Raw genomic sequence first — 115,343 nt, forward strand, 5'->3', positions numbered from 1 at the left:
CCGAGAGTGTTCGTGTACGCCGGCGTACGCCCCGCGACGACCGCTCCCGGCTGGCTGATCGTGGAATTCAGGACGTCGTCACGCGGGTTGGCCGCGTCCCCGAGCGCCACGGCCGGACCCCGCCCGGTCGAAACAGTGAGCGAGTCGCCCGCGCGCCCGCGATCCCCGTCGTAGGCGACCAGCCCCACGGTCCCGCGCGCCCGCTCCGGCAGCGCCGCTCCGGTCAGCCGGATCCGCTGCTCACCGCCCGTCAGGAGTGTGTCCAGGCCCGTCGACAGCGTGTCGAACCCGTCCCACATCGCCAGATGCCGCAGCGGCTCCGCCGGGTTCTCGTAGGCCACCATCAGCGTCCAGCCGCCCCACGCCCCGGCAGTAGAACGGCCCATGGCCACATTGACCTGCGCCACCGTGTACAGCCCCGAACCGCTCGACCGCACCAGCTCCGTGACGTCCGCCGAGGCCTGGAACGCGTCCGCGTCCCGCGTCACCCGGTGACCCACCACCGAGTCCGCGAGCACCTCCTTGTACGCGCCACCCGGCTCCGCGATCAGCACCCGCCCGTTGTCCTTCGGCGGCTTCTGCTCGCCGACCCGCAGGTTCCCGCCCCAGTACAGCCGCGCGTACGACACCCGCGCGCCCGGCGGCAGCCGCACCTCGCCCCGGCTGGAGTTGTAGGTGTTCGGGTCGCGGTCGACGTCGATGTAGAACATGTCGAAGTCGTCGTTCACGGCGGTGCGCCCCTCGCGTGCGTCGGCGCACGACGGCGTGGCCGTCGGGGACGCGGCGGCCGAGGGGGACGCGGAGGTCTGGGGCGCGGCCACACGCGTACGGCAGGTGATGGAGGAGTTGGCCGCGCGGACGATGCCGCCGTGCTGCAGTGCGCGGTAGCGCTGGGTGAAGGCCAGACGCTCGGCCTCGGGCGAGGGAGCGGGTGGGGCGGCCGTAGCGGCAGCGCCGGGCGCCCAGAGGGCGACGAGGGCGCAGCAGCCCACCCATGCGCGGCGCAGAAGTGGACCCGGTTGAATTCGCATGACCGTCGGTGCCCTTTCGGGAGCTCGTTCGGGTGCTTGCTTGTCGGGGTAATTCCGCCGACCGTCGAGGTGTCGAATATCTGCGGATCTGATAGAGGTCGCGGCGGCCTGGGGAGGTGCGCAACTCTAGCCCGCTGTTCGTATGTATTCGCGGAACATGCCAACTGTGTCGGAATGGTGAAGCAAGTGATTCGGGAGATCACTCCTTTGGAGGCACAACCCCCGGTGTATGCCGCGCGTTGACTTCAGAGCCGGGCAACCCCGCCCGAGTGTTTATGCATCAACTCCAAGGAGCACCTCTCCATGTCGCGTATCGCGAAGGGCCTGGCCCTGACCTCCGTTGCTGCCGCGGCCGTGGCGGGCACCGCCGGCGTCGCCACCGCCGACAGCGAGGCGAAGGGCTTCGCCGCCCACTCCCCGGGCGTGCTGTCGGGCAACGTCCTGCAGCTTCCGGTCCACGAGCCGGTCAACGTGTGCGGGAACACCACCGACGGCGCGGGTCTGCTGAACCCGGCGTTCGGCAACAAGTGCTTCAACGACTGACGTTCGAAAACTGACGTCCCCGGACTGACGTTCGCACGTTCACACACGAACCGGCCGTCCTCCCCGCAGGGAGGGCGGCCGGTTCATGTTGCCCCGAATGGGGTCCCTCGGTTGCAGACGGAGAACACCGATTTCACGGTGAAAAGACAAGGTGAAAAGCCAATCCGTCGCACCGTTGAAAGGAACATTCATGCGTGCTCTGCCCGCACGGCGTCTCGCGGTCCCCGCCCTCTGCGCCACGCTCCTGCTCGGCGTCACCGCCCCGCCGCCCTGGCGGCCGACGCCGGACGACGCGTGACCGCGCCCGGTCGGCGGCCGCCCCCGTCCCCGGCGCGGACGCGCTCCTCACCCAGCTCAAGGGCCTGGGCGACCTCGGTGGCGTACTGAAGCCGGTGACCGATCTGCTCGACGCCGTGCTCAAGGCGGACAACGGTCAGCTCTCCGCCGAACAGGCGGCCTCGCTGGGCAAGGCCGTGCAGGAGGCCATCGACAAGGCCAAGGCGGCGGCACCGGCGACCCCGCCCGCCGCCCTGCCGGTCGACCCGGCCGCCCCGCCGTCCCGGTGACTCCGCCCGCGCCCGCCGTCCCGCGACGCCCGTCACGCCGCCCGCGCCCGCCGTGCCGCCGTCGCCCGCCGTGCCGCCGTCGCCCGCCGTGCCGCCGTCGCCCGCCGTGCCTCCGGCGCCGCCCGTCGTCCCCGCGGCGCCGTCGGTGCCGTGCCGCAGCAGGCCGTCACGCTGCCGGCGTTCGACCGGGCCTCGCGCAGCCGGTCGGCAGAACCGCGGCGGACCCGGTGACCGACGCGCTCACCGCCCTCCAGGCCGCCGTCGACGCCCTGCTCAAGGCGGTCACTTCCGGCGACCTCGCCCAGGTGGTGCCCGCCGTCACCGGTGTGGTGACCGGTCTGGTCAAGCTCATCGCGGCCATCCTGGTCGGCAGCGGCCTGCCCGTCCCCGCCGACCTGCCGCCGGTCCAGCCGCCGGCGGAGCTGCCCGCGACGCCGCCCACGGGCACGCTGCCCGTGCGCTAGACCTGCTGGACCGACTGGTTCGTATGAACTGTCGTTCGGCGTCAGATATGACCTGTCCGGTGTGGGGTTTCCGCCGGCGCGAGGGCTCGTTGGACACGGCGCAGTGCTTCCAGTATTCCGAGGAGAGGAACACGATGAAGTCCCTGAAGGCCGCCGCTGTCGTTGCCGGGTCCATGGCCATCGCTGGCGCCGCCGCGCCGGCCTTTGCCTACGACGCCACGGACGTCACGCCCACCAGCCTCAACGGCGCGGTGAACACGCTCTTCAAGGAGCCCATCTCACCCGCACCCCTGCAGCAGCAGTCGAACGCGCTCGACACCGAGAACAAGGACTCCGTGCTCCACACGGTGAGCGGCGCGACCAAGACCCTCAACTCCTCCGGAGGCCCCGGCCAGCTCCTCGGTGGTCTGCCCCTCCAGCGCTGACCGTTCCCCTCGCGGCCCCGTTCGTTCTCCCGCCCCGGAGAGGGACGCCCGCCATGACAGACGTCCGGCACGACAGACGTCCGGCACGACAGACGTCCGGCACGACAGACGTCCGTCATGCCGGAGGTCCGCGGTGCCGGATGTCCGCGCTGTTCGAGGCGTGTCCCTCGTTCGTGTGGTCGGTCGTCGGCTGTCGCCCGGTCGGGTGAAAAGGCGGCAGGGTCGTTTGGCGGGCGTGGATAGGGTTCCGCAGTGACTTCAACTTCCGCTGAAACCCGCCCTTTCCGCCCCGCAGACCTCGGCACGCTCGTCGTCATGGCATGGAGCGGTGAAGCCCCCGACGGGGACATGCCCTACCTGCTCGCCTACACCCTGGGCGACGGGCAGAGCGGTCCGGAGGGCTCCACGGCCGCCGTCGCGGATCTGCTGACGAGCCTCGGTCTGTCCATCGGCGAGAAGGTCGTCGACGGCGCCGCCCACCCCAGTCTGCCGGTCACCCTGCTCGTCGAGGCGGGCCAGGCCGTCGTCACGATGCCGCAGCTCAACGCCCAGTGCCCCGCGCCGCCGGAGTGGCTCGCCGCCGTCGACCGGCGGGGCTTCGCCTACCTGCTCTTCGCGACCCGCCCCTGGCCCGAGGCCCGGCCCGGCACGCCCGTCGAGCCCGAGGCCCTCGCCGCCTTCGCCGGTGACACCGAGACGCTGACCAGCGCGGCACACGTCCTCCTGCCGGCCCGCAGCCTGCGCGGCTGATGGCCGCCCCGGCAGGGTGGTCGGAGAGTCGGGCCGGTACGGCGGGGGCCGCGGGAGCCGCGGGTGACCCGGGTTCACCTGGTGCGGCGGGCGTGGCGGGCGAGGGCATGCGGGGCACGCACCGTGCGGCGGGCGGCAGTCATGCCTTCGCGGTCCTGCTGCTGATCACCGGTGCGGCCGGGCTGCTCGCCTCCTGGGTCATCACGCTCGACAAGTTCAAGCTGCTGGAGGACCCGAACTTCACCCCCGGGTGCAGCCTCAACCCGGTCGTCTCCTGCGGCAACATCATGAAGAGCGACCAGGCATCCGCCTTCGGGTTCCCCAACCCGATGATCGGCCTGGTGGCCTACGGCATCGTCATCTGCGTCGGCATGAGCCTGCTGGCCGGGGCGGCCTTCCCGCGCTGGTACTGGCTGACCTTCGAGGCGGGCGCGCTGTTCGGGGTCGGCTTCGTGACCTGGCTCCAGTTCGAGTCGCTGTACCGGATCAACTCGCTCTGTCTGTGGTGCTGCCTGGCCTGGATCGCCACGGTCGTCCTCTTCTGGTACCTGACCTCGTTCGTCGTCCGCGAGGGTTTCCTGCCCGCGCCCGCCGGGCTGCGGAGCTTCCTGGGCGAGTTCACCTGGGTGTTCCCGGTGGTGCACCTCGGAGTGATCGGGATGCTCGTCCTGACCCGCTGGTGGGATTTCTGGACCAGCTGACCACCGGACCACCTGACCGGCCGATCAAACAACCAAACGAGCAGACGACGAACCGAGCAGACGACCAGTGGGCCGATAGGCCTCTCGGACTATTGCGGCAGTCGGGCGAATCTTCCGCTGAGGGAGATCTCCGGATCGTTCACCAGATACGGACGCCGAGCCCCGGATCCGCCCATTCCTGAAAGCGACCGTACCGAGATGAAGCCGACCACACGAGGAACCCTTGCCACCGTCGTCACCGGTGTGGCGGCCTCGGTGGGCGCCTCCGCAGCCCCCGCCGTCGCGGCCGAGACGGTGCCCGTCCCCGTACCGCTCGAAGGGGTGGAGCACTCCCTGAACGTGAAGATGCCCAGGCTGGGCGGGGAGCTGCCGCTGCTGTCGCCGGGCGCTCCCGAGGGACCGAAGTACGTCGAGGGCCGGCTGCTGCCGGCCAGTGCCCTGCCGCAGGTGCCGTTCGGCGCCGCGCTGCCGGGGCTGCGGGCCGAGACCCCGCTGCCCCGGATCGTCGGGGAGGGCTTCGAGCGCGTCGGCGTCGACGCCCCCGCCGCCGATCTGCGGACCCTCACCCCCGGGCTGAACGTGGACACCCCGCTGACCGCGCCCAACCCCGACGCGCTGGGCCTGCCCAGCCTCAAGGACCCCCAGGCGGCCGTCCTCACCCCGGTGCTGCGGACGGCGCCGACCGCGAACCTCGGGCTCATCTGAGCCCGCGGCGACACGGAGGACGAGGCCCGGGCCGCACGCGCCCGGGCCGGCCACCCGGGGGTCACCGCTACCGAACACGACGAGGAGAGAGTGTTGTTCGTCGGCAGAGTGACGAGCAGAGTGACGGCGGACCCCGACGCCGGCCGGAGCAGAACGCGCCGCAACGCGCTGCGCGCCCTGGGTGTCTCCGCCCTCGCCCTGGCCGCGGCCCCCGTGGTCGCCGCCGCGTGGCCACGCCGGTCGGCGCGCCCCGAGGAGGCCGACTTCGACGAGACGTACCGGGGCCACCGCATCCGCGGCGCCAGGGCCGACACGGGCCAGGCCGCCTATCTGGCCGCCCGGACACCCGGCGGTGACGCCTGGGACATCACCGTCGACGGACGTCCGCTCCACCTGATGCGGCGCGCCGACGGCACGTACCTGAGCATGATCGACCACTACCGCTCGTACCCGACGGCCCTGGACGCGACCCGCGCGGCGGTCGACGAGTTGGGCACGGCCCAGCGCCTGCGCCTGTCGGAGATGGTGGAGAGGGCGGTCGGCCATGGCCTACACGCGTAAGGACGTCAGCACCCTCACCCGCAGCGAGCGGCGGCGGTTCGTCGGAGCCCTGCTGCAGCTCAAACAGCGCGGTGAGTACGACGAGTTCGTGCGCATGCACATCGACCACTACGTCTCCGACGGCGACGGCGGTCTGCGGACGGCCCACATGGCGCCCTCCTTCCTCCCGTGGCACCGCCGGTTCGTGCTGGAGCTGGAGAAGGCGCTGCGCCGGATCGACGACTCGGTGACGGTGCCCTACTGGGACTGGACCCGGGACCGTACGACGACCTCGGTGCCCTGGACGGCGGATCTGCTCGGCGGCAACGGCCGACGCTCCGACAAGCGGGTGATGACCGGCCCCTTCGCGTACGGGACGGGCAGGTGGACCATCACGGAGGGGCTCACGGACATCGAGTACCTCACCCGGGACTTCGGCTACCCCCGCAACCCCGTCGGTCTGCCCACGGCCCGTGACCTGGACGCGGCCCTCGCCGAGCCGGTCTACGACAAGGCCCCCTGGAACTCGGTCACCCGCGGGGGGTTCCGCAACCGGCTCGAAGGGTGGGGGCAGGGGACCGGCAACGGCTCATGGCTCAACCACAACCGGGTGCACCGGTGGGTCGGCGGGCACATGGTCGGCGGCGCCTCCGTCAACGACCCCGTCTTCTGGCTGCACCACGCCTTCATCGACCTCCAATGGACGCGCTGGCAGAGCCGGCACAAGGGTGCGCGCTACCTCCCGGCCAAGCCGCCGGCCCGGGGCGACGCCCAGCGGGGGCGGATCCTCGCCCGCGACGAGCGGATGCCGCCGTGGAACGTGACGCCGGGGCAGATGGAGGAGATCGGGAGCGTGTACCGGTACGCGTGACCGGTGGGGGCCGCGTGACCGGGCCGCGTGACGGGCTGCGTGACCGGCTGCGGGAAAGGGCTCGGGGCGGGCTCGGAAATGGGCTTCTGGAGTGGCGAGAAGCCCCCGACGGTCGGACACCGTCGAGGGCTTCCTGGTACTGCCGTGCACTTCCTGGTCCTGCCGGTACTGCCGTGCCGCTCGGGGTGTCGGCCCCGTCAGTGGCCGTAGCCGGACGGGCCGGGGCTGCCGGGGTTGCCCTTGTGGTTGTCGTCGCTCTTGTTGACGCAGACGTTGCCGAAGGCCGGGTTCAGCAGGCCGATGACGTCGATCGTGTTCCCGCACAGGTTGATCGGCACGTTGACGGGGACCTGGACGACGTTGCCCGACAGGACACCCGGGGAGCCGACGGCCTTGGCCTCGGCGCCCGCGTCCGCCGAGGCCAGGCCGGCGCCGCTGAGCACGACGGCGGACGTGCCGAGCGTGACGACGGCTGCCTTCGCGATGCGAGACATCACGTTCTCCTTCTTGATTCGGTGAGCGCGACCGCTTCTTCGTGGCCGCACGCCCCTTCAACGCGCCCGCGCACCGAGGGTCACGGCGTTCATCGGGGGATCACCCTTTCCGAACGCGAGTGTGGGGGCGGCCCCTTCGGGCGCCCTGCGCCGGCAGGAATTCCGGTGCGCACGCGGGAGTCGGGCGGCTAGCCTCCGGGCGACGGGGCAGCAGCCGGACAGCGGGGCAGAGGAGTGAACGGCGTGGAGGAGCAGGCGGCGACAAGGGACTTGAGTGCCGCGAGGGTGGAGGGGACCGGGGCGACTGGACGGACGCCCGCGTCCGTGCGGGCCGGAGAGCCGGAACAGGCCGATCCGGTGCTGCGGACCTTCGTGCGCGACGGGCGCCTCGTCCGGTTGCCGGCCCGGTGGCAGCGGAAGCTGGTCGTGCTGCGGTACGTGGCGGAGCGGACCTTCGAGCCGGGGATCGAGTACCCCGAGCGCACCGTCAACGAAAGACTGCGCGCCTGGTGCGAGGACGCCCCGGTGGATCATGTGACCCTCCGCCGCTACCTGGTGGATCTGGACCACCTCCACCGCCGCCACGGCTCCTACCGGGTCCCCGACGCCACCCCCGTGGCCTGACACCACCCGCCAGAGGTCCATGCGAAGGTGCGAAGGCGGGCCGCCGCGCTCGGCCGCTGTGGCTTGATCCTGTTGGGTCGGTCGCCGCAGGCGATCGAGAGCCCACATGGGTGACCGGTGGGCTCGCAGCCTTGCTCTGAACAGCAAAAATGCCCTCCCGGAGGAGGGCGGGGTGTGGGCGCCCCCGGCAGGACTCGAACCTGCGGCCAAGCGCTTAGAAGGCGCCTGCTCTATCCACTGAGCTACGGGGGCCGGGTGTGGTGGCCTCTGTCTTGGTGCCCGGGTGTGGGCTGATCCGTGACGTTGCCGGGGACAAGGATAGGGCTCCCGAGTCCTTGTCCCTGTTGCTTCGCCTCCGTGGCTCAATGTGGAGGTTCGGTGAAGCGGTCCTGATAATCGCAGGCAGGTACGAATCGTGCACCTCTTTTGCCGCCTCGGACCCCGGGTGTTGTGCACTCGTTATGCCTGCGCCCCTCTCGTCCCGTCCGTCCCGTGTGTCCTGTCGGCGCGCAGACGTACTTATATGCTTCAGAAAGTCCACAAAATTGGGCATTCTTCGCATGTGGTGACCTTGGACGTACGGCCTCAGCTGCTCGACGCGCTCTCCGCCCTGCGCGACCGTGTCGCCGCCGCGCGCTTCCCGCTGCCCCTGGCAGGGGCCCCGCGCGCGCGTGCCAACCGCGACGAACTGCTCGCGCAACTCGACGACTACTTGGTGCCCCGGTTGCGACAACCCGAAGCACCGTTGCTGGCGGTGGTCGGCGGGTCCACCGGAGCCGGCAAGTCCACGCTGGTGAACTCCCTGGTGGGACGGAAGGTGAGCGAGGCCGGCGTACTGCGGCCGACGACCCGCACGCCCGTCCTGATCTGCCATCCCGAGGACCATCACTGGTTCAGCGGCATGCGGGTCCTGCCGAACCTCACGCGCGCCTGGGCGCCGCCGCGGGACCCCGGTCAGGACCCGGACGACGACGCGTTCCCGCCGGACGGCGACGGTGGCGGCGGCAAGAGAGGCGAGCGCTTCCTGCGCATCGAGACCGCCGACAGCCTGCCGCCCGGTCTCGCCCTCCTCGACGCACCCGACATCGACTCCCTGGACGCCGACAACCGGGTCCTCGCCGCCGAACTCATCTGCGCCGCCGACATCTGGGTGATGGTCACCACGGCTTCCCGCTACGCCGACGCCGTGCCGTGGCATCTGCTGCGGTCCGCGAAGGAACACCGGGCGACCCTGGTCACCGTGCTCGACCGGGTGCCCCACCAGGTCGTCTCCGAGGTCTCCCGCCAGTACGGGGCGCTGCTGACCAAGGCCGGCCTCGGCGACGTACCCCGCTTCACCGTCCCCGAACTCCCCGAGTCCGCCTGGGGCGGCGGGTTGCTGCCGGGCACCGCCGTCGCGTCGCTGCGGACCTGGCTCATCCAGCAGGCGACCGATCCGGCGGCCCGTCACCAGGCCATGGCCCGCACCGCGCACGGGGTCCTCGACTCGCTGCGGTCCCGGATGCCCGAGCTGGCGAGCGCGGCGGCCCAGCAGTACTCCGCCGCCCTCCGGCTCACCGCCGCCGTCGACTCGGCGTACGACAGCGAGCAAGCGCGCGTGAAGGGCCGTTTGCAGGCGGGGGCCGTGCTCGCGGGTGACGCCCTCAAACGATGGCGCAGTTACCCCCTCGACTGCACCGCCGGCGAACTGCTCGACGCCCTGGTCGAGAGCCTCGGCACCCTGCTGCTGTGCGCGGTCACCGCCGCCGACGAACGCATCGCCGAGGCCTGGAGTCGCGAACCGGCGGCCGTGGCAGCTGGACTGACGGAGCGTGACACGACGGGGGAGAGCGTCGAGCACCGCATCGGGATGACCGTACGGCGTTGGCGGCGTGTCCTGGAGGAGTACGCCGAGGAAGAGGTGCGCGACCTCGACCGGAGCGTCGCCCCGGACACGGAGGTGGTGGCCGCCCTGGGCGCCACGGCCCTGCTGGGCGGCCGACGGGCCCGGTCCGCCGGGGAGGGGCTCGCACAACGGATCGGGGCGCACGGCGCGCTGCGGCTGCGCGACCGCGGTGGACGGCTGCTCACCGACTACCTCGAACGGGCGCTCGACGCCGAGCGCGACCGCCGGCTCGCTCCGCTCGACGCCCTCGAGGTGCACCCCGACCCGCAGGCCGAACTCATCGCCACCCTGTCCGTACTGCAGAAGGAGAGGTGACCGTCGTGACCGCCGTCACTGATCACACGGATCAGACCGGGGACGACCTCCCCGAGAAGGGTGACGACAGACCGGCCCGTCAGGAGCCCGGCAGGGAGCTTGGCAAGGAATTCGGCAGGGCGTTCGGCAAGGAGATCGACGGGAAGTTCGGCAAGGACTTCGGCTACGACGTCGGCGCGGAGTTCGGCAAGAAGGTCGGCAAGATGGTCGATGAGAAGGGCGAGGACCGGGCCAACGGCCTTGCCGCCGGGGCCGAGCGTCCTGAGGGGTCCGGAGAACGGGGCGCGATCGGAGGGCGGGACAGGACCACCGCCGCTCCGTCGGTGCGCCCGCACCGTGAGCCGCGTGCGGGGGCCGGCGAGAACGACCTCCACGCGCGCGTGGACGACCGTTCCGGTGGCGGCGCGTCCCGCCGTGAACTCCCCGCAACGCCCGGTGACGGGTTCCGGGGCGCGTCCGCGCGTGCGGAATCGGGCGCCGTGCCTGCGGAGTCCGGTGACCCCTGGGACGACGGGCTCATCGCCCGGCGTGCGACCGAGGCGGGGCCCGCCGAGCGGATGACTGCAGTGGAGACCAGGGCCCCGGTCGCGCAGTCGGTCGTCCCGCTCGCCTACGACGGGCAACTGCGGTCGCGGCTCGACGCGCTGCGTGAGCTGGTGGGACAGTCCCGCACCCGGCTGGACAGCGCCACCCTCGCGGAGGCGGGGCGGGTGTTGGACGAGGCGGCGGCGCGGCGCAGGCTCTCCGGGCAGCACACGGTCGTCGCCATCGCGGGCGCCACCGGCAGCGGCAAGTCGACGCTGTTCAACGCGCTCGCGGGGGTGGCGATCTCGGAGACGGGCGTCCGGCGGCCCACCACGGCCGCGCCCATCGCGTGCAGTTGGAGCGACGGAGCGGCGAGCCTCATCGACCGGCTGGGGATTCCGGGACGGCTGCGCCGGCGGCCGTTGCAGAGCGCCGAGGCGGAGGCGCAGTTGCGCGGCCTCGTCCTCGTGGATCTGCCCGACCACGACTCGGCGGCCGTGCAGCATCGCGAACAGGTCGACCGGATCCTGGCGCTGGTGGACGCCGTCATCTGGGTCGTCGACCCGGAGAAGTACGCCGACGCCGTCCTCCACGAGCGCTATCTGCGGCCCCTGGCCGGGCACGCGGAGGTCATGTTCGTCGTCCTCAACCAGGTGGACCGGCTCCCGAGGGAGGCCTCCCACCAGGTGCTCGACGATCTGCGGCGCCTGCTCGACGAGGACGGCGTCGCACTGGGGGAACACGGCGAACCCGGGGCCACCGTGCTCGCGCTGTCCGCGCTCACCGGGGACGGCGTGGGCGAACTGCGGGACGCGCTGGAGCAGTTCGTGGCCGAGCGGGGCGCCCCTGCCCGCCGGGTCCGCGCCGATCTGGACGCGGCGGCGGCGCGGCTGTGGCCGGTGTACGCCAATCAGCGGCGCGCAGGGCTCAGCGAGAGGGCGCGCGACGAGTTCGCCGCGCGCCTCGCGGACGCTGTCGGCGCCACCGCTGCGGGCGAGGCCGCCGAGCGTGCCTGGCTGCGCAACGCCAACCGCGCATGCGGGACGCCCTGGCTGCGGCTGTGGCGCTGGTACCAGGACCGGAGCGAACCCCCGACGGGGCGGCTCGCCCTGAAGACGCCCGTGGACGAGGAGGCCACCGCCCGGCAGCGCGTCGAACAGGCCGTACGTACGTTGTCCGAGCGCGCGGCGAGGGGGTTGCCCCAGCCCTGGGCCCAGGCGGTGCGCGAGGCGGCCGTACGGGGGGCGCAGGGGCTGCCCGAGGCGCTGGACGAGCTGGCGGTGCGGGCCGGGGCTCCGACGGGGCGGCCGCCGCGGCCGAGCTGGTGGCCGGCGGCGGTGCTCGCGCAGGCCTGCATGACGTTGGTCCAAGTCGTGGGAGGGCTGTGGTTGTTGGGGCAGATCATCGGGTTCATGGCACCGAATCTCGGGGTGCCGGTGCTGCTGATGGTGATCGGCATCGTCGGTGGTCCGGCCGTCGAGTGGGGATGCCGGCTGGCGGCACGCGGTCCGGCACGGCGTTACGGCCATGAGGCGGAACGGCGGCTGCGGGAGGCCGCCGCCGGGTGCGGCCGGGCCCGGGTGCTGGATCCGGTGGCCGCCGAACTGCTGCGGTACCGGGAGGTGCGGGAGCAGTACGGGCGGGTGTTGGGGGCGGCGCCTGTGAGGTGAGGTGAGACGAGCTCGGCGTTTCACCCCCTCGGGTGACGGAGTTTTCCACAACCGGCGAGTAGCACACAGGGCTCAGCGGGCTCGGCCCGGCGGCGGCAGTCTGGATTCGCGGCGATCGCAGGACCGCCGCACGACGGACGCAGCAGCCGTACGGGACGGGCCCGTACGCGTGTCCGATGCCGGCGGCGTCCGACGCCGGCGTGAAGGAGGGGTTCGCGAGATGAACGAGACGATGGTGTGCGTGGTGGGGAACGTGGCGACCCAGCCGGTCTGCAAGGAGTTGGCGACGGGTTCGTCGGCCCGCTTCCGGCTCGCGGTGACCTCGCGCTACTGGGACCGGGAGAAGAACGAGTGGACCGACGGGCACACCAACTTCTTCACGGTGTGGGCCCGGCGGGCGCTCGCCGCGAACGTGGCGTCGTCCGTCGCACTGGGTGATCCGGTCGTGGTGCACGGCCGGTTGAAGGTGCGCACCGAACAGCGCGACGGGCAGAGCCGGGTCTCGGCGGATGTCGACGCGATCGCGGTCGGCCACGATCTGTCGCGGGGGACGTCCGCGTTCCGGCGGACGGCCAGGGGCGAGGTGGCGATCGCGGCCAAGTCCCCGTCCCGGCCGGAGCCGGCCTGGGAGGCCCCGCCGCCCGGCAGCGTGCTCGACGCGACCACCGAACTGCGCCCGGAACCCGCGGGGGTGACGTGACGTCGGATCGGACTCACGGAACAGGCGTGGCAGGTCGGTACATCGGTCCCATGGTCCATCGACGGACACGCTGTGAAGAGCCTGTGTGCACCTCTCGTCGACTTGTCGATAAGTGCTGTTCGCGAGCTGTGCGACCGATAACGATTCCGATTCGGATCGGTTGTCCGACGATGCGACTGGGAAGAGTGGTGCGCCGCATCCCTAGGATGCCGGGCATAGCTCACGGGGCTTCTGATTCTGCTGGTGGGACCACACCCCCCACGTCAACGGGTCCTGCTCGAAGGGAATTTCTGTGGTTTCTTGGTTCTCGGCGTCGATCTCCGGTGGGTCCGGGCGGACCGCACGCAGGCGAAAGGCCGGCCGACTCGCCGCCGTGTCGCTCGTGTCCGGCCTCGTCGTCGCGGGCGCGATCGCCACCGCGAGCCCGGCCGCCGCCGACGGGACATCGCAGAGTTCCGGTGGGGCGACCGCGACCATAGGCGGCCTCAAGACGTACGGGACGGCCGTGCTCCGTACCGACGAAGGCCAGGAACAGCAGCTCCCCGCAGGGCTGTTCGAGATGTTCGTCGACGGCGGCGGCACCCTGCAGACCTACTGCGTCGACGTCCAGAACCCGACGCAGAAGGACGCCAAGTACCAGGAGACCCCCTGGAGCGGCACCTCGCTGGGGGCCAACAAGGACGCGGGCAGAATCCGCTGGATCCTGCAGAACTCCTACCCGCAGGTGAACGACCTCGCGGCGCTCGCCGACAAGGCGGGGGCCGAGGGCCTCACGGAACAGGACGCCGCGACCGGTACCCAGGTGGCGATCTGGCGGTACTCCGACGGAGCCGATGTGACGGCCCTGGACCCGGAGGCGGAGAAGCTCGCGGACTATCTGCAGAAGAACGCGCGGAACCTGGCGGAGCCGACCGCCTCCCTCACCCTCGACCCGCCGGCGGTCTCCGGTCGGGCCGGCGAGCGGCTCGGCCCGGTCACGGTGCACACCAACGCCGACGGCGTGACCGTGACCCCGCCCTCGGACGCGACGGCGGACGGTGTGAAGGTCGTCGATGCCGAGGGCGAGGCCGTGACCTCGGCCGGGGACGGCAGCGAGCTGTACTTCGAGGTTCCCGAGGACACCGCGGACGGCACGGCCGAGCTGACCGTGGAGGCCTCCACGACCGTCCCGGTCGGCCGTGCCTTCGCCTCCGAGACCCGCAGCCAGACCCAGATCCTCGCGGGCTCCAGCGAGTCCACGGTCTCCGCGACGGCGACCGCGCACTGGGCCGAGAAGGGCGCGATACCCGCACTGTCCGCCGAGAAGAACTGCGCCGAGGGCGGCCTGGACATCACGGCCGCCAACGAGGGCGACAAGCCCTTCACCTTCGACCTGATGGGAATCACGTACACCATCGAGGCGGGCGGCACCCGGACGGTGACGATCCCGTTGCAGGAGGACCAGGCGTACGACTTCACGATCGAGGGCCCCAACGGCTACGCGAAACAGTTCCGGGGTGTGCTCGACTGCCGCACCGAGACCGAGACCGAGACCGAGACCGAGGCCGGGGTGGGCGGCGACTCGGTCCAGACGTTGAGCGAGCCGAGCCCGGCGACGGTCGGGGGAGGCACGGTGACCGACACCGGGAACGACCTCGCCGAGACCGGCAGCTCCGGCGCGACGCCGGTGATCGGCGGCATCGCGATCGGGCTGGTCGTGATCGGCGGCGCGGTGATGATCCTCATCCGCAAGCGGAACCCCTGAGGGATCGCCGGACGCGGAACGGCGGCAGGCCCGTCGCGGAACGGCGACCGGTCCGTCGGAGAAAGAGAGCTCCTTGACAACTCGACAGTGAGTGACCGCGCGGTGACACGTGCGTTCTACGCGGCCCCGGTACGCCTCCCAGGCGCCGGGGCCGCGTCGCTCGTGAGGGGGGCTCACCATCCGGTTTCCGTCGAGGGCTGGCCGTGCGGCAAGATGGGTGGTACTGCCCACTGCCAGATCTCAAGTTGCCGGACGGTTTCTCTTGGCTGAGTACATCTACACGATGCGCAAGACACGCAAGGCGCACGGCGACAAGGTGATCCTTGACGACGTCACGCTGAGCTTCCTGCCCGGCGCGAAGATCGGTGTGGTCGGCCCGAACGGTGCCGGTAAGTCCACCGTCCTCAAGATCATGGCGGGCCTGGAGCAGCCGTCCAACGGTGACGCGTTCCTGTCGCCCGGCTACACCGTCGGCATGCTCCTGCAGGAGCCCCCGCTCGACGAGTCCAAGACGGTCCTGCAGAACGTGCAGGACGGCGCCGCCGAGATCATGGGCAAGCTAAAGCGCTTCAACGAGGTCGCGGAGCTCATGGCGACCGACTACTCGGACGCGCTCCTCGACGAGATGGGCAAGCTCCAGGAGGACCTGGACCACGCGAACGCCTGGGACCTGGACACCCAGCTGGAGCAGGCCATGGACGCCCTGGGCTGCCCGCCCGGCGACTGGCCCGTCACCAACCTGTCCGGTGGTGAGCGCCGCCGCGTCGCCCTGTGCAAGCTGCTGCTGGAGGCCCCCGACCTGCTGCTGCTCGACGAGCCCACCAACCACCTGGACGCCGAGTCCGTGCAGTGGCTGGAGCAGCACCTCGCGAAGTACCCCGGCACCGTCGTCGCCGTCACCCACGACCGGTACTTCCTCGACAACGTCGCGGGCTGGATCCTGGAGCTCGACCGCGGCCGCGCGATCGGCTACGAGGGCAACTACTCCACGTACCTGGAGACCAAGCAGACCCGTCTCAAGGTCGAGGGCCAGAAGGACGCCAAGCGCGCCAAGCGCCTCAAGGAAGAGCTGGAGTGGGTCCGCTCCAACGCCAAGGGCCGCCAGGCCAAGTCCAAGGCGCGTCTGGCCCGCTACGAGGAGATGGCGGCCGAGGCCGACAAGATGCGGAAGCTGGACTTCGAGGAGATCCAGATCCCGCCGGGCCCCCGCCTGGGCAGCGTGGTCGTCGAGGTCAACAACCTCAGCAAGGCCTTCGGCGAGAAGGTCCTCATCGACGACCTCTCCTTCACGCTGCCGCGCAACGGCATCGTGGGCATCATCGGCCCGAACGGCGCCGGCAAGACGACCCTGTTCAAGATGATCCAGGGTCTGGAGACGCCCGACTCCGGTTCGATCAAGGTCGGCGAGACCGTCAAGATCTCCTACGTCGACCAGAGCCGCGAGAACATCGACCCCAAGAAGACGCTGTGGGCCGTCGTCTCCGACGAACTGGACTACATCAACGTCGGCCAGGTCGAGATGCCCTCCCGCGCCTACGTCTCCGCGTTCGGCTTCAAGGGCCCGGACCAGCAGAAGCCGGCCGGGGTGCTCTCCGGCGGTGAGCGCAACCGCCTCAACCTGGCGCTCACCCTCAAGCTCGGCGGCAACCTGCTGCTGCTCGACGAGCCGACCAACGACCTCGACGTCGAGACCCTGTCGTCGCTGGAGAACGCGCTCCTGGAGTTCCCCGGCTGCGCCGTGGTCGTCTCCCACGACCGCTGGTTCCTGGACCGGGTGGCCACGCACATCCTCGCCTACGAGGGCGAGTCCAAGTGGTTCTGGTTCGAGGGCAACTTCGAGTCGTACGAGAAGAACAAGATCGAGCGTCTCGGTCCGGACGCCGCCCGTCCGCACCGCGCCACCTACAAGAAGCTGACCCGGGGCTGATCGATCTTGCGGCACATCTACCGCTGCCCACTGCGCTGGGCGGACATGGACGCGTACGGCCACGTCAACAACGTGGTCTTCCTCCGCTACCTGGAGGAAGCCCGTATCGACTTCCTGTTCCGCCCGGAGAAGGACTTCAAGCAGGGGTCCGTGGTGGCACGCCATGAGATCGACTACAAGCGGCAGTTGGTCCACCGGCACCAGCCCGTGGACATCGAGCTGTGGGTCACGGAGATAAGAGCGGCGTCGTTCACGATCACCTACGAGGTCAAGGACCCGGACCAGGTCTACGTCCGGGCCTCCACGGTGATCGTGCCGTTCGACTTCGCGACACAGCGGCCCCGCCGGATCACCTCCGAGGAACGCAAGTTCCTGGAGGGGTACAGGGATGACGAGGAGGAGGCCGTCGCCGCATGACGGTGCTCCACCTCGCCGACGAGGGGGAGGCGGCGGATCTCGCGGCCTTCCTCTCCCGGCTGCTCCACTACGACCGTGGAGCCGCGGTACGTCTTCAGGCGGCCGGCACCGCGCTCGCCGTCTTCGGTCGGCCGCCGTCCTTCGAGGTCCTGGCGATCCGGGCCGTGCGCCTCGCCAAGCCCTACGAGAGCGGGCTCGACGTCACCCTCGACGTGACCGTGTCGGCCGGTGAACTCCTGGAGTCCCTCGACGAGCCGGGCGCCACGGCGGTCGTCCCGGCAGCGGTGACCGGGCCGCCGTGGGCCGGGGTGCTCCCCCCGCGCGGCGGCTGGCGGCCGGAGGCGGGACTGCCCGCACCGGACGTGCTGGCGGCGATGGTCTCCGCGGCGGTACGTGAATTCCGGTCCCGCACCGAGGAGTTGCCGCCCGAGCGCCGTACACGGGCCGAGCTGGACGGCATCGGGCGGGAGATCTGGTCCCGGACGGTCGGGGACACGCCGCTGCCGGTGCGGGCCGTGCACGCGGCACAGTCCCTCGGCTTCCTCCGCCCCCCGCGCGCGTCCGGCACGACCGGGACGGCGACACCGGGACTGTTCTCGTCGGGCGCGTGGCTCCGCCTGCGCACACCGTACGGGTCGATCGCCGTGCGCAGGGCGGGACTGGGAACGCTGGGCGTCAGCGTCCGCTGAACCCGCTCAGCCCGGGGCGTTCACCATCGAGGCGGCGGCGTAGGTGAGGTAGTTCCACAGGGTGCGCTCGTGTTCCTCGGAGAGGTCGAGGTCGTCGACGGCGTCGCGCATGTGCTTCAGCCAGGCGTCGTGGGCGGCGCGGTCGACGGTGAAGGGGGCGTGCCGCATGCGGAGCCGGGGGTGGCCCCGGTTCTCGCTGTACGTGGTGGGACCACCCCAGTACTGGATCAGGAACAGGGTGAGGCGGTCCTCGGCGGGGCCCAGGTCCTCCTCGGGATACATGGGCCGCAGGATCGGGTCCTCGGCGACACCCTCGTAGAAACGGCGCACGAGGCGCCGGAAGGTCTCCTCGCCACCGACCTGCTCGTAGAAGGTCTGCTCCTGAAGCGTGCCGCGCCGAATCTCATTCACGCTCCCCATGGTCTCAGACGTGGCGGCGGAGGTCTTGAGGCTTAGGACCATCCCGAAAGGGCGCGGACCGGCTGATTCCGGTCCGAAGTGCCGGGGTGCTCGCCTCCGGGGGCGTCCGGCCGCACAGTGGAGGTATGGGCACGCACACTGTGGACCACGATGTGGAACGCCTCGCCGCCGAGGCCCGATCGGCGCTGGTGCGGGAGATCGAGGCGAGCGGGGCGTGGGACGCCGACCCTCAGTGGCGGAAGGCGTTCGAGAGCGTCCCCAGGCATCTCTTCGTCCCGTACTACTTCGTGGGTGCCCTGGGCGGCTTCGAGCGGCTGTGGGGCGAGGAACGCGACCCCAGGCGGCGGGAGCGCTGGGTGCGGGGCGCGTACGCGGACACGCCGCTCGCCACGCGGGTGCGGGACGGGGAGCTGATCTCCTCCAGCAGCCAGCCGTCGCTGATGGCGAAGATGCTGGCCGAGCTGGAGGTGGAGGACGGTGACCGGGTGCTGGAGATCGGCGCCGGCACCGGATACAACGCCGCCCTGCTCGCGCACCGGCTCGGGGACGACCGGGTCACGACCGTCGATCTGGACGCCGACATCACCGAGGCGGCGCGCAGGCACCTGGACGCCGCCGGTTACCACCCGACCGTCGTCACCGGGGACGGCGCGCGCGGAGTGCCCGAGCGGGCGCCGTACGACCGGATCATCGCGACTTGCACGCTGCACTCGATCCCGCGCGCCTGGCTCGCCCAGTGCACCCCCGGCGCGCGCATCCTGACGCCGCTGGCCACGGGGCTGGTGCGGCTTCGGGTCGAGGACGCCGAGACCGCGGAGGGGCGTTTCCTGCACACCTCCGCGTACTTCGTGCCCCTGCGCGGCAGCAGTGAGCCGGAAGCGGTCCATCCGCATCTGGGCGGCCTGCCGCACCGGGCCAGGGACCACGAGCTCTTCCGGTTCCTGCTGGCTCTCACGGCGGCCAGCCTCGACCCGCACGAGGCACTCGCCCTGTGGCAGCGCGAGGGGATGCCGTCCCGCGAGCGGTACGGCATCACGGTGCGCGGCGACCGTGCCTGGGCCTGGCTGGACGACCCGGAGGGTCCGTACGCCTGGCCGCTGCCCTGAGCCGTCTGCGCCGGCCCGGCGCAGACGGCTCAGGGCCGACCGAAGTGTCCGGTCGGCCCTGGGCGGTGTCGCACTGCCGGTGGGGCGGGTCAGCCCCGGCGGATCGTGATCGTCGTCCACGCGCCCACGTGGACCCGGTCCCCGTCCTGGAGGGGGACCGGGACGAAGGGCTGGATGGGGTCCTCGGAACCGTTGACCGTGGTGCCGTTCGTGGAGTTCTGGTCGACGACCGCCCAGCTGCCGTCGGACTGCTGCACCAGTACCGCGTGCTGGTGGGAGACGCCCGGGTCCTCCGGCGGCACCGAGAGATCGATGTCGGGGGTGTCGCCGGTGGAGTGGCGGCGCCGTCCGATGGTGATCTGGTTGCCGGTGAGGGCGCGCCGCTGCTCCGGGGAGTACGCGGGCAGGTTCAGGCCCGCGGCCTCCGGGCCCGAGCGCTGCATCATCGCCATGAAGTAGTCGCGGTCGGGGCCGATGGTCGCGCTCCAGGTCGCCGGCGCCTGCTGATACGCGGGGCCGGGCGGGGCCTGGGTGGCACCGGGCTGCGGATAGCCGTAGCCACCCGGACGGGCACCTGCGCCACCGGGACCGCCAGGCCCACCCGCACCGCCGGGGCCGCCGGATCCGCCCGGGCCGGTCGACGGCGGGGAGATCACCCAGTCGTCGTCACCGCCGAACGAGGGGCCGCCGCCGGAACCCGGGCCGCCGGGCTGAGGGCGCCGGGTCTCCTGCGGGAAGGCGGGCGGAGTGGTGGCTCCTGCCTGCTGGAACGCCTGCGGCGCGCCGCCGCCGGGACCATCACCGGGGCCCTGACCGCCACCGGGACCCTGACCACCCGGGCCGCCAGGGAAACCGGAGGCGCCAGGTCCGCCAGGTCCACCGGGGCCGCCGGGGCCACCCGGCGTGGGCCCGGGCGGCGGCGGAACCGGTCGTGAGGGGCGCCGCCGAAGCCGGAGGGCCCGGGACGGGAGGGATCGCCGCCGAAGCCCGAGGGGCCGGGCCGGGAGGTCACCACCGAAGGCCGAGGCCCCGGGGCGTGACGGGTCCCCGCCGAACGCGGACGGACCGCCCTGCCCCGGACCGCCCTGGCCGGGACCCGGCTGGCCCGAAGGTCCGCCGCCGAACCCGGAGGGACCTCCCGGCCCCGACGGGCCACCGGGGCCGCCAGGACCACCGGGACCACCCGGGCGTCCGGGGCCACCGGGACCCTGACCGGCGTGCCCGCCGTGTCCGCCCTGGCCCGACGGCTCGCCGCCGAACGGCGGTCCCGGCGGGATCGGCTCGGCGGGACGGTTCACCTGGGAGGGGCGGGAGCTCTGGTAGTCGTACCCGTCACCGCCGCCGTAGGAGGGCGGAGGCGGCTGCTGGAAGCGGAGCGCCGGATTCCCGCCGGCGCCGGGACCGGGGCCACCAGGACCCGGGGGCCTCGGGGCGGCAGGCGTGTACGTCGTCGCCGTGTTGGTCAGGAAGTTCCACCGGCACTCCTCGCAGAAGGGCGCGCCGCCCTCGCGGGGCGTGCGGCACTGCGGGCAGAGTTCCGGCTCGGCGGCGAGGTGCGGGCGTCCACCGGGACCCCCTGGGCCCCCTGGACCGCCAGGTCCCGGGCCGCCGGGACCCCCGGGCCGCCCGCGCCGGGAGGCGGGGAGGAGCCGGGCGGCGGGTAACCGTAACCGGCGCCCGGGGGCGGCGGTGGAGGCGGCGGGGGTACGGCACCGGCCATACGGTGACCGCAGACCTCGCACCAGTCGTCGGAACCCGACTGGTGTCCGTTCGGGCAGGTCGGCATGTCGGCGCTTCCCCCTCTCCTTTCCGGCCTCACGGCCGGTTCCTGTGGCCACGACGGGCCGGTGTGGCCGCTTCCGTCCGGATCCCCGGTGGGGGAGCCAGGCTCTGTGCAGCGGTGTTTCCGGGTGTTTCCTGTTTGCTTGCAGCTACTTCTTTACACGAACAGTCTTTGTCGACCGTGTCTCGAGAGTCATCTCGTCGGCCTCCGTGACCTTCGCCTTCAGTCGCACAGTACCTGTCGCCGCGTCGACCACGTCCACCACCTTCGCAAGCAGTTTGGCAGTATCCGCGTTCCCCGAGGCGCTGGCGAGCTGAACGGCCCGCCCCAGCTTGGCCGTTGCTCCGTCGAAATCGCCGGATTTACGGGCATCCAGACCTTGCTGGATGACTTGTGCCAGTTCGGCCTGACCCGTGTAGTGCGCGACCTGGGGGTTGATCGACGTGGACGCGACCATGTCGTCGGTCCACACGGCCTTCACCAGGCCCTGGGCGCCGAGGTTCTGTGCGCTGCCGTCCGACTGCGGGATGACGAGGGAGACCCGGGCGGCCAGCATCTCCTGGCCCAGGTCGGCGGCCGGGACCTCGACGCACACGTGGTAGTCGCGGGACTCGTCCCCCCATGAGCCGGTCGGGTAGTCCCCGGCGCGCGGTCCCGCCTCGGTGCGACGGTCGGTCAACTCCTCGACCGTGGGTGCCACTTGCTTCACGAACTTGATCTTCGTCCCGACCGGGGTCCAGACCCGGAGGGCGACGTCGGCGACCTCCTTGCCCATGGCCGCCTCCATCATCTGTGTGAAGTCCGCGGACAGGGCGGCCGGGTCGGCCACGATGTCAGCGGTGCCGAGCAGTGCGGAGGCGATGGCCGTGACCTCTTTCACTTCCCAGTCGGTGCCCACTCCACGCGCGTCACACGTGAACCGTCCGGCACAGGCGTCCAACGCGGCCTTCAGATCCTCGGGCGACTCGTGCTCGTTGCGGCCGTCGGTGAGCAGGATGCCGTGACGGATGGCGACGTCCGCCGAGGCGAGCAGCCGGTCGGCGAGCTTCAGCCAGGTGCCGATGGCGGTGCCGCCGCCCGCGCTGAGCCTGCGCAGAGCCTGCTTGGCCTGGTCCCGGGTGGCGGAGTCGGCCACCGCGAGTCGGCCGCCGCCGGGGTAGACCTCCCGGGCCACGTGCGTGCCGTCGATCACCGCGAAGTGGACGCCGTCGCGCAGGGTGTCGATCGCGGCGGCCGTGGCGTCCCGGGCGTTGCGCATCTTGGTCGGCGGGTAGTCCATCGACCCCGAGCAGTCGACCATGAGCGCCACGGCGGCGGAGGGCCCCTGCCCGGGCGAGTACAGGTGCGGCGCGGCGACCGCGCTGCCGATGGTGCCGCCGCCGGTCGCGCTGACCGTCACGATGGCGTTCACCTCGCGGCCGCCCTCGGGCAGGTACTCGTTCTGGTACACCTCGACCGAGAACTGCGGCACGTTCGACTTCGAGAAATTGGCCATGCCTACTCTGATCCCCCTAGCGGCCCCACAGCACGTGGGGTGATGACTGTGCGTGCCCGTACCCGGACCGGTCCCCTCCGGTCCGTCGGCCCTTCCCGTCCGGCCGCCGGGGCGCCCGCGAACATCCGGCCCGCGAGCACCCTCAGGCCGATCCTGCCCCCTGAGGAGGGGCCGGGAACGGCAGGATCGCCACTGTTACGTTGTCGTGGCCACCCCCGTCGAGAGCGCGGCCCACCAGGACCTGCGCACAGCGCAACGGCCGCTCGGCCGCGTCCAGCGGCACGGCCTCGGCCATCTCCTCGGCGGCCTCGGCGTAGTTCCACAGCCCGTCGGTGCACACCACCACTACACCCGGCCGGTCCGGTTTGAAGGAAGCGGTGTGCGGCTCCAGTTCGTACGCGTCCGCGCCGAGCCAGCCGGTGATCGCGTGGGCGCGCTCGTCGGCGTACGCCTCGGCCTCGTTCATCAGTCCCGCGGACACCATTTGCGCCGCCCATGAGTCGTCCTCGGTGAGCCGGGCCGGGGGCGCGCTGCGGTCCACCGGCACCCAGTAGGCGCGGCTGTCGCCGACCCAGCCGACGACGAGCAGGCTCGGGGTGACGATCGAGCCGACGATGGTGCAGGCCGGCGCGTTCTGGTGCGGGGCATGCTCCTGGGCCGTCTCCGGCTCCTCCGCCAGCGCGTTGACGGCGCTCGCGGCGGCGACGATCGCGTCGTGCATGGCCTGCTGCGGGTGGGTGCCGCGCGGCAGCGACTCCAGGACCGTCTCGCCCGCGGCGCGGGCCGCGGCGAGCGAGGCGTCGTCGGGGCGGGTCGCGGAGGACACGCCGTCGCAGACGATCGCGACGACCGCGGGGGAGCCGTCGGGCAGCGCGGTCGAGGAGATCGCGAACGCGTCCTCGTTGCGGTGGTGGCGCAGGCCCCGGTCGCTGACCGCGGCGACCGCGCCCAACTCCAGTTCCATGTGGTCGCGTTCGCGGGGCTGGGCGTGGCCGCAGTTCTCGCAGTAGCCGTCCCGGTCGACGTGGCCCGCGCGGCAGGCCACGCACACCTTCATACCGGCCGGCGGGGTGGCGAGGTCGGTGGTGCGCGGGTCCGGCGGCTGGGGCGCGGCCAGCGGGTACTCGTCGGGCTCGCGGGGCCGGTCGAACCGTACGCCCCGTCCCGGTCCGGGCAGTTCACCGCCGCCGGAGTCGGTGCCCTGGATGTCGGTGGGGCGGACCACCGGCGGGGGTGTGTCGGTGCTGGGTTCGGAGGCGACGGGCCAGTCCACGGGCGCCGCCTCGTCGGGCGCGGCGCCCGACGTCCCGTTCATGGTGAGGGTCGGCTGGTCCTGCGGCCGTGCGGGGGCCGCCGAGAGGTCATGGCCGCACGCACCGCAGAAGCGGTCGTCCGATGCGAGGGGCCACTCGCAGATCGGGCACTTCGTCAGCGCGGTCGGCTGGGGCATCTGCGACATCAACTACACCCACGTCCGGGGGCGGTAACGGTTGGCACGTTCCACCAGGTCGATCCTCTCCTCGCCGCCTTGGGCGAGCCGGGCCAGTGTGCGGTACGACCGCTCCAGTCCGAAGCGGAGGCCGCGCTCGTCCAGCGTGCTGCCCAGCAGCACCCGCTCGCCGGCCGGGGGGCGGGCGCCCTGGCCTCCGGAGAGTACCCAGTCCAGGGCGCAGCCGAGGACCTCTGTGGACAACTGCTCGCGGCGCACGGCGTCCAGACCGTACCCGCCGAGCGCCTCGACCTGCCCGGCGGCCGCGGTCAGGTCGTCCAGGAAGGCCGTCTCGGGCGAGGCTCCGGTCGGCGCGGCCGCGGAAGGGACGGTTCCGGACGGTCCGGCCCCGGTCGGGACGGCTCCGGACGCTCCGGCCGCAGTCGGGACGGTTCCGGACGGGTCGGCCCCGGGAGACGTGGTCCCGGCCGTCGCGGTCCCCGGGGTGGCGGCCCCCGCCGTCCCGGTTCCGCCCGTCCCGATGTCGCCCGATCCGGTTCCGCCCGCCCCGGCTCCCGCTCCGAGCGTCGCCTCGGCGCGGTGTCTGAGGCGGGCCCGTACGGCGGCGACCCGGGCGGCGGTGTAGTGGATCGACGCCTCCGGTACGGACTCCAGGGTCCGCACGGCGTTCTGCCGGTCCCCGGCGGTCAGCCGTACCCGGGCGAGCCCGAACGCGGCGCTCACGAAGCTGGGGTCGGTCGTCCACACCAGGCGGTAGTACTCGGCGGCGTTGTCCAACTGCCCCAGTACCTCGGCGCACAGGCCGAGGGCCAGCTTGGGGGCCGGCTCGCCCGGGAAGGCGTCGTAGATCGCGTCGAAGGACAGCGCGGCGTTCTCGTGGTCGCCGGTGGCGAGCGCGGCCACGCCCCGGTACCAGACGACCCGCCAGTCGTCGGGGTGGTCCCGCTCCAAGGCGTCCAGGGTGGCCAGGGCGATCGTGAACTCGGCCATCTCCAGCCGGGCCCGCAGCTCGCGCAGCCGCAGCTCCAGCGAGCCGCTGGGGGCCGCGTGCAGCGCCGTGATCAGCTCGGTCGGGGCGGAGGTCATCAGTCCCGCCAGGAACCCGGCGTTCGGGTCCCCCGGGTCCACGCGCGGCACGGGCAGCGCGAGGGCCGCGGCGGCGGTGTCGAGCTGCCGGGTGAGCCGGGCGGGGACGGCCGCGCCGCCGGTCAGCAGGGCGGGCGTACCGGAAGGCGAACCGCCGTTCCCGGCAAGGGAACCGGAAGGCGAACCGCCGTTCTTCCTGGTGACCTTGTCGCGCCGCACCCCCAGCCTGGACACGTCCCCGTCGAGCTTCGTGAACAACTCCGTGTCCGTGACCCGTACCTCAGGCCCGAAGATCGTCGACAGGGCGGGCCGGGCCCGGCCCGTCTGGAGGGAGACGACCTCCCGCAGCACACCCGTCAGCTGCTCCGACATCTCCTGCGCGGAGGCGAACCGGCGGGCCGGGTCGGGGTCGGTGGCACGTACCAGCAGCCGGTAGAAGGACTCGTACTGACGGAAGACCTCGATGTTGTCGGGGTCGGGCAGGGAGTCCACGAACACGTTCGTGTAGCCCTGGAAGTCGAAGGTGAGGACCGCCAGCGTGCGGGCGACCGTGTACAGGTCGGAGGCGACCGACGGGCCCACGTCGGCGACCTCGGGAGCCTGGTAGCCGACCGTGCCGTAGATGGCCGACTCGTCGTCGTCCATCCGGCGCACCGCGCCCATGTCGATCAGCTTGAGCTGGTCCTCGGTCTGGATCGCGTTGTCGACCTTGAAGTCGCAGTACAGCAGGTTCCGGCTGTGCAGGTGCCCGAATGCCTCCAGGGCCTCGATGCCGTACGCGCACGCCTGCTCCACCGGGAGGGGGTCGCGACGCCCGTCCGCCGTGCGGCGGCCGTTGGCGATCTCCTTGAGCGACTTGCCGCCGACGTACTCCATGACGATGTACCCGTCCAGCGAACCGGTGCGCTGGTCGAGGTGCTCGACGAAGTTGTAGATGCGGACGATGTTGGAGTGCTCGATCTCGGCGAGGAAGCGGCGCTCGGAGATCGCTGCGGCCATCGCGTCCTGGTCGCCCGTGTCCAGCAGGCCCTTCAGCACGACCCAGCGGTCCGACACCGCCCGGTCTATGGCCAGATAGATCCAGCCCAGACCGCCGTGCGCGAGACAGCCGACCACCTCGTACTGGCCGCGCACGATGTCGCCCGCGTGCAGTTTCGGCACGAAGGAGTACGGGTGGCCGCACTTGGTGCAGAAGCCCTCCGTGCGCCCGGGCCGGTCACCGCGCGACCGGCCGACCGGGGCCCCGCAGTCGGAGCGCGAGCAGAACCGCTTCCGCTCGGGCACCTCGGCGGTCTCCAGCACCATCGAACGCGGGTCGGGACGCGGCACGTCCGGGACCTGGACGAGACCCACGCCGAGCCGCGCCCGCCCCGAGGTGCCGGAGGTCTTGCCGGAGCTGCGCACCGACACCGAACGGCCCGTCGACCGCCCCGACAGGGCACGGGAGAGCCGCCCGGAGACCGAGCGCCGGGACTGCGAGGAGCGCCCGGACGTGCGCGAGGAGCGCGAGCTGCCGGAACCGGAGCCGCGCGAGCCCCGCCCGCCCCCGGTGATGCCGGTGGGCGGGGAGTTGACCATGCCGCTCGCCGAGACGACCGGCGCGAGACCGCACTCGTCGCAGTACAGCTCGCCGCCGCCCACGTCCTCGTACGCACCCGAGCACCCGGGCCGCTGGCACGACTGCCGCGGCGTCTCCTCACCCGCCGGGGTCTCCTGCGTCTGACTCACGACTGCTCCTCCCTCCGGTCCTGCGGCGCACGTGGGACCGGCACCGACTGGCCCAGCAGTTCGGTGGCCGCCTGCTGGTAGCGCAGCACCGCCATCTCGGCGACCCGCAGGTCGCACGGGGCGCTCCACAGCATGCGGCGCGCCGCGTCGTACCGCTCCACCAGCAGCGAGTCCTCCGCGAAGCCGTGCCGCGCGACCTTCGCCCTGTACGCGTCGAGGCGGCCGCGCAGCTCCGCGCGGACCGCCAGCGGCGCGGTGACCGCCGTCAACGACTCGCGGGCCCGCAGCAGTTCGTCGTCCGCCTTCTGCTCCAACGACTCCAGGAGCGGGGAGAGCCGGTGCCACTGCGCGTGTCTGCGGTACTCGGCCGCCATCGCCAACTGCTCCTGCAGCACCGTCGGCGGGCCGCTCACCACGGGCACCTCCGTCGCGGCGATCTTCGCCAGCACCTCACCGCGCGCGCTGCGCGCCTCGGCCAGCGTGCGGTCCGCACGGCTGAGGACGTCCCGCAGCTTCACCAGCCGGGCCTCCGCGTCCTGCCGGACCGTCAGCACGGCCTCGATCTCCCGCCGCACGTCCTCCAGGGCCCGTGCCTCACGGTCGTACGTGGAGGTGTCCGGGCGGCCGCCACCGGGCGCCGAACTGCCCGGCGCGGGCACCCAGAAGGCCAGCGGGTCCGAGACGACCTGCTCACGGAGCCGGGTCAGGGTGCGGGTGATCCGCTCCAGGTCGTCCCCGGCCGGATGCTCGCCGGGGCGTACGCCCACGGAGTGCGCGAGCTGACGGGTGCGCTGGAGCTCGGCGGCCAGTAGATCGATTCTGGCGGGCAGCGCGGACCACACCGCGTCGGCGGCCACGACCATGTCCAGCGAGGACGCGTACAGGTCGTTCATCCGGTCCACGAGCGTGACCAGCGAGAACTGTTCGCTGAGCCGGTTCGTGCCCTGCAGTGTCGGCGCGTTCGCCATCGCCGTCGCGGAGCCGGCGACCGTGACCGCCTCGCCGCGCAGCAGTTCGGTCAGCTCCACCAGGTCCTCACGGCTGGACCAGCGGCGCCGCGAACGGATCTGCCGGGCGTTGTGCAACGCGTCCGTGTACGCGTCGAAGTACGCCCACAGCAGCGTGATCGACGCGTCCGCGGCGGTCCAGCGCTCCTTGGTGACGCCGGTCAGCTCGGCGCCTTCGAGCAGTCTGCGGCCCGCGTGGTCCTGGAGGGCGAGCAGCGAGGTCTCGATGGCCTCGTGCTCCGCGCCGAGCCGCGCGAGCGCACGGTCCACCTCGTCCCGGTCCATCACCGGCCCGGTGGATCCCGCGACGCCCATCGATCACCTCTCGCTGCTGTCGGTGTCCGTCAGTTGAATGCGGTCCTCGTACGTCGGTCCCGGTACGTCAGTCTCTGTACTGCTGGGGTGCGGGTGGCTTGGACCGCGCCAGGTCCGGCCCGAGGGTCTCGGACAACCACTTGTCGTAGGAGTCCTGCCAGCCGTCCTTGAGGTAGTCCACCAGCACCTGATTGACCCGGCGTACCAGATCCGTGTCCTCCTGGTTCATCGCCACGCCGTAGTACTCGGTGGTGAACGGCTCGCCCACCAGCTTCACGGTCGGATCCTGCGCCGCCTGGCTCGCGGCGAGGGCGCCGTCGGTGACCACGGCGTCGACCTGGCCGAGCTGGAGCCTTACCAGGCAGTCGAGTTGATTGGGAACGGTCAGGGAGATGTCGGTGGAGTCGGGCAGCTTCCCCGATCCCTTCCCCGCCTTCAGGGTGGACCAGGCGGTGGAAGTGTCCGCCGTGCAGATCTTCTTGTCCGCCAGCGTCTCGCCGTAGCCCTTGATCGTCGAGGACTTGGGGGCCAGGATCTGCTGCCCGGTCTTGAAGTACGGCTGGGAGAAGGCGACATCCCGCATGCGGTCACAGCTGATCGTCATCGTGCGGACCACCATGTCGACCTCCCCCTCCTGGAGCGCGGGGATGCGTCGGCTGGTGGGAATCGCCTTGAACCGCACCTTCTCCCGGTCGCCGAGTATCTCCTCGGCGATGCGGTGGGCGATGTCGATGTCGAAGCCCTCCAGTCGGGCGTCGTCGTTCGTGCTGTTCGGGTCGCGGTAGCCCCAGCGATAGCTGTTCTGGTCGACGCCGACCGTGATGTAGTCGTTCTTCTCGATGCGCTCGATCGCCTTGTCGGACGCGTCGGAGGAGGGCCGCAGGCTCTTGTTCTCCGGATCCTTCATGGTCTTGCAGTCGTCGGCCCGCACCTGTGTACCCCGGGCCATGCCCTGACCCCCGGTGCCCGTCCCGCCGTCGCTGCGGGTGCTCTTCACCGGCAGCACCAGGGCGAAGACCAGGGTCAGGGCGCAGAGGACCGCCATCGCGCCCACGCCGCCCCAACCACTGAGGCCGGCCCGCAGGCGCCGTACCGCACGTGTCGCGAGCCCTTCCACCGTGCCTCCTCCCGCCGCCGTCACCGGTACTCCGAAAGCCTGCGTCCGATGCCCAGCACCGCGCCCGCCGCTCCCAGCACGGCCAGTACGGCTGCGCCCACCGGGAGCCCGAGCATGGCGGCACGGCCACTTCGGGCAGCGGTCTCGAACTCGTCCTTCTCGTAGGCGCTCGCGAGGCCCAGATTCGTGTCGACCTGGTCGAAGCACTGTCCTGTCGGCCTGTCACCGTCCGGGCAGTCGTCCGTGGCCTTGCCGCCGATCACCTGGTCCCGAGCGCACTGGTAGTCGCCCCTGTCGTCGGCGTCGCGGGCCTTGCCGTGCCGCGCCTTCCACTCCTCCATGGCGAGGCCCGCGGCCCGCACGGGCTTCGCACCGCCGCTGTCGTCGGCCAGCCGCTCGGCGGCGGCCAACCGGTCCTCCAGGTTGCGCATTTCCTTCTTGAAGTTGTGGTCGAACTCGTCCACGCTCGTCTCCTCGCCGTCGACCGTGATCTTGATCGACTGAGCACCCCGGCTGATCAGCGTCAGGTTCTCGTTGCCCCGGGCGGTGAGGGAGGCGATGCGGGCGTCGTTGAGGACGGTCAGCGACCGTACGCCGTGTTCGTAGGAGTCGTTCAGCCCCGCACGGGCGAGGGTGTGGCCCCCGGCCAGCCACAGCAGGACCACGGTGGAGGCGGCAGTCGCCGCGACCAGGCCGTGGTTCAACACCCGGTTGGTACGCCGGTAGTTGCGCCGCTGGGCCCAGACGAGGCCGCCGATGGCGAGGGCGCCGAGGCCGAGCGCGGCCCACGGATACGCCGTGGCGTCCGCGTAGTCGTCGCGGAGCCGCTCGTTCTCGTTGTCGTAGATGCTCTGTGCCTCGCCGAGCATGTTCTGCATCTTGTCGTTCGCGTAGCGCAGATAGGCGCCGCCCAGCGGGTAGCCCAGCCGGTTGTTGGCGCGGGCCCGCTCCACCAGGCCCTTGTACTCGGGCAGCAGGGCGTTGAGCTTGGCGATGCGCTGCTCGGAGTCGGAGCCGGACTCCGACGCGGTCGCGGCGAAGGCCAGGTTCCTCGCGGCGTTCCCCATCTCCCGCTCGTACACCTCGCGCGACTCCGCGGTCTCCTGCCCACCCGCGAGAAACCCGCTGGACGCCGCCGTGTTGGCGGCGGCCAGGGAACTGTAGATCTCCGCCGCCGCCGAGCTGAGCGGCTGGCTGCCGTGGAGGACGTCGTCGGCGGCGGCCGCGCGGTCGTTCATCTGCCAGGCGGTGACCGAGCCGAACGCGACGACCAGGAGGGCGAGGACGGCGCCGATGATGCGCAGCCGGCCGGGCTCGGTCGTCGCGGCCGCGCGCAGTTGGTCGACGCCCTCGGCGAACGCCGTCCGGCGCGGCGGCCCGCCGTCCGGGGCCGGGGACGGCGCGGGGGACCTCGGTACGGGTGCGGCCTGCGACGGCACGGCGGGGCCCGGGCCCGTGGGTGGTGCCGTCGGTGCCGCGCTGCCCTCCGGCGTGAATGTCACCTGACCTCCCCCTGGTCATCCGTCCATCGCTTCCGCCCGCTCGCGCGGGCAGAGGTGCACGGCCGCAAGTATCGCCGTCGGGACTGACGACGCACAGACCTTGACTCGATCTTGTTCCCCGATCGTGTCCGTAGGCACCGTGCGGGTCGAATTCCGGCGCAGCACAAGGCTTCCCGCACCACCCCTGCCCATGAATACGCGGTTGGTTCGGGTTCGGTTCCCTGGGGATTCGAACGCGTTCGAGGGGAGATCCTGGGTGGCGCGGGGGCGGGGTCAGCCTCTTTCGTAGTGCGCCCGCACGCGCGCGTGCGCGGCGCGCGGCGCGCCCACGTGGTCGAGGCCGAGCAGCGCCGCGCCCAGCACCGGGGCGGCCGTGACCACCCGGGGGACGGCCTTGGGCGCGGCGGCGGCCAGCGCCTCGCGGATCCGGGCGTCGAGGAGGGGATGCCGGGCGGCGAGGACCCCGCCGCCGAGGAGGACGGGGGTCTCCTCACCGAGGAGGTGCAGGCGGGTCAGGGCGACCGTCGCCATGGCCACCACCTCCTCGGCCATCCGGTCCACCAGCGCGCGGGCCACCGGGTCGCCGCCGGTCGCCGTGGCGAAGAGGACCGGGGTCAGCTCGTGCCGGCGGACGGCCGGGATGTGCCCCAGGTGCAGGGCCTCGATCAGGGCGTACATGGAGTCCAGGCCGAAGTGCGCGGGCAGCGTGCCGGCGAGTGCCGTGGGGCCGCCCCGGCCGTCCTCGGCGCGCGCCGCGTGCCACATCGCCTCCTCGGCGAGACCCCAACCGCCGCCCCAGTCACCGGAGACGCGCCCCAGCGCCGGGAAGCGGGCGGTGCGGCCGTCGGGGCGCATGCCGACGCAGTTCACGCCGGCACCGCACACCACCGCCACGCCCCGGGGCTCGGCCACACCGGCCCGCAGGATCGCGAACGTGTCGTTGCGGACCTCGACGGTCGTGCCCCACGCGCGCGTGCGCAACTCCGCCGCCAGGCCCTCCTCCTCCACGGGGAAGTCGGCGTTCGCGAGGCAGGCCGAGACATGGTCGACCGAGGCCACCCCGGCCTCGGCGAAGGCCCGCCGTACGACCTCCGCGAGGCCGTCGACCGCTGTGGTCACCCCGACCGTCGGCGGCTGGAATCCCCCGCCGCGCGCCGCGCCCAGCACCTCTCCGTCGGCCGCGATGACGGCGACATCGGTCTTGCTGTTGCCCGCGTCGACGGCGAGCACACTGCCGGATCCGGCGCCATGCCCGCGCACGCCCGCGCCCGAATCGGCCTGGGCACCCGCGGTCGACCCCTCGCGCACGCCGTCGCTCATACCCACGCGAGGTGCTCCCGATTGTGGGCGAGGAGCCGGTCGGTCAGGGCCTCGGCGTACTCGTACTGGCCGATGAGGGGATGGGCGAGCAGGGCCCGGAACACCCGGTCCCGGCCGCCGCGCAGGGCCGCGTCGAGGGCCAGGTCCTCGTACGCGGTCACGTTCGCCATCAGGCCCGCGTACAGCGGGTCCACGGTCGGTACCGGCAGGGGGGCCGCGCCGTCCGGGCCCACGGCCGCCGGCACCTCGATCACGGCGTCGGAGGGCAGGAACGGCAGCGTGCCGCCGTTGAGGGTGTTCACCACCTGGTACGGGCTGCCCCCGTCGCCCAGCAGCGACGCGGCGAGGTCGACGGCCGCCTCCGAGTAGAAGGCCCCGCCCCGCCTGGCGAGCAGCGCGGGCTTCTCGTCGAGCGCCGGGTCGGCGTACATCTCCAGCAACTCCCGCTCCATCGCGGCCACTTCGGCGGCCCGGGAGGGCTTGGCGCCCAGCTCGCGTACGACCTCGTCGTGGGCGTAGTAGTAGCGCAGATAGTAGGACGGGACCACGCCGAGCCGGTCCAGGACCGGGCGGGGCAGCCGCAGGTCGGCGGCGATGGTGTCGCCGTGGTCGGCCAGCAGCTTCGACAGGACGTCCTCGCCGGAGGGGCCGCCGAGGCGGACCCCGGTCTCCCAGGTGAGGTGGTTGAGGCCCACGTGGTCCAGGTGGACCTCGGCCGGGGCCACGCCGAGATGCGCGGCGAACCTCCGCTGGAGGCCGATCGCCACGTTGCACAGACCGACCGCCCTGTGACCGGCCCGGAGCAGGGCACGGGTCACGATCCCCACCGGGTTGGTGAAGTCGATGATCCAGGCGTCCGGGTTGGTCCGGCGCACCCGCTCGGCGATGTCCAGGACGACCGGGACCGTGCGCAGCGCCTTGGCCAGGCCGCCCGCGCCGGTGGTCTCCTGTCCGACGCAGCCGCACTCCAGCGGCCAGGTCTCGTCCCGCTCACGGGCGGCCTGGCCGCCGACGCGGAGCTGGAGGAGCACGGCGTCCGCGCCCTCGACACCCCGGTCCAGGTCACCGGTGGTGACGATCCGTCCGGGGTGCCCCTGGCGGGCGAAGATCCGCCGGGACAGCCCGCCGACCAGCTCCAGCCGGTCGGCGGCCGGGTCGACGAGCACCAGCTCCTCGATCGGCAGCGTGTCCCTGAGACGGGCGAACCCGTCGACGAGTTCGGGTGTGTAGGTCGAGCCTCCGCCGACCACGGTGAGCTTCATAGCCGTATCAACCCTTTACTCCGGTCAGGGTGACGCCTTCGACGAACGCCTTCTGGGCGAAGAAGAACACGAGGATCACCGGGGCCATGACCAGCACGGTCGCGGCCATGGTCAGGTTCCAGTCGGTGTGGTGCGCGCCCTTGAAGGACTCCAGGCCGTAACTGAGCGTCCAGGCGGCCGGGTTCTCGGAGGCGTAGATCTGCGGTCCGAAGTAGTCGTTCCAGGCGTAGAAGAACTGGAAGAGCGCGACGGCCGCGATGCCGGGCTTCGCCATCGGCAGGACGACCCGCAGCAGGGTGCGCAGTTCGCCGCAGCCGTCGACCCGGGCCGCGTCCAGGTACTCGTTGGGGATGGTCATCAGGAACTGCCGCAGCAGGAAGACGGAGAACGCGTCCCCGAACGCCATCGGGATGATCAGCGGCCACAGCGAACCGGACAGGTCCATCTGCTTGGCCCAGAACAGGTACATCGGGATCACCACGACCTGCGGCGGCAGCATCATCATCGAGATGACCAGCATCAGCGCCAGATTGCGGCCGCGGAAGCGGAACTTGGCGAGCGCGTACGCCACGGGGACGGACGAGACGACGGTGAGGACCGTGCCGAGCCCCGCGTAGACCAGGGTGTTGCGCCACCAGGTCAGAAAGCCGGGGGTGTCGAGGACCTGGCGGTAGTTGCCCCACTCCCAGGTGTCCGGGAGCAGATCGCGGGTGAGCGCCTGCTGATCGCTCATCAGCGAGGTCAGCACGACGAAGACGAACGGCAGCGTGAAGAACAGCGCGGCGGCGACCCCGAGCGAGTGGACGGCGATCCACTCCAGCAGGGCCCGGCGGCGGGCGGTCCGCTCACTGTCCGGTGCGGCCACCGTCGCGAGGGGTTCCTCGCGCACGTCCAGTACCTGGGTCATCACTCACCCGCTCCGATCAGTCCGCCCCGGCGCCGCATCAGCAGCGCCGTGAACAGCATCGACAGGGCGAACAGCACGAGGGCGACCACACAGGCGGAGCCGTAGTCGAAGCGCTGGAAGCCCAGGTTGTAGACGAGCTGGGGCAGCGTCAGGGTCGACTTGTCCGGGTAGCCCGGCTCGAACTGCTGCCCGGAGCCGCCGATGATGCCGGAGGCGACCTTCCCGGCCACCAGGGGCTGCGTGTAGTACTGCATGGTCTGGATCACGCCCGTGACCACGGCGAACATCACGATCGGCGAGATGCTCGGCAGGGTCACGTACCGGAACCGCTGCCAGGCCGACGCCCCGTCCAGCTCGGCGGCCTCGTACTGCTCCTTCGGGACGTCGAGCAGGGCGGCCATGAAGATCACCATCAGGTCGCCCACGCCCCACAGCGCCAGCGCGGTGAGCGCCGGCTTGGACCACGTGGGGTCGGTGAACCAGCCGGGCGTCGGCAGACCCAGGTCGCCCAGGATCGCGTTGACCGGGCCTGTGCCGGGGTTGAGGAGAAAGACGAAGGCCAGGGTCGCGGCGACCGGCGGGGCGAGGTACGGCAGATAGAAGAGGGTGCGGAAGACCCCCGCCCCGGTCTTGATCCTGGTGATCAGCAGACCGACGCCGAGCCCGAAGAGCACCCGGCAGGTGACCATGACCAGCACCAGCCAGAGGGTGTTGCGCAGCGCCGGCCAGAACATCGGGTAGTCGTCGAAGACATAGGACCAGTTGCCCAGGCCGCGGAAGACCGGGGTGCCGAATCCGTCGTACTTCATCAGCGAGAAGTACACGGTGGACACCAGCGGATAGGCGAAGAAGACGCCGAACCCGATCAGCCAGGGGGACAGGAAGGCCACCGTCCGAAGCGCCGACCGGCGGCGCTTCGAACGGAGCGTGTGCGAGGACACGCGCAGCGAATGCGTGGACATCCGACGGATACCGCTGCCGCTACTTCGCCTGCGCGATGTCGGTGTCGATCTGCTGGGCGGTCTTCTCCAGCCCCTTCCGCAGGTCCGTCACCTTGCCGGACTCGTACTGGTAGCCGAAGTCCTGCAGCGTCGTCTGGTACGTGGAGCCGTTGACCGAGGCCGGCGGGGTGTTCGAGTGCTCGTTCTGCGCGATGTCCAGGAAGGTCTGGAAGCCCTCGTCCACCTTCAGGTCGGGCGACTTCAGGGCCGCGAACGTGGACGGCACGTTGTGGATGGCGTTGGCGAAGGACACGACGGCCTCGGTGTCGGTCGTCAGGTACTTCACCAGCTCCCAGGCCGCGTTCTGCTTCTTGCTCTGCGGGGCGATGCCGATGATCGTGCCGGAGAGGAAGCCCTTGCCGTACTCGTCCACCTCGTCGTCGGCCACGGGCATCGGCGCGGTGCCGATCTCGAAGTCGGTGCCGGCGGCCTTCGCCATCCCGAGCCGCCACTCGCCGTCCAGCTGCATGGCCACCTGACCCGTCTGGAACGGGTGCTCGGCCCCCCACTCGTCGCCGAAGGTGTTGCGGTACTTCTCCAGCTTCGCGAAGCCGCCGAGGGAGTCCACCAGCTTCTTCTGGTACGTGAACATCTCCGCGAACGCCGGGTCCTTGGCGATGTTCGACTTGCCGTTCGCGTCGAAGTAGGCGTGGTCCCACTGCGACATGTAGTGGTCCACGACCGTCTCGTAGCCGTGGTAGTTCGGCATGAAGCCCAGCTGGGAGTAGCTGTCGCCCTTCGACTTGGTCAGCTTCTCCGCGACCTCGGCGAACTGGGACCACGTCTTCGGCGGCGCCTCGATGCCGGCCTTCCGATACGCGTCCTTGTTGTAGTACAGCCCGTACGCGTCCCCCAGCAGCGGCAGCGCGCACCGGGTGCCCTCGAACTGCGTGTAGTCGAGCATCGGCTTCGGGATGATCTTGTCGAGGTCGAGCTTCGACTTCTCGACGAAGGGCTTCAGATCGGCGAAGGCCCCGGAGGAACAGAACTTGCCGATGTTGGACGTGGTGAACGAGGACACCACGTCCGGCCCCTTCGAACCGCCAGCCCGCAGCGCCTGGTTGAGCTTGTCGTCGTTGATGTTCCCGACGACCTTCACCGTGATGTTCGGGTGCTCCTTCTCGAACTGGTCCACATTCGCCTGGATCGCCTTCACCTCGCCGGGGGCGCTCCACCCGTGCCAGAAGGTGATCGTCGTCTTGGCGTTGGGGTCGTCGGAGGCGGTGGCCCCGGACTGCCCCGTACAGGCGGTGGCGAACAGGGCGAGGGAGGCGGTGGCGGCGAGAGCGACCGCCGCGTTCTTGGATATTCCGGACATGGCGGAGTCTCCTGAGGAAGGAAGGGGGATCTGTGAGGAATGGGGCGCGCCCGGGAAACCCCAGGGGCGCGGGGAACTGCGCGACCAGCCACGACAGGCCGGCAGTGTTCAAACGACCTGAAAGACGGCCGAACTCAGCGGAGCGTCAACGTGTTGAAGACTTCGTCACGCGTCGCCGCGAGCGCACTCTCCAACGCGCCCCGCAGCACGGGGTGTTCACGCACGTCACCGAGCACGAGCCGCGGCCGGGAAGCCGCCAGCTCGGCCAACTCGGCCTCGACGAGCGCCCGCAGCGGCTCATCGCCGGCGGTCAGTGCCGTACCGCTGAGGACGACGAGTTCGGGATCGAGCACGGCCACGAGTGACGCGATACCTGTCGCGAGCCCCGTGGCGTACGTGGCCAGAAGTTGCCGGTGGGCCCCGGAGTCGACCTCGGCCGCCCGGGCCACGAGCGCCGCCGCGACCTCGGCGTACGGCCCCTCCGGCACCGGAGAGATCCCCAGCTCGCGGGCGAGCCGGGGAATGATCTGCGAGCCGGCGAGCTCCTGGAAGCCGCCGCTGTTCGCCTTGGTGACATGGCGGACCAGGGGCACGCCCGGGACCGGCAGGAAGCCGACCTCGCCGGCGCCCCCGGTGAACCCCCGGTGCAGCCGTCCGCCGAGGACGACCGCGGCGCCGAGACCGCCCTCGTTCCACAGCAGCACGAAGTCGTCGTGGCCCTTGGCCGCGCCCAGCCGCTGTTCGGCCAGCGCGGCGAGGTTCACGTCGTTCTCGTACTCCACCGGCATCGGCAGCGCGGCGGCGAGTTCGTCGAGGAGGGCGGGGGAGTGCCAGCCGGGCAGGTGCGAGGCGTACCGCAGCCGTCCGGTGGTGGGGTCGAAGGCGCCCGGTGTGCCGATGACCAGCCGGTGCACGTCGGACCGGGTGAGTCCGGCGGCCTTGACCGCCCCGTCGAGGGCGGCGGTGACCTGCCGTACGACCGGCTGGGCGGCACGGCGTCCGGGGGTGGGGACGGCGTGCTCGCCGATCGTGCGGCCGGTGATGTCGGCGACGGCGGCCAGGACGCGTTCGGGGGTGACGTCGAGGCCGGCGGCGTACGCGGCGGTCGGGTCGACCGCGTAGAGCTGGGCGTTGGGGCCGGGTCGGCCCGTACCGGACCCGCCGGCGCCGGACCCGCCGGCGCCGGACCCGCCGGTGTCGGGGCCGCCGTCGCGGGGTCCGTCCGCGCCGGTGCCGGTGGCGACCACGAGGCCGGCGGCTTCGAGGCGCGCCAGGAGCTGGGAGGCGGTCGGCTTGGACAGCCCCGTCAGCCTGCCGAGCCGGGTCCGGGAGAGCGGGCCGTGCTCCAGCAGCAGATCGAGTGCGGCGCGGTCGTTCATGGCGCGCAGTACGCGAGGGGTTCCTGCCATGGGTCCGCCACCTGCCCAACTGTTAGGAAAGTTTCCTATCGGATGCCAGGACGATAGGACTAGACCAGGCGAGCGTCAATGACCGGCCATGAAAAAAGCCCCCGGGCGGCGGAATCGCCGTCCGGGGGCCGGGGTGCGGTGCCGTTACCTCACGTCGACGAAGTCCGCCGCGGACGTCTTCGCTGCAGTGGTGGACGTACCGGCGAACTTGTAGCGGTACGAGCCGTCCTTCGACGCCTTCACGGTGGTGGCGAGAGCCCCGCCCGTGCCAGAGGTCACCGTCTTCACGTCGGTGTAGGCGGCGGCGCCCTTCGCCTTGAACTGGAGGGTTACCTTCTGGCCCTTGTACCCGGCGTACCTGCCGGTGTTCCAGTCGGCGCGGGTGAGCGCGCCCTTGACGGTCAGGGTCTTGCCCTTGACGACCGGCTCGGGGGTGGCGTTCACGGTGACCTTGGAGACCCGCTGGAGCTTGGCGGTGCCGAGGTTGCCCCAGATGTCGAGGCCGGTGTGCGCGCTGATGTGGTCGTCGGATTCGTCGAGGTCGATCGCCGTTTCGCTGTAGAGGGCGGCGGCCTTCCAGGTGGTGGCGTCCGCGGCGGTGTAGAGGTTGTCCCGCGGGTCGATGGTGAGCTTCGCCGCGCAGGACTCGGTCACCGTGGTGTCGGTCGTCGCGGTCGTGGTGCAGACGGGCATCGAGTTCGCTTCGACGGCGTTGTCGGTCTCCGCCAGCGAACCCCGGTAGAGGGCGGCGATCAGGAAGTTGTTCTGGTAGTCGATGACCAGATCGGCCGGCCGGGTGAAGCTGTACGTCACCGGCACGGTCACCGCGGCCTTGGTGCCGACCGCGATCGGCTTGCCGTTGTTGACCGTGATGGTGCCGAAGGTCAGAGCCGGCGAGTCGGCCAGCGCGGCGGGCGCGGCGAGGCCGGTGAGAGCCAGGGTGCCGGACATGGCGGCGCCTATGGCGAGCTTGCGCATGAGTCCCCACATTCGTGGCGGGCCCCTGGGCGTTGCGCTCCAGAACAAGGGCCCGCTGTGGGACTGACACTAGGCGATCATGTGTGCGAAGGGAATGCGGGGTACCTGTGAAGACGGTCCCGAAGGCGCAGGTCAAGAGGATGCGCGCGTTCCAGGCGCCCCGGAGGTGCGGATCAGGTGCCCTGCGACGCGTACCGGGTGCCCCTGCGGCGAGGGCACCCGGCCATGCAAAAACCCGGACCGTCAGGCGGAGATGCCGTCGATCCGGGCCAACGCGTCGTCCGCGCCGAACGGCTGCAGGTAGGGCAGCCAGCGCGGGTCCCTGTGCCCCGTGCCGATGATGCGCCAGGCCAGCCCGGTGGGCGGTGCGGGTTTGTGGCGGAGCCGCCAGCCGATCTCGACGAGATGGCGGTCGGCCTTGACGTGGTTGCAGCGGCGGCACGACGCGACGACGTTGTCCCAGACGTGCTTGCCCCCGCGACTGCGCGGGATGACGTGGTCGACGCTGGTTGCGACGCCACCGCAGTACATGCACCGGCCCCCGTCGCGGGCGAACAGCGCCCGACGGGTCAGAGGAACGGGCCCCCGATAGGGAACCCGGACGAATCGCTTGAGCCGGACCACGCTGGGTGCGGGGACTGTGACGGTCGCGCTGTGCAGATAGGCGCCGGATTCTTCCAGGGAGACGGCCTTGTTCTCCAGGACGAGGACGAGCGCGCGGCGGAGCGGTACGACGCCGAGCGGCTCGTACGACGCGTTGAGGACCAGGACGTGCGGCACGGATGCCTCCTTGTACGCCGGCGGCGCGTGGCTCGCGCCGTGGACGATCCGTAGTCAGTCTCCCCTCAGGCCTGGTGGAAGCGCCACCATGTCCCGGTAACGGGCTGGGAGTGTTTTCGACCACACCTCATTCATCCCCCGTCGTGTGCGCCCTTCACTCCCTGGTGAGCGCCCTGTCTCCCTCGAACAAGGCGGCGTCCTCCACACAATGCCCCGATAGTGTGGTGGGCCTGCCCGTCCGGTGACCTTTCCGTGACCCGATGGATCTTGACCGCCGTGCCGGAGGGCAGATATCGCACCTTGGAGGTTCCCGCCGTGCCGTCCGTTTCTTCCCTGTCCCTCCTCCTGGCCGCCGCCGCGCCGTCGCCGTCGCCCTCGGAGACGGCGACGACACCGGCCGTGCCGTCGCTGGAGGACGCACAGGAGAGCGCGACCAACGCCGCCAGCTGGGTGGAGGAGAACTGGTCCACATGGCTGGCCATCGGTCTCCGCGTCCTGCTGATCGTGGCGATAGCGGTGGTGCTGAGAGTGGTGGTCCGGCGGGCCATCACCAAGCTCATCGACCGGATGAACCGCTCCGTGCCGGGCGTCGAGGGGGGCACCCTCGGCGGTCTGCTGGTCAACGTCGAGCGCCGCCGCCAGCGCTCCCAGGCCATCGGCTCGGTGCTGCGCTCGGTCGCGTCGTTCCTGATCCTGGGCACGGCCGCCCTGATGGTCCTCGCCACCTTCGAGATCAATCTGGCACCACTGCTGGCCTCCGCCGGTGTCGCGGGCGTCGCCATCGGTTTCGGCGCCCGGAACCTGGTCACGGACTTCCTCTCCGGTGTCTTCATGATCCTGGAGGACCAGTACGGCGTCGGCGACACCGTCGACGCGGGCGTCGCGTCCGGCGAGGTCATCGAGGTCGGCCTGCGCGTCACCAAGCTGCGCGGCGACAACGGCGAGATCTGGTACGTCCGCAACGGCGAGGTCAAGCGCATCGGCAACCTGTCGCAGGGCTGGGCCACGGCCGGCGTCGACGTCACCGTGCGCTACGACGAGGACCTCGACAAGGTCCGCCGCACCCTCGCCGAGGTCGGCGAGGCGATGAGCAAGGAGGAGCCCTGGAACGAGCTCCTGTGGGGCCCCATCGAGGTCCTCGGCCTCGACGACGTGCTCCTGGACTCGATGGTCGTCCGCGTCTCCGCCAAGACCATGCCGGGCAAGGCCCTCACGGTCGAGCGGGAGCTGCGCTGGCGCATCAAGAAGGCCTTCGACGCCGCCGACATCCGCATCGTGGGCGGCGGCCCGGCCCCCGCGGCCGACGAGGACGCCGACCCGACGGCCGGTGTGTCGGCCCCGTCCGTGTACGCCAACTCGACCTCGCCCCAGTCGGAACGGGCGACACCGATCGCGCCCTCGGCCGTGCCCAAGTAGAGCGAGGGCGCGCAGGGGGGCGTGCGTGACTGTGGGGGCGCCCGGATCTCTCCGGACGCCCCCATGTTCTTCCCGCCTCCTCCGGCTGCCCAGGAGCACCCCCGTGTCTCCTGGGACGCCGTCCCTTCGGCCTTAGACGTACCGCAGTTCCGTCGGCCGGATCGTGCGGTGGAGCAGAGGCAGGGTGGTGGCCGCGGCGAGCAGACAGGCGCCGTACACCGCGAGAGGGACCAGGGGTGCGCCGTAGGGGAGGGACAGGGCACCGCCCACGTAGCTGGCGTACGTGACGGCGATCGCCGTGCCGCCCAGGCCGGCGACCAGTATCGACGGCGCCAGGGGCAGGGCCGTCTCCAGCAGCAGGGCCCGGCGCAGCACCTCGTACGGCACCCCGGCGGCGACCTGCGCGGCCAGGCCCCGGCGGCGGGTGGCGAGGGACTCGGCGGTGCCGACGGCCAGACCGAAGAGGGTGATGGCGAAGCCGACGACGATGGCCGCGGCGGTGAAGTTCAGACCGGCGAGGTAGAAGTCGTCTCTCCCGGCCAGCCGGGTCGGTCCCTCGATGTGCGCGAGCAGCGCCTGCCGTACGCCGAGGTACCCGCTGCCGACCACGACCCCCATGAGGACGGCCGCATGGGTGCGGGCCGCCGCCCAGGGGTCGTCGCGCAGCCGCTCGGCGGCGATCAGTACCGCCGGGTTCCCGGTGCGCGAGGCGAGCAGCCGGCCGGTGACCCTGGAGACGGCGCCGGACAGCAGTACCGCGCCCGCGCCCACCGCGAGCAGCGCGCCGCACAGGGTCAGCGGGGCCTGCCCGGCCTTCTGGTCGGGCATGTTCCGGGTGGTGCCGGCGACGGCGAGGAGGGCCGCGAGCACCAGCACTCCGATCGCACCCAGGAACACCCACATCGGCCCCCGGCCGGAGCCCGGCCGCACCCGTCGTACCCAGCCCAGCGGCGAGGCCACGACCCGGCGCGGCGCCAGCACGCTCACGAGAGCGCCGGACGCGGGCACGCCGAGCGCCACCAGCACGATCACGAGCCACGTCACCGGGCCGGGGCTGTGCCACCGGCTCACCAGGAACACCACGAAGGCGAGGGTCGCGGCCAGCGAACCCGCCAGACAGGCCACCCCCGTCTCCAGCGCCGCGATCCGCCGCACCTGGCCCCCCGAGGCGCCGGCCAGCCGCAGCCCGGCGAGCCGCCGGTCCCGGTGGACGGCCCCCACGCGGGCGCACTGACCGAGGAACCCGAGGACCGGCACCAGCAGGAGCAGCAGGGTGGTGATCACCCCGGCGCGTTCACCGGGGTTGTCCATCAGCCCGGCGGCCAGGCCCAACCGATGGTGACCGGCCAAGGAGGCGAGCGCTCCCGCCGCCAGACCGAAGGCCGTCGCGAGCGCCGCCCCGGCCGCCGTGAGCGCCATCCGCCACCACTCCCTCCGGTCCGAACCCCGCGTCAGCAGCAGGGCCAGCCGCAGATCGTTCACCAGCCCCTTCACGGGGACACCTCCAGCTCCGTGTCCGTGCCCGCGCTCGTGCCCGCGTCCGCCTCCGACACCACGACCCCGTCCCGCAGCGTGACCTCGCGGTCCGCGTACGCCGCGGTCTGCGCGTCGTGCGTGATCAGCAGCACCGCCGTGCGGGACTCCCGGGCCGCGTGTGTCAGCGCCGCCATCACCTGCTCGCTCGCCAGCGAGTCCAACGCCCCGGTCGGCTCGTCCGCGAACACCACCCTCGGCCCGGTCACCAGCGCCCGCGCCAGCGACACCCGCTGCGCCTGGCCGCCACTCATCTCTCCGGGCCGCTGGTCCTCCTGCCCCCGCACCCCGAACCGCTCCAGCCACTCGCCGGCCCGCTCCCGCGCGGCCCGGCGATCCGTGCCGGCCAGCAGCAGCGGCAGTGCGACGTTGTCGACGGCCGTCAGCTCGGGTATCAGCTGGCCGAACTGGAAGACGACCCCGAAGTCCGTCCGGCGCAGCTCGCTCAGGTCCTTCTCGGGGAGCTGGTCGAGCCGCTTCCCGGCGTATGCCACCGAGCCCTCGTCCGGCCGGACGATCCCCGCCAGACAGTGCAGCAGAGTGGACTTCCCGCTGCCGCTGGCCCCCGTGACGGCGAGGATCTCGGCCTCCCGGAGCTCCAGCGAGGCACCCCGCAGCGCCCGTGTCCTGCCGTGCTCCTTGACCAGTCCGCGGGCCGTGAGCACCGGCGAGGGACGGGTGTTCTTCTCGGTCATGCTGCGTCGACCTCCGCGGTCAGGGTGGTCAGCCGGGCCGCCGTGGTGCTCATCCAGCGGAGGTCGGCGTCAAGGTGGTTGAGGGCGTAGTCCGCCGCGAGCACGGTCGAGAGGTCGGCGCCCGGCGCGGTCTTCACGGCGGTCAGCTCCCGCATGCGCGCCATGTGCGCGGTGCGCTGCCCCCGTAGGTAGGCGGCCGGGTCGCCGTCGGTGAGGATCGAGACGACGAGCTTGGCGAAGATCTCGTTCGTCACGAACGGCGCCGGCGCGGTGATCTCCCCGGCCCACCTGGCCAGCTCGCGCGCCCCCTCGTCCGTCGAGCGGTACATCGTCCGTTCCGGGCCGCTGTCCGCCTCGGTGCCGTCGACCTCGGCGAGCCCGTCGCGGACCAGCCGCTGCAGGGTCGTGTAGACCTGCCCGTACGCCAGCGGACGGGCCTGCGGGAAGCGTTCGTCGTGCCGTCGCTTGAGGTCGTAGCCATGGCTCGGCCCACCGGCGAGCAGCCCCAACAGGATGTGACGGGTGCTCATGCCCCCAGTATGCACTGAGTATATGTACTGAGTGAATAGCCGGCTTCGGAGCGGCCCCGGAGTATGTTCCGGATCCTGCGAGGAAGTGAACAACCCCACGATGTCCGCCCGCCCACGTCTGCGGCGGCGCGCGCTGGGTAGGGCTGGAGTACCCCGGACCCGCACCCCATCGCCGTACGACGACTAGGAGGCCCCCGTGGCCACGACCACCCCCCTGCCGACCCAGGCCCGCTCCAAACGCGAGGCGGAGCCCTACGAGCTCCACGAGCCGCACGTCTGTGTGTTCAGCGCCGAGGGGCCCTGCGCCGACGTCCCGCTCACCAGTGAACCGCCGCTCCCGGACGCGGCCCCCCTCACCAGCGAGCCGCCCCTCGCCGACGCGGCTCCCCTCACCAGTGAACCCACGTCCCACGGCGCCGCATCGGGGGTCTAGATGACAGAAGACCCAGGGGGTTCGGGCCTGGCGCCCGAGACCCCGCTGGCCCGGCTCGCCGCCCTGCACGGCGTGGCCACCTCCTACAGCTCCTCACCGGACCGTACGGTCGCGGCCTCGGACGGCGCGGTCGTGGCCGTCCTCGCCGCGCTCGACGTCGACGCGAGCACCCCCGAGGCCGTGCGCACCGCCCTCGCCGCCCGCGAACGGCAGCTGTCCGCACGGCTGTTGCCGCCGACCCTGGTCCAGTGGGCCGACGGCGGACCCCCGGCCGCGCTGACCGCCCTCCCCGAGGGCACCCGGCTGCGCGTCGAGACCGAACAAGGTGAACTCCACTCGACGACGGAGCAGCTGCCCCCGGGCGTGCACGCCCTGCGCGCCACCGCCCCGACGGCCGCACCGCCGAGGCCCACCTGGTCGTGGCCCCGGCCCGGCTGCCCGCCCGCCCGACCGCACCTACGGCCTCCTCGTCCAGCTCTACTCCCTGCTCTCGCGGCGCAGCTGGGGCATGGGCGACCTCGGTGACCTCGCCGAGCTGTCCGCCTGGGTAGGCCGCGCCCTCGGCGCCGGATTCGTCCAGGTCAACCCGCTGCACGCGGCCGTACCCGGCGCCCCCACCGACCCTCCCCGTACCGCCCCTCCTCCCGCCGCTACCCGGACCCCGTCCACCTGCGCGTCGAGGACGTCCCCGAGTACCCCTACGCCCTCGCGGAGGCCGCCGCCCCGTCCCCCGACGGCCACGACTGCCTCGGCGCGCTGTCGGAGCGGGCCGCGCGCCTGCGGGACTCCGTGCTCGCCAAGGGTGAGCTGATCGACCGGGACGCGGTGTGGGACCTCAAACGGGAGGCCCTGGAGCTGGTGCGGGCCGTCCCGCTCGGCCCCGGGCGCAGAGCCGCGTACTGGGACTTCCTCGCCGAGGAGGGCCAGGCGCTGGAGGACCACGCCACCTGGTGCGCGCTCGCCGAGGTCCACGGCTCCGACTGGTCGCGCTGGCCCGATGCCCTGCGCGACCCGCGCTCCGCCGAAACCGCCCGCGCGCGCGGCGAGTTGATGGACCGCGTCGACTTCCACACCCGCCTCGCCTGGCTCACCGACGCGCAGCTCGGCTCCGCGCAGCGCTCCGCGCGCGACGCCGGCATGCCCATCGGCCTGGTGCACGACCTGGCGGTCGGGGTCCACCCCGGCGGCGCCGACGCCTGGGCCCAGCAGGAGTACTTCGCGGCCGGCATGTCCGTCGGCGCGCCCCCCGACGCCTTCAACTCGCGGGGCCAGGACTGGGGCCTGCCGCCCTGGCGCCCCGACCGCCTCGCCGAGTCCGGGTACGCCCCCTACCGGCGCCTCCTGCGCGCCCTGCTGCGCCATGCGGGCGCCCTCCGCATCGACCACGTCATGGGCCTGTTCCGGCTCTGGTGGGTCCCGCAGGGCGAGGCCCCGACCGAGGGCACGTACGTCCGCTACGACGCCGACGCCATGCTCGCGATCCTGGTCCTGGAGGCGGAGCGGGCCGGCGCCCTGGTGATCGGCGAGGACCTGGGCACGGTCGAACCCGGCGTCCGCGAGGCCCTCGACGCCCGCGGGGTGCTGGGCACGTCCGTGCTCTGGTTCGAACGCGACTGGGAGGGCACGGGCCGCCCGCTCCCGCCCGAACACTGGCGCGCGAACTGTCTCGCCACCGCCACCACGCACGACCTGCCGCCGACCGCCTCCCGGCTGACCTGCGACCACGTCGACCTCCGCCACGGTCTGGGTCTGCTGACCCGCTCCCTGGACGAGGAACGGGCGGAGGCGGCCGCCGACGCGGGGGAGTGGCTGGCCCTCCTCGCCCGGCTGGGGCTGCTGGACGGGGCCGGCGGGGGTATCTCCACGACCTCCGAGGAAGCGCAGATCCAGGCCCTCCACCGCTTTCTGCTCCGGACCCCCGCGCGCATGATCGGTCTCTGGCTCCCCGACGCGCTCGGCGACCGGCGCCCGCAGAATCTGCCGGGGACGTGGGATCAGTATCCGAACTGGCGTCTGCCGATCGCTGACGCGGCGGGGCGGGCGGTGACGCTGGAGGAACTGGCGGCGTCGCCCCGGTTGCACGCGTTGGTGGATGTGCTGCGGGGGGGTGGGGGCGCCTCATAGCTCGGGGGCCGGGTTCGTCGGCGGGTGCGGCCCGGTGGGCTTCGCGCAGTTCCCCTCCTAAAGCGACCAGGCCCTGCGGGCCTGGAAGGCGACGGGGCCGTGGGAAAAGCACGGGGCGCAGCCCCTGCTTTCCAGGGGCGCGGGAACTGCGCGAGCAACCACGAGGCACCCGCACCCGCATACGAGACCGGTACCCCGAGCTACCAGGCGCCCCCTGCCCGAGCCAGAAGGCGCCCCCGCCCGCGCGCGCGCCCCACCCGCGTTCGTTACCTTTAGCGCGTGGACAAGAAGAACGCCCTGCGCGCCGGCGCCCTGGCTGCCGGTACGACGCTGATGATGCTGCTCATGTCGTCCCCCGCCCTCGCGCTGGTGCCCGACGACGGCGACGACCCGGGCCCGGGCCTCAGCGTGATCGAGACGCTCGGCCTCTTCGTCGTCGCGCCGCTCGCCCTGTTCGCGGTGATCACCGGCCTCGTCATGGTCCTGGACGGGTCCACGGACCGTCAGCCGAAGGCCAAGGCGAAGGCCTGACCGCCTCCGCCCCACCTTCCTCAACACGTATCGCCGAGGGCACCCTCCGCACACCAGTGCGGAGGGTGCCCTCGGCGCGTTCTACGCCCGGTGAGCCGTGAGATACCGCTGCACGGTCGGCCCCATCCACTCCACGATCTCCTCGCGGCTCAGCGCCACGGTCGGCGGGAACCGCAGGACGTAACGCGTCAGAGCCAGCCCCAGCACCTGTGACGCGCAGAGCGCGGCCCGGGTCCCCGCCTCCTCGGGGCGCGGGCACACATGCCGGGCGAGCGGCAGCAACTGGTCCCGGAAGACTCCCTGCATCCGTTCGGCGCCCGCCTGGTTCGTGGTGCCGACCCGGAGCATCGCGGTGAGCATCTCGTTCTCCTCCCAGAGGTCGAGGAAATGGCTCACCAGCACCCGGCCCACCTCCCGCGCGTCGAACGCGCCGGGATCCGGCAGCCGCAGGTCGACGTCGAGCGCCGCGGCGTACAGCCCCTCCTTCGAGCCGTAGTACCGCATGACCATCGACGGATCGATCCGGGCGTCCTTGGCGATCGCCCGGATGGTGGCCCCGTCGTACCCGTCGGCCGCGAACCGCTCGCGCGCCGCCCGGAGGATCGCGTGCCTGGTCGCGTCGGACCGGCGGGGTGCGGGTCGTGCCGTGTCGTTCATGCCAACAAACGTAGGCCAACAGCTGTTGACAGTCCAGGGTCGCGTCCCTACGTTTGACAACAGGCGTTGGCCAACAACCGTTGACCAACACGTGTTGGCAGGAGGCCGCCATGAACGGCAAGCGCGACGACGACACCACCACCCGCACCCTTCGCCCCCAGAACGCCCAGGGTGCCCAGGACGCTCACGACCCGCGCGGCGTCGTCGTGGTGGGCGCCGGTCCCACCGGACTGCTGCTCGCCGGCGACCTCGCCGCCGCCGGCGTCCCCGTCACCCTCGTCGAGAAGCGCGAGCACCGGATCAGCAACCTCTCCCGGGCCTTCGTCGCACACGCCCGCACCCTGGAGCAGCTCGACGCCCGGGGCCTCGCCGACGAGCTGGAGGCCAGGGGCCGGCGCCTCGACCGCATCGCCCTCTTCGGGCGCCTCTCCGTCCGCCTCGACACCCTCCCCTCCCGTTTCAACCACCTCCTGGTGATCCCGCAGTACGAGGTCGAGGAGGTCCTGGAGCGGCGGGCGGTGGAGGCCGGGGTGCGGTTCCGGTACGAGACGGAGGTGACGGCGGTCGTGCAGGGCGAGGGTGAGGTCGCGGGCGAGATCGCGAGCGGCCCCGGGGGCGCGCACGGCCCCGGGGGCGCGCACGGTGCCGGGAGCACGGACGGTGTCGCGGTCGACGTACGGACGGCGGACGGTGGCACCGACCGGCTGACCGCCGCGTACGTCGTCGGGACGGACGGGCACCGCAGCGCGGTCCGCGAGGCGGTGGGGCTGCCGTTCCCGGGGAAGTCCGTCATCCGTTCCGTGGTCCTCGCGGACGTACGGCTCGACGAACAGCCGGAGGAGGTGCTGACCGCGAACGCCGTCGGCGACGCCTTCGCCTTCATCGCGCCCTTCGGCGACGGCTACCACCGGGTCATCGGCTGGCACCGGGGCCGTGACGTCCCCGACAGCGAGCCGCTCGACCTCGACGAGGTCAGGGAGATCACCCGGCTCGCGCTCGGCCGCGACTACGGCATGCGGGACGCCCGCTGGATGTCCCGCTTCCACTGCGACGAGCGCCAGGCCCCCGCGTACCGGGTCGGCCGGGTCTTCCTCGCCGGTGACGCCGCCCATGTGCACACCCCGGCCGGCGGGCAGGGCATGAACACCGGGCTCCAGGACGCCGCCAACCTGGGCTGGAAGCTGGCCGCGGTCCTGGGCGGCCACGCGGACCCCGCCCTTCTCGACAGCTACCAGGCCGAACGCCACCCCGTCGGCCGGGCCGTGCTCCGCAGCAGCGGCGGCATCGTCCGTCTCGCCATGGCCAAGTCCCCCTGGATGCTGGCGCTCCGCACCGCCCTGACCACCTTCGTCAACCATGTTCCCCCGGCCCGCACCCGAGCGATCGGCCAGATCACCGGGATCGGCTACGAGTACCCCGCCCCGCGCGGCGCCCACCGCCTGGTCGGCACCCGTGTGCCGGACGTCGCCCTGTCCACCGGCCGCCTCTACGAGGCCCTGCGCGGTGGCCGCTTCGTCCTCGTCGGCCCCCGCGGCGCGACCCGGCCCGCCGCCCGGCCCGCCGCCCTCGACGGCCCACAGGGTGCGAACGAGCCCCTCGTCCTCGGCGCACGCAAGGACCGCCTCACCTCGGCGACCTGGACGAGCGACCGCCGCACCACCGTCCTCGTCCGTCCGGACGGCTACGTGGCCTGGGCGGCGGAGGACGCGGACGACGCGGCGGTCGAGGGGCGCTCGCGCAGTGGGTGGGGGCGGCCGCTTAGCGGGCGCGGGTGGTGGCTCGAGCGGGCGGCTCGGGCGGAGCCTCAGGACCCGCTCAGCACCCCGTCCCCACGACCGCTCAGGACCCCGTCCCCACCACCAGCAGTCTCAACAGGTCGGCCAGTTGGCCGGCCTGTTCGTCGTTCAGGTGGGCGAGCGCCTCGGCCTGGACGGCGACGCCCGCCCCGACGGCTTCGTCGATCAGGCTCAGGCCCTCCTCGGTGAGGGTGACCTGGAGGGCGCGGCGGTCGTGCGGGTCGGGGGAGCGGCGCAGGAGACCCGCGCGTTCGAGTTTGTCGAGGCGGCCGGTCATGCCGCCGGTGGTGAGCATGAGCGTGGCGGAGAGTTGGCGCGGCGAGAGCGTGAACGGCTCGCCGGAGCGCCGCAGGGTCGCGAGCACGTCGAACTCGCCGCGCGAGATCCCGAACCGCCCGTACGTCTTCTCCATCAGGTCGCCGAGGGTCCGGGAGAGCCGGTTGACGCGGCCGAAGACCGCCATCGCGGTGGTGTCGAGGTCGGGCCGGGCGGCCGCCCACTGGTCGATGATCGCGTCGACGGGGTCGCGGAGCGGCTGGTCGGGCTCGGAACGCGGGTTCATGAGGTGAGTATCGGACGCCGATGGGTCGGCCGCAAGAAAGTGGCTTGACGAAAAGTAGCTTAGCGTTAAGCTAATGGGAAGCAAGCTAAATCCTCGGGAAGGACGCGTCCCATGACCGCGCGCACCGCGCACACCGGGCACACCGCGTACGCCGCACCCGCCGAGAGCCGGCTCCCCCTCATCGCCCTGACCGCGCTCGCCCCCATCTCCTGGGGCACCACCTACGCCGTGACGACGGAGTTCCTGCCGGCCGACCGTCCCCTGTTCACGGGCCTGGTGCGGGCGCTCCCGGCGGGTCTGCTGCTTCTGGCGATCTCCCGCACGCTGCCGCGCGGGATCTGGTGGGGGAAGGCCGCCGTGCTGGGCGCGCTGAACATCGGCGCCTTCTTCCCGCTGCTCTTCCTCTCCGCCTACCGGCTGCCCGGCGGAATGGCGGCGGTCGTCGGCTCGGTCGGCCCGCTGTTCGTCGCGGGCCTGGCGACCGTGCTCCTGGGGGAGCGGCCGACCCTGCGCACCCTGCTCACCGGGATCGCCGCCGCCCTCGGTGTCAGCCTGGTCGTCCTGAAGGCGGCGGGCGCGCTGGACCCGGTCGGCGTGCTCGCGGCGCTGGCCTCCACGGCCTCCATGTCCACCGGCACGGTCCTCACCAAGCGGTGGGGACGTCCGGCCGGTGTCGGCCCCCTCGCCCTCACCGGGTGGCAGCTGACCGCGGGCGGCCTGCTGATCGCCCCGCTCGCCCTGCTCGTCGAGGGCGCACCCCCGGCCCTGGACGGCCGGGCGATCGGCGGTTACCTCTACCTCGCCCTCGCCAACACCGCCGTCTCCTACTGGCTCTGGTTCCGGGGCATCGGCCGCCTCTCCGCCACCCAGGTCACCTTCCTCGGCCCCCTCTCCCCCCTGACGGCGGCCGTGGTCGGCTGGGCGGCGCTCGGTCAGGCCCTCACGCCCCTCCAGCTCCTGGGCATGGCCATCGCCTTCGGCGCGACCGTCCTGGGCCAGCTCCGCCCCCGCCCGACCGCGCCCAGGACCGGGCCGACCAGGGACCACGGCTCACCCCGACCGACGGCGACCGCCACGGACCACCGCTCACCCCGACCGACGACATCGGCGGGGGCGCCCGGTGACCTCACCGGGCGCCCCGCCGTCATGGCGGCGGCCCTCGTCACTCCGAGGGCGCCGCCGCGTCCGCGGCCTGGGCCCTCAGGGCGCGCTCGACACCCGAACGGGACTCCGAGACCAGGCGGCGCAGGGCCGCGTTCGGCTCGGCCGAGGCGAGCCAGGCGTCCGTCTTGTGCAGGGTGTCGGCCGAGACCTGGACGGTCGGGTAGAGGCCGACCGCGATCTGCTGGGCGATCTCGTGGGAGCGGGCGTCCCAGATGGACTTGACGACCTCGAAGTACTTGTCGGTGTACGGGGCGAGGAGGTCACGCTGGTCGGTCTGGACGAAGCCGCCGATGACCGCTTCCTGGAGAGCGTTGGGCAGCTTGTCCGACTCGACGACCTGCGACCAGGCCTCGGCCTTGGCCTCGGGCGTCGGGCGGGAGGCGCGGGCGGTGGCCGCGTGACGCTCACCGGCGGCCGTCCTGTCGCGCTCGTACTCGCCGGCGATCTCCGCCTCGTCGTAGCGGCCCACCGCCGCGAGCCGCTGGACGAACGACCAGCGCAGCTCGGTGTCGACGGCCAGTCCCTCGATCGTCTGCGTCCCCTCCAGCAGGGCCTCCAGCAGGTCCAGCTGCTCAGGCGTGCGGGCGGTCGCGGCGAACGCGCGCGCCCACGCCAGCTGGTGGTCGGAGGCGGCCTCGGCCGCGCGCAGGTGCGCGAGCGTGGCGTCCGTCCAGCGCGTCAGCAGCGCCTCGCGGGCCGTCGGGTCGGCGTACAGCTCGATCGCCAGCTTCACCTGACGGTGCAGCGACTGCACGACACCGATGTCGGACTCCTTGCCGATGCCGGAGAGCACCAGGGACAGGTAGTCGCGGGTCGCGAGCTCGGCGTCGCGGGTCATGTCCCAGGCCGAGGCCCAGCACAGGGCGCGGGGCAGGGAGGACTCGAAGTCGCCGAGGTGCTCGGTGACGAAGGCGAGGGACTGCTCGTCGAGGCGGACCTTCGCGTACGACAGGTCGTCGTCGTTGAGGAGGACCACGGCCGGGCGGCGCCTGCCCACCAGCTGCGGCACGGCGGTCAGTTCGCCGTCGACGTCCAGCTCGACACGCTCGTCCCGGACCAGCTTGCCGCTGTCGTCGTCCAGTTCGTACAGGCCGACCGCGATGCGGTGCGGGCGCAGCGTCGGCTCGCCCTTCGCGCCCGTCGGCAGCGCCGGGGCCTCCTGACGGATCGCGAAGGAGGTGATGACGCCGTGCTCGTCGGTCTCGATCTCCGGGCGCAGGACGTTGATACCGGCCGTCTCCAGCCACGCCTTCGACCAGGCCTTCAGATCGCGGCCGGAGGTCTCCTCCAGGGCGCCCAGCAGATCGGACAGGCGCGTGTTGCCGAACGCGTGCGCCTTGAAGTACGCCTGCACGCCGCGGAAGAACTCGTCCTGGCCGACGTACGCGACGAGCTGCTTCAGGACGGAAGCCCCCTTCGCGTAGGTGATGCCGTCGAAGTTGACGAGGACGTCGTCCAGGTCGTTGATCTCCGCCATGATCGGGTGCGTGGACGGCAGCTGGTCCTGCCGGTACGCCCAGGTCTTCATGGAGTTGGCGAACGTGGTCCAGGAGTGCGGCCAGCGCGAGCCGGGGGCGTCCGCCTGGCAGGCGATCGACGTGTAGGTGGCGAACGACTCGTTCAGCCACAGGTCGTTCCACCACTCCATCGTCACCAGGTCGCCGAACCACATGTGGGCCAGCTCGTGGAGGATGGTCTCGGCGCGGACCTCGTACGCGGCGTCCGTCACCTTCGACCGGAAGACGTACTGGTCGCGGATGGTCACCGCGCCCGCGTTCTCCATCGCGCCCGCGTTGAACTCCGGTACGAACAGCTGGTCGTACTTCTCGAACGGGTAGGCGTAGTCGAACTTCTCCTGGAACCAGTCGAAGCCCTGCCGGGTGACTTCGAAGATCGCGTCGGAGTCCAGGTACTCGGCGAGCGACGGGCGGCAGTAGATGCCGAGCGGCACGCTCTGCCCGTCCTTCTCGTACACGCTGTGCACCGAGTGGTACGGGCCGACGATGAGCGCCGTGATGTACGTCGAGATCCGGGGCGTCGGCTCGAAGACCCAGATGTCGTCCTTGGGCTCCGGTGTCGGCGAGTTGGAGATGACGGTCCAGCCGGACGGGGCCTTCACGGTGAACTGGAAGGTGGCTTTGAGGTCCGGCTGTTCGAACGACGCGAAGACCCGGCGCGCGTCCGGGACCTCGAACTGGGTGTACAGGTAGGCCTGTTGGTCGACCGGGTCGACGAACCGGTGCAGGCCCTCACCCGTGTTGGTGTAGGCGCAGTCGGCCACGACCCGCAGGATGTTGCGGCCCTCCAGCAGGCCGGGCAGCGCGATCCGGGAGTCCTCGAAGACCTCCGCCGGGTCCAGCGCGTCGCCGTTGAGGGTCACCTCGTGGACGGTCGGGGCCACCAGGTCGATGAAGGACGTCGCGCCGTTCTCCGCGACGTCGAAGCGCACCGTGGTGACGGACCTGTAGGTGCCGCCCTCCTGCGCGCCGGAGAGGTCGAGATCGATCTCGTACGAGTCGACGCTGAGCAGCGCCGCCCGCTGCTGAGCCTCGTCGCGGGTCAGGTTTGTGCCAGGCACGCGGTCATCTCCTCGGTATGTGTGGGTTGCGCCATCCTTCCATGGGGTGGGGGTGTGCGGGTATGCACCACCGGGCGGCCTCATCGGTAGCGTTCTCGGTATGAGGATCAGCGTGAGCCTGCCCCAGGAGGATGTCGCATTCGTCGATGAGTACGCGGCTCGGAAAGGGCTGTCCGGATCCGCCGCGATACATGTCGCCGTGCAGTTGCTGCGCGAGTCCACTCTGGAGGAGGACTACCTGGAGGCCTGGGACGAGTGGCACGCGAGTGAGGACGCGGACTTGTGGCGCCGCATGGCGGGGGACAGCCTTTCTGATGAATCGCGGTGACACTTACCCGGTCGACCTTGAGCCGAGCGTCGGCGTGACCCGAACAAGCAGCGCCCGCCGGTCCCCGTGACCGACACCGCCGCCCACCGCATGGCCGGCCGAGCGGGGCACGACGTCCTGCGGATCGGTGCCGTACCGCCGCACCTGCTCAAGGAGATCGATCGGGCCCTGCGGCAGCAACTGGCCCTCTGAACAGGCGAAAAAAAGGGGCGCCCCCGGCATCCGGTGGGCGCCCCTTCCGCGTGTCGTCCGCCTACTTCTCGTTCAGCTCCGCCGCCACCAGCTCCGCGATCTGGACCGCGTTCAGCGCGGCGCCCTTGCGGAGGTTGTCGTTGGAGACGAACAGGGCGAGGCCGTTGTCCACGGTCTCGTCGGCGCGGATGCGGCCGACGAAGGAGGGGTCCTGGCCGGCGGCCTGGAGAGGGGTCGGGATGTCGGAGAGGGCCACGCCCGGGGCGCCGGCCAGCAGCTCCGTCGCGCGCTCCACGCTGATCGGGCGGGCGAAGCGGGCGTTGACCTGGAGGGAGTGCCCGGAGAAGACCGGGACGCGGACGCAGGTGCCGGAGACCTTGAGACCGGGGATCTCCAGGATCTTGCGGGACTCGTGGCGGAGCTTCTGCTCCTCGTCCGTCTCGTGCAGACCGTCGTCGACGATCGACCCCGCGAGCGGGAGCACGTTGAAGGCGATGGGCCGCTTGTAGACGCCGGGCTCGGGGAAGTCCACCGCCGAGCCGTCGTGGGTCAGCTTGTCCGCGTCGGCCGCGACCTTCTGGACCTGGCCGTGCAGCTCCGCGACGCCGGCCAGACCGGAACCGGAGACCGCCTGATAGGTGGCGACGACCAGCGCTTCGAGGCCCGCCTCCTCGTGCAGCGGACGCAGGACCGGCATCGCGGCCATCGTCGTGCAGTTCGGGTTGGCGATGATGCCCTTGGGGCGGTCCGCGATCGCGTGCGGGTTCACCTCGGAGACCACGAGGGGCACCTCGGGGTCGCGGCGCCAGGCGGAGGAGTTGTCGATCACGACCGCGCCCTGCGAGGCCACCTTCTCGGCCAGCGCCTTCGAGGTCGCGCCGCCCGCGGAGAACAGGACGATGTCGAGGCCGGAGTAGTCGGCGGTCGCCGCGTCCTCGACCGTCACGCCGTCGATGACCGAACCGGCCGAGCGGGCGGACGCGAACAGGCGCAGCTCGCGCGTCGGGAAGTCGCGGTCCTTGAGGATCTTGCGCATGACCGTGCCGACCTGACCGGTGGCTCCGACGATTCCGACCCTCACGGCGACTCCTTTGACGTGGCTTGTGTGTGTCTGCGGCATGGCCGAGGCCTTTCCATCATGCGGTCAGCCCGGGTCCGCCTGTCCAATCCTTTGACCGGAACGCCCGAGGGACGGGACGGCCCCGCTCCCGGCAGGGGAGCCGCTTCTTCGGGTGGCACCCCTGCTGAGCTGGAGAAATTCGCCCTACGGCGGCTCCGTGCCGCAAGCTGTGCTGCCTCGACCCTGCCCACGCCGACCGGGTGCACGCGAAGGTGTGACGTACGCCTCTGCGCCGAACCGTGAAAGTCGTGCCGAACCCGCCGAACGTTTCGGCCCGCGGCGGCGTCGTAGGGGAAACGCGGGAGGGGAGGGGTGGCTGTGCTGCGCAGAAAGGCGCGCCACGTCCAGGGGGTCCAGGAGCCGGACGACCCACTGGACGCGGCCCAGGAGCGGCGGGTGCGTGCCGTGCTCGCGCTCGGCGGCGTGCCGCAGTCGGACCTGCTGGACGGGGTACAGCAGGTACGGCTGCGGCTGCTGGAGCGGGCCGCGAGCGGCCGGGAGGCGCCGCGGGACGTGTCCGCGTGGGCGGCGGTGGTCGCCTCCAACCTGGCGATGGACTGGCACCGCGCCAAGCGCCGCCAGGAGCGCCTGGGGGAGCGGCTCGCCTCGCTGCGCCAGCACGAGCACCCCTCGGGCGAGGACTCCAGCGTGCTCTCGCTCGCCGTCGCCCGAGGCCTGGACGAGCTGCCCGACGCCCTGCGTCAGGTCCTCGTCCTGCGCTTCTACGCCGACCTGCCGGTACGCGGGATCGCCGACGAGCTCGGCATCCCCGAGGGCACGGTCAAGAGCAGGCTCCACTCGGCGGTCCGCGCCCTGCGCACCCGCCTGCACGAGGACGAGGTGGTGTGACATGACCGCCCGGGACGACAGCCGACGCGACACCGAGCAGGAGGCGCTCCGCGCCCACGAGGGCCCTCCGCCCGAGGACGGCCCCACGCACGACGGCTCCGCCGCTCGCGACGGCGCCGCGCACGACGAGCCCACGTACGACGGCACCGCCTACGCCGGTATGGACGCGCTGATGGCGGCCCTTCTCGACGAACCGTTGCCCGAGGACGCCCTGCGGGACGCCGAGTACGTGGCGTCCCACGAGGCGGCCGTCGCCGACCTCGCGCTGCTGCGGGAGCAGCTGGGGCTGATCGGCGAGGCCCTGGCGGCGCCGGACGAGGACGCCGTGACCGGGGTCGCGCCGGGGCGAGTGGGGGCCGCGCGGCCGGGGGACACGGCCGGTGCCGAGACGGACCCCGGGCCGGTGTCCGGGACCGCGTCGGCCCCCACCGCGTCGGTGACCCCCCTGCCGTCGCGGCCGTCCCGCGCCCGGCGCGCCCTGCGGATCACCGGCGGCACCCTCGCCGCCGCGGCCGCCGCCTCCGTGGTCCTCGCCATCGGCTGGGGGGTCATGCAGACCGGTGACGGGGCGAGCAGCACGAAGGCGCGCGACGCCGGCGTCTCCGAGCAGTCGAGCGGGGACACCGGGAACACGGACTACGGCGACCGGGGGGACGCGTCCGCCTCGCTCAGCCGGGAGGGGTACGTGGCCTGTGCCCGCACGATCGTGGAGGGCACCGTCACCGAGGTCGAACCCGTGCCGGGGGCCGAGCAGGACCGGATCACGGTGGAGGTGGACCACTGGATCAAGCCCGACAAGGGCGAGGACCGGATCGTCTTCCCGATGAGCCAGGACGTCGACCCCCGTCTGAAGGAGGGCGACCACGTCCTCCTCGGCATCCCCCGGGACAGCGCGCAGCCGGACATCTGGACCACGAAGGAGGCGGAGATCGCCCGCGAGCGGGCCTGGATCGAGGCGGCGCTGCCGGACTCGAAGCGGATCAAGTGCGACTGACCCGCTGAACGACCGGGAGCCGGAAGGGGACCGGAAGGGGAGCAGCGCGAAGGGGCGGGTGTCCAGCCGGACACCCGCCCCTCCGTTCGCCTCAGTACGGCTCACGCACTACCGGCGCACTACGGCGTGACCTTCTCGATCCGCACGCTGCCGGTGCCCGCGGCGGTGCCGCGCGCGTTCACCAGCTGGACCTGGCCGAAGAACTCCCGGCCGGCCGGGCCCTCGGCGGCCGCGACGACGTCACCGGAGACGGTGACCGACGCGCCCGTACCGAGCTTGACGGCGGTGTCCGCGACCTTCACCTCGCCCAGGGCGGAGGAGAAGAACACGTCGCGGTAGTCGTACGCGGTCGACCCGGCCGGAACCGCGTAGCCGACGACCTCGATGGTGTACGTACCGGCGGCCGGCTTCGGGACGGAGACGGACTCCTCGGAGTCGCCGTCCGCGGAGCTCGCGATCTGGGTGCCCGCGGCGTCGTAGACGTACAGGTCCAGGTCGGCGCCCGTGTCCGCGGTGTTGCCGATGGCGACGTCCAGGGACTCGGCGCCCGCGGGCACCTCGACCGTGGTCGTCTGGGTGTCACCGGTCGCGATGGTCGGCCGGTCGGTCTTGGCCGAGCCCAGCGGGCCGCCCGCCAGCTTGCCGTCGACCGGGGCGAGAGCGTTGGTCACCTTCCAGGTGGCGGCGGTCGGGGTGCCGACCTTGGCCTCGGGGACGGTGACGACCTCCGGGTCGAAGTTCGCGCCGTAGACCGCGAAGTTCAGCTTGTAGGGGTTGTCGAGCAGCGGCGACGTACGGCGCGACTCGACCTCGATCTCCCAGACACCGGGCTGCGGGTTGGCGTACGAGCGCACGTCCGGCTTGCAGCCCCCGCCGTCCTGGAAGTTGCTGTAGCAGGTCAGCGAGCTGGTGCTCTCGACCGCCAGGCCGTACGGGTGGTTGGCGATGAACCGGGTCTGGCTCTTGCCCTTCAGCCCGCTGATCGCGACCTCGAGGGTCTTGGCACCCTCGGGAACGGTGACGAAGTACGACTTGGAGGAGTTGCGCTGGACCTTGCCGGACGCCGAGTGGGTGTACTTCAGCGGCGTGGACGCGACCACCGTGTTGAGGACCTGCCGGTCGATGCCGACGGTCTTCGGGTCGTCGATCTCCAGGATCGCGCTGCTGATGCCGGAGTTCTTCGGCTTGGCGGCGATCTTCACGGTGACCGGCTTGTTCAGCGGCAGGGAGACCACGTCGTCGCCGACGATCCGGAACGTCCTGTCCCGGTTGTTTTCCAGGTGCAGCTCGTGGCGGATCGCCTTGGCGGCGCCCGTGGTACGGGTGACGGTCACCTCGTACGTCTTCTTCTGCCCGACCTTCAGGCCGCCCTCACGGTCGTAGAGGCCGGTGCCGAAGCCCGGCGTCTTCAGCGCGAAGTCGATCGCCGTGTCGACGGGGGCCTTGACCGAGTACTCGTGCGCGGTCGCGCCCTTCTTGATCGACTTCCATGCGTCGACGATGTTCATCAGACCTGCGCCCTCGGCGTACGCCTGGACACCGCTGATGTGGTCGGCGGTCGAGGTCAGCGCGGTGCGCAGCTTCGCGGGCGTCAGGTCGATGCCCTTCTGCTTCGCGGCGCTCAGCAGCAGCGCGGAGGAGCCGGCCGCCTGCGGGGAGGACATCGAGGTGCCGTTGAGCATCTGGTAGCCGGCCGGGAGCGGGTAGCCCGCCTCGGGGACCGGGCCGCCCGGCAGCCAGGTCTGCGTGGTGTTGATCGAGGCGCCGGGCGCGACCAGGGTGGGCGTGAAGCCGCCGTCCTCACGCGGGCCGCGCGAGGAGAAGTTGAACAGCTGGTTCTTCTTGGTGACCTTCGAGCCGTAGTTGGCCGCCCAGGTCTCCTTGGAGACGGACGCGCCGACCGAGATGACCTTGTCGGCCAGGCCGGGGTCGCCGATCGTGTTGGCACCCGGGCCCGAGTTGCCGGCCGAGATGACCAGCTGGACGCCGTAGGTGTCGATGAGGCGCGTGTAGAGCTCGGCGCGCGCGTTGTTGCCGTCGTTCAGCGCCGGGAGGCCGCCGATCGACATGTTGACGATGTCGACACCGCGGTTGACGACGAGGTCGATCATGCCCTCGGTGAGCGCCACGTTGGTGCAGCCGGGGCCGAACTCGCAGGCGCGGGAGGAGACGATCTGCGCACCGGGAGCGGCGCCGTTCATCTTGCCGCCGAACAGGCCCTTCGCGGCGGTGATGCCGGCGACGTGGGTGCCGTGCTCGCTGGAGATGAGACCGATGTTGACGAAGTCGGCCTTCTTGCCGACCCAGTCGCCCCCGAAGGGGTCCATCGGGACGTCCTTGCGGTACTCCACGACGAACGGCTGGCGCTCGGCGACGTCGGTCGACGGGTCGTCGGTGCCGAAGTAGCCGATCTGGTAGCCGTCCTTGTACGGCTTCATCGGCTTGTCGTCGGTGAAGTCGAAGTTCTGGTTGACGTCGACGGTGACCGTGCCGGCCGCCGCGTCGTAGAGCACGCCCCATGCGTCGGTGGTGTCGCCGTCGCGGTTCACGTCGCCCGCCGCGTCACCGGCCGCCGTGATCGACTCACGGAAGAGGTTGACGGAGTACGAGCCCGTGGGCGCGGTCCAGGTCTGGCCGCCGTAGGTGAAGGTGGGACCGGCGACCGAGTTCGTCATCGGGCGCCAGCTGCCGTCGCCGTCGACGATCGGGTCGGTGGACGTCACCCAGTCGACGATCTTGCGCTTGCCGGTGGTGGTCTTCTGCAGCGCGGGGTGCGCGAGGTCGACGCCGGAGTCCAGGACGCCGATGGTGATACCCCGGCCGTCCGCCTTCGGGTTCTGCTTCACGAAGTCGACGGCGCCCGTCTCGAAGGACGGGTTGTACGGGTTCTCGGCGGGGGTCTTCTTGCTGGGCCCCGGGTATGTCTTGGCCGCCTTGGCCCCCGACTTCGCGTCCTTGGCCGAGACCGGCGAGGGGTCGTCGAGGACGATCTCCTGGCGCAGGTCGATGCCCTGGACGGAGGAGAGCTTCGCGGCGGCCGAGATGGCCGAGTCGGCGCTCTTGGTCGGGACCGTGGCGCGGACGTAGCCGAGCTTGTCGTAGGTGCGGCCCACGGAGCCGCCCTTGACCGCGTCCAGCTGCTCGGCGACCTGCTCGGTCTTGCCGGGCGTGGTGGCGATCATCATCGTGACGTTCTTGTCGCCGTCGGCCTTGGCCTCGGCGAGCAGATCGGCGTCGGTCGAACCGAGCTTGTCGTGCGCGGACTTGACGCCGCCGTCCGCCGGGACGGCGGCGGACGGGTCGTCCGCCGAGAAGGCCAGGGGTATCGGCCCGGCCGCGGAGAGCGCGGCGACCAGTCCCGCGGCCACGGCAATCCGGGCCACGCGTCTCGCACCCGGGCCAGAGCCGGGGTGGGGGGTGAGGGTCATCAGCATCCCTGTAGGTAAGGAATTCAGGTGAGAACGAACATTGATGATCCGAGCGGCGGGTTCGGATCGGTCCGGTCCGTTATGCGGTGCCGGATGATCGCTCAGCCTTACCGAAGTGACACATGTTTGGGGAGGGTTGACCGAGGCGGGATTGTGTCATGGCGTAAACCCGCCACCCGGCATGAGGGTGATGACCGTCCATGAGTGGACATTTTGGCTAACGTCTGTGCATGCGCGAGGAGTTGAGGGTGGCGGCCTACGCCGTCTGTGTGCGCGACGGACAGCTGCTGCTGGCCCGCTGGGTCTCCCGGGACGGCGGCGAGAAGAAGTGGACCCTGCCCGGCGGCGGCATGGACCACGGCGAGGACCCCTACGCCACGGTCGTCCGGGAGGCCGCCGAGGAGACCGGCTACACCGTCGAGCCCACGGTCCTCCTCGGCATCGACACCGGCCGGCGCACCTACCCCCGCCACCTCGGCACCCGCGCCGACCACCAGGCCCTCCGCATCGTCTACGAGGCCCGCGTCACAGGCGGCGACCTCCGCCACGAGACCAACGGCTCCACGGACATGGCCGCCTGGCACCCCCTGGGCGAGATCCCGACCCTGGAGCGGGTGGGCCTGGTGGACGTGGGCCTACGCCTGTGGCGAGAACGCCCGGCCAACGGCCACCTGGAACCACCGGCGACCCCTTAGGGGCGCGGGGCAGTACTGAACATGCGGCTACCGCCGCGGGGCGCGAACAACCACGACGCACCCGCACCCACCGAATCACCGAAGCCGCTGCGGCGAATAGGTGCCGTACCCCGTCAGATGAACAAGGAGTGACCCCTTCCCGTCCCTCCCCTCACATTCGGGAACCCCCAGTGAACGCACCCCGTCCCCGAAGATCGACGTACGGTGATCGGCGCCGCCCGTTGCGACGTCGTTAACGTCCAGGCCACCCCCGCTGCCAAGCATCGAGGAAGAGCGGGAACCCCACTCCGGCCCCCACCGCGGAGCGGCCCCGCGACCACTTCCGACGCGTTCGCATTCGGGGAGACCGCGCCATGTCGCGCATACGCTCAGTCGCTGCCGCCGCCACCAACCCTGACCGCCGGGCCTTCCTCGCCGCCACCGGCGCGGTCGGCCTCGCCGCGGGCGTCGGCTTCGCCCTGCGGCCGGAGACCGAAGCCCACGCCGCCGCCTCCGCCGCCGACCGCGCCACGGCCACCGAGGTCCCCTTGGCCAACCTCTCGAACAGAGAGGCCCCGGCCGCACCCCTCGCGCCGTACACCCGGGGCACCACCCTCGCCTCGGTCGCCGCGCCCCGCACCTCCTCCGGCTACCGCCGCCTCGGCTCCGGCCCGGCCTGGGCGCGGGTCGTGCGCGGCGACCTCGCCACCCCCAAGGCCGGCCGCGAGAAGCGCCGTACGACCCTGGCGTCCTTCGTGCAGTTCACCGACCTGCACGTGGTCGACGTCCAGCACCCGCTGCGCTACGAGTACCTGCGCGCCCAGACCGCCAGCGCGTGGCGGCCCCAGGAGGCGCTGTCCGTGGCCGGCGCCGTCTCGCTCGTCGAACGGGTGAACGCGCTGCGCGGGGCCCCGGTGACCGGTTCCCCGCTCCACTTCGTGATGACGACCGGCGACAACACCGACAACAACTCCCGGACGGAACTGGACTGGTTCCTGAAGGTGATGAGCGGCGGCCGGGTCACCCCCAACTCCGGGGACCCGCGCCGCTACGAGGGCGTCCAGAACAGCGGCCTGAAGCTCTACTGGCAGCCGGACGCGGCTCTCCGCGACGCAGACAAGCAGCTCGGCTTCCCCCGCCTGGACGGTTTCCTGGCCGCCGCGATCCGTGAGGTCAACAGCCCCGGCCTGAACGTCCCCTGGTACTCCACGGTCGGCAACCACGACTCCCTCCCGGGCGGCTGCTACGCCCCCGGCGACTCCTTCTTCGCGGACTTCGCGGTCGGCGGCAGGAAGTTGATGACGCTGGACGAGCAGGTCGGCAAGGCCCTCTGGGACAACGTCAAGAGCGGCGGCGACCCCAAGGGTGCCGACTGGAAGGCCGTCCTCAAGGCCCAGGCGAAGAAGATGCGTTCGGTCACCCCGGACGAGAACCGCGCCCCCTTCACCCCGCAGGAGTACCTCCGGGCCCACCTGGACCCGGCCCACGCCGGCCCCGGCCCGGTCGGCCACGGCTACTCGCAGGCCAACCTCGACGCCCGCACCCAGTACTACGCCTTCCGCGTCGCCGACGACGTCATCGGCGTCAGCCTCGACTCCACCGACCCCGGCGGGCACTACGAGGGATCGCTCGGCACGGCCCAACTCAAGTGGCTGGACCGTACGTTGAAGGAGGCGGCCAAGGACGGCTCGTACGCCGTCGTCTTCAGCCACCACACCAGCACGTCGATGCGCAACCTGCGCAAGGACCCCGCCCGCCCCACCGAGGCCCGCCACGGCGGTGACGAGGTGCTCGCGCTGCTCGGCCGCCACCGCAACGTACTGGCCTGGGTGAACGGCCACAGCCACCGCAACCGCATCACCCCGCACTCGGCATCGGGCGGCGGCTCGTTCTGGGAGATCTCCACGGCCTCCCACATCGACTTCCCCCAACTCGCCCGCGTCATCGAGCTGGTGGACAACAAGGACGGCACGCTCTCCGTCTTCACCACGCTGATCGAATCAGCCGCCCCGCACACCACCGACTTCACGGACCTCTCGCAGACCGGCCTCGCCGCCCTCTACCGCGAGCTGTCCTACAACGCCCCCGGCCGCCGTGACACCCTCACCGGCAAGGCCGGTGACCGCAACACGGAGCTGGTCCTCCGCAAGGGGTCAACGACCCGGGGCTGAAGTCCCGGGCTTGCAGAGCGGGCGCCACTGGTTGTGGTGCTGCGCTTGCGTCCTGTCCCGCCCTCGGATGTCGGGGGTGGGGCTGGGGCGGTTGACTGCGCCCCGCGTCGCCACAACTCTTCCGCGCGGGCGCGGATGTTGCGGGAGCTGTTGCGGTCCGCGTGATCAACGAATCCGCAGGACCGGCACGCGAACCACGCCTGGGAGACCCGGTTCGCCTTGTCGATGCGGCCGCACTCGGCGCAGGTGCGGGAGGTGTGCGCTGGATCGACGTACACCACCGGCACCCCGGCCTTCTTGGCCTTGTACGCGATGAACGCCCCCCATTCAGCGACCCGTCGGCCGTACGTTCGACAGCGCCCCGGCTTCGCCAGACAGTCCTGCGGGCGCTCCGCGCCCGAACTCCCGACTCTGCGACGCTCCACGTCGCCACCACACGATGCGTGGCATGAGGAAGGGCCGCCGAAGCGATCGGCGGCCCTTCCTCTCCCCTCCTGGTGGTCCGAGTTCCCGGTTACCGGGGAAGCACCACGACGTACGCCGCCGGATCCCGGTCGCACGACGCCATCAACGCGGTGCGGACGACGGCCGCCTGCTGTTCCAGCGAGTCACGCAGTTTGCGGGGCGTGACGTGCACGACGGTGATGCCGAGCCGCTCCAGCATCTCGCGCTTGCGGGCGTACTCGGACCACAGCGCGTCGTCCTCCTGGCGCGGGGCCCGGGTGTCCAGCTCGACCGCGACGGCCTGCTCCGGCCAGTACGCGTCGAGGCCGCCGAGGTGCGGACCACCGGGGAGGCGGAGGTCCACGTTCCAGACGGGGTCGGGGAGGGCGTGTTCGCGGACCATCCGGTACAGGTGGTCCTCCGCGACGGCCCTCCCCTCCGCGACCAGCGACTCCACCGCGTCCGCCACCTGCGGCCGGTTCAGCAGCCGCGCCTCCGTCAACTCCCGGATCACGGCGGCGGGTTCGGTGTGCCCGCCGCGCACCGCCTCCGTCAGCAGCCTGCGCACGGTGGCCGCGTCGGAGAGTTCCCCGACCGCGTCCGCCAGGGCGCGCGGCACGGGGGCGACGGGCAGGCCGGTCACGTACGACGGGGTCGGCACGGCCGAGGTATGCACGATCCGCGCGCAGCCCACGGTCCGCAGCCGGCGCAGCCGCGGGACCAGGACGTCGATCGTGTCGAGGGACGGGATGGGGGGAGCGGACGCGAAGCCGTGCAGCGTCAGGGCGGCGAGCCCGGTGATCACCGCGTCCGCGTAGCGGGGTGTCGCCGCCGGGCGGGGCTCGTCGGCGTTCGGCTGCGCGGGGACCCCGGCGACGCCGCCGGCCCCGGTGGAGGTGTCGCGGAACGGGGAGCGGGCCGCGTACGAGAGCACCGCGTGCAGGCGCTCCTCCGAGGTGGGCGGGCCCGGGTGCAGCAGGAACACACTCGGCAGGATCTGCTGCCAGGAGCCACCGGGCCGGCACCGCTCGTTCGTCTCGGCGGCGGTGACACCCTGCGCGCGCAGCTGCGCGGCCGTCAGCACCCGGCGCGTGACGTCCGAGAGGCGACGGAGGGGGCGGGGGGAGAGCGGGGTGTTGTGCGTCATGACCCGGAGGTTCCCGCTTCGGGCCCGCCCATGAACCTCTGTTACACGTCCGTCGACAAATCCGGACAAGACCGCACTAAAGTACGTGCGTTCGAGTGCCGATATCCGCTGGTCCGGACGGGGGCCGAAAAAGGTTACGGCTCTGATTACCCGAATTTCGTAACCTTGAACCGGGCCCGGCGCCCATGAGCGCGGGGCGCGTGCACTCGGGCGGCCGCGGGGCCGCGGGGCCGCGGGGGCTGCTCGCGCAGTTCCCCGCGCCCCTCAAAGGGTCACGCCCTCGTGGCAGTTATCCCGCCGCCGCGTCACACTCCTGACCCCGCAGCGCTCGGGCCAGGTCGTCCCGGGCCTCGATCACCAGCCTCCGCAGCGCCGGCGGCGCCGACTCGTGCGAGGCGAGCCACGCGTCCGTCGCCTCCAGCGTCCCCGGCGAGTCCTGGAGCGAGGGGAACAGCCCTCGCACCACGTCCATCCCGATCTGGATGGACCGCTCGGCCCACACCCGCTCGATCACCTCGAAATACTTCACCGCGTACGGAGCCGTCAACTCCCGCTGCGACGGCCGCGCGAACCCCGCGATCGTCGCCTCGACCAACGCGTTGGACAACTTGTCCGACTGCACGACCGACGCCCACGCCTGCGCCTTGACCGCGGCGGACGGCCGCGCCGCCAGGCACCGCACCTGATGCCGCTTCCCGGAGGCCGTGTCGTCCCGCGCCAACTCGGCGGCCAGGGCGCCCTCGTCGGCGACCCCGTGCGTCGCCAGCGGCTCCAGGAAGGCCCACCGCAGCTCCTGGTCGACCTCCAGCCCGTCGACCTTCTCGCTGCCGTTCAACAGCCCCTGCAGCACCGTAAGTTCGGCTTCGTCCGACGCCACCGACGCGAAGAACCGGGTCCACGTCAGCTGGTGCTGGCTCCCCGCCTCGGCGGCCCGCAGCTCCCGCAGCGCACCCTCCGCGAGCAGCCGGCCCCCGGTCTCCCGCCACTGGGGCGCCGCGTAGTGCGTCAGCGCCGAGCCCGCCCACGCGTGCAGCATCTGCAGCACCCCGATGTCGGACTCCCGCCCGGCGAAACGCAGCACGAGGTCCACGAAGTCCCGCGCCGGCAGCAGCGCGTCCCGCGTCAGGTTCCACAGCGCCGACCAGCACAGCGCCCGCGCCAGCGGATCGGTGATGTCCCCGAGCCCGGCCCGCAGCGTGTCCAGCGACGCCGCGTCGAACCGGATCTTGCAGTACGTCAGGTCGTCGTCGTTGACCAGCACCAGCGCGGGCGCCTCGGCCCCCGCCAGCTCGGCCACGACCGTACGCGGCCCGTTGACATCCACCTCGGCGCGCGCGTACCGCTCCAGCGCGCCGGAGCCGCCCTCGCCGTTCGCGTCCGTACGCCGATACAGACCGATCGCCACCCGGTGCGGCCGCAGCTCCGGATGCGACTCCGCCGCCTCCTGCACCACCGCCAGCTCGTCGATCCGGCCCTCGGCGTCCAGGAGCACCTGCGGAGTGAGGGAGTTGACCCCCGCCGTCTGCAGCCAGGCCCGCGACCAGGACGCCATGTCCCGGCCGCTGGTCTCCTCCAGCACCGACAGCAGGTCGCCCAGCTTCGTGTTGCCGTACGCGTTCCGCTTGAAGTAGCGCCGGGCGCCCTCCAGGAACGCCTCGCGCCCCACGTACGCCACCAGCTGCTTCAGCACGGACGCGCCCTTGGCGTAGGTGATCCCGTCGAAGTTGAGCTTGGCGTCCTCCAGGTCACGGATGTCGGCCGTGATCGGGTGGGTGGAGGGCAGCTGGTCGGCTCGGTACGCCCAGGACTTGCGGTTGTTGGCGAACGTGACCCAGCCGTTGGTGAAACGGGTGGCCTCCACCATCGAGAAGGAGCCCATGAAGTCCGCGAAGGACTCCTTCAGCCACAGGTCGTCCCACCACACCATGGTCACCAGGTCGCCGAACCACATGTGCGCCATCTCGTGCAGGACGACGTTGGCCCGCCGCTCGTACGACGCCCGGGTGACCTTGCCGCGGAAGATGAACTCCTCCCGGAAGGTGACCAGTCCGGGATTCTCCATCGCGCCGAGGTTGTACTCGGGCACGAACGCCTGGTCGTACTTCCCGAACGGGTACGGGTAGTCGAAGTGGTCGTGGAAGAAGTCCAGCCCCTGCTTGGTGATCTCGAAGACGTCGTCGGAGTCGAAGTAGGGCGCGAGACCCTTGCGGCACATCGCGCCGAGAGGGATCTCCAGCCGCGTACCGTCCTCGAAGACCCGCTCGTAGGTGTCCGTCACATAGTGGTACGGGCCCGCGACGACCGCCGTGATGTACGTCGAGATCGGCTTGGTCTCCGCGAACCGCCACACCCCGTCCGTGCGTTCGCCGACCCCGTTGCTCCACACGACCCAGCCCTCGGGCGCGCGCACCTCGAAGCGGTACGGGGCCTTGAGGTCCGGCTGCTCGAAATTGGCGAAGACGCGGCGTGAGTCGGCCGGCTCGTACTGCGTGTAGAGGTAGACCTCGCCGTCCTCGGGGTCGACGAAGCGGTGCATGCCCTCGCCGGTGCGGGAGTAGGCGCACTGGGCGTCGACCACCAGCTCGTTCTCGGCGGCCAGGTCGTCGAGGGTGATCCGGGAGCCGTCGAAGACCTCGCTCGGGTCGAGGTCCTTGCCGTTGAGGGAGACGGCCGTCACACGCGGCGCGACCAGATCGGCGAAGCTCGTGGCGCCCGGGTCGGCGCACCGGAAGCGGATGGTCGTCACCGACCGGAACGTACGCGGTTCGCCGGCGAGGTCACCGGACTCCCCGATGGCGGACCGCAGGTCGAGGGAGACCTCGTAACCGTCGACGGACAACAGCGCGGCCCGCTCCTGGGCCTCGTCACGGGTCAGATTCTCACCGGGCACGGGCGGCACTCCCTCGGGGTGGTGTTCAGTATGCGGACAGCCTGATCCTGCCATGCACCGCGGGAATGGCCGGGGCGGTCCTCGGTGTTGCCGGGTTTGTTGCCCGGTGGACCGAGCCCGCACGACTCCGCCTTCGTAGCCCTTTCAAGCCCCTTCAAGCCCTTTCGAGGAGAACCATGTCCGAGCAGACCTCCGGCAAGACCCCTGTCGACTTCTGGTTCGACCCGCTGTGCCCCTGGGCCTGGATGACCTCGCGCTGGGTCCTGGAGGTGGAGAAGGTGCGGGACATCGAGGTCCGCTGGCATGTGATGAGCCTCGCGGTCCTCAACGAGCCCAAGATCGACGAGCTGCCCGAGGAGTACCGCGAGCTGCTGGCCACCAAGGCCTGGGGCCCGGTGCGGATCGTGATAGCCGCCCAGCAGGAGCACGGTCCCGAGGTGCTCGGCGACCTCTACACCGCGCTCGGCACCCGGATCCACAACCAGGGGGAGGGCCCCGAGAAGGAGACGGTCGCCGCCGCGCTGAAGGACGTCGGCCTGCCCGAGTCCCTCATGGACCACTGGGACGACACCCCGTACGAGGCCGAGTTGCGCGCCTCCCACAAGGAGGGCATCGACAAGGTCGGCCAGGACGTCGGCACCCCCGTCATCGCCGTCCCCGGCGCCGACGGCGAGCAGATCGCCTTCTTCGGGCCGGTCGTCACCCCCGCGCCGAAGGGGGAGGAGGCCGCCCGGCTCTGGGACGGCACCCTCCTCGTCGCGTCGGTCCCCGGCTTCTACGAGATCAAGCGCACCCGCACCAAGGGCCCGGACTTCAGCAACCTGCTTTCTTAGGGCTCGGTTCGCCTCCGGGGCGCTCGTGCCTGTGTCGAGACGACGATCGTGCTCGACCCCTCCTTCGTCGGGGCCTGCGCGCGTTCGCCGTCTCGACACAGGCGCGCCCCTTCGGCTCACTCGCCGTAGGTGGCCGTCGGCTCAGTCGCCCTTCGGTGACTGGTGGTGCCGTAGTACCGGGAGAAGCTCACCGGAAGGACTCGGGCAGGGTCAGGCCCTCGCTCTGGTTGCCGTACGGCTGGACGAAGAGGCAGCGGCCCTTCTCGCCGCGGTTGCCGCAGCGCCACCAGCCGGCCGGGTTCTTGCCCAGCGACTCCAGGTACTGCCGTACTTCCTTGTCCGCCTTGTAGAACGGCAGGGGCTTGCCGCCACCGCACGGCGGGCAGTGCTTGTAGCTCGTGTCCACGCGACCTCCCGGTCCGGTCCGCCGGATCGGTAATCCGGCCGGAAACGGGAGCATAGGGCGAAAGCCGAGGAAGCGGTCAGACCGGAATGCGTCCCGCCGTGGCGTGTTCCGGCGGCCCGGAGGGCGAGAACCCCCGCGAGTCACGTCCTCGCGGGGGTTCTCCCTTTTCCCGCCTGCCCGGTGAAGGTTGAGAAGACGATCACGAGCAGGGCGTCTCGGCCGCCGGCTCAGGGGGTCAGCAGCAGCACATCCGCGCGGGACCGGGCCGCCGTGTAACGGCGGGCCACGTCCTGCCAGTTCACGACGGCCCACATGGCGTCGATGAAGTCGACCTTCTGGTTCTTGTACTGAAGGTAGAAGGCGTGCTCCCAGGCGTCGAAGACCAGGATCGGGGTCGATCCCTGGCCGACGTTGCCCTGGTGGTCGTAGACCTGCTCGACGACCAGCCGCCCGCTCAGCGGCTCGTAGGCCAGCACGCCCCAGCCCGAGCCCTGGGTGGTCGCGGCGGCCTTGGTCAACTGGGCCTTGAAGCCCGCGAAGGAGCCGAAGGACTCGGCGATGGCGTCCGCCAGCTCGCCGACGCCGTCCTTCTCCAGGGGCTCCCCGCCGCCGTCGCCGGTCATGTTCTGCCAGTAGATCGAGTGCAGGATGTGGCCGGAGAGGTGGAAAGCCAGGTTCTTCTCCAGGCCGTTGATCGCCCCCCAGGTCTCCTTGTCCCGCGCCTCGGCCAGCTGCTCCAGGGTGTCGTTGGCTCCCTTGACGTAGGCCGCGTGGTGCTTGTCGTGGTGCAGCTCGATGATCTCGGGGCTGATCACGGGTGCCAGCGCCGCGTAGTCGTACGGCAGTTCGGGAAGCGTGTAGACGGGCATGGGGGTCCCCTCCGACCTCTTATTGCAAAGTACTTGCAAGTGCACGCTAGCAGCAAGAGACTGTAGGGGCCTGCCCGGGCGCGCCAAAGGGCCCTCGCGCGAACCGACCGTCCGTCCTCCGCGCGAGGGCCCTGAAGTGCGAGCCGGATCAGCGCGCGGCGCGCGCCCGCTGCCGGGCGTACCCGACCGCCGCCAGGATCAGCGTCATCCCGCCGGTCCAGTACAACTGCGTCCGCGTCCCCGGCTCCCGGGCCATGAGGACGAACACGGCGGCCATCCCCGCGAGCGCCACCCAGGTCAGCCACGGGAACGCCCACATCCGCACGACCAGCCGCTCCGGGGCCTCCCGCTCGATACGGCGGCGCAGGAGCAACTGGGAGACGGCGATGAGGATCCAGACGACGAGGACGACCGCCCCGATCATGTTCAGCAGCCAGGGGAATACGTCGTCGGGGCGCCAGTAGCTGAGCAGGACGCAGAGGAAGCCGAAGACGCTGGAGGCCAGGACCGCGATCCGCGGGACCCCGCCCGACACCCGGCCGATCGCCTGCGGGCCCTGCCCGCGCGCCACCAGGGAGTACGCGATCCGGGAGGAGCCGTAGATGTTGGCGTTCATCGCGCTCAGCAGGGCCACCAGTACGACCACGTTCATCACCTGACCGGCGCCGGGGATCCCCAGGTGGTCGAGGGCGGCGACGTACGGGCCCTTCTCCACGACCTCCTTGGAGTCCCACGGGACGAGGGTGACGATGACCGCCATGGAGCCGATGTAGAAGAGGGCGATGCGCCACATCGCCGTACGGACCGCCGTGGCCACGCCCTTCACCGGGTCCTCGGACTCGGCCGCCGCGATCGTCACGGTCTCCAGACCGCCGTACGCGAAGATCGACGCCAGCAGGCCGATGACCAGGCCGTCCGAGCCGCCCGGCAGCAGACCGTCCTCGCCGGTCAGGTTGGCGAGGCCGGGCGCTTCGGTGCCGGGCAGGACACCGGCGACGGCCAACACGCCCAGCACCAGGAACAGGGAGATCGCGCCGACCTTCAACGCGGCGAACCAGAACTCGAACTCGCCGAAGTTCTTCACGGCGGCCAGATTGGTGCCCAGGAACACCAGCATGAACAGCGCCACCCAGGCCCACTCGGGCGTCCCCGGCAGCCACCCCGTCACGATCTTCGCGGCGCCGATGCCCTCCAGGCCGACGGCCGTGCAGAGCAGCACCCAGAACGACCAGCCGGCCGTGAAGCCCGCCCACGGACCGATGGCGCGTTCGGCGTGCGCGGAGAAGGAACCCGAGGAGGGATACGCGGCGGACATCTCGCCGAGCATCCGCATCACCAGCATGACGAGGAGCCCGGAGAGCGCGTACGCGAGGACGATCGAGGGACCGGCGGCGGCGATGCCCGCCCCCGACCCGACGAAGAGGCCCGCGCCGATCACACCGCCGAGGGCGATCATCGACAGGTGACGCTGCTTGAGGCCGTGGGACAGGGACGCGTCGGACTCTTGTGGAGCCTTGACGGAGGTGCTGGGCATGGGCGGGGTTCGTCCAATGCGTGAGACGGCAAAAACGCCGACAGTCTGAACAGCCCCTCCACGCGCACGGAGGGACTGTCCGCTATCCGGACGCGACCGATACGGCAGGTGGCTGCGCGGCTACGTACCGGGCCTGGGCAACCATGCGTCCGAAGTCGGCAAGACGGAGCCCACCGCTGCCCGGACGGCGAACGACGGGCGAGGCGGCACCTGTGCACCCCGTCGACCCGATTGGTGAAACCCTACAGATTCGAGTCGACGCCCCGTCAGGCACCAAGCGGCTTCACCTCAGTGACCGGTGTCACGCCGTACCGGGTGTAACCAGCACCCTTTGTTCGAAGTCAACCAAGCCGTCGTTCATGCCTTTGTCGAGCGCTGATGATGTCCGGCCCGAGTCGGCTGGGATAGCGTCACCGTGTCCCCGCCCCCGTCACCCGCCGGAGTGAGCCCCAACATGAGCACCGCCGTCGCCACGTCAGCCCGCCCCGGCGAGGTCCTCGCCGACCGTCTGCCCTTCACCGGCGCCCGCGCCCGCGACATCGCGCTCGTGGTGGGCGGTGCCGCGCTCACCGGGCTCGCCGCCCAGATCGCGGTGCCCGTGCCGGGTTCGCCGGTCCCGGTCACCGGCCAGACCTTCGCGGCCCTGCTCGTCGGCACCACCCTCGGCGCGGGCCGCGGTGTCGCCGCCCTCGCCCTGTACGCGCTGGCCGGCCTCGCCGGTGTGCCGTGGTTCGCCAACGGCACGTCCGGCGTCGGCGTCTCCTTCGGCTACATCCTCGGGATGGTCCTGGCGGTCGCCGCCGTGGGCGCCCTGGCCCGTCGCGGCGGCGACCGCTCCACGCTGCGGACGGCCGGCACGATGCTCGTCGGCGAGGCGATCATCTACGCCGTCGGCGTCCCGTACCTCGCGGCCACCGCCGACATCAGCCTCTCCTCCGCCGTCGCGCTCGGCCTCACCCCCTTCCTGATCGGCGACGCCCTCAAGGTCGTACTGGCCATGGGGCTGCTGCCGACGGCGTGGAAACTGCTGAAGAGCTGAAGAAGTGACACAGGTGACGCCCCGCCACTGAGCGGGCGCCGCCCCCGAAGAGGCTCGCCGGGTCGCCGTCCACCGACCGCACCACGGCGAGCCTCTTCGGCATTCATGCGTGCGCGCCAACTGTGTTCTTGCGTGCGCGGCACCTGTGTTCGGACGTACGCGCTTCCCGTGTTCGGGCCTCCCGGGTCAGGACTCCTGCCGGGCCCGCCGCTGGTTCCACCGCAGGCCCGCCGCACCGGCGGAGACGAGCGCGGCGCCCGCCAGGCCCAGCGGCAGCACCCGGTCGGCCGGACCGGTCTGCGGCAGCTCGTCCGGCATGTCGTCCTTCCCGCCGCCACCGCCGCTGCCCCCGTCATCGTCTCCGCCGCCGGGGGTGACCGGACCGTTGTCGGTGCCGAGGAGCAGCGGGGTCGCGGGCTCGTTCGGTGCCTGGTTGGTCGTACCGAACGGGACCGGCCCCTGCTGCCAGTACGTCTTCGACCCGTCGGCGTTCTGCACCGGCAGACAGATCTTGCCCTGCTTGCTCAGGTCGTACGTGGCGTCGATCGCATAGGTCTTCGACTTTCCGGCCGCCAGATCGTCGATCGCGCACGCGAAACCGCTGTTCGAGCCGTCGGGAAGATCCCCCTCCGGAATTGCCGAACAACCCTTGACATTCTTGACCGTCATGCCGTCGAAACCGACCACGAGCAATCGGATTTCGCCACTCGCCTTGCTTCCCTCGTTCTTCACGACGCCGGTGATATCGGTTTCCCCGGACTTGTTGTCGACTTTGATCTCCTTGGACAGCAGCGTCGAGAGCTTCACGTCCGCCGGTGCCGCGTCCACGGTCTTTCCGCCATGACTGCTCAATCCCCCCTCGTCGTCCGCCGAGGCCGTGAAGCCGAGGATCATCACCGACGTGAACAACGCGGTGAGCAGCGATCCGGCGATGGCGGTCTTACGATGAGAACTCATGTTCCATCCCCCTTGCGTCCCCCTGGCCGTGCCTGAATTCACGGCCTATGAAGAGGTACCACAAGATTTCCCAGCACTATGCTGGTGCGGCACGAAGTGTGACCAATACGCGACGATGTGGTTCTTCTGAGGCGCGTGCGGTCATTTGTGAAAGGGTTGTCGAAGGGGGGCATGGGGGTGCCGGAAATGACGCGGGGCGGTGTTCCTGGTCTTGTCGTGGCCGACCGTTATCGGCTGGTCGAATGCATCGGTCAAGGCGGAATGGGGCGGGTCTGGCGGGCCACCGACGAAATACTCGACCGGCAGGTCGCCGTCAAGGAAATGCGTATCGACGGTCAGGACCCGGAGGACAGCCGCACCCGGCGCGAGCGGACCCTGCGCGAGGCCAGGGCCACGGCCCGGATCGACCATCCCAACGTCGTACGCGTCTACGACGTCGTCGACGCGGGTGAGCGGCTCTGGATCGTCATGGAACTGGTCGACGGCCGCTCCCTGGAACGGCTGGTGGCGGAGGACGGTCCCCTGGACGCGCACGACACGGCCCGGATCGGCCTCGAACTGGTCGACGCGCTGGGCCAGGTGCACGCCCAGGGCGTCCTGCACCGCGACATCAAACCGGCCAACGTCCTGATCAGGCGTACGGGCATCCACCGGGCCGTCCTCACCGACTTCGGTATCGCCGCCATCCAGAACGCCGAGGCCCTCACCATGGCCGGCATGCTCGTCGGCTCCCCCGACTACATGGCCCCCGAGCGGGTCTCCGGCCGCCCCCAGGGCCCGCCCTCCGACCTCTGGTCCTCGGCGCCACGCTCTGCGCGGCCCTCGGCGGACGTTCCCCTTCTCGCGCTCCACCACTCTCGCCACCCTCCACGCCGTCCTCTACGAGGAGCCCGAACTCCCCGCCGCCGCGGGCCCCCTCCAGCACCTCCTGGCCGCCCTCCTCGACAAGGACCCCGAGGCCCGACCGGGCCTGCCCCGTCTCATCGAGGCGCTGCGTGCCGTCACCACACCCCCGGCGGCCTCCCCACAGGCGGCCAGGGGGCCGACGGAACCGGCACCGCCGGAGTCGGAGGAACCCCGGCCCACCGGCGAGCCGAGGGAACCGGCCCAGGGGGACCCTGGAGCCGACCACGCCCAAGCGGGCCGCGATGACGCGGAGTCGGGCATCGCAGCACCAGGCACCACCACACCGGACGCCCCCGCACCAGGCATCGCGGCGTCGGCCGACGCCGTGTCCGGCAGCGCGGCATCCGTCGCCGCCGGCCCCGACCAGCCGACGGCGAGCCCTCTGATGCCGATGCCGATGCCGACGCCCGAGGAGAGGCCGGGGCCGCCGGACGGAAACGGGCGACCGCCGACCGGCCCCGCCCCGAAGCGGGAGGCGGAAGCGACGCCCCCTTCCCCGCACGACACCCCCGCCCGCACCCCACCCGACTCCACCAGCACACCGCACCCCCACAGCCCGTTCCACCCCGGAACCCGACCGAGCCACCACGCCCGTCCTCCGCCGCACCCCTCCCTCCACCCCTCCCTCCCTCCCGTATCTCAGCCCCCGGCAGACCCCCGTCTCCCCGTGCCCGACCCCGATCCGGCGCCCGAGCACTCCACCCACAGCGACCTACCGACCAGGCCCCGGCGCACCTCGACTCCCACCCCACACGACACCCCCGCCCACTCCCACCCCCATGCCGCCCGGCGAACTGCCCGGCCCGCCCGTGCCGTCCCGGCATACGGAGCCGGACGGTCCCACGAGCCCCGAGGCCGCCGCCGGCGCAACCGCCGTATCGGCCTCGTCGCTGCCGCCGCCGTGGCCGTGACCGCCGCCGTGGCCGCGGTCGTCGTACCGGCGGTGAACGGCTCGCCCGACGACAAGGGAGGCAAAGACGACAAGGCGTCGTCGTCGACGACGGCCTCGCCCTCCGCCTCCTCCCCGTCCCCCACCGTCGCCGGCACGTCCCGGCCACCGAAGCTGCCGCCGGGCGCCCGCACGGAGGCCGGTGTGTTCGCCTGGGTCCCGCCCGACGGCTTCTCCCGGGAGGTGCACGCCGGCGCGGAGGTGCACTACACCGCGCCGGACGCCCGGCAGGAGATCGTCGGCAAGGCCTCGCTCGCGCGCGGTGACCTGCTGGAGCAGTGGCGGAAGAAGGAGAAGAGCACCAGCGAGGGGCCGGGATACCAGCGGATCCGCCTGGAGGAGACGGAGTTCCGTGGCAGGCCCGCCGTCGTGTGGGAGTACACCGTCACCGCCCAGGAACTGCCCTGGCACGTCCGCTCCCTGGGCTTCAACACCGGCGGCAAGTCGTACCAGCTGACCACCTGGTACCACCCCGACATCGAGGACCGCGCCCTCCCGATCTACGAGAAGGTCGAGGAGAGCTTCACTCCGCTGTAGATCCCACCGTGGGCACGAAAAAGAGGGCCCGGCGGCGGAAGAACCACCACCGGACCCTTGTCCGGACCTACGAGCCGGTCACTGTCAACTCACCGTGTCGGACACCTTCTCGGCGGACCCGGCGGCGGACTTCCCGCCACCGACCTTCTCCTTCACGAGCGCGATGCCGACCACGACCGCCGCGACCAGCAGCGACAGCAACAGGATCTCGCGGTTGCCGTGTTCGGTGTCGGTGAGCATGTAGCCGAGGACGAAGAGGATCAGCCCGATGGTGGCCCACGTCAGATGCGGGTACAGCCACATCTTCACGACGAGCTTCTCCGGCGTCTCCCGCTCGATGATCCGCCGCATCCGCAGCTGGGAGAAGCAGATGACGAGCCACACGAACAGGGAGACCGCACCGGAGGAGTTGACCAGGAAGAGGAAGACACCCTCGGGGAAGAGGTAGTTGAAGATGACCGCGACGAACCCGAACACCACCGAGGACAGGATGGCCGCCATCGGCACACCCCGCGCGTTCGTACGGCCGAACGAGCGCGGCGCGTCCCCGCGCGTCCCGAGCGAGAACGCCATCCGCGACGCGGTGTAGAGACCGGAGTTGAGACAGGACAGCACCGAGGTCAGCACGATGAAGTTCATGATCTGCCCGGCGTGCGCGATGCCGAGGGAGTCCAGGGCGGCCACGTAGGAGCCCTTCTCCTTGATCGACGGGTCGTTCCACGGGAGCAGGGTCACCACGACGAAGATCGAGCCGAGGTAGAAGACGCCGATCCGCCAGATGATGCTGTTGGTGGACTTTGTCACCGCCTTCTGCGGGTGGGCGGAGAACGAACCCGAGGTCGGGTTGGCGGCGGACATCTCACCGAGCATCCGCATCACCAGCACCACCATCGTGCCCACGAGCGCGTACGACAGCAGGATGCCGGGGTCGGCCGTGGCGATGCCGGAACTGGACCCGACGAAGAGACCGGCGCCGATGACACCACCGATGGCGATCATCCACAGATGACGGCTCTTGAGGCCGGCGTGCAGACCGGGGGAGGGGGAGAGGCCGAGCCTGGGGTGTCTGCCTGGTCCGACAGAGTCGGCTGGGAGGGCATGGGGGGAGGTTTCCTTTGCGCCGTTGTGGGGGCTTCCGTGCGTCTGCCCGAGGTCCACCCGATCGACTCCCGTCAGAGCGGGAGACGGGAGTGCACAGCTGGGGCCGGATGGACCGCTGTAAAGATCGATCCGGCGAATCGAAGGTGAAAGGAATCCTGAACCTTTGAATTCAGAACTTTACTTGAGATTTACTTAAGGTTCCGTGGTTCAGCTCACGTTTCCTGGTCCTGCACCCCGTCGTGCCGCGCCGAAACACGCGTGTCACACTCGGACCATGCGCGTCTACCTCGGCTCGGATCACGCCGGATACGAACTCAAGAACCACCTCGTCGAGTGGCTGAAGGCCGCCGGCCACGAGCCCGTCGACTGCGGGCCCCACATCTACGACGCCCAGGACGACTACCCGCCGTTCTGCCTCCGCGCGGCGGAGCGTACGGCCGCGGACCCCGGGTCCCTCGGCGTCGTCATCGGCGGCTCGGGCAACGGCGAGCAGATCGCCGCGAACAAGGTGGCCGGCGTCCGCGCGGCCCTCGCGTGGAGCGCCGAGACGGCCGCGCTGGGCCGTGAGCACAACAACGCGAACGTCGTCGCTGTCGGCGCCCGGATGCACTCCGAGGAGGACGCGACCAAGTTCGTCGAGACCTTCCTCGACACGCCGTTCTCCGGTGACGAGCGTCACATCCGCCGCATCGACATGCTGGCGTCCTACGAGACGACGGGCGACCTGCCGCCGATCCCGCCGCACCACCCGCAGCCGTAGTCACCGGGCAAGCAGACCCCGTCGGCTGCGCAGCCGACGGGGCTGTGGGCTGAAAAGCAGGGGGCGCAGCCCCTGCTTTTCAGGGGCGCGGGGAACTGCGCGAGCAACCCCCACGCACCCGCACCCGACGACGCACCCCCAACCACCCCCACCCCTGCCGAACCCCCGGAGGACCCCGTGCCGGAGGGGCACACCATCCACCGCCTCGCCGAAGACTGCCGCACCCACTTCGGCCCGGAGGGCGACGGCCCCGAAGGCCACGGCGTCGGCCGGAACGTCCACGTCACCAGCCCCCAGGGCAAGTTCGCCGACGCCGCCGCCCTCCTCACCGGCACCCCCCTCCACGCGGCCGAGGCCCACGGCAAGCACCTCTTCCTGCACTTCGGCGACGCGGCCGCCGAGGAACGCGTCCACATCCACCTCGGCCTCTTCGGCAAGGTCACCTTCGGTCCGGCCCCCGCGCCCCCGCCCACGGACACCGTCCGCCTCCGGCTGCGCAACGACACGTCGTACATGGACCTACGGGGCCCCACGACCTGCGCCCTCATCACGGACGCCGAGAAACAGGCCGTACACGCCCGCCTCGGCCCGGACCCGCTCCGCCCCGACGCCGACCCGGCCCGCGCGTACGCCCGGATCTCCCGCAGCCGTACGACCATCGCCGCGCTCCTCCTGGACCAGAAGGCCATCGCGGGCGTCGGCAACGTCTACCGCGCGGAGGTCCTCTTCCGGCACGGCATCGACCCCTACCGCGCGGGCAGGGACATCACCCCGGCGGAGTGGGACGCGATCTGGGCCGACCTCGTCGCCCTGATGCGCGAGGGCGTACGCCACAACCGCATCGACACGGTCCGCCCCGACCACCTCCCGGAGGCGATGGGCCGTCCGCCGCGCGTCGACGACCACGGGGGTGAGGTGTACGTGTACCGCAGGGCGAGCCTGCCCTGTCACATCTGTGGCGGCGAGATCCGCACCGCCGATCTCGCCGCCCGCAACCTCTTCTGGTGCCCGTCCTGCCAACACCGCTGATACCGCGCGCTGTTGCCCTGGCGCCCTAGAACCCGTGCGGCAGCCAGGGCGCGAGCCCCGAGGACAGCAAGCCGGTGGACGCCTCCGCCAGCGACCCCTCCCGCAGTTCCCGCACCAGCCCGGCCGCGCCCAGCGAGGCCAGGCTCACCCCGCCCAGATAGGCCGCCCCCAACTCCCTTACGGAGAGGGAGAGATCGGCGGCGTCGGCGGTCCGCTCGCAGGTCGCGCCCTTGACGTCGCCGGTGAGCCGCCAACGTCCCTCGTTCCAGGGGCAGAAGGCGTCCTCGACCTCGAACACGACGTCCAGCGGCGCCTGATAGGTCCGCGCCCGCAGCGCGGCACCGACGTCCACGAGCCGCACGTACAGATCGTCCTTGACCCGCAGTCCGCACCGGCGGACGTCCGACACCAGGTGCAGCACCGGCTCGTCCACCGGCAGCCGGTGGGCCACCACGCACCGCGTCAGGTCGATGTCGAAGAGGAACCGCCACAACGCGGCCCGCGCGGCGGGGTCCACGGCCTCCAGCGAACTCACCTGGACGACCCCCTCCGGCCCGGCGTGCCCCCAGTCGGACTTGATCCGGAAACGGGCGTACCCCACGACCCCGGAACCGTCCCCTCACCCGCCCGCTCGGCCACCACGCACTGCAACGGCGAGGCCCCCTCCCGGTGGCGCTCCGTGTCGAGCAGGTCCACCCGCTCCCAGCCGGGCCGCCGCTCCATCATCCCCGGCCGCTCCGGCACCAGACGGGCGTACACCTCCTCGCACACGTCGAGCACCTCGACCGGATCCGCGTACCGCAGCCGTACGTCATCGGTGCCGGGCGGCACGGACAGCCGTACCCGGGTGGTGTCGATGTCGGCGGTGAGCCGATGCGTGGCCTGGCCGTACCCGAAGCGGCCGTAGATCACCGGCTCGGACGCCGTCAGCACGGCCAGCGGCTCGCCCCAGGAGCGGATGTCGTCCAACTGCCGCCGCATCATGGCCGTCAGCACCCCGCGCCGCCGGTGCGTGGCCGCGACGCCGACCATCGTGACGCCCGCCGTCGGGACGACCGCGCCCCCGGGCATCGTCATCCGGAAGTCGAACGCCCCGGCCGTGCCGACGCATTGATCGCCGTCCCACACACCGATCGAGCGGTCGTACGGGGTGAGCGCCTTCCACAACTCCCGTTCCTCGGGGGGTTCGGGGGTGCCGCCGAAGGCGCGGACGAGGTTGTCGTACCAGACGTTCCAGTCTTCTTTGCGCAGCGCCCGCAGCTCAGTCGTCATACGCCATGCCTAGCAGGGCAATCCCGTACGAGCGAACGAATTTGCCCCGCGCGTCGCCGTTCGACGTGGGATCCTTCCCAGGTGCCGCACGGAGGGCGCACGGGGGCCGAAGTACGCGTTCCGGTGTGAGATCTGTGTGAGATTCGTCGTGAACCGGCCCTCGGAAGGGGGACAAGTAGGACCTCCTGTGCACAGGGGCTGGTCCGATGGATAAGGTCCCGAACAATGGCAGCAGGACGAGAGCGGCGCGCGGCGGCCGATACGCTCACGGCCCGGATGAAGAAGTTGGTTCACCGGGCCCGCACCGGCCTGCGCAAATCCGCCGTCGACTACTTCCGCGGGGACGGCTCCGACTGGATCGCCCTGGCCGGTCTGCTGCTGACGATCCCGCTGATCGCCTGTCTCACGATGATCAACGAGGTGTGGTTCTCACCCGCCGTCCTCGTCCTCCCCATCGTCGCCGGCGGTCTGCTGCTCCGGCCCGCCAGCCTCCTCGGCCTCTACGCCGCCGCCGCGACGGCCCTCATCGTGGAGTCCGTCAAGCTCGGCCCGTACACCGACGGTCCGGCCCGCGTGACGCCCGGCACCGTGCTCGTGGTCGCCGCCTGCGGTTTCTTCGGTCTGCTCATCGCCCAGTTCCGCAGCCGCGTCGGCGTCCCCTGGCGGCGCGGCGGCACCATGCTCTTCGACCTGCGCGAACGCATCCGGGTGCAGAGCAAGCTGCCGCAGCTGCCGACCGGTTGGCACCGGGAGATGGCGCTGCGCCCGGCGGGCGGCCAGTCGTTCTCGGGCGACTTCGTCGTGGCCGCCCGGACGAACGGCGGCCGCACCCTGGAAGTCGTGCTCACCGACGTCTCCGGCAAGGGCATGGACGCGGGCTCCCGAGCCCTGCTGCTCTCCGGCGCCTTCGGCGGCCTGCTGGGTTCGCTCCCCCCGCACGCGTTCCTCCCGGCGGCCAACGGCTACCTCCTGCGCCAGGACTGGGACGAGGGCTTCGCGACATCCATCCACCTCGTCCTCGACCTCGACTCCGGCGACTACGAACTCTTCTCCGCCGGCCACCCGCCGGGCCTCCAACTCAGTGCCGGCACCGGCCGCTGGGAGGAGAAGGCCGCCGAGGGCCCCCTCCTCGGCGTCTACGACGGCGCCCAGTTCGACCCGGTCAAGGGCTCCCTGCGCCCCGGCGACGTCCTGATGCTCTTCACCGACGGCCTCGTCGAGACGTCCGACCGTGACATCGTCGAAGGCATCGACCGCCTCACGGGCGAGGCCGACCGCTACGTCGCCGGTGGCTTCCACGGCGCGGCCTGGCACCTGATCGAAGCGGTGGCCAAGGACGTCAACGACGACCGAGCCCTCCTGCTGATCTGCCGAGAAGGCCCCACCCCGACGAGGTAGAGAGCCCCACCGCCCCACCCCGACCCGCAAACCACGCCGCCACACGAAAGCCGCAGCCCGCCGAGCAGCGCGAGGACTCGACCGAAGCAGATCGACCCGCAGGGGTGCGGCCGTCGCCGATCGACCCGCAGGGTGCGACCGTCGCCGATCGGCCCGGGGGCGGGGTTTGAGCGTCGTCGATCGGCCGGAGGCGGGGACGGGGGTTTGAGCGTCGTCGATCGGCTCGGGAGCGGGGCTTGACCCATCGCAGATCGGCCCGTGGAGTTCGAGCGTCGTGTATCGGCCCGCAGGGGACCTGCGCGCGCCCTTCCGGGCGCGGGGAACTGCGCGAGCAACCACGACGAACCCGCACCCAACACCCCACCCATACCCACCCCAATCTCACCCACCCGCCCCACCCCGTCCCCGAACCCCAAACCCTCACACACACCCAGGGGTCGAAGGGGCACAGCCCCTGGAGGACGGGACGGGCAGGGGCGGCGGGGCGACCCCAAGCCCGCAACCAACGAACTCGCGAGCCGACAAACCATCACAAACCCAACGGACCCACGGACCCACGAACCCGCAAACCCACAAAGGAGCCCCACGATGCCCCGACCCACCTCACCCTCCCCGAAGTGGAGACCCTTGCCCGCACCGCCCACGCCACCCAGACAGACAAGGCCGGCCACCCCTACACCGACCACCTCCAGGCGGTCGCCCACGGCGTAGCCACCCGCGGCGGCGACCCCGACCAGATCGCCGCAGCCTGGCTGCACGACGCCATCGAGGACCACGCCCTCACCGAGGAATGGCTGACCACCGCCCCTGGCCCCGCACGAAGGCCATCGTCCGGGCCCTCACCAAACACCCCGGCGAACCCCCGGAGGCCTACGCCGCCCGCATCCTCACCACCCCCGGCGCCCTCCTGGTCAAACAGTCCGACCTGGCCCACAACGCGAACCCCGCCCGCCTGGCCGTCCTGGACGCTCCCACCCGCACCCGCCTCACCGCCAAGTACGCCCACATGCGAAACCTCCTCGGCCTGCCGGACGAACCGACGGCCGAGGAGGCGACGTGACGCACCCGCCGAGAGCGGGGATGAAGGGGAAACGGCCCGGGGGAGCTAGACCTTGGCCCCGGCCTTCCCCCGCTCCCGAGCCAACTCGGCGGCGTCCCTCTTGAACGCCCACTCCATCTTCGGCTCCATGGCGAACCGGAACATCCGCTGCACCGGCGGCGTGCACAGCACGGTGATGACGGCCGCGGCGAAGACCGTGACGACCAGCTCGCCCAGCGGCTGGTACACCCACGCGTTGGCGTCGTACCAGTCCCAGAAGCGCGAGCCCTTCGCGAGGAACCCGTGCAGCAGGTAGCCGTAGAGCGTGCCCGCGCCCAGCACGGTGAACCACATCTTCCGCCGGGGCACCCAGGCGAAGAAGCAGGTGGTGAGCACCATGGAGCAGCCGAAGAGCGCGAAGGTCATGACGACCCCGGCCCACCACGGCGCACCCAGCTCCTGGGCGCTGTCCCGGTGGTAGAACCACGCCGAGTTCATGTGCGGCCCCACCCAGTACGCCATCGCCAGCGCGACGGCCGCCACCGGCACGGACAGCATCCGCACCTCACGGCGCCGCATGAACTGGAAGTGCGCGGGCTTCATGAAGAGACCGACGACGAAGAAGGGCAGGAACTGAAGGACGCGTTGCAGGTCCAGGTCGTCGCCGATGTCGGGCGAGACGGAGGCGAGCGCCGCGATGCCGAGCGCCACCGGGATCGGCCAGCGCACCACCTTCCACAGCGGGGTCGTCAGCCGCCACACGAACAGCGCGATCAGGAACCAGGTGAGGTACCACGGGTCGAGCAGGCTGATCGGATGCGAGGGGTCGTCGTTGCCGTACCGCTTGAAGAAGGAGTACGCGATCTCGAAGAGGACGTACGGCACGGCGATGCCGGTGATCAGCCGGCGGAGCCGGTCGGGGCGCATGTCGAAACTGCGCGAGAAGTAGCCGGAGATGATGATGAAGGCCGGCATGTGGAACGTGTACACGACCATGTACAGCGCCTCGGCGGCGCGGCTGTGATCGGTCAGCGGCTCCCACGCGTGCCCCATCGCGACGAACACGATGGCGAGGTACTTCGCGTTGTCGAAGAACGCGTCACGCTGTTTGGCCGGTCTGGCCTCCGGGGAGGCGCCACCCGGCGTCGGGTGAGGGGACGAGGACTTCAGCGAGCGCGGACTCGGCACTCCGTCGGCCGGCGACTGTGGTGACTGTGCCGGCGGGAGCGGCGCCCTGGACCGGTCGTGCGGTCGCAGCGAGTTCGTCACGGACCCTCCCGCCGGGAACTCCGGGGGACGGTCCGAGCACTCGCTGCGCAAGCGGGGGACGAGGCAGCGGTGAACATCTGAGGCACCCTAGCGTTGTCTGTGCGATTTCGTAAAACCACCGACGTGAATCCTGTATTGAGGAGTACGTGTCACTCACGGGTACCCGGGATTCGGTGAAGTGTGCCTCACGCGGAGCATCACCGTCCGTACACCCCAAGGCGCGTGGACTGCACCTGTCTGTCCGCATTCATCCCGACTAAATGGCGCATAGCGAGCGCAGGCGACTCCGGTGAAATGTCCGGTTAATTACCGTCCTGGGTGGGCCCCTTGGTGTGTCTGTGGCAACAATTCGAATTCCCTGCGCTCGGGTTGTGTGTGCACGGAAACGATCACGTCGAATTCACCTCCGAGGTCCTCCCGTTGACCGGGGACCGGGGTGGCGCGGGTGCGGTGCCGTGGTCGACGTTGCCTCAGCCACTGCATATGACGGCCTGGTTGGTGGCACGATGGTTCTGGCGGGGTGCGCGTGGGGTCGGCGCCCCGGGCCGGGAGTGCGGACCGACCGAGGGTGTGATCTGTGTGGCCATTTCGCTGTCAGTGGTCCTCTTGCTGGGGATCATCCTGGTGGTTCTGATGCGAGGGGGGACGATCAAGGCCGGCCCGGCCGTCGTCGCCATCCTCTTCGGGTTCTTCCTCGCCTCGACGGGCATGGCCGACGACATCCAACGCTTCCTGTACTCGATAGCGGACACCATCAACTCGATCCAGTTCTAGTGCCGGCCCGACCGTTCACCGCGAGACGGTGAACCCGGGCCCCCGACGCACATCATGCGGTGGGCCGGCACGACGGGTTCACCCGGCAGCGGATCGATCCCGCGCACTCGTACGGCCACGACGTCCGTGGGGACGGGGGAGAGGTCCGGAACCCTCGTCAGACGCCATCGGAAGGCCTCCGGCACGTCCTTGGCGGGCAGCTCCACCGTGGCGAGACTGACCCAACGGTCGTAGTTCGTCGGGTATACGCGGACCAAGGCGCCGCATTCAGGGCAGACCGGCGGTTCGATCCACGTCACGTCATCGGGGCCGGGGTCCGGTCTAGGTGCAGCCGTGGCTCCGTCGGTCGCGGCCATCTCGTTGGCGAAGGTGTTCCAGCACCTCTCGCAGAGCCACGCCAGAAGCCGGAACCGCCCGCGCTCGCCCACACTGACACCGGTCTCCCCGCATTCATCGCATGCCGACCGGTCGCCATCCCGACTCGCCCCCATAAAGCCGAGTGTGAGCGAATCCGGCCGAATCCCAATAGGTCGCGATTCGGCCTTTTCGCGCGATGTCGTCAGCCACCATGGGCCGCCTCGGGCGCCAAGTGTCGCCTCGGAAGGGCGAGGTGACCGCCCGAAGCTACTCGGGCGCGCTCACGGTCACGGGGCCCCTGAAACCCTTGAGGGTCACGACGTTGCGCGCCGCGTCGCCGGACACCTCGAGCCGCTGCTCGAACCGCACGACCCGGCCGGCCTCGTCGACCCACACCTCGCAGGCGAACTCCTTGGTGCCCGTGGCGCGCATCCTGTCGTACAGCCGACGGTCCACGGTCCGGAGCCGGTCCTGGGTGACCTCGCCGGAGAGTCGATACGTACGGACCCCGTCCACCTCTTCCGGGCCTTTGCGAGCCTTCGGCCCGAGGTCCAGGAGGAGTTGTGCGTAAGCGCCGTAGTCGGCCACCTCCGCACCCGAGGAGCCCCGTCCCGTACGGCGCCACTCGCCGGCCGCTCCGTCGCCCCCCACGGTGCGCGTGTAGGTCGCGTCCTCCAGCAGGATCGTTTCCGCCTCGAACGCCTGGTCCTTCGGGACGCTGTCGGAGGTCGTCACGGTCAACCTGCCCGTAGGGCTCGACGCGTTGAAGTTCATCCGCCCGGTCATGACCACCGTCGGCGTGGAGCCCGCATAGGTCTCCGTCCGCACCTCGGCCGAGTAGGGCGCCGGATCCGCGTTCTCGAGCGCCGCCTCGACGTCGAACGAGCCGTCGGCCCCCGGCGAGGCGGACATACCGCTCTTCGACGTCGGCGCGGGTGCCTCCCCGGCACTCCCGGAGCCACAGCCGACAAGCAGGGCGGCGGTCGCGACACCGACCGCCACGGCGACCGAGCGGTGCATGGCAGGGAACCTCCTCAAGGCTCACTCCGACCGTGATGAAAAACGATCAGGGCCAGGTGGAGAGAAGATCCTCCGGCCTGACCCTGAGCGATATGGAGCGGGCGACGGGAATCGAACCCGCGTAGCTAGTTTGGAAGACTAGGGCTCTACCATTGAGCTACGCCCGCACGGCGCGCGCCGCAGGTCGGAGGACCGCGGCACTGAAGGCATCGTAGCGGGTCGGGCGGCTCCGCCGCACACCGCTTCCGGGCCGCGCCCCGCGCCCGCCGTCGCACGCGCCCGCGCACTCGGTAAATCCGGCAACCGTATGGCCTGCGGGCATGTACCCTACGTGTCGCACCAGACGGGGTGTGGCGCAGCTTGGTAGCGCGTCCGCTTTGGGAGCGGAAGGCCGTGGGTTCAAATCCCGCCACCCCGACCACCGCGCCGGTACGGCGCCGCCCGCCACCGGCAAGATCACCTTTTGGGGCGTGTACCGCCTGCGGTTACTATGCAAGCTGCGCGCCCGTGTGTCTGCACTCTCACGTCTCTCAAGGGCCGCTAATCCGCTGAAACCCCGCCGCACCGGCGTGGGACGTCAGCAGAACCCCCAAGAAGTCAGCCCCCAAGGAGACCGAACCGTGAAGAGCGCCGTGGAGACCCTGAACCCGACCCGGGTTCGGCTCAGCATCGAGGTGCCCTTCGAGGAGCTCAAGGACAGCCTCGACGCGGCGTACAAGAAGATCAACCAGCAGGTCACGGTGAAGGGCTTCCGCAAGGGCAAGATCCCGGCCCGCGTCATCGACCAGCGGTTCGGCCGCGGTGCGGTCCTGGAGGAGGCGGTCAACGACGCGCTTCCGAAGTTCTACACCGACGCGGTCAACGAGGCCGAGCTCAACGTCCTGGGCCAGCCCGAGGTCGACATCACGGAGCTGAAGGACGGCGAGACGCTGAACTTCACCGCCGAGGTCGACGTCCGCCCGACCATCGAGATCCCGGACTACTCCGGCATCGAGGTCGAGGTCGACGCCGTCGAGGTCACCGAGGAGGACGTCGAGAAGGCGGTGGAGCAGCTCCGCGAGCGCTTCGCCTCCACCTCCCCGGTCGAGCGCGCCGCCGAGGACGGCGACGTCGTGACGCTCGACCTGGAGGCCAAGGTCGACGGCGAGGTCCTCGAGGACGGCGTCGCCGAGGGCGTCTCCTACACCATCGGCTCCGGCGAGCTGCTGGACGGCATCGACGACGCCGTGAAGGGCCTGGAGGCCGGTGGCGAGGCCACCTTCACCTCCGAGCTCAAGGGCGGCTCGGCGGCCGGCAAGGAGGCCGAGGTGACCGTCAAGGTCTCCCAGGTCGCCGCCCGTGAACTCCCGGCCCTGGACGACGAGTTCGCCCAGCTCGCCTCCGAGTTCGACACCCTCGAGGAGCTGCGCGCCGACAGCCGCAAGCGCCTGGAGAACATGAAGCAGTACGACCAGGCCACGCAGGCCCAGGAGCGCGTCCTGGAGAAGCTGCTGGAGCTCGTCGAGGTGCCCGTCCCCGAGAAGCTGCTCGAGGACGAGATCAACACCCGCAAGCACAACCTGGAGCACCACCAGCTCGGCCAGATGGGTCTCGACCTTGAGAAGTACCTCGAGATCCAGGGCAAGACGGTCGAGGAGTTCGACGCCGAGACCAAGGAAGCGGCCGTCAAGGGCATCAAGACCCAGTTCGTCCTCGACGAGCTGGTCGCCAAGGAGAAGCTGAACGTCAACCAGGAGGAGCTCACCGAGCACCTCATGCGCCGCGCGGCCTCCTCCGGCATGTCCCCGGACCAGTTCGCCCAGGCCGTCGTCCAGAACAACCAGGTCCAGCTCCTCGTCGGCGAGGTCGCCCGCGGCAAGGCCCTGGCCCTGGTCGTCGAGTCCTCCACGGTGAAGGACACCAACGGCGAGATCGTCGACCTGGACGACGAGGACGAGGACGCTTCCGCTGAGAGCACCGAGGAAGCCCCGGCCGCCGCCGAGGCCGAGGAGAAGGCCCCCGAGGCCTGATCACTCCGCGAACAGCAGGCTCGAAGACGGGCCCCCGGGTCACTCATGACCCGGGGGCCCGTCGGCCTACCCAGGGGCGCGGGGAACTGCGCGACCGGCCCCGTACGAGCCGCACCCGCCGATACACCTGACGTGGCAGACGCGCCTGCGGCTCGTGGAGGGCCGGTCGCGCAGTTCCCCGCGCCCCTTCGGCGGCCGGGGGCCACCAGTGCCCGCCCCACCAGCGGAGCGCACACGCATGCGCTGACAGCGAACAGTTCCCTCTGCGGGATTCACCGGCGGAGCCACCGCGTTAGGGTCCATGAATACGAGGGCGGAGCCGTCGGGAAAACGGCTCGGCCCCCGGAAGGGAAACGTGAAGACGGCCCGGCGCCGTCGTAAGACGAGCAGGTGGATACGTGACGAATCTGATGCCCTCCGCCGCCGGCGAGCCTTCCATCGGCGGTGGCCTCGGCGACCATGTCTACAACCGGCTGCTCAACGAGCGGATCATCTTCCTCGGCCAGCCGGTCGACGACGACATCGCGAACAAGATCACCGCACAGCTGCTGCTCCTTGCCGCCGACCCGGACAAGGACATTTACCTGTACATCAACAGCCCGGGCGGCTCGATCACGGCCGGCATGGCGATCTACGACACGATGCAGTACATCAAGAACGACGTGGTGACCATCGCCATGGGTCTGGCGGCCTCGATGGGGCAGTTCCTGCTCAGCGCGGGCACCCCGGGCAAGCGCTTCGCGCTGCCGAACGCCGAGATCCTGATCCACCAGCCCTCCGCGGGCCTGGCGGGCTCCGCCTCGGACATCAAGATCCACGCCGAGCGGCTGCTGCACACCAAGAAGCGCATGGCCGAGCTCACCTCCCAGCACACGGGCCAGTCGGTCGAGCAGATCACCCGTGACTCGGACCGCGACCGCTGGTTCGACGCCTTCGAGGCCAAGACCTACGGGCTCATCGACGACGTCATCGCCACCGCCGCGGGCATGCCGGGCGGCGGCGGCACCGGGGCCGGGCAGGCGTGACGGCACCCGCCGGCACGCCTGCCCCCGCAACGCCCCCAGCCGAGCGCCTCAGCCCCTCTCAGGCTCCCAGGAGACACAAGTGAACGACTTCCCCGGCAGCGGCCTCCACGACAGCGCACGCTCCCAGTACTCGGGTCCGACGGCCGAGTCCCGTTACGTCATCCCGCGCTTCGTCGAGCGCACATCCCAGGGCATCCGCGAGTACGACCCGTACGCGAAGCTCTTCGAGGAGCGGGTGATCTTCCTCGGCGTGCAGATCGACGACGCCTCCGCCAACGACGTCATGGCGCAGCTGCTGTGCCTGGAGTCGATGGACCCCGACCGGGACATCTCGGTCTACATCAACAGCCCCGGCGGCTCCTTCACGGCGCTCACCGCGATCTACGACACGATGCAGTTCGTGAAGCCCGACATCCAGACGGTCTGCATGGGCCAGGCGGCCTCCGCCGCCGCGATCCTGCTGGCCGCCGGTACGCCGGGCAAGCGCATGGCGCTGCCGAACGCCCGCGTCCTGATCCACCAGCCGTACAGCGAGACGGGCCGCGGTCAGGTCTCCGACCTGGAGATCGCCGCCAACGAGATCCTCCGGATGCGTGCGCAGCTGGAGGAGATGCTGGCCAAGCACTCGACCACGCCGATCGAGAAGATCCGCGAGGACATCGAGCGCGACAAGATCCTCACGGCCGAGGACGCGCTGTCGTACGGCCTGATCGACCAGATCATCTCCACGCGGAAGATGAACAACAACAGCGTCCGCTGACCGCGAAAAGGCTGTAATGTCTGCCGCCCCTTGGCATGGTTGGCACCGTTTGACCCAGTGCACGACAAGGTGCACGACAAAGCGAACCGTGCCAAGGGGGGCCCGAACGGGGGGCCCGGCAAGGTACCGTCGACATAAGGCAGCACCAGGAGCCGCTGGGTTTCCATAATCCAGGCGTCTCCCATGGCGAAGGGGAAGCACACCGTGGCACGCATCGGTGACGGCGGCGATCTGCTCAAGTGCTCGTTCTGCGGCAAGAGCCAGAAGCAGGTCAAGAAGCTCATCGCAGGGCCCGGTGTGTACATCTGCGACGAGTGCATCGACCTCTGCAACGAGATCATCGAGGAGGAGCTCGCCGAGACGAGCGAGGTCCGCTGGGAGGAACTCCCGAAGCCCCGCGAGATCTACGAGTTCCTCGAGGGCTATGTGGTCGGCCAGGAGGCGGCCAAGAAGGCCCTCTCCGTCGCGGTGTACAACCACTACAAGCGGGTCCAGGCCGGTGAGAACGGCGGCGGTCAAAGCCGCGAGGACGCCATCGAGTTGGCGAAGTCCAACATCCTCCTGCTGGGCCCCACGGGCTCCGGCAAGACCCTCCTCGCCCAGACTCTCGCGCGCATGCTGAACGTCCCGTTCGCGATCGCGGACGCGACCGCGCTGACGGAGGCCGGCTACGTCGGCGAGGATGTCGAGAACATCCTGCTGAAGCTCATCCAGGCCGCCGACTACGACGTCAAGAAGGCCGAGACCGGGATCATCTACATCGACGAGATCGACAAGGTGGCCCGAAAGAGCGAGAACCCGTCCATCACCCGCGACGTATCGGGTGAGGGCGTCCAGCAGGCCCTGCTGAAGATCCTGGAAGGCACCACGGCGTCGGTCCCGCCCCAGGGCGGCCGCAAGCACCCGCATCAGGAGTTCATCCAGATCGACACGACGAACGTCCTGTTCATCGTGGGCGGCGCCTTCTCGGGCCTGGAGAAGATCATCGAGTCCCGGGCCGGCGCGAAGGGCATCGGCTTCGGCGCGACGATCCGCTCGAAGCGGGAGCTGGAGTCCAAGGACCAGTTCGAGGCCGTCATGCCGGAGGACCTGGTCAAGTTCGGCATGATCCCGGAGTTCATCGGCCGCCTGCCCGTCATCACCTCGGTCCACAACCTGGACCGCGAAGCCCTCCTCCAGATCCTGATCGAGCCCCGCAACGCCCTGGTGAAGCAGTACCAGCGCCTCTTCGAACTCGACGGCGTGGAGCTGGACTTCGAGCGCGAGGCCCTCGAAGCCATCGCCGACCAGGCCATCCTCCGCCAGACCGGAGCACGCGGCCTGCGCGCCATCATGGAGGAAGTCCTGATGTCGGTCATGTACGAGGTCCCGTCCCGCAAGGACGTGGCCCGGGTCGTCATCACAGCGGACGTCGTCCACTCGAACGTGAACCCGACGCTCATTCCGCGCGACGCGCGGGGCCGGGGGCCGGGGGAGCAGAAGACGGCGTAACTCCTCAGCGGTGCACAGACATCGAAGGGGCCCCGGTCAACCGACCGGGGCCCCTTCCACTATCAGCCTATGGCATGGTCAGATGCTCAACCATTAGTTAATGCAGGTCCTTATAACCCACTTCCGCGTGGCTGGACGAGCCGGCCGATCTCTGACCGGTGTAGCCGCCGAACCGGCCCCGCTCGTCTGCTGCCTCGTGGCAGAGGGGCGGGGCTTCGGAGTCCGACATGGTGCGGCCATGTAAGAAGCCCCCGCGCCCTTCGTCGTGGTGCTACTTGCCGCCCCTCAACCGCTGGGGCCCCCTCACGCCACACGTGGGCCAGCGCGACGGCTTCGTCCCGATGCCTGCGCAGGACGTTGCCCTTGATGGTGGAGAGCACGTCATCCCTTGCACCCGGCTCCGAGCGGTCAAGCCCGCGCCGGGTCACCCGCAGCACCGCCCACCGCAGGCACACCCAGCCCCAGCAGATACACCCACGACGGACCGGTCACGTACCAGCTGGGATCACGCCACCGGGCCAGCTCCATCACCACCCACATCAGCGGCGAGTACACCACCAGCCACACCGCGACCCACTCATCAGCCGCGCCACCCGCACCGTCCATCTCTTCACAATGCCTCCCACATCGAATGGGCCGGGACACCCGCAGATGCCCCGGCCCCAAACCTTCTGCTTACATACCCGTTTTCACCTTCGCGCTTCCGTCACCACGTTCGTAGATGCGGACCCACGGGTACCGGTGGACCGCCCCCAGGTCGACGTGGATCGGAGAGTACTGGAAGTCGCCCCTGCGCCAGGTCCGCAAGCCCCCGTGACTGTCCCCGTTCCACCTGTAATACTCCGGACCCTTCGACCCGCTCCGGTCCAGCCCCTCCCACGACCAGCCCAGCACCGCCGCCCAGTCGTAGACCTTGTGGTTGACGTTCGGTGTCCCGTAGGACGTGACCCGCTTGCCGTTGAAACAGAACCGCTGGTTGACCTGGAAGTACGCGAACTTCCTTTTGTCGGCGGCCCACAGCCAGTGCGTCGTTCCCCGGCTCTTGCACCCTGTAGCCGCCAGAGCCGTCGTCGCCGACGTCGACTTCGCCGGTCCGGCGGAAGCGAAATTCTCGACCGTCGTGGTGGTCGTCATCGTCTCCGCCTCCGCGTCGACGGTCGTCTCCTCGGTTGTGGACCCCACCGGGTACCCGATCCAGTAACCCGACGACAGCAGCTCGTCCGTGTCGTGCTCACTGAGCTGATCGTTCTTCGCCGCCGCCAGGAAGATGCTCGATTCCTTGTGCTGAGCCGCCTCCTCACGTGTGAGGGGAGTCGGCTCGTGGGCGTCGAGGTTACGGCGATACGCCTGTTCCGGAGTCTCCGAGTCAGCCGGGGCGGCAGCTGCCGTCAGACTGGCCCCGACGGCCATGACCACGGCCGTGACCAGCGTCGAACGTAAACGTATATGCATCAAAAACCCTCCGAGAATCGAACAAGTGTCGCGCCACGGGAGAACCTAGGGGCCCGTGTGAACGTTCAGCCAGGGATCTGAGGGACATCTGGGGTTTTCCTGCAAAACCCCCGCCGGCGGGGGCTGTTCACATCACGGGGCCACGCGGTCGGCACGACGACCGGTCCCACGGCCTCGTGATGGTCGCTGCCGTTGCACGGTTCGTCGCAGTTGCAGGGGCACTTGTAGTCGTCCACGGGGCGGACTCAGTAGTCCTCTTCCCCGATGACGAAGCTCGGGATGGCCTCGCTCGCTCGCTGAGCTCCAGCAGCTCCAGGGCCTGGCGGTACGCCTTGCCTCGCTCGCACTTGCACAGGCGGTCGGGGTCCAGAGATACGCCGACCGCCTCACGGTGCTGGTCGTTCAGGTCTCCCATCACGGACTCCACATCCCAGCCCAGCCACTCCAGGGCGTCGGCGAGTGTGGCTATGCCACGGCCGCTTCAAGATCGACGGTGGGTGGGTGGCGCGCGGCGTGTCGGTGGGTTGAGCAGGACAGAGCTCCGGATCTTGAAACGGCCGCGGGTCGCCGTGAGCCCGGCTATTCGCTTGCACCTAACAGCCTGATTGTCATGGTCATGCTCATCGCGTCAAGGGTTAAGCGGATGCCTCCGGCATAGGAATTGCCGCTGGTGTCGGATATATCGGGAGACTCGTAAGTGCATTTGTTCGGGGGCAACAGCGGAGCCTCGGTCGCGATCGACCGAGGCTCCGTCAGGGGGAAACGCTACGCCTTGACACGCACGTCCTTGCGGAAGTTGGCCGCCTTGTCAGCGGCGCCGCTCAGATCGGCACCCTTGCCCGCCATGGCGGACGCGATGTCGGCGTAGACCACGACGCCGAGGGTGCTGTGGTCACCCCAAATGCACACCGGCACGCTCATCTTGCTGGGGCCGCCCGACGAGGAGTCGCCCTCGAGCTTGGTCTCCTGGCACTTGAGGACCGCGCCGTCCAGAGCGTCGGGCGTGAAGGCCTCGGGGCTGCCCACGAGTTCACCGGTCTCCGAGGAGTCCTTGGTCGCCTCCTTCTTCATGTCGGCGAACATGGCGTCGACGACCGCTTCCGGATCCTCGATCTCGCCGTAGAGGCCCATGAAGTTGATCATCTGGGCGGACAGCGGGTTGCCCTCGTCTCCGGCCTGGTACCCGGCGCTCACATCCTTGGCGTTCTTCACGCCGTGCTCTTCGGCTTCCTTGATGTCGTCCTCATTGAAGCCGCCGCTGTCGGCGCTGCTGGACTTCTTGAACTCGTCGTTGAGCACCGATGCCGGTGTAGTCAGCTTGTGCGGCCCGTCGTCCGCGACGTCAGCCCCGCCGATCACGAAGTACGCGCCCACCGCGACCGCCGCCACGACGGCCACCGCGCCCAGGATGATGCCGACCTTCTTGCCGCCGCCACCGCCGGAGGTGGGCGGCTGGGGCACCGTCGGGTAGCCCGGCTGCTGCTGGCCGTACGGGGCCTGCTGACCGTAGGCCTGCTGCTGGCCGTACGGCGGGGTCTGGGGCGGGACGCCCTGGGGGTCTGCTGCGGGTACCCGTAGCCCTGCTGCGGAGGCGCCTGCTGCGGGTAGCCGTAGCCGGGCTGGGGGGCGGCCTGCGGCGGCTGCTGGCCGTAGGGGCCCGGCTGGCCGCCCGGCTGACCGTACGGTCCGGGCTGCTGGGGCTGCCCGCCGTACGGGCCCGGCTGGTTGTAACTCATGGTCTGGGTTCCCCTCCAGATGCTTATGTGTTTCAGACATCCTGGCGCAGACCTGAGGTGCACAACGCATCGGGGGTGGTGAGCAGGTGGCCGTCAGGGACACGCGAGTGTGTTCTGGCGTGCAGGAGTGAGTCTCCGGCCAGCGGCAGGAGCGCTCCCGGGGGAAGGGAACGGAAGTTCTTGCATCGAATGCGTGACCTTCGCCGGTGGTGGTCGTTGGGTGTGGTGACGGGTTTCTGCGGCAGTCAGGGGTGGGGAGGGGTTGGGTGGGCTGCGGGAGTTGGCGGTGCCGTTCGTGGTGCCCGGCCCCTCGGGGGTCGCGGTCCGTACCCGGCTCAAGGGCCTGACCGCCGCAGACGAGACGGTTCTCCGGCTGATCGGTGACCATCTGGGCTCGCTGGCCTCCCGAGATCTGAAGACGCGGTGCGTGGCCGGGCTGGAGCATGATGGTGAGGCGTGGGCGGAACGCAAGCGGGTCCTGACGGCCGAGTCGTCCTCGCGCTGGGCGGGGTCGATCACGAAGGCCACCCACGACCAGTGGGCGCTGGCCCGGCGTGGCCAGCTCGCACACATCCAGAGCCTGGAGGCGGGTGTGCGGACCGTCACTCAGCGGCTGTCCCTGCCGGTCGGGCAGAAGGGCAGCAAGAAGGCTCCGGGCGGCTATCACAGCAAGCAGGAGTGGTTCGCCAAGTCCCGCCGCCTGCACGTGCTGGAAGGCCGGCTACAGGCGGTGCGGGCCGACCGGGAGGCGGGGATGGTGCGTGTGGTGCGGGGCGGGAAGCGGCTGCTGAACACCCGCCACCACCTTCAGCAGGCGCAGCTCACCGAGGAGCAGTGGCGTGCGCGGTGGCAGGCCGGGCGCCGGTTCCTCGCCGCGGACGGGGAGTCCGGCAAGCGGTTCGGCAACGAGACCATCCGGGTCACTCCCGGCGGCGAGGTGTCCATCAAGCTGCCCGCGCCGCTGGCGCACCTGGCCAATGCCCCGCACGGCCGGTACGTGCTCCCCTGTCGTGTGGGGTTCGCGCACCGGGGCGAGCAGTGGGCCGACCGCATCACCACGAACCGGGCTGTCGCCTACCGCATCCACGAAGACGTGGGCCGGGGCCGCTGGTATGCGACCGCCTCGTGGACGATCCCCCCGGCCCAGACGGTGCCGCTGGAGGCTGCCCGTGCGGGCGGCCTGGTCGGGGTGGACACCAACGCCGACCACCTCGCCGCCTGGCGCCTCGATGCCCACGGCAACCCCGTCGGCGCACCACTGCGCTTCGACTACGACCTCACCGGCACTGCCCACCACCGCGATGCCCAACTCCGCCACGCACTGATCCGCCTGCTGCACTGGGCCCAGCGCCACCACCTCGCCATCGCGGTCGAAGACCTCGACTTCGCCACGGAGAAGACCCGGGAGAAGCACGGCCGCCGGAAGCGGTTCCGCGAGCTGATCTCCGGCCTGCCCACTTCCAGGCTGCGAGCCAGACTCCTCAGCATGGCGGCCGAACTCGGCATCCCTGTCATCGCCGTCGACCCCGCCTACACGAGCCGGTGGGGCGCCCAGCACTGGCAAAGGCCCCTCACCCACAAGACCAGGAAACCCACTCGTCACCATGCGGCAGCGGTGGCGATCGGCAGGCGCGCCCTGGGGCACCCGATCCGGCGACGGACGGCACCGCCCCCTGCTCACCGGAGTGATGAGCAGGGGCATCGGACCGTCCAGGCCGCACCGGTGGCCCCGGGGCGTGAGGGAACCCGCCCCCGCATTCCCGGACCACGGACACGATCCGTGCGCGCCGGACGCGGAGCGAACGCGGGAGACCAGAACGCCCAACACCGTTCGGGGCGTCCGGCTGAGCATGAGCTCCGGGAACAGGACTCATTCCCTCAGTCTTTAGGAACGGTCACACCGTTACCGAAGAATCCGGTTTCGGGACGGCCCCGTAACACCCCTAAACTGAGCCCGTGACCGAGAACGCTCAGCAGCAGCCTCCAGCGCCCGCCACCGATCTGCCGACCCAGTACGCGCCGGCCGATGTAGAGGGGACGCTGTACGAGCGCTGGGTAGAGCGCGGTTACTTCGCGGCCGACGCCAAGAGCGACAAGCCCGCGTACACGATCGTCATCCCGCCGCCGAACGTCACCGGCAGCCTGCACCTCGGGCATGCCTTCCAGCACACCCTCATGGACGCCCTCACCCGCCGTAAGCGCATGCAGGGTTACGAGTCCCTGTGGCTCCCCGGCATGGACCACGCCGGCATCGCCACCCAGAACAAGGTCGAGCAGCAGCTCGCCGAAGAGGGCAAGTCCCGCCATGACTTGGGGCGCGAGGAGTTCGTCGAGCGCGTCTGGCAGTGGAAAGAGGAGTACGGCGGCAAGATCCTCGGCCAGATGCGCCGGCTCGGGGACGGCGTCGACTGGGACCGCGAGCGGTTCACCATGGACGAGGGCCTGTCCAAGGCCGTCCAGACCATCTTCAAGCGGCTCTACGACGACGAGCTGATCTACCGCGCCGAGCGCATCATCAACTGGTGTCCGCGGTGTCTGACGGCCATCTCGGACATCGAGGTCGAGCACCAGGAGGACGCCGGCGAGCTGGTCTCCATCCGTTATGGGGAAGGAGACGACTCTCTCGTCGTCGCCACCACCCGCGCGGAGACGATGCTCGGCGACACCGCCGTCGCCGTCCACCCCGACGACGAGCGGTACCAGCACCTCATCGGCAAGCAGATCAAGCTGCCGCTGACCGACCGCTCCATCCCGGTCGTCGCCGACACCCACGTCGACCCGGAGTTCGGCACGGGCGCCGTCAAGGTGACGCCGGCCCACGACCCGAACGACTTCGCGATCGGCCAGCGCCACGACCTGCCGTCCATGACGATCATGGACGAGCACGGCGTCATCACCGTTCACGGCCCCTTCCTCGGCCAGGACCGCTTCGAGGCCCGTGACGCCATCGTCGGCGCGCTGCGCTCGCAGGGCCGGATCGTCGCCGAGAAGCGCCCGTACACCCACTCCGTCGGCCACTGCTCCCGCTGCAAGACGACCGTCGAGCCGCGGCTGTCGATGCAGTGGTGGGTCAAGGTCGCGCCCCTGGCCAAGGCCGCAGGCGACGCGGTCCGCGACGGCCGGGTCAAGATCCACCCCGAGGACATGTCGAAGCGCTACTTCGACTGGGTGGACAACATGTTCGACTGGTGCATCTCGCGCCAGCTCTGGTGGGGCCACCGCATCCCCGTCTGGTACGGCCCGAACGGCGAGACGGTCTGCGTCGGCCCCGACGAGCAGCCGCCCACCGGCGAGGGCTGGACCCAGGACACCGACGTCCTGGACACCTGGTTCTCCTCCGGCCTGTGGCCGTTCTCCACGCTCGGCTGGCCCGAACAGACCGAGGACCTGCGGAAGTTCTACTCCACCGACGTCCTGCTCACCGGCCACGACATCATCTTCTTCTGGGTCGCCCGGATGATGATGTTCGGCCTGTACGCGATGGACGGCGAGGTCCCGTTCAAGACCATCGCGCTGACCGGCCTGGTCCGCGACGAGCGCGGCAAGAAGATGTCGAAGTCCTTCGGCAACGTCGTCGACCCGCTCGACTGGATGGACACGTACGGCTCCGACGCGCTCCGCTTCACCCTCGCGCGCGGCGCCAACCCGGGCACCGACGTCCCGATCGGCGAGGACTGGGTCCAGGCCTCCCGTAACTTCGCCAACAAGATCTGGAACGCGACCCGCTTCGCGCTGATGAACGGCGCGACGGTCGAGGGCCCGCTGCCGGACGCCTCGCAGCTCTCCGCGACCGACCGCTGGATCCTCGCCCGCCTGGGCGAGACGGTCGAGCAGGTCGACGCGTACTACGAGGACTTCCAGTTCGCCAAGCTCAGCGACGCCCTGTTCCACTTCGCGTGGGACGAGGTCTTCGACTGGTACGTCGAGCTGTCCAAGACCACGTTCCAGGCGGGCGGCGCGCCGGCCGAGGTCAGCAAGCGCGTCCTGGGCGAGGTCCTGGACGTCACCCTGCGCCTCCTCCACCCGGTCATCCCGTTCGTCACGGACACCCTGTGGACGACGCTGACCGGCGGCGAGTCCCTCGTCATCGCCGACTGGCCCAAGGACAGTGGCTTCCGCGACGACGCCGCCGAGCGCGAGATCGAACTGGTCCAGCAGGTCGTCACCGAGGTCCGCCGATTCCGTGCCGACCAGGGCCTCCAGCCCGGCCAGCGCGTCCCGGCCCGGCTGACCCTCGACGGCACGGTCCTGGCCCCGCACGAGGCCGCGATCCGTCAACTGCTGCGCCTGCAGCCGGAGGGCGAGGGCTTCGCGGCCACCGCGACCCTGCCGGTGGCGGGGGCCGAGGTGGCCCTCGACCTCTCCGGTGTCATCGACGTCGCCGCCGAGCGCAAGCGCCTCGCGAAGGACCTCGCGGTCGCGGAGAAGGAGAAGGCCCAGGCCACGGCCAAGCTTGGCAACGAGGCGTTCCTCGCGAAGGCGCCGGACCAGGTCGTCGACAAGATCCGGGGCCGCCTCGCCAAGGCGGACGAGGACATCACCCGCATCACCGCCCAACTGGAACGCCTCCCGAAGGCGTAGCTCTTCGGACGTCTCCATGGGCGAAGGCCCCCGGTGCTGCATGGGCACCGGGGGTCTTCGGCTTGGCAGGCCTGGGTCCGCTCACCGGCGCTCGCCGGGCGTCGCCTGCGCCCACCCGTGCCGCCCCAGCGGCACGACTGCCCGCAGTCGAGGAGGGCCTGAGAGGGCGCAGCCCTCTCAGGGGCGCGGGGAACTGCGCGAGCAACCACGACCCACCCGCGACCGCCACACAACCCGTACCCCCGAGTCATGAGGCGCCCCGGCCCGGCGAAGCCCCACCCGTAGACTGGGCCCCGTGAGCGAACGCAGTGACCAGCAGCCCGACCCGGTCGACCCGACCGACCCGTTCGAGGAGATCATCGCCGCGGAGACCGACCGGGATCCGGACCTCGCGGTGATCGAGGCCGGCAGCCGCACCCTGCGTGCCCAGGGCGGCGCACCGCAGGCCGACGTGCCGACCAGGCCCGCCGACCCGGCCCTCGACAAGGCCCTGCGCGACGTCGAGGCCGACCTCGCGACCCGCTGGGGCGAGACCAAACTGGAGCCCTCGGTCACGAGGATCGCCGCGCTGATGGACGTCCTGGGCGAGCCCCAGCGCTCGTATCCCTCCCTCCACATCACCGGTACCAACGGCAAGACCTCCACCGCCCGCATGATCGAGGCCCTCCTCGGCGCCTTCGAACTGCGCACCGGCCGGTACACCTCCCCGCACGTCCAGTCGATCACCGAGCGCATCAGCCTCGACGGCGCCCCCATCTCCGCCGAGCGGTTCATCGAGACGTACGAGGACATCAAGCCGTACATCGAGATGGTGGACGCGGCCCAGGAGTACCGGCTCTCCTTCTTCGAGGTGCTCACGGGGATGGCGTACGCCGCCTTCGCCGACGCGCCCGTGGACGTGGCGGTGGTCGAGGTCGGCATGGGCGGCACCTGGGACGCCACCAACGTCATCGACGGGGACGTCGCCGTCGTCACCCCCATCGACCTCGACCACACCGACCGGCTGGGCGAGACGCCCGCCGAGATCGCCGTGGAGAAGTCCGGCATCGTCAAGCAGGACGCGACGGTGATCCTGGCGCAGCAGCCGGTCGACGCGGCGCAGGTGCTGCTGAAGAAGGCCGTGGAGGTCGACGCGACCGTGGCCCGCGAGGGTCTGGAGTTCGGTGTCGTCTCGCGTCAGGTCGCCGTCGGCGGACAGATGCTGACCCTGCGCGGCCTGGGCGGCGAGTACCCCGAGGTCTACCTCCCGCTGCACGGCCCGTACCAGGCGCACAACGCGGCCGTCGCGCTCGCCGCCGTGGAGGCGTTCTTCGGCGTCGGTTCGCAGCGGCCCGAGCCGCTCGACATCGACACGGTTCGCAAGGCCTTCGCGACCGTCTCCTCGCCGGGCCGGCTGGAGGTCGTACGGCGGTCCCCGACCGTCGTGCTGGACGCCGCGCACAATCCGGGGGGCGCCCGGGCCACGGCCGAGGCCGTCGGTGAGGCGTTCGACTTCAGCCGGCTGATCGGTGTGGTCGGCGCGAGCGGCGACAAGAACGTGCGGGGTGTCCTGGAGGCCTTCGAACCGATCTTCGCCGAGGTCGTGATCACGCAGAACTCCAGCCACCGGGCGATGGACGCCGACGAGCTGGCCGGTATCGCGGTGGAGGTGTTCGGCGAGGAGCGGGTGCAGGTCGAGCCCCGGCTGCCCGACGCCCTGGAGGCGGCGATCACGCTCGCCGAGGAGGAGGGCGAGTTCGCGGGCGGTGGCGTCCTCGTCACCGGTTCCGTCATCACCGTCGGCGAGGCCCGGCTGCTGCTGGGGAAGGGCTGAGTTCCACGACATGCGTACTCTCTGTGCTTCGACGCTGATCGGCGAGTTCTTCGTCATCGGCTTCGCCGGGCTGGTCGCCATGAAGGACCCGGATCTGGCCATGACCACGGTCTGGACGGTCAGCGGCATCGCCATGTTCCTCTGCGTCCTGCTGTGCGGTCTCGTCACCAGGCCCGGTGGGACCCAGCTCGGCTGGGCGCTCCAGATCGCGCTGATCCTCTCCGGGTTCTTCGTCCCGACGATGTTCTTCCTGGGCGCGGTCTTCGCCGCCCTGTGGTGGGCCTCGATCCACTACGGACGGAAGATCGACGAGGCCAAGGCCCGGTTCGCCGCGCAGGCCGCCACCGAGGCCGGTGCGTCCTCCGGAGCATCATGACGCTGCGTAATACGGTGCCGGGCGCGCCCTGTAGCCTCTGAGCTCCGCACCCGCGTGAAACGAAGGAGTCACCACAGTGAGCCAGCGCACCCTCGTCCTGCTCAAGCCCGACGCCGTCCGGCGGGGCCTGACCGGCGAGATCATCAGCCGCATCGAGCGCAAGGCCGGCTGGCAGATCACCGCGCTGGAGCTGCGGACCCTGGACCAGGAGACGCTGGAGCAGCACTACGGCGAGCACAAGGGCAAGCCGTTCTACGAGCCGCTCGTCGCGTTCATGGCCTCCGGTCCGGTCGTCGCCCTGATCGTCGAGGGCGAGCGGGTCATCGAGGGTGTCCGCGCGCTGGCCGGACCGACCGACCCGATCGCCGCCGCGCCCGGCTCCATCCGTGGTGACTACGGAGTGATCGTGCGCGAGAACCTCATCCACGCGTCGGACTCGGAGGAGTCGGCCGAGCGCGAGGTCAAGATCTTCTTCCCCGGGCGCGCGTAGTAGCGTTCGCGACGGCGGGGGTCGGCGAGTCGCTCGCTCCCGCCGCGCGAACACCGCTGGACTCCGGCCACCACCGCCGGACTCCGGCCACCACCTCTGGAAGACCCGAACGACCCCTGGCGGACCGGGAAAGCCTCCGGGACCCCCGGGACACTTCCACCACACCCGGCCACCACCCACACGGCCTACACCCCGGCTGACCAGCCAACCCCGCCTAGAATTGGGCCGTACAACGGCATATGCGCGGCGATCGGGGGAACGCGCATCCCCGATGGACCGTCTCCAGAGGCGAGGCGGCGCATCGCATGCCCACAATGGCGAAGACCCTCGCGCAGTGTTCGTGCGGGCGAGACTACGATGTAAGCCTTCACGTCACAGCACCCACTTCGCCGACCCGAAAAAGCCCTGAAAAGCCCTCAAAAGCCGTCAGTGCTCCGCTTGGGAAGGCCACACGAATCCTGATGGGGAACTCAATGTCGTTCATCGGCCGTGACATGGCTGTCGACCTCGGGACCGCCAACACGCTGGTGTACGTCAGGGGTCGCGGGATCGTACTGAACGAGCCGTCCGTCGTCGCGATCAACACCAACACCGGTGGCATTCTCGCGGTCGGCGCGGAGGCGAAGAAGATGATCGGGCGGACCCCCGGCAACATCGTTGCCGTACGTCCGCTGAAGGACGGTGTCATCGCCGACTTCGAGATCACCGAGCGGATGCTCCGCTACTTCATCCTGAAGATCCACAAGCGGCGGTATCTCGCCCGTCCTCGGGTCGTCGTCTGCGTGCCGTCCGGCATCACCGGTGTCGAGCGTCGTGCCGTCATCGAGGCGTCCTCCCAGGCAGGCGCCCGTCAGGTGCACATCATCGAGGAGCCCATGGCCGCGGCCATCGGCTCCGGCCTGCCGGTCCACGAGGCCACGGGCAACATGGTGGTGGACATCGGCGGCGGCACCACGGAGGTCGCGGTCATCTCCCTCGGCGGCATCGTCACCGCCCAGTCCATCCGCGTCGCGGGCGACGAGTTGGACAACGCGATCATCCAGCACATCAAGAAGGAGTACTCACTCCTCCTCGGTGAGCGGACGGCCGAACAGATCAAGATCACGATCGGTTCGGCGTACGACCTCGACGCTGACGAGCACACCGAAATCCGCGGCCGGGACCTGGTGTCCGGGCTGCCCAAGACCGTCGTCATCTCCGCCGGGGAAGTACGGAAGGCGATCGAGGAACCCGTCAACGCCATCGTCGATGCCGTCAAGACGACCCTCGACAAGTGCCCCCCGGAACTCTCCGGCGACATCATGGACCGGGGCATCGTCCTCACCGGCGGCGGCGCCCTCCTGCGCGGTCTCGACGAACGGCTGCGCCGGGAGACCGGAATGCCGATCCATATCGCCGAGGACCCGCTCGACAGCGTGGCGCTCGGCTCCGGCAAGTGTGTCGAGGAGTTCGAGGCGTTGCAGCAGGTGCTCGACGCCCAGCCCCGCAGATGACGTAACGCTTCGATTCCGCCGTACGGGACGTTCTCCTCTCGTGCGGCGGATCGTTGATATTGAGGCATAAGCTCCACAAAGCGCCCCTGTCGTTCCCGTGCCGGGATTCCCAGGGGCTACCCGAATTCCCCAATTCCTGTCGAATTCCTATGAGGAAGGCACGGCCGCCGCACGTGAGGGACACACGAGAGAGCCGGCTGCTCCTGGTGCTGCTGATCGCCGTCGCGTTCGCGCTGATCACGGTGGACATCCGCGGCGGGAAGGATTCACCGGTCGACGGTGCCCGACGTGCCGCCGCCACCGTCTTCGGCCCGATCGAGGACGGTGTGTCGACCGCCGTCGACCCCATCGGCAACGCCATAAGCGCCGTCCGCGACTCCGGCTCCCGCCACGACCGCCTCGCCGCGCTGGAGAAGGAGAACGCCGAACTCAAGGCGGCCCTCGGCAGCGACGACCGCAACAGCAGCAGGGTCGAACAGCTCGACAAGATGCTGAAGACCGCCGCGAACGGCCGGTACGGCATCAAGGGCGCCGAGGTCATCGCCATAGGAGCGGCCCAGGGCTTCTCCTGGACCGTCACCATCGACATCGGCACCGAGGACGGCATCACCCGCGACATGACCGTCCTCAACGGCAACGGGCTGGTCGGCCGCGTCACCACCGTCGGGCCGAACACCGCGACCGTCCTCCTCGCCAACGACCCCGACTTCACCGTCGGCACCCGGATGGAGGCCACCGACGAACTCGGCTTCGCCTCCGGCCAGGGCGACCGGCCGCTGCGCGTCGAACTGCTCAACGGCAAGGCCAAGGTGAAGGAAGGCGATCGTCTCGTCACCTTCGGCTCCCAGGCCGACAAGCCGTTCGTCCCGGGTGTCCCGGTCGGTGTCGTCTCCCGAGTCGACCCCTCCGGCGGCGACCTCACCCGCACGATCTACGTCAAGCCGTTCGTGGCCTTCACCCAGTTGGACATCGTCGGCGTCGTCGTCCAGCCGCCCCGCAAGGACCCGCGCGACACCGTCCTGCCGGCCAAGCCGAAGGCCACCCCCACGCCCACCGTGACGGTCACGGTCACACCGGGCGCGGACGAACCGGGCGACGGCGCCGACGGACAGTCGCAAGAGCAGTAGACGTAGGACAGTAGGAGCTGACCCCCTGATGCGCTTCAACCGGATGCTGCTCTCCACCACCCTGGTGATCGTCGCCCTGGTGATCCAGGTGAGCGTCCTCGCCAGACTCCATCTCCCGGGCGCCGTACCGGACCTGGTGCTCCTCACCGTGCTCGGCCTCGCCCTGGTCTACGGCCATGTCGGCGGCGCCCTGATCGGCTTCGGCGCCGGGCTGCTGTCCGACCTCGCGCCACCCGCCGACCACGCGGCAGGACGGTACGCCCTGGTCCTCTGCGTCATCGGCTACCTCGCGGGACTGGCGAAGCCCGAGACGGGCCGCCTGAAGTCGGCGACCGGACCGATGGTCGTGGTCGTCGTCGCCGCCCTCGGCTCCACCCTCCTGTACGCCGGTGTCGGCGCCCTCGTCGGCGACGACGCGGCCCGCCACGTCGGCCTGCCCAGCCTGCTGTTCACCGCCGCGCTCTACGACCTGCTGCTCGCGCCCTTCGTCGTCCCCGGCGTCATCGCGCTCGCCCGGCGCGCCGAGAACGACCCGCTCGCCGAGACCGGCAGCGCCGCCAAGGCGACCGACGTCGCCTCCGGCTGGCTCTCCTCCGGCACCGGCCTGCGCATCGGCAACCAGCGCGGCGGACTCCGCATCAAGGCCGCGCGCTCACGGATGGCCAGGGCGGGACGCATCAAGGGGGTCAAGCGGCTGTGACGGCACGGCAATCGGACAGCGGAACCGATCACCGCCGAGCGGTGTACCCCATGTACCGGCACCACGCGCACCACCCGCACACGCACTGAGAGGGGGAGACAGGCAGTGACCAACATCCCGGAGACCGGGCGGACCCCACGGGTCCAGATCCGGCTCGTCATCATCCAGATCCTCGTCTTCTCCCTCCTCGGCACCCTCGGCGGCCGCCTCTGGTACCTCCAGATCCGCGAGGGCGACGCCTACGCCAAGGAAGCCTCCGGCAACCACGTCCAGCAGGTCGTCCAGCCCGCCGTGCGCGGCTCGATCCTGGACGCGCGCGGAGTGCCGATCGCGGACAACGAGACCCGCCTCGTCGTCTCCGCCTCCCGCACCGACCTGCTCAAGATGGACGACGACGGCAAGGCCGTCCTCACCAAGCTCGCCGGCGTCCTGGACATGAAGCCCAAGGACGTCATGGACAAGGTCCGGCTCTGCGACTCGGAGACCCCCCAACCCTGCTGGAACGGCTCGCCCTACCAGCCGATCCCCATCACCGACGAGGCCACCGCCAAGCAGGCCCTCCAGATCCGCGAGCGCTCCGAGGACTTCCCCGGCATCACCGCCGAACCCCAGGCCGTCCGCCGCTACGCCAGCCCCGGCGGCTCCAAGACCTCCCAGGTCCTCGGGTACCTCTCCCCGGTCACCGACGAGGAGATCACCAAGGCCCAGGACACCGACTCGCCGTATCTGCGCTCCGACCAGGTCGGCCGCTCCGGCCTGGAGCGCCAGTACGACAAGGAGCTGCGCGGCAAGGCCGGCGTCACCCGGTACGAGGTCGACAACCTCGGCCGGGTCATCGGCGAGGCCGAGGCCGACCCCGCCCAGCCCGGCGCCAACCTAGTCACCAGCATCGACGCCCGAGTGCAGCGCATCGCCGAGTACGAACTCAACGAGGCGATGAAGGAAGCCCGCAAGCAGAACGACCGCAACACCGGGACCAACTACAAGGCGGACTCCGGCGCGGTCGTCGTGATGGAGGCCAAGACCGGCCGTGTGGTGGCCATGGCCTCCAACCCGGACTACGACCCCAACGCCTGGGTCGGCGGCATCTCCGCCAAGGACTACGCCAAGCTCACCGGCAAGAAGTCCAACTACCCGCTGCTGAACCGCGCGATCCAGGGCCAGTCGGCCCCCGGCTCCGTCTTCAAGGTGATCCCGACGGCCGCCGCGGTGAACGCCGGCTACTCCTTCAACGGCCCGTACCAATGCTCCAGTTCGTACTCGATCGGCGGCCAGGTCTTCAAGAACTTCGAGTCCCAGAGCCATGGCGCGATCAGCCTCGGCAAGGCGCTGGAGGTCTCCTGCGACACCGTCTTCTACCGCCTCTCCCACGAGGAGTGGAAGCGCGACGGAGGTATCAAGCCCAAGAAGGGCGCCAACGACTGGTTCTACAAGACCGCCCACCAGTTCGGCCTCGGCGCCGAGACCGGCATCGACCTGCCGAACGAGGTCACCGGCCGCATCCCGGACCGCCAGTGGAAGCAGAAGTACTGGGAGGACAACAAGGACGCCTGGTGCAAGTACGGCAAGAAGGGCGGCTCGTACGCCGAGCAGATCGCGTACGAGAACTGCCTCGAAGGCAACCGCCTGCGTGCCGGTGACTCCGTCAACTACTCCATCGGCCAGGGCGACACCCTCGTCACCCCCATCCAGATGGCCACCATCTACGCGGCCATCTCCAACGGCGGCACCCTCTACGACCCCACCGTCGGCAAGGCGATCATCAGCGCCGACGGCAAGAACGTGCAGGAGATCGCACCCAAGTCGCACGGCAAACTGCCGATGACGAAGAAGACCCTCAGCGAGATAGACGAAGCCCTTGAGGGAGTCGCGACCCGAGGTACGGCAGCCTGGCGCTTCCAGGGCTGGCCGCAGGACGAGATCCCGATCCACGCCAAGACGGGTACGGCCGAGGTCTACGGCAAGCAGACGACCTCCTGGTTCACCACGTACACCAAGGACTACTCGATCGTCATGACGATCTCCCAGGGTGGTACGGGCTCCGGCGCCTCGGCACCCGCCGTGCGCAAGCTCTACAACGCGCTCTACGGCGTCTCCGAGGACGGAAAGATCGACAGGAAGAAGGCACTGCTGCCCACCCCGCAGAAGGGTCTGCCGAAGATCGAGTCCGACGGTTCGATCGACTCCCCGAAGCTGGAGTCCTACCCGCCGAAGAAGTCGAAGAAGGAAGCCGCAGAGGACGGTGCCCAGGTGGTCGCCGCGGGGCCCGGCGCCCGACCGGTCTCCTTCGACGTCCCGGCGGCGATCCTCGACACGCGGGGCGGCGGCACCAACCGCGCCGCCCGCCGACGCGACGATCGAGGTCGACGGCGCGGGGGCGGCGGCGGAGGCCGTTGCGGCAGCGGCGGCGGTGGCTGTCGCGGTGGTCGGGGACGGAGGAGGTCCGGATGACCGGCAACAGCTTCTCCGTCTCCGGGTACGGGCCCGAACGCACCGGCTGGACCCGGCTGTTCGCCCGTGACTCGCTCGCCCGCCGGCTCGACTGGCCGATACTGTTCTCGGCCATCGCGCTCTCCCTGATCGGCGCGGCCCTCGTCTACTCGGCGACCCGCAACCGCACCGAGCTCAACCAGGGCGACCCGTACTACTTCCTGCTCCGGCACCTGCTCAACACCGGCATCGGCTTCGCCCTGATGATCGGCACGGTCTGGCTCGGCCACCGCACCCTGCGCACGGCCGTGCCCATCCTGTACGGCATCTCGGTGCTGCTGATCCTGCTGGTGCTCACCCCGATGGGCGCGACCATCAACGGCGCGCACGCATGGATCGTCGTCGGCGGCGGCTTCTCGCTCCAGCCCTCGGAGTTCGTGAAGGTCACGATCATCCTGGGGATGGCGATGCTGCTGGCGGCCCGGGTGGACGCGGGCGACAAACCCCACCCCGACCACCGCACGGTCGTCCAGGCCCTCGGGCTCGCAGCCGTCCCGATACTGATCGTGCTGCTCATGCCCGACCTCGGCTCGGTCATGGTCATGGTGGTCATCGTGCTCGGCGTCCTGCTCACCTCCGGCGCCTCCAACCGGTGGGTCCTCGGCCTCATCGGCACGGGCGCGGTGGGCGCGATCGCCGTCTGGCAGCTCGGGGTGCTCGACGAGTACCAGATCAACCGCTTCGCGGCCTTCGCCAACCCCGAACTCGACCCGGCCGGCGTGGGTTACAACACCAACCAGGCCCGGATCGCCATCGGCTCCGGCGGGCTGCTCGGCACCGGGCTGTTCAAGGGCTCGCAGACCACGGGACAGTTCGTGCCCGAGCAGCAGACCGACTTCGTGTTCACGGTGGCGGGGGAGGAGCTCGGCTTCGTGGGCGCCGGGCTGATCATCGTGCTGCTCGGTGTCGTCCTGTGGCGGGCCTGCCGGATCGCCCGCGAGACCACCGAGCTGTACGGCACGATCGTCGCCGGCGGCATCATCGCCTGGTTCGCCTTCCAGTCCTTCGAGAACATCGGCATGACCCTCGGCATCATGCCTGTGGCGGGCCTGCCGCTGCCGTTCGTGTCGTACGGCGGTTCGTCGATGTTCGCGGTGTGGGTGGCGGTGGGGTTGCTGCAGTCCATCAGAGTGCAGCGCCCGATGTCGGCGTAAGGTCCCGGTGCTCCTCAGGGGCAGACCTCCGCTCCCTCCATGGGGGCGATGGTCTGCCCCTTCGCCGAATATGCGACTAGATTCATTTCATGGCGGACACAAAGCGCGAGATCGAGCGGAAGTACGAGTCCGACGAGAGCGGCCTGCCGGACCTCACCGGTGTGGCCGGGGTCGCGACCGTCATAGACAAGGGTGTGGCGGAGCTGGACGCCGTCTACTACGACACCCCCGACGAACGCCTCGCCGCGGCCTCCATCACCCTGCGTCGCCGTACGGGCGGCAGTGACGCGGGCTGGCATCTGAAGTTCCCCGTCTCCTCGGGCGTACGGGACGAGATCCGGGCTCCGCTGTCCGACACGCTGCCCGACGAACTCGCCGGGCTGGTCCGCTCCCGGGTGCGGGCGGCGGAGCTGGTCCCGCTGGTCCGTCTCCTCTCCACCCGGGCCGTCAGCGAGCTGCTCGACGCCGACGGCAGGCTCCTCGCCGAGGCCAGCGTGGACGCCGTGGTCGCCGAACGGCTCACCGACAAGGGCCGGACCGCACAGTGGTCCGAGATCGAGGTCGAACTCGCCGACGACGGCGACCCCGCGTTCCTCGACAAGGTCGAGAAGAAGCTGCGCAAGGCGGGCGTACGGCCGTCGGACTCGCCGTCCAAGCTCGCCAGGGCCCTCCAGGAGACGGCCCCCGCGAAGGGGAAGAAGGCCAAGAAGGACGGGAAGGACGGGAAGAGCGAGAAAGGCGGCAAGGGCGCGAAGGGGAAGGGAGCCGGTGAGCCGCTCACGCCCGGGGACCATGTCCTCGTGTACATCCGGGCCCAGCGGGACGCGATCGTCGAGCTGGACCCCGCCGTCCGCCGCGACGTGTTCGACTCCGTCCACAGCATGCGGGTCGCCACGCGTCGCCTGCGCAGCACCTTCAAGTCGTTCGGCAAGGTCCTGGACCGGGCGGTCACGGACCCGATCGGCGAGGAGCTGAAGTGGCTCGCGGGGGAGCTGGGCGTCGACCGTGACCAGGAGGTTCTGACGGAGCGCCTCACCGAGGCACTGGACGGCCTCCCCGAGAGCCTGGTGACGGGCCCGGTCCACGCACGGCTGCGCGCCTGGTCGCGGAAGGACGGAGGTACCGGCCCCCGGACCGAACTGATCGAGGCCCTGGACGGACCGCGCTATCTGGAGCTGCTGGAAACCCTCGACGCCGTGATCGCGGACCCGCCGCTGCTCAAGGCCGCCCACGGCGATCCCGAGAAAGTGATCACCAAGGCGGTCGAGAAGGACTTCGGCAAGGTGGCGGCCCTCGTCGAGGAGGCCCTGGCCCAGCCGCCCGGCGCCGACCGCGACCTCGCCATGCACGAGGCCCGCAAGAAGACCAAGCGGACCCGGTACGCGGCCGAGGCGGCCCGTCCCCTCCTGGGTAAACCGGCCAAGGCACTCGTCAAGGACATGAAGTCCCTGCAGACCCTCCTCGGCGACCACCAGGACAGCGTGATGGCCCGCGAGGCCCTGCGCGACCTCGCCCACCAGGCCCACGCGGCACCGGGGGAGAGCGCCTTCACATACGGGCTGCTGTACGGCAGGGAGGAGCGCCGGGCGGAGCTGGCGGAGGCGGAGCTGCCCGGGAAGTGGAAGAGGATCAGCGCGGACATGCCCTTCTGAGCTGCGCAGGTGAGCCCCGCCGCTAAACGGGCGTGCGAGGGGTGTCTCCGGGGGCGTTAGGCTAGATGGTCACCCCCTGTCAGCTCACGAAGGTAACCCCCGCGATGTCTGTCGAGTCGGTCTTCCCACAGCTAGAGGCCCTGCTCCCGCATGTGCAGAAGCCGATCCAGTACGTCGGCGGTGAGCTCAACTCCACCGTCAAGCCCTGGGAGTCCGCGGACGTCCGCTGGGCGCTCATGTACCCGGACGCGTACGAGGTCGGTCTGCCCAACCAGGGCGTCATGATCCTCTACGAGGTGCTGAACGAGCGCGAGGGCGTCCTCGCCGAGCGCACGTACAGCGTGTGGCCGGACCTGGAGGCGCTGATGCGGGAGCACGGCGTCCCGCAGTTCACCGTCGACAGCCACCGCCCGGTGCAGGCGTTCGACGTGTTCGGTCTGTCCTTCTCCACGGAGCTGGGCTACACCAACATGCTGACCGCCCTGGACCTCGCCGGGATCCCCCTGGAGTCCAAGGACCGCACGCTCGAGGACCCGATCGTGCTGGCCGGCGGCCACGCGGCCTTCAACCCTGAGCCGATCGCCGACTTCATCGACGCGGCGATCATCGGCGACGGCGAGCAGGCCGTGCTGGACATGACCGAGATCATCCGCGCCTGGAAGGCGGAGGGCAGGCCCGGCGGCCGCGAGGAGGTCCTCTTCCGCCTCGCGAAGACGGGCTCGGTGTACATCCCCGCGTTCTACGACGTCGAGTACCTGCCCGACGGCCGTATCGGCCGCGTCGTGCCCAACAAGTCCGGTGTCCCGTGGCGGGTGTCCAAGCACACCGTCATGGACCTCGACGAGTGGCCGTACCCCAAGCAGCCCCTCGTCCCGCTCGCCGAGACGGTCCATGAGCGGATGTCGGTGGAGATCTTCCGCGGCTGCACCCGCGGCTGCCGCTTCTGCCAGGCGGGCATGATCACCCGCCCGGTGCGGGAGCGTTCCATCACGGGCATCGGCGAGATGGTCGAGAAGGGCCTCAAGGCGACCGGCTTCGAGGAGGTCGGCCTGCTCTCCCTCTCCTCCGCCGACCACAGCGAGATCGGCGACATCGCCAAGGGCCTGGCGGACCGGTACGAGGAGGACAAGATCGGTCTGTCCCTCCCCTCGACCCGCGTGGACGCCTTCAACGTCGACCTCGCGAACGAACTGACCCGCAACGGCCGGCGCTCGGGTCTGACCTTCGCGCCCGAGGGCGGCTCCGAGCGCATGCGCAAGGTCATCAACAAGATGGTCTCGGAGGAGGACCTGATCCGGACGGTCTCCACGGCGTACGGCAACGGCTGGCGCCAGGTGAAGCTGTACTTCATGTGCGGCCTGCCGACGGAGACCGACGAGGACGTCCTCCAGATCGCCGACATGGCGATGAACGTGATCGCCGAGGGCCGCAAGGTCTCCGGCCAGAACGACATTCGCTGCACGGTCTCGATCGGCGGGTTCGTCCCCAAGCCGCACACGCCGTTCCAGTGGGCGCCGCAGCTCTCCGCCGAGGAGACCGACGCCCGGCTCGAAAAGCTTCGCGACAAGATCCGCGGCGACAAGAAGTACGGCCGTTCCATCGGCTTCCGCTACCACGACGGCAAGCCGGGCATCGTCGAGGGCCTGCTGTCGCGCGGCGACCGCCGCATCGGCGCCGTCATCCGCGCGGTCTACGAGGACGGCGGCCGCTTCGACGGCTGGCGCGAGCACTTCTCCTACGACCGCTGGATGAGCTGCGCGGACAAGGCCCTCGCGGACTTCGGCCTCGACGTCGACTGGTACACGACCCGCGAGCGCACCTACGAGGAGGTCCTGCCCTGGGACCACCTGGACTCCGGCCTCGACAAGGACTGGCTCTGGGAGGACTGGCAGGACGCCCTCGACGAGACCGAGGTCGAGGACTGCCGCTGGACACCGTGCTTCGACTGCGGCGTGTGCCCGCAGATGGACACCCACATCCAGATCGGCCCGACGGGCAAGAAGCTGCTGCCGTTGTCGGTCAAGCAGCCGGTGGGGAGTGCGCCGCACAGTCACGGTCACTGACCCGGCCGAGGCGGCAGGTCGTAGAGGGGTGTCCGGAGGGCCGTTCGTCGGTCTCCGGGCACCCCTTCTCACGTACTACCGGCCGGTCGCGCGGGGCGTGACGGTCGAGCCGCCGTTGACGATGTTGTTCGCCGTCTGGAGTTCGACCCGGTACCACGGCCGCGGGTTGCCCTGTTCGTCGTCGCAGTTCAGGGTGGCGTGGGGCTGCGTGTCCACCGGCACGCAGGTGGTCTCCCAAATCTGGCCCACGGTGGTGACGACATTGAACTTGACGAGCCCCTTCGAGGCGCCGGCCTGCTCACCCTTGGGCTGGCCCTTGTCCTCGCCGTGGTCCGTGCCGGAGCTGCCGCCATGGTCCTTGCCGGTGTCCTGGGTGTGACCGCTGCCCGACCCCTGGCTGTGGCTCTGCCCGGTCTGCTGGGTGTGTCCGCTGCTCGTGCCCTGGCCGTGGCTCTGCCCCGTGTTCTGGCTGTGTCCCTGGCTCTGGCTCTGGCCGGCCTGTTGGGCGTGCCCCTGGCTCTGGCCGGTCTGCTGGGCGTGGCCCTGGCTCTGGCCGTGCTCCTTGCCCGTCTCCTCGCCGGTTTCCTTCTGCCCGTGCCCGTGCCCGTGGCCCTCGCCGTGGCCGCTCGTGTTGACGGAGACACCGCAGGCGAAGCCGACGTAGCGGTCCCGCGAATCACGGCCGCCTGCCGGGAAGTTGGGGTGGGTGCTGAGGTCGGTCCACAGGAACGGGTGGGCGACCTCGCCCTGGAGGTCGCGGATGCCGGCGAAGACCCGTCCGTCGCTCAGCACGACCCGGAACTCGCGCTTCTTGGAGTCCTGTACCGCGTCGATGTCGGCGCAGGGACCGGCGGGCCCCGTGGCACCGGTGGCTCCCGTCAGCCCGTCCGCTCCAGTGGGTCCGGTGGGACCCTCGGGCCCGACGGAGCCGTCCGCTCCCGTGGGTCCGGTGGGACCTGTTGCACCAGTGAGGCCGGCGGGACCGTCCGCGCCGGTCGCGCCAGTGGCTCCGGTGGGACCTGCGGGGCCCGTCTCGCCGGTGTCACCTGGGGGGCCCTCGGGGCCGACTTCGCCCTGCGGACCGGTGTCGCCCCTGGGGCCGGTCGGGCCCTGGGGTCCGGTCGGGCCGGCGGGGCCCACCTCGCAGTGGTCGTCGTAGCCACCGAGTGCCGCCGTGCGGTTCTGGTCCTGATCGTTGTACCAGTCGGGTGACGATCCGTCGTAGTGGTCCTGATGTTGTCCGTTGTCGGTGTGGTGCTGATCACCGTGATCGTCGGCGGGCGGGCACCCGTCGTTGCCGCCCCTCGTCACGGTGGAGTGCTCGGACACGCTCAGCGTTGCCGCCGCGGCGGGGCCGGCCAGTCCGGCGGTCACCGCCAGTGCGAGCGAGGCATACGTGCTGACCTTGGTGATCCTGTGGCGTGCCAGCGGGCCTATCAGCGAGATCGTCCTGCGCTCAGGACTCATCGATGGGCTCCTCGTTTCGACCGGTTCGGGGCTTTTCCCCGTACTCGATCGTGAGCCTCGCCCCTGTCAACCGACTCGACCAGCGAGCGGGACCGGACGGGGAGGGAGATCATCAAATCAGCCTAAACAGGTCTCACGGGTGGGCTAATCCGGCGTCGGTGAAAGGTATTTGTGCGATATGAGGTGATACGTCACGCGGCCGTCGGGGCGGCGTTCCCACACCCCTGGACCGGTGAGCCGTGAAGCCCCAGACCATCTGCCTCTGCATGATCGTCAAGAACGAGGCGCGGGTGATCGAGCGTTGCCTCGCCGCCGTCCGGCCGCTGATCGACACCTGGGTCATCACCGACACCGGCTCCACGGACCGCACACAGGACCTGATCCGCGCGGCGCTGGACGGCATCCCGGGCGAACTGCGCGAGGAGCCCTGGGTCGACTTCGGTCACAACCGGACGCGGAACATTCAACACGCCCGGGGAAAGGCCGACTTCCTGCTCACCGTCGACGCCGACCATGTACTGCGTCAGGACGCGCCGCTGCCCCGGCTCACGGCGACCTCGTACATGCTGCGCTACGACACACCGGGTACCCAGCACCGCTTCAAGCACCTGATGCACGGGGACCGGCTCTGGCGCTACGAAGGGGTCACCCACGAGTACCCGTGCACCGACGGGCCCGATGTCCAGGAGAACCTGGACGCCCTCGTCATCGAGGACCACGCGGACGGCGGCTGCCGCAGCGACAAGTTCGAACGCGACGCGGGTCTGCTCAGACGTGAACTGGAACGCGACCCGACCAACCCCCGCACCGTCTTCTACCTGGCCAACACCGAACGTGACCTCGGCCACGCCCGGCAGGCGATCGACCTGTACCAGCGACGTGCGGCGATGGGCGGCTGGGGCGAGGAGGTCTACTGCTCGCTCCTGGAGGCGGGAATCCTCCGGGCGGACGAGGAAGGGGACTGGCCGGGAGCCATGGACACGTTCTCCCGCGCCTGGGAGTCACGCCCCACAAGGCTCGAAGCCTGCTACGAGCTGGCCTCCCGCCTCCGGCTCCGGCGGCGCCACCACACCGCGCACGCCCTTCTCGTCGACGTCGTCGACCGGCCCGCGCCGGACGACCTGCTCTTCACCAAGCCCTGGGTCTACCGGTGGGGCCTGCTGTTCGAGTTCTCCATCACCGCCCACTGGGTGGGTGACCATGCAGCCGCGCTGGGGGCGTGCGACCGTCTGCTGGCCATGCGGGACCTGCCCGAACGCGTCCGCCGCCAGGTCGAGATCAACCGGGAGTTCTCCGCGCCGCACGCCGCACCGTCGGACCTGTCCGCGGTGGTGCGCCGCCCCAAGGTCGCCCGGGCCGGCAAGCCGGCCGCGAAGTCCGCGAGGGCCTCCGGGCGCAAGCGGTAGCGGGCGCGGGCGGCCACCGAATCCGCAGCGGTGGGAACTCGTTGGTGATGGCTGGATCCGGGCGACACGCTGATGCGTCTACGTCGTCATGGACCTGGAGAAGAGGCCCGCCCAGCAGGCACAGTCGGCGCCCGAGGGGTGTCTCGTCGTCGCGATCCGGATTCCGGTGCGGATCGTGGTGCT

At 70.7% G+C, this 115,343-nt stretch carries 91 protein-coding genes, 3 tRNA genes and 8 pseudogenes (2 of these 102 running past the window's edge); 58 read left to right on the top strand and 44 right to left on the bottom strand.

Going from position 1 to position 115,343, the window contains the following annotated elements; genetic code table 11:
• On the bottom strand, window positions 1–1,031 hold the 5' portion of the coding sequence (locus E4N62_RS02005; RefSeq protein WP_230211657.1) for a DUF3344 domain-containing protein. Its footprint begins 133 nt before the window's first position; the window shows 1,031 of its 1,164 coding nt (coding positions 1–1,031); it begins with the start codon at window positions 1,029–1,031; the stop codon falls past the left edge of the window.
• Between the two features lie 303 nt (window positions 1,032–1,334).
• On the opposite strand from E4N62_RS02005, the gene E4N62_RS02010 reads away from it, so the two are divergent.
• The 9 genes from E4N62_RS02010 to E4N62_RS02050 all read left to right on the top strand — a co-directional run bounded on the left by E4N62_RS02010 (window position 1,335) and on the right by E4N62_RS02050 (window position 6,596).
• A complete protein-coding gene (locus E4N62_RS02010) occupies window positions 1,335–1,574 on the top strand; it encodes a chaplin (RefSeq protein WP_230211658.1) in 240 nt (79 codons plus the stop codon).
• 194 nt (window positions 1,575–1,768) lie between these two features.
• Window positions 1,769–2,140, top strand: coding sequence for a hypothetical protein (locus tag E4N62_RS02015; protein WP_230211659.1), 372 nt, complete (start codon window positions 1,769–1,771; stop codon window positions 2,138–2,140).
• A 227-nt stretch (window positions 2,141–2,367) separates the two neighbouring features.
• Complete coding sequence (locus E4N62_RS02020; protein ID WP_230211660.1) at window positions 2,368–2,604, top strand: hypothetical protein; 237 nt, start codon at window positions 2,368–2,370, stop codon at window positions 2,602–2,604.
• Window positions 2,605–2,738: 134 nt separating this feature from the next.
• A complete protein-coding gene (locus tag E4N62_RS02025; RefSeq protein ID WP_230211661.1) occupies window positions 2,739–3,029 on the top strand; it encodes a hypothetical protein in 291 nt (96 codons plus the stop codon).
• Window positions 3,030–3,281: 252 nt separating this feature from the next.
• On the top strand, window positions 3,282–3,779 hold the full coding sequence (locus tag E4N62_RS02030) for a DUF5949 family protein (RefSeq protein ID WP_217184543.1): 498 nt from the start codon (window positions 3,282–3,284) through the stop codon (window positions 3,777–3,779).
• Between the two features lie 107 nt (window positions 3,780–3,886).
• Window positions 3,887–4,480, top strand: coding sequence for a vitamin K epoxide reductase family protein (locus E4N62_RS02035; protein WP_230211662.1), 594 nt, complete (start codon window positions 3,887–3,889; stop codon window positions 4,478–4,480).
• A 198-nt stretch (window positions 4,481–4,678) separates the two neighbouring features.
• On the top strand, window positions 4,679–5,185 hold the full coding sequence (locus tag E4N62_RS02040) for a hypothetical protein (protein ID WP_230211663.1): 507 nt from the start codon (window positions 4,679–4,681) through the stop codon (window positions 5,183–5,185).
• Window positions 5,186–5,275: 90 nt separating this feature from the next.
• A complete protein-coding gene (locus E4N62_RS02045) occupies window positions 5,276–5,746 on the top strand; it encodes a tyrosinase family oxidase copper chaperone (protein WP_374116908.1) in 471 nt (156 codons plus the stop codon).
• Window positions 5,730–6,596 (top strand): tyrosinase family protein, encoded by an 867-nt coding sequence (locus E4N62_RS02050; RefSeq protein WP_230211664.1) that lies wholly within the window; start codon window positions 5,730–5,732, stop codon window positions 6,594–6,596. The genes E4N62_RS02045 and E4N62_RS02050 overlap by 17 nt, the downstream gene beginning before the upstream one ends.
• A 197-nt stretch (window positions 6,597–6,793) precedes the next feature.
• Here the strand turns inward: E4N62_RS02050 and E4N62_RS02055 are convergent, their stop codons facing one another.
• Window positions 6,794–7,090 carry a chaplin gene (locus tag E4N62_RS02055; RefSeq protein ID WP_215455537.1) on the bottom strand — a complete coding sequence of 99 codons (297 nt, stop codon included), beginning with the start codon at window positions 7,088–7,090 and terminating at the stop codon, window positions 6,794–6,796.
• A 309-nt stretch (window positions 7,091–7,399) separates the two neighbouring features.
• Here E4N62_RS02055 and E4N62_RS02060 point away from each other — a divergent pair.
• Window positions 7,400–7,714 (top strand): annotated as a pseudogene (locus E4N62_RS02060) (DUF2087 domain-containing protein); the annotation flags it as partial.
• 179 nt (window positions 7,715–7,893) lie between these two features.
• On the opposite strand, the gene E4N62_RS02065 reads toward E4N62_RS02060, so the two are convergent.
• Window positions 7,894–7,966, bottom strand: a tRNA-Arg gene (locus E4N62_RS02065).
• A gap of 271 nt (window positions 7,967–8,237) precedes the next feature.
• On the opposite strand from E4N62_RS02065, the gene E4N62_RS02070 reads away from it, so the two are divergent.
• The 7 genes from E4N62_RS02070 (at window position 8,238) to E4N62_RS02100 (ending at window position 17,586) form a co-directional block, all read left to right on the top strand.
• Window positions 8,238–9,914: a dynamin family protein gene (locus E4N62_RS02070; protein ID WP_230211665.1), complete on the top strand. Its 1,677-nt coding sequence runs from the start codon at window positions 8,238–8,240 to the stop codon at window positions 9,912–9,914.
• On the top strand, window positions 9,911–12,109 hold the full coding sequence (locus tag E4N62_RS02075; RefSeq protein ID WP_230211666.1) for a YfjP family GTPase: 2,199 nt from the start codon (window positions 9,911–9,913) through the stop codon (window positions 12,107–12,109). Before E4N62_RS02070 ends, E4N62_RS02075 begins: the two co-directional genes overlap by 4 nt.
• Window positions 12,110–12,329: 220 nt before the next feature.
• A complete protein-coding gene (locus tag E4N62_RS02080; RefSeq protein WP_230211667.1) occupies window positions 12,330–12,809 on the top strand; it encodes a single-stranded DNA-binding protein in 480 nt (159 codons plus the stop codon).
• A gap of 292 nt (window positions 12,810–13,101) precedes the next feature.
• A complete protein-coding gene (locus E4N62_RS02085; RefSeq protein ID WP_230211668.1) occupies window positions 13,102–14,553 on the top strand; it encodes a TQXA domain-containing protein in 1,452 nt (483 codons plus the stop codon).
• 262 nt (window positions 14,554–14,815) lie between these two features.
• Complete coding sequence (gene ettA, locus E4N62_RS02090; protein WP_184893987.1) at window positions 14,816–16,480, top strand: energy-dependent translational throttle protein EttA; 1,665 nt, start codon at window positions 14,816–14,818, stop codon at window positions 16,478–16,480.
• Between the two features lie 6 nt (window positions 16,481–16,486).
• On the top strand, window positions 16,487–16,897 hold the full coding sequence (locus E4N62_RS02095) for a thioesterase family protein (protein WP_230211669.1): 411 nt from the start codon (window positions 16,487–16,489) through the stop codon (window positions 16,895–16,897).
• Window positions 16,894–17,586, top strand: a complete 693-nt coding sequence (locus tag E4N62_RS02100) for a hypothetical protein (RefSeq protein ID WP_230211670.1) — start codon at window positions 16,894–16,896, stop codon at window positions 17,584–17,586. Before E4N62_RS02095 ends, E4N62_RS02100 begins: the two co-directional genes overlap by 4 nt.
• A gap of 6 nt (window positions 17,587–17,592) precedes the next feature.
• On the opposite strand, the gene E4N62_RS02105 is transcribed toward E4N62_RS02100, so the two are convergent.
• Window positions 17,593–18,006 carry a globin gene (locus E4N62_RS02105; protein ID WP_184893993.1) on the bottom strand — a complete coding sequence of 138 codons (414 nt, stop codon included), beginning with the start codon at window positions 18,004–18,006 and terminating at the stop codon, window positions 17,593–17,595.
• Window positions 18,007–18,131: 125 nt separating this feature from the next.
• On the opposite strand from E4N62_RS02105, the gene E4N62_RS02110 reads away from it, so the two are divergent.
• On the top strand, window positions 18,132–19,112 hold the full coding sequence (locus E4N62_RS02110) for a methyltransferase domain-containing protein (RefSeq protein WP_230211671.1): 981 nt from the start codon (window positions 18,132–18,134) through the stop codon (window positions 19,110–19,112).
• A gap of 89 nt (window positions 19,113–19,201) precedes the next feature.
• Here E4N62_RS02110 and E4N62_RS49220 read toward each other — a convergent pair.
• The 15 genes and pseudogenes from E4N62_RS49220 to E4N62_RS02190 form a co-directional block, all read right to left on the bottom strand.
• Window positions 19,202–20,898 (bottom strand): annotated as a pseudogene (locus E4N62_RS49220) (FHA domain-containing protein).
• Between the two features lie 145 nt (window positions 20,899–21,043).
• A complete protein-coding gene (locus tag E4N62_RS02125; RefSeq protein WP_230211672.1) occupies window positions 21,044–22,390 on the bottom strand; it encodes a VWA domain-containing protein in 1,347 nt (448 codons plus the stop codon).
• A 142-nt stretch (window positions 22,391–22,532) separates the two neighbouring features.
• The gene (locus E4N62_RS02130; protein ID WP_230211673.1) at window positions 22,533–23,852 is read right to left on the bottom strand and encodes a PP2C family serine/threonine-protein phosphatase; all 1,320 of its coding nucleotides are present in this window, start codon (window positions 23,850–23,852) and stop codon (window positions 22,533–22,535) included.
• Entirely contained in the window at window positions 23,853–26,654 is a 2,802-nt protein-coding gene (locus E4N62_RS02135; protein ID WP_230211674.1) for a serine/threonine-protein kinase, read from the bottom strand. It abuts the gene before it with no gap.
• Window positions 26,651–27,976, bottom strand: a complete 1,326-nt coding sequence (locus E4N62_RS02140; RefSeq protein ID WP_230211675.1) for a hypothetical protein — start codon at window positions 27,974–27,976, stop codon at window positions 26,651–26,653. Before E4N62_RS02140 ends, E4N62_RS02135 begins: the two co-directional genes overlap by 4 nt.
• A 67-nt stretch (window positions 27,977–28,043) precedes the next feature.
• Complete coding sequence (locus E4N62_RS02145; RefSeq protein WP_230211676.1) at window positions 28,044–29,093, bottom strand: glutamate ABC transporter substrate-binding protein; 1,050 nt, start codon at window positions 29,091–29,093, stop codon at window positions 28,044–28,046.
• A 20-nt stretch (window positions 29,094–29,113) separates the two neighbouring features.
• Complete coding sequence (locus E4N62_RS02150) at window positions 29,114–30,595, bottom strand: hypothetical protein (protein WP_230211677.1); 1,482 nt, start codon at window positions 30,593–30,595, stop codon at window positions 29,114–29,116.
• 273 nt (window positions 30,596–30,868) lie between these two features.
• On the bottom strand, window positions 30,869–31,825 hold the full coding sequence (locus tag E4N62_RS02155; protein ID WP_230212391.1) for a BadF/BadG/BcrA/BcrD ATPase family protein: 957 nt from the start codon (window positions 31,823–31,825) through the stop codon (window positions 30,869–30,871).
• An 86-nt stretch (window positions 31,826–31,911) separates the two neighbouring features.
• On the bottom strand, window positions 31,912–33,177 hold the full coding sequence (locus E4N62_RS02160) for a 6-phospho-beta-glucosidase (protein ID WP_230211678.1): 1,266 nt from the start codon (window positions 33,175–33,177) through the stop codon (window positions 31,912–31,914).
• Window positions 33,178–33,184: 7 nt separating this feature from the next.
• Entirely contained in the window at window positions 33,185–34,084 is a 900-nt protein-coding gene (locus tag E4N62_RS02165) for a carbohydrate ABC transporter permease (protein ID WP_230211679.1), read from the bottom strand.
• Window positions 34,084–35,025, bottom strand: coding sequence for a carbohydrate ABC transporter permease (locus tag E4N62_RS02170; protein ID WP_230212394.1), 942 nt, complete (start codon window positions 35,023–35,025; stop codon window positions 34,084–34,086). Before E4N62_RS02170 ends, E4N62_RS02165 begins: the two co-directional genes overlap by 1 nt.
• A 40-nt stretch (window positions 35,026–35,065) precedes the next feature.
• Entirely contained in the window at window positions 35,066–36,403 is a 1,338-nt protein-coding gene (locus E4N62_RS02175) for an ABC transporter substrate-binding protein (RefSeq protein WP_230211680.1), read from the bottom strand.
• A gap of 134 nt (window positions 36,404–36,537) precedes the next feature.
• On the bottom strand, window positions 36,538–37,812 hold the full coding sequence (locus E4N62_RS02180; protein WP_230211681.1) for an ROK family transcriptional regulator: 1,275 nt from the start codon (window positions 37,810–37,812) through the stop codon (window positions 36,538–36,540).
• Between the two features lie 144 nt (window positions 37,813–37,956).
• A complete protein-coding gene (locus E4N62_RS02185) occupies window positions 37,957–38,790 on the bottom strand; it encodes a hypothetical protein (RefSeq protein ID WP_230211682.1) in 834 nt (277 codons plus the stop codon).
• A gap of 243 nt (window positions 38,791–39,033) precedes the next feature.
• On the bottom strand, window positions 39,034–39,570 hold the full coding sequence (locus E4N62_RS02190; RefSeq protein WP_086753161.1) for an HNH endonuclease: 537 nt from the start codon (window positions 39,568–39,570) through the stop codon (window positions 39,034–39,036).
• Window positions 39,571–39,885: 315 nt separating this feature from the next.
• Here E4N62_RS02190 and E4N62_RS02195 point away from each other — a divergent pair, with 315 nt between their 5' ends.
• Window positions 39,886–40,986: a mechanosensitive ion channel family protein gene (locus tag E4N62_RS02195; RefSeq protein ID WP_230211683.1), complete on the top strand. Its 1,101-nt coding sequence runs from the start codon at window positions 39,886–39,888 to the stop codon at window positions 40,984–40,986.
• A 132-nt stretch (window positions 40,987–41,118) separates the two neighbouring features.
• Here E4N62_RS02195 and E4N62_RS02200 read toward each other — a convergent pair whose 3' ends face one another.
• From E4N62_RS02200 to E4N62_RS02210, 3 genes are read right to left on the bottom strand one after another with little or no spacing between them, the layout of a single operon-like run.
• Window positions 41,119–42,480, bottom strand: a complete 1,362-nt coding sequence (locus E4N62_RS02200; protein WP_230211684.1) for an ABC transporter permease — start codon at window positions 42,478–42,480, stop codon at window positions 41,119–41,121.
• A complete protein-coding gene (locus E4N62_RS02205; RefSeq protein WP_230211685.1) occupies window positions 42,477–43,214 on the bottom strand; it encodes an ABC transporter ATP-binding protein in 738 nt (245 codons plus the stop codon). The genes E4N62_RS02200 and E4N62_RS02205 overlap by 4 nt, the downstream gene beginning before the upstream one ends.
• A complete protein-coding gene (locus E4N62_RS02210; protein WP_230211686.1) occupies window positions 43,211–43,744 on the bottom strand; it encodes a PadR family transcriptional regulator in 534 nt (177 codons plus the stop codon). Before E4N62_RS02210 ends, E4N62_RS02205 begins: the two co-directional genes overlap by 4 nt.
• A gap of 196 nt (window positions 43,745–43,940) precedes the next feature.
• Between E4N62_RS02210 and E4N62_RS02215 the strand changes: the two genes are divergently transcribed.
• The 3 genes and pseudogenes from E4N62_RS02215 to E4N62_RS02225 all read left to right on the top strand — a co-directional run bounded on the left by E4N62_RS02215 (window position 43,941) and on the right by E4N62_RS02225 (window position 46,832).
• On the top strand, window positions 43,941–44,177 hold the full coding sequence (locus E4N62_RS02215) for a hypothetical protein (protein WP_215455510.1): 237 nt from the start codon (window positions 43,941–43,943) through the stop codon (window positions 44,175–44,177).
• Window positions 44,178–46,301: pseudogene (gene malQ / locus E4N62_RS02220) on the top strand (4-alpha-glucanotransferase). It abuts the gene before it with no gap.
• 279 nt (window positions 46,302–46,580) lie between these two features.
• Window positions 46,581–46,832, top strand: coding sequence for a hypothetical protein (locus E4N62_RS02225; RefSeq protein WP_230211687.1), 252 nt, complete (start codon window positions 46,581–46,583; stop codon window positions 46,830–46,832).
• 81 nt (window positions 46,833–46,913) lie between these two features.
• Here E4N62_RS02225 and E4N62_RS02230 read toward each other — a convergent pair whose 3' ends face one another.
• Window positions 46,914–47,489, bottom strand: a complete 576-nt coding sequence (locus E4N62_RS02230) for a TetR family transcriptional regulator (protein WP_230211688.1) — start codon at window positions 47,487–47,489, stop codon at window positions 46,914–46,916.
• Window positions 47,490–47,599: 110 nt separating this feature from the next.
• Between E4N62_RS02230 and E4N62_RS02235 the strand changes: the two are divergent.
• Window positions 47,600–49,216: pseudogene (locus E4N62_RS02235) on the top strand (FAD-dependent monooxygenase); the annotation flags it as partial.
• A gap of 112 nt (window positions 49,217–49,328) precedes the next feature.
• Here the strand turns inward: E4N62_RS02235 and E4N62_RS48495 are convergent.
• Entirely contained in the window at window positions 49,329–49,847 is a 519-nt protein-coding gene (locus tag E4N62_RS48495; RefSeq protein ID WP_308184823.1) for a MarR family transcriptional regulator, read from the bottom strand.
• A 111-nt stretch (window positions 49,848–49,958) separates the two neighbouring features.
• Here E4N62_RS48495 and E4N62_RS02245 point away from each other — a divergent pair.
• A pseudogene (locus E4N62_RS02245) lies at window positions 49,959–50,864 on the top strand (EamA family transporter); the annotation flags it as partial.
• 145 nt (window positions 50,865–51,009) lie between these two features.
• Here E4N62_RS02245 and pepN (E4N62_RS02250) read toward each other — a convergent pair.
• Complete coding sequence (gene pepN / locus E4N62_RS02250; protein ID WP_230211690.1) at window positions 51,010–53,589, bottom strand: aminopeptidase N; 2,580 nt, start codon at window positions 53,587–53,589, stop codon at window positions 51,010–51,012.
• Between the two features lie 100 nt (window positions 53,590–53,689).
• On the opposite strand from pepN (E4N62_RS02250), the gene E4N62_RS02255 reads away from it, so the two are divergent.
• Together E4N62_RS02255 and E4N62_RS47800 are read left to right on the top strand one after the other, a co-directional pair.
• Complete coding sequence (locus E4N62_RS02255) at window positions 53,690–53,917, top strand: ribbon-helix-helix protein, CopG family (RefSeq protein ID WP_230211691.1); 228 nt, start codon at window positions 53,690–53,692, stop codon at window positions 53,915–53,917.
• A gap of 66 nt (window positions 53,918–53,983) precedes the next feature.
• A complete protein-coding gene (locus E4N62_RS47800) occupies window positions 53,984–54,109 on the top strand; it encodes a hypothetical protein (protein WP_268268902.1) in 126 nt (41 codons plus the stop codon).
• 61 nt (window positions 54,110–54,170) lie between these two features.
• Here E4N62_RS47800 and E4N62_RS02260 read toward each other — a convergent pair whose 3' ends face one another.
• Window positions 54,171–55,190 carry an aspartate-semialdehyde dehydrogenase gene (locus tag E4N62_RS02260; protein ID WP_215455503.1) on the bottom strand — a complete coding sequence of 340 codons (1,020 nt, stop codon included), beginning with the start codon at window positions 55,188–55,190 and terminating at the stop codon, window positions 54,171–54,173.
• A 357-nt stretch (window positions 55,191–55,547) separates the two neighbouring features.
• Here E4N62_RS02260 and E4N62_RS02265 point away from each other — a divergent pair, with 357 nt between their 5' ends.
• Both E4N62_RS02265 and E4N62_RS02270 read left to right on the top strand, forming a co-directional pair.
• Window positions 55,548–56,078, top strand: coding sequence for an RNA polymerase sigma factor (locus tag E4N62_RS02265; RefSeq protein WP_374116909.1), 531 nt, complete (start codon window positions 55,548–55,550; stop codon window positions 56,076–56,078).
• A gap of 1 nt (window position 56,079) precedes the next feature.
• Window positions 56,080–57,072, top strand: coding sequence for a hypothetical protein (locus E4N62_RS02270; protein ID WP_230211692.1), 993 nt, complete (start codon window positions 56,080–56,082; stop codon window positions 57,070–57,072).
• A 119-nt stretch (window positions 57,073–57,191) separates the two neighbouring features.
• Here the strand turns inward: E4N62_RS02270 and E4N62_RS02275 are convergent, their stop codons facing one another.
• Complete coding sequence (locus tag E4N62_RS02275) at window positions 57,192–60,506, bottom strand: S8 family serine peptidase (RefSeq protein ID WP_230211693.1); 3,315 nt, start codon at window positions 60,504–60,506, stop codon at window positions 57,192–57,194.
• A gap of 224 nt (window positions 60,507–60,730) precedes the next feature.
• Between E4N62_RS02275 and E4N62_RS02280 the strand changes: the two genes are divergently transcribed.
• Window positions 60,731–61,195 carry an NUDIX hydrolase gene (locus E4N62_RS02280; RefSeq protein WP_230211694.1) on the top strand — a complete coding sequence of 155 codons (465 nt, stop codon included), beginning with the start codon at window positions 60,731–60,733 and terminating at the stop codon, window positions 61,193–61,195.
• A 353-nt stretch (window positions 61,196–61,548) separates the two neighbouring features.
• Window positions 61,549–63,345 carry a TIGR03767 family metallophosphoesterase gene (locus tag E4N62_RS02285; RefSeq protein WP_230211695.1) on the top strand — a complete coding sequence of 599 codons (1,797 nt, stop codon included), beginning with the start codon at window positions 61,549–61,551 and terminating at the stop codon, window positions 63,343–63,345.
• Here E4N62_RS02285 and E4N62_RS02290 read toward each other — a convergent pair.
• From E4N62_RS02290 to pepN (E4N62_RS02300), 3 genes are all read right to left on the bottom strand, one after another.
• Window positions 63,249–63,905, bottom strand: coding sequence for a zinc ribbon domain-containing protein (locus E4N62_RS02290; RefSeq protein ID WP_374116910.1), 657 nt, complete (start codon window positions 63,903–63,905; stop codon window positions 63,249–63,251). The genes E4N62_RS02285 and E4N62_RS02290 overlap by 97 nt on opposite strands.
• A complete protein-coding gene (locus E4N62_RS02295) occupies window positions 63,860–64,936 on the bottom strand; it encodes a hypothetical protein (protein WP_230211696.1) in 1,077 nt (358 codons plus the stop codon). Before E4N62_RS02295 ends, E4N62_RS02290 begins: the two co-directional genes overlap by 46 nt.
• A gap of 289 nt (window positions 64,937–65,225) precedes the next feature.
• On the bottom strand, window positions 65,226–67,826 hold the full coding sequence (gene pepN, locus E4N62_RS02300; RefSeq protein WP_230211697.1) for an aminopeptidase N: 2,601 nt from the start codon (window positions 67,824–67,826) through the stop codon (window positions 65,226–65,228).
• Window positions 67,827–68,002: 176 nt separating this feature from the next.
• On the opposite strand from pepN (E4N62_RS02300), the gene E4N62_RS02305 reads away from it, so the two are divergent.
• The gene (locus E4N62_RS02305) at window positions 68,003–68,659 is read left to right on the top strand and encodes a DsbA family protein (RefSeq protein WP_230211698.1); all 657 of its coding nucleotides are present in this window, start codon (window positions 68,003–68,005) and stop codon (window positions 68,657–68,659) included.
• 187 nt (window positions 68,660–68,846) lie between these two features.
• Here E4N62_RS02305 and E4N62_RS02310 read toward each other — a convergent pair whose 3' ends face one another.
• From E4N62_RS02310 to E4N62_RS02320, 3 genes are all read right to left on the bottom strand, one after another.
• Window positions 68,847–69,065, bottom strand: coding sequence for a hypothetical protein (locus E4N62_RS02310; RefSeq protein WP_230211699.1), 219 nt, complete (start codon window positions 69,063–69,065; stop codon window positions 68,847–68,849).
• A gap of 227 nt (window positions 69,066–69,292) precedes the next feature.
• Window positions 69,293–69,934, bottom strand: coding sequence for a superoxide dismutase (locus tag E4N62_RS02315; protein ID WP_230211700.1), 642 nt, complete (start codon window positions 69,932–69,934; stop codon window positions 69,293–69,295).
• 148 nt (window positions 69,935–70,082) lie between these two features.
• On the bottom strand, window positions 70,083–71,468 hold the full coding sequence (locus E4N62_RS02320) for an amino acid permease (protein WP_230211701.1): 1,386 nt from the start codon (window positions 71,466–71,468) through the stop codon (window positions 70,083–70,085).
• Window positions 71,469–71,922: 454 nt separating this feature from the next.
• Between E4N62_RS02320 and E4N62_RS02325 the strand changes: the two genes are divergently transcribed.
• A complete protein-coding gene (locus E4N62_RS02325; protein ID WP_230211702.1) occupies window positions 71,923–72,507 on the top strand; it encodes a biotin transporter BioY in 585 nt (194 codons plus the stop codon).
• A 186-nt stretch (window positions 72,508–72,693) separates the two neighbouring features.
• Here E4N62_RS02325 and E4N62_RS02330 read toward each other — a convergent pair whose 3' ends face one another.
• Entirely contained in the window at window positions 72,694–73,464 is a 771-nt protein-coding gene (locus E4N62_RS02330; protein ID WP_230211703.1) for a cell wall protein, read from the bottom strand.
• A 216-nt stretch (window positions 73,465–73,680) separates the two neighbouring features.
• On the opposite strand from E4N62_RS02330, the gene E4N62_RS02335 reads away from it, so the two are divergent.
• Both E4N62_RS02335 and E4N62_RS02340 read left to right on the top strand, forming a co-directional pair.
• Window positions 73,681–74,616: a serine/threonine-protein kinase gene (locus tag E4N62_RS02335; RefSeq protein ID WP_230211704.1), complete on the top strand. Its 936-nt coding sequence runs from the start codon at window positions 73,681–73,683 to the stop codon at window positions 74,614–74,616.
• A 421-nt stretch (window positions 74,617–75,037) separates the two neighbouring features.
• Window positions 75,038–75,856 (top strand): hypothetical protein, encoded by an 819-nt coding sequence (locus E4N62_RS02340; RefSeq protein ID WP_230211705.1) that lies wholly within the window; start codon window positions 75,038–75,040, stop codon window positions 75,854–75,856.
• Between the two features lie 84 nt (window positions 75,857–75,940).
• Here E4N62_RS02340 and E4N62_RS02345 read toward each other — a convergent pair whose 3' ends face one another.
• On the bottom strand, window positions 75,941–76,855 hold the full coding sequence (locus E4N62_RS02345) for an amino acid permease (RefSeq protein WP_230211706.1): 915 nt from the start codon (window positions 76,853–76,855) through the stop codon (window positions 75,941–75,943).
• A gap of 376 nt (window positions 76,856–77,231) precedes the next feature.
• On the opposite strand from E4N62_RS02345, the gene E4N62_RS02350 reads away from it, so the two are divergent.
• Window positions 77,232–77,717: a ribose-5-phosphate isomerase gene (locus tag E4N62_RS02350; protein ID WP_230211707.1), complete on the top strand. Its 486-nt coding sequence runs from the start codon at window positions 77,232–77,234 to the stop codon at window positions 77,715–77,717.
• Window positions 77,718–77,894: 177 nt separating this feature from the next.
• Window positions 77,895–78,746: an Fpg/Nei family DNA glycosylase gene (locus E4N62_RS02355; RefSeq protein WP_230211708.1), complete on the top strand. Its 852-nt coding sequence runs from the start codon at window positions 77,895–77,897 to the stop codon at window positions 78,744–78,746.
• 25 nt (window positions 78,747–78,771) lie between these two features.
• Here E4N62_RS02355 and E4N62_RS02360 read toward each other — a convergent pair.
• A pseudogene (locus tag E4N62_RS02360) lies at window positions 78,772–80,018 on the bottom strand (GNAT family N-acetyltransferase).
• A 225-nt stretch (window positions 80,019–80,243) separates the two neighbouring features.
• On the opposite strand from E4N62_RS02360, the gene E4N62_RS02365 reads away from it, so the two are divergent.
• Window positions 80,244–81,416, top strand: coding sequence for a PP2C family protein-serine/threonine phosphatase (locus tag E4N62_RS02365; protein WP_230211709.1), 1,173 nt, complete (start codon window positions 80,244–80,246; stop codon window positions 81,414–81,416).
• Between the two features lie 617 nt (window positions 81,417–82,033).
• Window positions 82,034–82,476 (top strand): annotated as a pseudogene (locus E4N62_RS02370) (HD domain-containing protein).
• Between the two features lie 45 nt (window positions 82,477–82,521).
• Here E4N62_RS02370 and E4N62_RS02375 read toward each other — a convergent pair.
• Complete coding sequence (locus E4N62_RS02375; protein ID WP_230211710.1) at window positions 82,522–83,724, bottom strand: acyltransferase family protein; 1,203 nt, start codon at window positions 83,722–83,724, stop codon at window positions 82,522–82,524.
• A 579-nt stretch (window positions 83,725–84,303) separates the two neighbouring features.
• On the opposite strand from E4N62_RS02375, the gene E4N62_RS02380 reads away from it, so the two are divergent.
• The gene (locus E4N62_RS02380; RefSeq protein ID WP_230211711.1) at window positions 84,304–84,498 is read left to right on the top strand and encodes a hypothetical protein; all 195 of its coding nucleotides are present in this window, start codon (window positions 84,304–84,306) and stop codon (window positions 84,496–84,498) included.
• Here E4N62_RS02380 and E4N62_RS02385 read toward each other — a convergent pair.
• From E4N62_RS02385 to E4N62_RS02395, 3 genes are all read right to left on the bottom strand, one after another.
• A complete protein-coding gene (locus E4N62_RS02385; RefSeq protein WP_308184824.1) occupies window positions 84,495–84,989 on the bottom strand; it encodes a DUF6083 domain-containing protein in 495 nt (164 codons plus the stop codon). The genes E4N62_RS02380 and E4N62_RS02385 overlap by 4 nt on opposite strands.
• A gap of 133 nt (window positions 84,990–85,122) precedes the next feature.
• A complete protein-coding gene (locus tag E4N62_RS02390; protein ID WP_230211712.1) occupies window positions 85,123–85,875 on the bottom strand; it encodes a hypothetical protein in 753 nt (250 codons plus the stop codon).
• Window positions 85,876–85,968: 93 nt separating this feature from the next.
• A tRNA-Gly gene (locus tag E4N62_RS02395) sits at window positions 85,969–86,042 on the bottom strand.
• A 177-nt stretch (window positions 86,043–86,219) separates the two neighbouring features.
• Between E4N62_RS02395 and E4N62_RS02400 the strand changes: the two genes are divergently transcribed.
• The 5 genes from E4N62_RS02400 (at window position 86,220) to clpX (ending at window position 91,160) form a co-directional block, all read left to right on the top strand.
• A tRNA-Pro gene (locus E4N62_RS02400) sits at window positions 86,220–86,296 on the top strand.
• A 199-nt stretch (window positions 86,297–86,495) separates the two neighbouring features.
• A complete protein-coding gene (gene tig / locus E4N62_RS02405; RefSeq protein WP_230211713.1) occupies window positions 86,496–87,884 on the top strand; it encodes a trigger factor in 1,389 nt (462 codons plus the stop codon).
• A gap of 410 nt (window positions 87,885–88,294) precedes the next feature.
• Entirely contained in the window at window positions 88,295–88,909 is a 615-nt protein-coding gene (locus E4N62_RS02410; RefSeq protein WP_230212398.1) for an ATP-dependent Clp protease proteolytic subunit, read from the top strand.
• A gap of 79 nt (window positions 88,910–88,988) precedes the next feature.
• Entirely contained in the window at window positions 88,989–89,669 is a 681-nt protein-coding gene (locus tag E4N62_RS02415) for an ATP-dependent Clp protease proteolytic subunit (protein WP_184894101.1), read from the top strand.
• A 204-nt stretch (window positions 89,670–89,873) separates the two neighbouring features.
• Window positions 89,874–91,160, top strand: coding sequence for an ATP-dependent Clp protease ATP-binding subunit ClpX (gene clpX / locus E4N62_RS02420; RefSeq protein WP_230212401.1), 1,287 nt, complete (start codon window positions 89,874–89,876; stop codon window positions 91,158–91,160).
• Between the two features lie 408 nt (window positions 91,161–91,568).
• Here clpX and E4N62_RS02425 read toward each other — a convergent pair whose 3' ends face one another.
• From E4N62_RS02425 to E4N62_RS02435, 3 genes and pseudogenes are all read right to left on the bottom strand, one after another.
• On the bottom strand, window positions 91,569–91,766 hold the full coding sequence (locus E4N62_RS02425) for a hypothetical protein (protein ID WP_230211714.1): 198 nt from the start codon (window positions 91,764–91,766) through the stop codon (window positions 91,569–91,571).
• A gap of 69 nt (window positions 91,767–91,835) precedes the next feature.
• Window positions 91,836–92,612, bottom strand: a complete 777-nt coding sequence (locus E4N62_RS02430) for a hypothetical protein (RefSeq protein WP_230211715.1) — start codon at window positions 92,610–92,612, stop codon at window positions 91,836–91,838.
• 765 nt (window positions 92,613–93,377) lie between these two features.
• A pseudogene (locus tag E4N62_RS02435) lies at window positions 93,378–94,348 on the bottom strand (hypothetical protein).
• Between the two features lie 262 nt (window positions 94,349–94,610).
• Between E4N62_RS02435 and E4N62_RS02440 the strand changes: the two are divergent.
• The 12 genes from E4N62_RS02440 (at window position 94,611) to E4N62_RS02495 (ending at window position 112,287) form a co-directional block, all read left to right on the top strand.
• A complete protein-coding gene (locus E4N62_RS02440; protein WP_230211716.1) occupies window positions 94,611–96,308 on the top strand; it encodes a transposase in 1,698 nt (565 codons plus the stop codon).
• The gene (locus E4N62_RS02445) at window positions 96,305–98,929 is read left to right on the top strand and encodes a valine--tRNA ligase (protein ID WP_230211717.1); all 2,625 of its coding nucleotides are present in this window, start codon (window positions 96,305–96,307) and stop codon (window positions 98,927–98,929) included. The genes E4N62_RS02440 and E4N62_RS02445 overlap by 4 nt, the downstream gene beginning before the upstream one ends.
• Before the next feature lie 295 nt (window positions 98,930–99,224).
• Window positions 99,225–100,742, top strand: a complete 1,518-nt coding sequence (locus E4N62_RS02450; protein ID WP_230211718.1) for a folylpolyglutamate synthase/dihydrofolate synthase family protein — start codon at window positions 99,225–99,227, stop codon at window positions 100,740–100,742.
• Between the two features lie 10 nt (window positions 100,743–100,752).
• Entirely contained in the window at window positions 100,753–101,118 is a 366-nt protein-coding gene (locus tag E4N62_RS02455; protein ID WP_230211719.1) for a DUF4233 domain-containing protein, read from the top strand.
• Between the two features lie 76 nt (window positions 101,119–101,194).
• Window positions 101,195–101,608, top strand: coding sequence for a nucleoside-diphosphate kinase (gene ndk / locus E4N62_RS02460; protein WP_184894113.1), 414 nt, complete (start codon window positions 101,195–101,197; stop codon window positions 101,606–101,608).
• A gap of 473 nt (window positions 101,609–102,081) precedes the next feature.
• Window positions 102,082–103,101: a rod shape-determining protein gene (locus E4N62_RS02465; RefSeq protein ID WP_005479350.1), complete on the top strand. Its 1,020-nt coding sequence runs from the start codon at window positions 102,082–102,084 to the stop codon at window positions 103,099–103,101.
• A gap of 173 nt (window positions 103,102–103,274) precedes the next feature.
• On the top strand, window positions 103,275–104,228 hold the full coding sequence (mreC, locus tag E4N62_RS02470) for a rod shape-determining protein MreC (protein WP_230211720.1): 954 nt from the start codon (window positions 103,275–103,277) through the stop codon (window positions 104,226–104,228).
• 28 nt (window positions 104,229–104,256) lie between these two features.
• Window positions 104,257–104,928, top strand: coding sequence for a rod shape-determining protein MreD (mreD, locus tag E4N62_RS02475; RefSeq protein WP_230211721.1), 672 nt, complete (start codon window positions 104,257–104,259; stop codon window positions 104,926–104,928).
• A gap of 105 nt (window positions 104,929–105,033) precedes the next feature.
• Window positions 105,034–107,379: a penicillin-binding protein 2 gene (mrdA, locus tag E4N62_RS02480; protein WP_230211722.1), complete on the top strand. Its 2,346-nt coding sequence runs from the start codon at window positions 105,034–105,036 to the stop codon at window positions 107,377–107,379.
• Window positions 107,376–108,572, top strand: coding sequence for a rod shape-determining protein RodA (gene rodA / locus E4N62_RS02485; RefSeq protein WP_230211723.1), 1,197 nt, complete (start codon window positions 107,376–107,378; stop codon window positions 108,570–108,572). The genes mrdA and rodA overlap by 4 nt, the downstream gene beginning before the upstream one ends.
• Window positions 108,573–108,661: 89 nt before the next feature.
• Entirely contained in the window at window positions 108,662–110,224 is a 1,563-nt protein-coding gene (locus E4N62_RS02490) for a CYTH and CHAD domain-containing protein (RefSeq protein ID WP_230211724.1), read from the top strand.
• Between the two features lie 104 nt (window positions 110,225–110,328).
• Window positions 110,329–112,287: a TIGR03960 family B12-binding radical SAM protein gene (locus tag E4N62_RS02495; protein WP_230211725.1), complete on the top strand. Its 1,959-nt coding sequence runs from the start codon at window positions 110,329–110,331 to the stop codon at window positions 112,285–112,287.
• A gap of 75 nt (window positions 112,288–112,362) precedes the next feature.
• On the opposite strand, the gene E4N62_RS48500 is transcribed toward E4N62_RS02495, so the two are convergent.
• Window positions 112,363–113,754, bottom strand: a complete 1,392-nt coding sequence (locus E4N62_RS48500; RefSeq protein ID WP_308184825.1) for a collagen-like protein — start codon at window positions 113,752–113,754, stop codon at window positions 112,363–112,365.
• 266 nt (window positions 113,755–114,020) lie between these two features.
• Between E4N62_RS48500 and E4N62_RS02505 the strand changes: the two genes are divergently transcribed.
• Window positions 114,021–115,160, top strand: coding sequence for a glycosyltransferase (locus E4N62_RS02505; RefSeq protein ID WP_230211726.1), 1,140 nt, complete (start codon window positions 114,021–114,023; stop codon window positions 115,158–115,160).
• A gap of 88 nt (window positions 115,161–115,248) precedes the next feature.
• Window positions 115,249–115,343: the start of a hypothetical protein gene (locus tag E4N62_RS02510; RefSeq protein ID WP_230211727.1), read on the top strand. Its footprint extends 991 nt past the window's final position; the window shows 95 of its 1,086 coding nt (coding positions 1–95); the start codon lies at window positions 115,249–115,251; its stop codon lies beyond the right edge, outside the window.

It is taken from the genome of Streptomyces sp. MNU76 (assembly GCF_020982545.1).
Taxonomy (GTDB): Bacteria; Actinomycetota; Actinomycetes; order Streptomycetales; family Streptomycetaceae; genus Streptomyces.

Coding starts and splice junctions, on each gene's coding strand:
- E4N62_RS02010 (WP_230211658.1), top strand. CDS start 1,335: ATGTCGCGTATCGCGAAGGGCCTGGCCCTGACCTCCGTTGCTGCCGCG.
- E4N62_RS02025 (WP_230211661.1), top strand. CDS start 2,739: ATGAAGTCCCTGAAGGCCGCCGCTGTCGTTGCCGGGTCCATGGCCATC.
- E4N62_RS02035 (WP_230211662.1), top strand. CDS start 3,887: ATGCGGGGCACGCACCGTGCGGCGGGCGGCAGTCATGCCTTCGCGGTC.
- E4N62_RS02040 (WP_230211663.1), top strand. CDS start 4,679: ATGAAGCCGACCACACGAGGAACCCTTGCCACCGTCGTCACCGGTGTG.
- E4N62_RS02050 (WP_230211664.1), top strand. CDS start 5,730: ATGGCCTACACGCGTAAGGACGTCAGCACCCTCACCCGCAGCGAGCGG.
- E4N62_RS02055 (WP_215455537.1), bottom strand. CDS start 7,090: ATGTCTCGCATCGCGAAGGCAGCCGTCGTCACGCTCGGCACGTCCGCC.
- E4N62_RS02070 (WP_230211665.1), top strand. CDS start 8,238: ATGCTTCAGAAAGTCCACAAAATTGGGCATTCTTCGCATGTGGTGACC.
- E4N62_RS02080 (WP_230211667.1), top strand. CDS start 12,330: ATGAACGAGACGATGGTGTGCGTGGTGGGGAACGTGGCGACCCAGCCG.
- E4N62_RS02100 (WP_230211670.1), top strand. CDS start 16,894: ATGACGGTGCTCCACCTCGCCGACGAGGGGGAGGCGGCGGATCTCGCG.
- E4N62_RS02105 (WP_184893993.1), bottom strand. CDS start 18,006: ATGGGGAGCGTGAATGAGATTCGGCGCGGCACGCTTCAGGAGCAGACC.
- E4N62_RS02110 (WP_230211671.1), top strand. CDS start 18,132: ATGGGCACGCACACTGTGGACCACGATGTGGAACGCCTCGCCGCCGAG.
- E4N62_RS02125 (WP_230211672.1), bottom strand. CDS start 22,390: ATGGCCAATTTCTCGAAGTCGAACGTGCCGCAGTTCTCGGTCGAGGTG.
- E4N62_RS02140 (WP_230211675.1), bottom strand. CDS start 27,976: ATGGGCGTCGCGGGATCCACCGGGCCGGTGATGGACCGGGACGAGGTG.
- E4N62_RS02160 (WP_230211678.1), bottom strand. CDS start 33,177: ATGAAGCTCACCGTGGTCGGCGGAGGCTCGACCTACACACCCGAACTC.
- E4N62_RS02165 (WP_230211679.1), bottom strand. CDS start 34,084: ATGACCCAGGTACTGGACGTGCGCGAGGAACCCCTCGCGACGGTGGCC.
- E4N62_RS02175 (WP_230211680.1), bottom strand. CDS start 36,403: ATGTCCGGAATATCCAAGAACGCGGCGGTCGCTCTCGCCGCCACCGCC.
- E4N62_RS02180 (WP_230211681.1), bottom strand. CDS start 37,812: ATGGCAGGAACCCCTCGCGTACTGCGCGCCATGAACGACCGCGCCGCA.
- E4N62_RS02185 (WP_230211682.1), bottom strand. CDS start 38,790: ATGCGCAAGCTCGCCATAGGCGCCGCCATGTCCGGCACCCTGGCTCTC.
- E4N62_RS02205 (WP_230211685.1), bottom strand. CDS start 43,214: ATGACCGAGAAGAACACCCGTCCCTCGCCGGTGCTCACGGCCCGCGGA.
- E4N62_RS02210 (WP_230211686.1), bottom strand. CDS start 43,744: ATGAGCACCCGTCACATCCTGTTGGGGCTGCTCGCCGGTGGGCCGAGC.
- E4N62_RS02230 (WP_230211688.1), bottom strand. CDS start 47,489: ATGAACGACACGGCACGACCCGCACCCCGCCGGTCCGACGCGACCAGG.
- E4N62_RS48495 (WP_308184823.1), bottom strand. CDS start 49,847: ATGAACCCGCGTTCCGAGCCCGACCAGCCGCTCCGCGACCCCGTCGAC.
- E4N62_RS02255 (WP_230211691.1), top strand. CDS start 53,690: ATGAGGATCAGCGTGAGCCTGCCCCAGGAGGATGTCGCATTCGTCGAT.
- E4N62_RS02270 (WP_230211692.1), top strand. CDS start 56,080: ATGACCGCCCGGGACGACAGCCGACGCGACACCGAGCAGGAGGCGCTC.
- E4N62_RS02275 (WP_230211693.1), bottom strand. CDS start 60,506: ATGCTGATGACCCTCACCCCCCACCCCGGCTCTGGCCCGGGTGCGAGA.
- E4N62_RS02280 (WP_230211694.1), top strand. CDS start 60,731: ATGCGCGAGGAGTTGAGGGTGGCGGCCTACGCCGTCTGTGTGCGCGAC.
- E4N62_RS02285 (WP_230211695.1), top strand. CDS start 61,549: ATGTCGCGCATACGCTCAGTCGCTGCCGCCGCCACCAACCCTGACCGC.
- E4N62_RS02295 (WP_230211696.1), bottom strand. CDS start 64,936: ATGACGCACAACACCCCGCTCTCCCCCCGCCCCCTCCGTCGCCTCTCG.
- E4N62_RS02305 (WP_230211698.1), top strand. CDS start 68,003: ATGTCCGAGCAGACCTCCGGCAAGACCCCTGTCGACTTCTGGTTCGAC.
- E4N62_RS02315 (WP_230211700.1), bottom strand. CDS start 69,934: ATGCCCGTCTACACGCTTCCCGAACTGCCGTACGACTACGCGGCGCTG.
- E4N62_RS02320 (WP_230211701.1), bottom strand. CDS start 71,468: ATGCCCAGCACCTCCGTCAAGGCTCCACAAGAGTCCGACGCGTCCCTG.
- E4N62_RS02325 (WP_230211702.1), top strand. CDS start 71,923: ATGAGCACCGCCGTCGCCACGTCAGCCCGCCCCGGCGAGGTCCTCGCC.
- E4N62_RS02330 (WP_230211703.1), bottom strand. CDS start 73,464: ATGAGTTCTCATCGTAAGACCGCCATCGCCGGATCGCTGCTCACCGCG.
- E4N62_RS02345 (WP_230211706.1), bottom strand. CDS start 76,855: ATGATCGCCATCGGTGGTGTCATCGGCGCCGGTCTCTTCGTCGGGTCC.
- E4N62_RS02350 (WP_230211707.1), top strand. CDS start 77,232: ATGCGCGTCTACCTCGGCTCGGATCACGCCGGATACGAACTCAAGAAC.
- E4N62_RS02365 (WP_230211709.1), top strand. CDS start 80,244: ATGGCAGCAGGACGAGAGCGGCGCGCGGCGGCCGATACGCTCACGGCC.
- E4N62_RS02385 (WP_308184824.1), bottom strand. CDS start 84,989: ATGGGGGCGAGTCGGGATGGCGACCGGTCGGCATGCGATGAATGCGGG.
- E4N62_RS02390 (WP_230211712.1), bottom strand. CDS start 85,875: ATGCACCGCTCGGTCGCCGTGGCGGTCGGTGTCGCGACCGCCGCCCTG.
- E4N62_RS02410 (WP_230212398.1), top strand. CDS start 88,295: ATGCCCTCCGCCGCCGGCGAGCCTTCCATCGGCGGTGGCCTCGGCGAC.
- E4N62_RS02425 (WP_230211714.1), bottom strand. CDS start 91,766: ATGGACGGTGCGGGTGGCGCGGCTGATGAGTGGGTCGCGGTGTGGCTG.
- E4N62_RS02430 (WP_230211715.1), bottom strand. CDS start 92,612: ATGCATATACGTTTACGTTCGACGCTGGTCACGGCCGTGGTCATGGCC.
- E4N62_RS02455 (WP_230211719.1), top strand. CDS start 100,753: ATGCGTACTCTCTGTGCTTCGACGCTGATCGGCGAGTTCTTCGTCATC.
- E4N62_RS02465 (WP_005479350.1), top strand. CDS start 102,082: ATGTCGTTCATCGGCCGTGACATGGCTGTCGACCTCGGGACCGCCAAC.
- mreD (WP_230211721.1), top strand. CDS start 104,257: ATGCGCTTCAACCGGATGCTGCTCTCCACCACCCTGGTGATCGTCGCC.
- rodA (WP_230211723.1), top strand. CDS start 107,376: ATGACCGGCAACAGCTTCTCCGTCTCCGGGTACGGGCCCGAACGCACC.
- E4N62_RS02490 (WP_230211724.1), top strand. CDS start 108,662: ATGGCGGACACAAAGCGCGAGATCGAGCGGAAGTACGAGTCCGACGAG.
- E4N62_RS02495 (WP_230211725.1), top strand. CDS start 110,329: ATGTCTGTCGAGTCGGTCTTCCCACAGCTAGAGGCCCTGCTCCCGCAT.
- E4N62_RS48500 (WP_308184825.1), bottom strand. CDS start 113,754: ATGAGTCCTGAGCGCAGGACGATCTCGCTGATAGGCCCGCTGGCACGC.
- E4N62_RS02505 (WP_230211726.1), top strand. CDS start 114,021: ATGATCGTCAAGAACGAGGCGCGGGTGATCGAGCGTTGCCTCGCCGCC.